This is a genomic window from Cytobacillus spongiae (assembly GCF_021390075.1).
In genome coordinates this window covers 2,305,827-2,421,169 of record NZ_CP089997.1, presented here as the reverse complement: position 1 = coordinate 2,421,169, position 115,343 = coordinate 2,305,827, and the positions used below count along the sequence as shown (strand labels likewise).

120 protein-coding genes, 2 pseudogenes, 5 riboswitches and 2 other annotated features (2 of these 129 cut by a window edge) are annotated in these 115,343 nt (G+C 37.7%); of the genes and pseudogenes, 89 read left to right on the top strand and 33 right to left on the bottom strand.

The annotated features are described in order from the left end of the window. From LS684_RS12225 to LS684_RS12215, 3 genes are all read left to right on the top strand, one after another. A protein-coding gene (locus LS684_RS12225; RefSeq protein ID WP_233806333.1) for an SDR family oxidoreductase crosses the window boundary here: on the top strand, positions 1-453 show its 3' portion. It extends 324 nt beyond the left edge of the window; the window shows 453 of its 777 coding nt (coding positions 325-777); its start codon lies beyond the left edge, outside the window; the stop codon is at positions 451-453. Positions 454-609: 156 nt separating this feature from the next. Then, a riboswitch (cyclic di-AMP (ydaO/yuaA leader) is annotated at positions 610-744 on the top strand. 158 nt (positions 745-902) lie between these two features. Continuing rightward, positions 903-2,222 (top strand): TrkH family potassium uptake protein, encoded by a 1,320-nt coding sequence (locus LS684_RS12220; protein WP_233806331.1) that lies wholly within the window; start codon positions 903-905, stop codon positions 2,220-2,222. Positions 2,223-2,457: 235 nt separating this feature from the next. Continuing rightward, positions 2,458-3,975, top strand: a complete 1,518-nt coding sequence (locus LS684_RS12215; protein WP_233806329.1) for an HD domain-containing phosphohydrolase — start codon at positions 2,458-2,460, stop codon at positions 3,973-3,975. Between the two features lie 50 nt (positions 3,976-4,025). Here LS684_RS12215 and LS684_RS12210 read toward each other — a convergent pair whose 3' ends face one another. After that, positions 4,026-5,396 carry an MATE family efflux transporter gene (locus LS684_RS12210; protein ID WP_233806327.1) on the bottom strand — a complete coding sequence of 457 codons (1,371 nt, stop codon included), beginning with the start codon at positions 5,394-5,396 and terminating at the stop codon, positions 4,026-4,028. 160 nt (positions 5,397-5,556) lie between these two features. Between LS684_RS12210 and LS684_RS12205 the strand changes: the two genes are divergently transcribed. Next, the gene (locus tag LS684_RS12205; protein WP_233806325.1) at positions 5,557-5,709 is read left to right on the top strand and encodes a DUF2639 domain-containing protein; all 153 of its coding nucleotides are present in this window, start codon (positions 5,557-5,559) and stop codon (positions 5,707-5,709) included. A 236-nt stretch (positions 5,710-5,945) separates the two neighbouring features. After that, complete coding sequence (locus tag LS684_RS12200; protein ID WP_233806323.1) at positions 5,946-6,722, top strand: hypothetical protein; 777 nt, start codon at positions 5,946-5,948, stop codon at positions 6,720-6,722. Between the two features lie 95 nt (positions 6,723-6,817). On the opposite strand, the gene LS684_RS12195 is transcribed toward LS684_RS12200, so the two are convergent. The 4 genes from LS684_RS12195 to LS684_RS12180 form a co-directional block, all read right to left on the bottom strand. After that, positions 6,818-7,381, bottom strand: coding sequence for a GNAT family N-acetyltransferase (locus LS684_RS12195; protein ID WP_233806321.1), 564 nt, complete (start codon positions 7,379-7,381; stop codon positions 6,818-6,820). 349 nt (positions 7,382-7,730) lie between these two features. Beyond that, positions 7,731-8,858 carry an amidohydrolase gene (locus LS684_RS12190; RefSeq protein WP_233806319.1) on the bottom strand — a complete coding sequence of 376 codons (1,128 nt, stop codon included), beginning with the start codon at positions 8,856-8,858 and terminating at the stop codon, positions 7,731-7,733. Between the two features lie 124 nt (positions 8,859-8,982). After that, a complete protein-coding gene (uptA, locus tag LS684_RS12185) occupies positions 8,983-9,573 on the bottom strand; it encodes an undecaprenyl phosphate transporter UptA (RefSeq protein WP_233806317.1) in 591 nt (196 codons plus the stop codon). A gap of 27 nt (positions 9,574-9,600) precedes the next feature. Next, a complete protein-coding gene (locus tag LS684_RS12180) occupies positions 9,601-10,383 on the bottom strand; it encodes an undecaprenyl-diphosphate phosphatase (RefSeq protein ID WP_233806315.1) in 783 nt (260 codons plus the stop codon). Positions 10,384-10,610: 227 nt separating this feature from the next. Here LS684_RS12180 and LS684_RS12175 point away from each other — a divergent pair, with 227 nt between their 5' ends. The 3 genes from LS684_RS12175 to LS684_RS12165 all read left to right on the top strand — a co-directional run bounded on the left by LS684_RS12175 (position 10,611) and on the right by LS684_RS12165 (position 13,301). Next, entirely contained in the window at positions 10,611-10,934 is a 324-nt protein-coding gene (locus tag LS684_RS12175) for a DUF4870 domain-containing protein (RefSeq protein ID WP_233806313.1), read from the top strand. A gap of 159 nt (positions 10,935-11,093) precedes the next feature. Continuing rightward, on the top strand, positions 11,094-12,086 hold the full coding sequence (locus LS684_RS12170; protein WP_233806312.1) for a helix-turn-helix transcriptional regulator: 993 nt from the start codon (positions 11,094-11,096) through the stop codon (positions 12,084-12,086). Positions 12,087-12,458: 372 nt separating this feature from the next. Beyond that, complete coding sequence (locus LS684_RS12165; RefSeq protein ID WP_233806311.1) at positions 12,459-13,301, top strand: patatin-like phospholipase family protein; 843 nt, start codon at positions 12,459-12,461, stop codon at positions 13,299-13,301. A 403-nt stretch (positions 13,302-13,704) separates the two neighbouring features. On the opposite strand, the gene LS684_RS12160 is transcribed toward LS684_RS12165, so the two are convergent. Together LS684_RS12160 and LS684_RS12155 are read right to left on the bottom strand one after the other, a co-directional pair. Beyond that, positions 13,705-13,866, bottom strand: a complete 162-nt coding sequence (locus LS684_RS12160; RefSeq protein ID WP_233806310.1) for a hypothetical protein — start codon at positions 13,864-13,866, stop codon at positions 13,705-13,707. A 93-nt stretch (positions 13,867-13,959) separates the two neighbouring features. Continuing rightward, on the bottom strand, positions 13,960-14,508 hold the full coding sequence (locus tag LS684_RS12155) for a YdcF family protein (protein ID WP_233811636.1): 549 nt from the start codon (positions 14,506-14,508) through the stop codon (positions 13,960-13,962). Positions 14,509-14,600: 92 nt separating this feature from the next. On the opposite strand from LS684_RS12155, the gene LS684_RS12150 reads away from it, so the two are divergent. Both LS684_RS12150 and LS684_RS12145 read left to right on the top strand, forming a co-directional pair. Beyond that, positions 14,601-15,371, top strand: a complete 771-nt coding sequence (locus LS684_RS12150; protein ID WP_233806309.1) for a hypothetical protein — start codon at positions 14,601-14,603, stop codon at positions 15,369-15,371. Between the two features lie 75 nt (positions 15,372-15,446). Next, positions 15,447-16,019, top strand: a complete 573-nt coding sequence (locus tag LS684_RS12145; protein ID WP_233806308.1) for a TlpA disulfide reductase family protein — start codon at positions 15,447-15,449, stop codon at positions 16,017-16,019. A gap of 58 nt (positions 16,020-16,077) precedes the next feature. Here LS684_RS12145 and LS684_RS12140 read toward each other — a convergent pair whose 3' ends face one another. The 4 genes from LS684_RS12140 to LS684_RS12125 form a co-directional block, all read right to left on the bottom strand. Beyond that, positions 16,078-16,896: an EcsC family protein gene (locus LS684_RS12140; protein ID WP_233811635.1), complete on the bottom strand. Its 819-nt coding sequence runs from the start codon at positions 16,894-16,896 to the stop codon at positions 16,078-16,080. Positions 16,897-16,929: 33 nt separating this feature from the next. Next, positions 16,930-17,100 carry a hypothetical protein gene (locus tag LS684_RS12135; RefSeq protein ID WP_233806307.1) on the bottom strand — a complete coding sequence of 57 codons (171 nt, stop codon included), beginning with the start codon at positions 17,098-17,100 and terminating at the stop codon, positions 16,930-16,932. 309 nt (positions 17,101-17,409) lie between these two features. Continuing rightward, positions 17,410-17,937 (bottom strand): hypothetical protein, encoded by a 528-nt coding sequence (locus LS684_RS12130; protein ID WP_233806306.1) that lies wholly within the window; start codon positions 17,935-17,937, stop codon positions 17,410-17,412. Positions 17,938-18,181: 244 nt separating this feature from the next. Then, a complete protein-coding gene (locus tag LS684_RS12125) occupies positions 18,182-18,754 on the bottom strand; it encodes a DUF3231 family protein (protein ID WP_233806304.1) in 573 nt (190 codons plus the stop codon). 162 nt (positions 18,755-18,916) lie between these two features. Next, positions 18,917-19,066, top strand: a riboswitch (FMN riboswitch). Between the two features lie 146 nt (positions 19,067-19,212). Here LS684_RS12125 and ribD point away from each other — a divergent pair. From ribD to LS684_RS12085, 8 genes are all read left to right on the top strand, one after another. After that, positions 19,213-20,310: a bifunctional diaminohydroxyphosphoribosylaminopyrimidine deaminase/5-amino-6-(5-phosphoribosylamino)uracil reductase RibD gene (ribD, locus tag LS684_RS12120; RefSeq protein ID WP_233806302.1), complete on the top strand. Its 1,098-nt coding sequence runs from the start codon at positions 19,213-19,215 to the stop codon at positions 20,308-20,310. Then, entirely contained in the window at positions 20,310-20,963 is a 654-nt protein-coding gene (ribE, locus tag LS684_RS12115) for a riboflavin synthase (RefSeq protein WP_233806300.1), read from the top strand. The genes ribD and ribE overlap by 1 nt, the downstream gene beginning before the upstream one ends. A gap of 15 nt (positions 20,964-20,978) precedes the next feature. After that, positions 20,979-22,172 carry a bifunctional 3,4-dihydroxy-2-butanone-4-phosphate synthase/GTP cyclohydrolase II gene (locus LS684_RS12110; protein ID WP_233806298.1) on the top strand — a complete coding sequence of 398 codons (1,194 nt, stop codon included), beginning with the start codon at positions 20,979-20,981 and terminating at the stop codon, positions 22,170-22,172. A gap of 41 nt (positions 22,173-22,213) precedes the next feature. Then, positions 22,214-22,681 (top strand): 6,7-dimethyl-8-ribityllumazine synthase, encoded by a 468-nt coding sequence (gene ribH / locus LS684_RS12105; protein WP_233806296.1) that lies wholly within the window; start codon positions 22,214-22,216, stop codon positions 22,679-22,681. A gap of 118 nt (positions 22,682-22,799) precedes the next feature. Further along, positions 22,800-24,101 carry an NCS2 family permease gene (locus LS684_RS12100; protein WP_233806294.1) on the top strand — a complete coding sequence of 434 codons (1,302 nt, stop codon included), beginning with the start codon at positions 22,800-22,802 and terminating at the stop codon, positions 24,099-24,101. 244 nt (positions 24,102-24,345) lie between these two features. Next, positions 24,346-25,590: an EAL and HDOD domain-containing protein gene (locus LS684_RS12095; RefSeq protein WP_233806292.1), complete on the top strand. Its 1,245-nt coding sequence runs from the start codon at positions 24,346-24,348 to the stop codon at positions 25,588-25,590. 87 nt (positions 25,591-25,677) lie between these two features. Further along, positions 25,678-26,661: a diaminopimelate epimerase gene (gene dapF, locus LS684_RS12090; RefSeq protein ID WP_233806290.1), complete on the top strand. Its 984-nt coding sequence runs from the start codon at positions 25,678-25,680 to the stop codon at positions 26,659-26,661. A gap of 27 nt (positions 26,662-26,688) precedes the next feature. Then, complete coding sequence (locus LS684_RS12085; protein WP_233806288.1) at positions 26,689-27,066, top strand: hypothetical protein; 378 nt, start codon at positions 26,689-26,691, stop codon at positions 27,064-27,066. A gap of 55 nt (positions 27,067-27,121) precedes the next feature. Here the strand turns inward: LS684_RS12085 and LS684_RS12080 are convergent, their stop codons facing one another. Further along, positions 27,122-28,963, bottom strand: a complete 1,842-nt coding sequence (locus tag LS684_RS12080) for a DNA ligase D (protein WP_233806285.1) — start codon at positions 28,961-28,963, stop codon at positions 27,122-27,124. A gap of 163 nt (positions 28,964-29,126) precedes the next feature. Between LS684_RS12080 and ku the strand changes: the two genes are divergently transcribed. The 6 genes from ku (at position 29,127) to LS684_RS12050 (ending at position 36,400) form a co-directional block, all read left to right on the top strand. Then, complete coding sequence (gene ku, locus LS684_RS12075) at positions 29,127-29,981, top strand: non-homologous end joining protein Ku (RefSeq protein WP_233806283.1); 855 nt, start codon at positions 29,127-29,129, stop codon at positions 29,979-29,981. Positions 29,982-30,266: 285 nt separating this feature from the next. Next, positions 30,267-30,815 carry a glycerol-3-phosphate responsive antiterminator gene (locus LS684_RS12070; protein WP_233806281.1) on the top strand — a complete coding sequence of 183 codons (549 nt, stop codon included), beginning with the start codon at positions 30,267-30,269 and terminating at the stop codon, positions 30,813-30,815. Positions 30,816-31,036: 221 nt separating this feature from the next. Then, entirely contained in the window at positions 31,037-31,861 is an 825-nt protein-coding gene (locus LS684_RS12065) for an MIP/aquaporin family protein (RefSeq protein WP_233806279.1), read from the top strand. Between the two features lie 16 nt (positions 31,862-31,877). Next, positions 31,878-33,368, top strand: coding sequence for a glycerol kinase GlpK (gene glpK / locus LS684_RS12060; protein WP_233806276.1), 1,491 nt, complete (start codon positions 31,878-31,880; stop codon positions 33,366-33,368). Between the two features lie 226 nt (positions 33,369-33,594). Continuing rightward, positions 33,595-35,277: a glycerol-3-phosphate dehydrogenase/oxidase gene (locus LS684_RS12055; RefSeq protein WP_233806274.1), complete on the top strand. Its 1,683-nt coding sequence runs from the start codon at positions 33,595-33,597 to the stop codon at positions 35,275-35,277. Positions 35,278-35,512: 235 nt separating this feature from the next. After that, positions 35,513-36,400 (top strand): NAD-dependent epimerase/dehydratase family protein, encoded by an 888-nt coding sequence (locus LS684_RS12050; RefSeq protein WP_233806272.1) that lies wholly within the window; start codon positions 35,513-35,515, stop codon positions 36,398-36,400. 46 nt (positions 36,401-36,446) lie between these two features. On the opposite strand, the gene LS684_RS12045 is transcribed toward LS684_RS12050, so the two are convergent. Beyond that, complete coding sequence (locus LS684_RS12045; RefSeq protein WP_233806270.1) at positions 36,447-36,953, bottom strand: ferritin family protein; 507 nt, start codon at positions 36,951-36,953, stop codon at positions 36,447-36,449. Between the two features lie 678 nt (positions 36,954-37,631). Then, positions 37,632-37,714, top strand: a riboswitch (ZMP/ZTP riboswitch). Positions 37,715-37,759: 45 nt separating this feature from the next. On the opposite strand from LS684_RS12045, the gene LS684_RS12040 reads away from it, so the two are divergent. The 6 genes from LS684_RS12040 to corA all read left to right on the top strand — a co-directional run bounded on the left by LS684_RS12040 (position 37,760) and on the right by corA (position 43,291). Continuing rightward, complete coding sequence (locus LS684_RS12040) at positions 37,760-38,638, top strand: bifunctional 5,10-methylenetetrahydrofolate dehydrogenase/5,10-methenyltetrahydrofolate cyclohydrolase (RefSeq protein WP_233806269.1); 879 nt, start codon at positions 37,760-37,762, stop codon at positions 38,636-38,638. Positions 38,639-38,841: 203 nt separating this feature from the next. Then, complete coding sequence (locus tag LS684_RS12035; protein WP_233806267.1) at positions 38,842-39,042, top strand: cold-shock protein; 201 nt, start codon at positions 38,842-38,844, stop codon at positions 39,040-39,042. A 243-nt stretch (positions 39,043-39,285) separates the two neighbouring features. Next, positions 39,286-40,749 carry a degradosome RNA helicase CshA gene (gene cshA, locus LS684_RS12030; protein ID WP_284701560.1) on the top strand — a complete coding sequence of 488 codons (1,464 nt, stop codon included), beginning with the start codon at positions 39,286-39,288 and terminating at the stop codon, positions 40,747-40,749. A gap of 89 nt (positions 40,750-40,838) precedes the next feature. Beyond that, the gene (locus LS684_RS12025; protein ID WP_233806266.1) at positions 40,839-41,039 is read left to right on the top strand and encodes a cold-shock protein; all 201 of its coding nucleotides are present in this window, start codon (positions 40,839-40,841) and stop codon (positions 41,037-41,039) included. 222 nt (positions 41,040-41,261) lie between these two features. Then, on the top strand, positions 41,262-42,044 hold the full coding sequence (bacA, locus tag LS684_RS12020; protein WP_233806265.1) for an undecaprenyl-diphosphate phosphatase: 783 nt from the start codon (positions 41,262-41,264) through the stop codon (positions 42,042-42,044). A 296-nt stretch (positions 42,045-42,340) separates the two neighbouring features. Then, positions 42,341-43,291 (top strand): magnesium/cobalt transporter CorA, encoded by a 951-nt coding sequence (gene corA, locus LS684_RS12015; protein ID WP_233806264.1) that lies wholly within the window; start codon positions 42,341-42,343, stop codon positions 43,289-43,291. Between the two features lie 61 nt (positions 43,292-43,352). Here corA and LS684_RS12010 read toward each other — a convergent pair whose 3' ends face one another. Together LS684_RS12010 and LS684_RS12005 are read right to left on the bottom strand one after the other, a co-directional pair. Next, complete coding sequence (locus LS684_RS12010; RefSeq protein ID WP_233806263.1) at positions 43,353-44,177, bottom strand: GNAT family N-acetyltransferase; 825 nt, start codon at positions 44,175-44,177, stop codon at positions 43,353-43,355. Between the two features lie 399 nt (positions 44,178-44,576). Further along, on the bottom strand, positions 44,577-44,870 hold the full coding sequence (locus tag LS684_RS12005; protein ID WP_233806262.1) for a DUF6509 family protein: 294 nt from the start codon (positions 44,868-44,870) through the stop codon (positions 44,577-44,579). A 294-nt stretch (positions 44,871-45,164) separates the two neighbouring features. Here LS684_RS12005 and LS684_RS12000 point away from each other — a divergent pair, with 294 nt between their 5' ends. Next, positions 45,165-46,067, top strand: a complete 903-nt coding sequence (locus LS684_RS12000) for a DMT family transporter (RefSeq protein ID WP_233806261.1) — start codon at positions 45,165-45,167, stop codon at positions 46,065-46,067. A 77-nt stretch (positions 46,068-46,144) separates the two neighbouring features. Here LS684_RS12000 and LS684_RS11995 read toward each other — a convergent pair whose 3' ends face one another. Beyond that, complete coding sequence (locus LS684_RS11995) at positions 46,145-46,303, bottom strand: hypothetical protein (protein WP_233806260.1); 159 nt, start codon at positions 46,301-46,303, stop codon at positions 46,145-46,147. A 362-nt stretch (positions 46,304-46,665) separates the two neighbouring features. On the opposite strand from LS684_RS11995, the gene LS684_RS11990 reads away from it, so the two are divergent. From LS684_RS11990 to LS684_RS11955, 8 genes are all read left to right on the top strand, one after another. Continuing rightward, the gene (locus LS684_RS11990; protein WP_233806259.1) at positions 46,666-47,802 is read left to right on the top strand and encodes an HD-GYP domain-containing protein; all 1,137 of its coding nucleotides are present in this window, start codon (positions 46,666-46,668) and stop codon (positions 47,800-47,802) included. 314 nt (positions 47,803-48,116) lie between these two features. After that, positions 48,117-49,808, top strand: a complete 1,692-nt coding sequence (locus LS684_RS11985) for a spore germination protein (RefSeq protein ID WP_233806257.1) — start codon at positions 48,117-48,119, stop codon at positions 49,806-49,808. Beyond that, entirely contained in the window at positions 49,805-50,986 is a 1,182-nt protein-coding gene (locus tag LS684_RS11980) for a Ger(x)C family spore germination protein (protein WP_233806255.1), read from the top strand. The genes LS684_RS11985 and LS684_RS11980 overlap by 4 nt, the downstream gene beginning before the upstream one ends. 12 nt (positions 50,987-50,998) lie before the next feature. Continuing rightward, positions 50,999-51,250 (top strand): hypothetical protein, encoded by a 252-nt coding sequence (locus LS684_RS11975; RefSeq protein WP_233806253.1) that lies wholly within the window; start codon positions 50,999-51,001, stop codon positions 51,248-51,250. A 4-nt stretch (positions 51,251-51,254) separates the two neighbouring features. Further along, on the top strand, positions 51,255-52,385 hold the full coding sequence (locus tag LS684_RS11970; protein WP_233806251.1) for a GerAB/ArcD/ProY family transporter: 1,131 nt from the start codon (positions 51,255-51,257) through the stop codon (positions 52,383-52,385). A 461-nt stretch (positions 52,386-52,846) separates the two neighbouring features. Continuing rightward, positions 52,847-53,446, top strand: coding sequence for a YitT family protein (locus LS684_RS11965; RefSeq protein WP_233806249.1), 600 nt, complete (start codon positions 52,847-52,849; stop codon positions 53,444-53,446). A gap of 124 nt (positions 53,447-53,570) precedes the next feature. Beyond that, positions 53,571-53,969 (top strand): hypothetical protein, encoded by a 399-nt coding sequence (locus LS684_RS11960; RefSeq protein ID WP_233806247.1) that lies wholly within the window; start codon positions 53,571-53,573, stop codon positions 53,967-53,969. A 121-nt stretch (positions 53,970-54,090) separates the two neighbouring features. Further along, a complete protein-coding gene (locus LS684_RS11955; RefSeq protein WP_233806245.1) occupies positions 54,091-54,720 on the top strand; it encodes a class I SAM-dependent methyltransferase in 630 nt (209 codons plus the stop codon). 206 nt (positions 54,721-54,926) lie between these two features. Here LS684_RS11955 and LS684_RS11950 read toward each other — a convergent pair whose 3' ends face one another. Further along, positions 54,927-55,067: a hypothetical protein gene (locus LS684_RS11950; RefSeq protein WP_233806243.1), complete on the bottom strand. Its 141-nt coding sequence runs from the start codon at positions 55,065-55,067 to the stop codon at positions 54,927-54,929. 133 nt (positions 55,068-55,200) lie between these two features. Between LS684_RS11950 and LS684_RS11945 the strand changes: the two genes are divergently transcribed. From LS684_RS11945 to LS684_RS11930, 4 genes are all read left to right on the top strand, one after another. Beyond that, positions 55,201-56,601: a protoporphyrinogen oxidase gene (locus LS684_RS11945; RefSeq protein WP_233806242.1), complete on the top strand. Its 1,401-nt coding sequence runs from the start codon at positions 55,201-55,203 to the stop codon at positions 56,599-56,601. Between the two features lie 172 nt (positions 56,602-56,773). Beyond that, positions 56,774-57,052 (top strand): YqhV family protein, encoded by a 279-nt coding sequence (locus tag LS684_RS11940; RefSeq protein ID WP_233806241.1) that lies wholly within the window; start codon positions 56,774-56,776, stop codon positions 57,050-57,052. Between the two features lie 104 nt (positions 57,053-57,156). Beyond that, complete coding sequence (locus LS684_RS11935; protein WP_233806240.1) at positions 57,157-57,474, top strand: MerR family transcriptional regulator; 318 nt, start codon at positions 57,157-57,159, stop codon at positions 57,472-57,474. 179 nt (positions 57,475-57,653) lie between these two features. Beyond that, positions 57,654-58,964 carry an ammonium transporter gene (locus LS684_RS11930; protein ID WP_233806239.1) on the top strand — a complete coding sequence of 437 codons (1,311 nt, stop codon included), beginning with the start codon at positions 57,654-57,656 and terminating at the stop codon, positions 58,962-58,964. 63 nt (positions 58,965-59,027) lie between these two features. Here LS684_RS11930 and LS684_RS11925 read toward each other — a convergent pair whose 3' ends face one another. Together LS684_RS11925 and LS684_RS11920 are read right to left on the bottom strand one after the other, a co-directional pair. After that, positions 59,028-59,333 carry a BC1872 family protein gene (locus LS684_RS11925; RefSeq protein ID WP_233806238.1) on the bottom strand — a complete coding sequence of 102 codons (306 nt, stop codon included), beginning with the start codon at positions 59,331-59,333 and terminating at the stop codon, positions 59,028-59,030. Between the two features lie 402 nt (positions 59,334-59,735). Next, a complete protein-coding gene (locus tag LS684_RS11920) occupies positions 59,736-59,891 on the bottom strand; it encodes a hypothetical protein (RefSeq protein ID WP_233811726.1) in 156 nt (51 codons plus the stop codon). Between the two features lie 227 nt (positions 59,892-60,118). Here LS684_RS11920 and LS684_RS11915 point away from each other — a divergent pair, with 227 nt between their 5' ends. From LS684_RS11915 to LS684_RS11885, 9 genes are all read left to right on the top strand, one after another. Next, complete coding sequence (locus LS684_RS11915; RefSeq protein WP_233806237.1) at positions 60,119-60,871, top strand: DeoR/GlpR family DNA-binding transcription regulator; 753 nt, start codon at positions 60,119-60,121, stop codon at positions 60,869-60,871. After that, positions 60,868-61,779 carry a 1-phosphofructokinase gene (pfkB, locus tag LS684_RS11910; protein ID WP_233806235.1) on the top strand — a complete coding sequence of 304 codons (912 nt, stop codon included), beginning with the start codon at positions 60,868-60,870 and terminating at the stop codon, positions 61,777-61,779. Before LS684_RS11915 ends, pfkB begins: the two co-directional genes overlap by 4 nt. Before the next feature lie 21 nt (positions 61,780-61,800). After that, complete coding sequence (locus LS684_RS11905) at positions 61,801-63,657, top strand: PTS fructose transporter subunit IIABC (protein WP_233806234.1); 1,857 nt, start codon at positions 61,801-61,803, stop codon at positions 63,655-63,657. A gap of 229 nt (positions 63,658-63,886) precedes the next feature. After that, positions 63,887-64,309 carry a MarR family winged helix-turn-helix transcriptional regulator gene (locus LS684_RS11900; RefSeq protein WP_233806233.1) on the top strand — a complete coding sequence of 141 codons (423 nt, stop codon included), beginning with the start codon at positions 63,887-63,889 and terminating at the stop codon, positions 64,307-64,309. Continuing rightward, the gene (locus tag LS684_RS11895; RefSeq protein ID WP_233806232.1) at positions 64,288-64,629 is read left to right on the top strand and encodes a DUF3147 family protein; all 342 of its coding nucleotides are present in this window, start codon (positions 64,288-64,290) and stop codon (positions 64,627-64,629) included. The genes LS684_RS11900 and LS684_RS11895 overlap by 22 nt, the downstream gene beginning before the upstream one ends. Positions 64,630-64,762: 133 nt before the next feature. Continuing rightward, positions 64,763-64,864 carry a putative holin-like toxin gene (locus LS684_RS24300; protein WP_432418769.1) on the top strand — a complete coding sequence of 34 codons (102 nt, stop codon included), beginning with the start codon at positions 64,763-64,765 and terminating at the stop codon, positions 64,862-64,864. Between the two features lie 336 nt (positions 64,865-65,200). Beyond that, entirely contained in the window at positions 65,201-65,323 is a 123-nt protein-coding gene (locus LS684_RS24125) for a hypothetical protein (protein WP_267930214.1), read from the top strand. An 82-nt stretch (positions 65,324-65,405) separates the two neighbouring features. Continuing rightward, a complete protein-coding gene (locus LS684_RS11890) occupies positions 65,406-66,167 on the top strand; it encodes an alpha/beta fold hydrolase (RefSeq protein ID WP_233806231.1) in 762 nt (253 codons plus the stop codon). A gap of 57 nt (positions 66,168-66,224) precedes the next feature. Next, positions 66,225-66,488, top strand: coding sequence for a hypothetical protein (locus LS684_RS11885; RefSeq protein WP_233806230.1), 264 nt, complete (start codon positions 66,225-66,227; stop codon positions 66,486-66,488). Between the two features lie 62 nt (positions 66,489-66,550). Here the strand turns inward: LS684_RS11885 and bcbE are convergent, their stop codons facing one another. Next, positions 66,551-67,810 carry a bacillibactin exporter BcbE gene (gene bcbE, locus LS684_RS11880; RefSeq protein WP_233806229.1) on the bottom strand — a complete coding sequence of 420 codons (1,260 nt, stop codon included), beginning with the start codon at positions 67,808-67,810 and terminating at the stop codon, positions 66,551-66,553. A 219-nt stretch (positions 67,811-68,029) separates the two neighbouring features. Here bcbE and LS684_RS11875 point away from each other — a divergent pair, with 219 nt between their 5' ends. The 8 genes from LS684_RS11875 (at position 68,030) to trpA (ending at position 76,122) form a co-directional block, all read left to right on the top strand. Next, positions 68,030-68,680 carry an MOSC domain-containing protein gene (locus LS684_RS11875; RefSeq protein WP_432418768.1) on the top strand — a complete coding sequence of 217 codons (651 nt, stop codon included), beginning with the start codon at positions 68,030-68,032 and terminating at the stop codon, positions 68,678-68,680. 268 nt (positions 68,681-68,948) lie between these two features. After that, positions 68,949-69,218 (top strand) — a binding site (T-box leader). A gap of 146 nt (positions 69,219-69,364) precedes the next feature. Then, positions 69,365-69,631: a binding site (T-box leader), on the top strand. 103 nt (positions 69,632-69,734) lie between these two features. Then, the gene (gene trpE / locus LS684_RS11870) at positions 69,735-71,135 is read left to right on the top strand and encodes an anthranilate synthase component I (protein WP_233806227.1); all 1,401 of its coding nucleotides are present in this window, start codon (positions 69,735-69,737) and stop codon (positions 71,133-71,135) included. After that, positions 71,119-71,730 (top strand): anthranilate synthase component II, encoded by a 612-nt coding sequence (locus tag LS684_RS11865; protein WP_233806226.1) that lies wholly within the window; start codon positions 71,119-71,121, stop codon positions 71,728-71,730. Before trpE ends, LS684_RS11865 begins: the two co-directional genes overlap by 17 nt. Next, complete coding sequence (gene trpD / locus LS684_RS11860) at positions 71,702-72,727, top strand: anthranilate phosphoribosyltransferase (RefSeq protein ID WP_233806225.1); 1,026 nt, start codon at positions 71,702-71,704, stop codon at positions 72,725-72,727. The genes LS684_RS11865 and trpD overlap by 29 nt, the downstream gene beginning before the upstream one ends. After that, positions 72,728-73,516 carry an indole-3-glycerol phosphate synthase TrpC gene (gene trpC / locus LS684_RS11855; RefSeq protein ID WP_233806224.1) on the top strand — a complete coding sequence of 263 codons (789 nt, stop codon included), beginning with the start codon at positions 72,728-72,730 and terminating at the stop codon, positions 73,514-73,516. It abuts the gene before it with no gap. Next, a complete protein-coding gene (locus tag LS684_RS11850) occupies positions 73,517-74,125 on the top strand; it encodes a phosphoribosylanthranilate isomerase (protein ID WP_233806223.1) in 609 nt (202 codons plus the stop codon). Between the two features lie 12 nt (positions 74,126-74,137). After that, positions 74,138-75,343, top strand: coding sequence for a tryptophan synthase subunit beta (gene trpB / locus LS684_RS11845; RefSeq protein ID WP_233806222.1), 1,206 nt, complete (start codon positions 74,138-74,140; stop codon positions 75,341-75,343). After that, positions 75,340-76,122, top strand: coding sequence for a tryptophan synthase subunit alpha (gene trpA / locus LS684_RS11840; protein WP_233806221.1), 783 nt, complete (start codon positions 75,340-75,342; stop codon positions 76,120-76,122). The genes trpB and trpA overlap by 4 nt, the downstream gene beginning before the upstream one ends. A 62-nt stretch (positions 76,123-76,184) precedes the next feature. Here the strand turns inward: trpA and LS684_RS11835 are convergent, their stop codons facing one another. Then, positions 76,185-77,198, bottom strand: coding sequence for a DUF3231 family protein (locus LS684_RS11835; protein ID WP_233806219.1), 1,014 nt, complete (start codon positions 77,196-77,198; stop codon positions 76,185-76,187). 155 nt (positions 77,199-77,353) lie between these two features. On the opposite strand from LS684_RS11835, the gene LS684_RS11830 reads away from it, so the two are divergent. The 3 genes and pseudogenes from LS684_RS11830 to cdaS all read left to right on the top strand — a co-directional run bounded on the left by LS684_RS11830 (position 77,354) and on the right by cdaS (position 79,499). Then, a complete protein-coding gene (locus LS684_RS11830) occupies positions 77,354-78,172 on the top strand; it encodes an MBL fold metallo-hydrolase (protein ID WP_233806218.1) in 819 nt (272 codons plus the stop codon). A gap of 278 nt (positions 78,173-78,450) precedes the next feature. Beyond that, positions 78,451-78,632, top strand: a pseudogene (locus LS684_RS24295) (IS5/IS1182 family transposase); the annotation flags it as partial. A gap of 264 nt (positions 78,633-78,896) precedes the next feature. Continuing rightward, positions 78,897-79,499 (top strand): sporulation-specific diadenylate cyclase CdaS, encoded by a 603-nt coding sequence (cdaS, locus tag LS684_RS11825; protein ID WP_233806217.1) that lies wholly within the window; start codon positions 78,897-78,899, stop codon positions 79,497-79,499. On the opposite strand, the gene LS684_RS11820 is transcribed toward cdaS, so the two are convergent. After that, positions 79,496-79,843 carry a hypothetical protein gene (locus LS684_RS11820; RefSeq protein WP_233806216.1) on the bottom strand — a complete coding sequence of 116 codons (348 nt, stop codon included), beginning with the start codon at positions 79,841-79,843 and terminating at the stop codon, positions 79,496-79,498. The genes cdaS and LS684_RS11820 overlap by 4 nt on opposite strands. Positions 79,844-80,004: 161 nt before the next feature. Here LS684_RS11820 and LS684_RS11815 point away from each other — a divergent pair, with 161 nt between their 5' ends. Next, a complete protein-coding gene (locus LS684_RS11815) occupies positions 80,005-80,208 on the top strand; it encodes a hypothetical protein (protein WP_233806215.1) in 204 nt (67 codons plus the stop codon). A gap of 288 nt (positions 80,209-80,496) precedes the next feature. On the opposite strand, the gene LS684_RS11810 is transcribed toward LS684_RS11815, so the two are convergent. From LS684_RS11810 to LS684_RS11800, 3 genes are read right to left on the bottom strand one after another with little or no spacing between them, the layout of a single operon-like run. Then, positions 80,497-81,282 (bottom strand): hypothetical protein, encoded by a 786-nt coding sequence (locus LS684_RS11810; protein ID WP_233806214.1) that lies wholly within the window; start codon positions 81,280-81,282, stop codon positions 80,497-80,499. A 20-nt stretch (positions 81,283-81,302) separates the two neighbouring features. After that, positions 81,303-81,767: a glycine zipper family protein gene (locus LS684_RS11805; RefSeq protein WP_349293053.1), complete on the bottom strand. Its 465-nt coding sequence runs from the start codon at positions 81,765-81,767 to the stop codon at positions 81,303-81,305. 40 nt (positions 81,768-81,807) lie between these two features. After that, a complete protein-coding gene (locus tag LS684_RS11800; RefSeq protein ID WP_233806213.1) occupies positions 81,808-82,578 on the bottom strand; it encodes a hypothetical protein in 771 nt (256 codons plus the stop codon). 242 nt (positions 82,579-82,820) lie between these two features. After that, a riboswitch (cobalamin riboswitch) is annotated at positions 82,821-82,994 on the top strand. 186 nt (positions 82,995-83,180) lie between these two features. Between LS684_RS11800 and LS684_RS11795 the strand changes: the two genes are divergently transcribed. From LS684_RS11795 to LS684_RS11765, 8 genes are all read left to right on the top strand, one after another. Further along, positions 83,181-83,633 carry an acyl-CoA thioesterase gene (locus tag LS684_RS11795; RefSeq protein WP_233806211.1) on the top strand — a complete coding sequence of 151 codons (453 nt, stop codon included), beginning with the start codon at positions 83,181-83,183 and terminating at the stop codon, positions 83,631-83,633. Positions 83,634-83,647: 14 nt separating this feature from the next. Continuing rightward, on the top strand, positions 83,648-85,927 hold the full coding sequence (locus LS684_RS11790) for a ribonucleoside-diphosphate reductase subunit alpha (RefSeq protein ID WP_233806209.1): 2,280 nt from the start codon (positions 83,648-83,650) through the stop codon (positions 85,925-85,927). Positions 85,928-85,957: 30 nt separating this feature from the next. Further along, the gene (locus tag LS684_RS11785; protein ID WP_233806207.1) at positions 85,958-87,004 is read left to right on the top strand and encodes a ribonucleotide-diphosphate reductase subunit beta; all 1,047 of its coding nucleotides are present in this window, start codon (positions 85,958-85,960) and stop codon (positions 87,002-87,004) included. Next, a complete protein-coding gene (locus tag LS684_RS11780; protein ID WP_233806204.1) occupies positions 87,001-87,456 on the top strand; it encodes a flavodoxin domain-containing protein in 456 nt (151 codons plus the stop codon). Before LS684_RS11785 ends, LS684_RS11780 begins: the two co-directional genes overlap by 4 nt. A 128-nt stretch (positions 87,457-87,584) precedes the next feature. Next, positions 87,585-89,297 (top strand): ABC transporter ATP-binding protein, encoded by a 1,713-nt coding sequence (locus LS684_RS11775; RefSeq protein ID WP_233806202.1) that lies wholly within the window; start codon positions 87,585-87,587, stop codon positions 89,295-89,297. A gap of 249 nt (positions 89,298-89,546) precedes the next feature. Then, on the top strand, positions 89,547-89,672 hold the full coding sequence (locus tag LS684_RS24120) for a hypothetical protein (protein ID WP_267930213.1): 126 nt from the start codon (positions 89,547-89,549) through the stop codon (positions 89,670-89,672). A gap of 344 nt (positions 89,673-90,016) precedes the next feature. Next, on the top strand, positions 90,017-90,505 hold the full coding sequence (locus LS684_RS11770; RefSeq protein ID WP_233806200.1) for a PaaI family thioesterase: 489 nt from the start codon (positions 90,017-90,019) through the stop codon (positions 90,503-90,505). A 387-nt stretch (positions 90,506-90,892) separates the two neighbouring features. After that, complete coding sequence (locus LS684_RS11765) at positions 90,893-91,381, top strand: GNAT family N-acetyltransferase (protein ID WP_233806198.1); 489 nt, start codon at positions 90,893-90,895, stop codon at positions 91,379-91,381. A gap of 175 nt (positions 91,382-91,556) precedes the next feature. On the opposite strand, the gene LS684_RS11760 is transcribed toward LS684_RS11765, so the two are convergent. Continuing rightward, entirely contained in the window at positions 91,557-92,189 is a 633-nt protein-coding gene (locus tag LS684_RS11760; protein ID WP_233806196.1) for a type 1 glutamine amidotransferase family protein, read from the bottom strand. 74 nt (positions 92,190-92,263) lie between these two features. Beyond that, entirely contained in the window at positions 92,264-93,226 is a 963-nt protein-coding gene (locus LS684_RS11755; protein WP_233806194.1) for a helix-turn-helix transcriptional regulator, read from the bottom strand. 49 nt (positions 93,227-93,275) lie between these two features. Here LS684_RS11755 and LS684_RS11750 point away from each other — a divergent pair. Continuing rightward, positions 93,276-93,434: pseudogene (locus LS684_RS11750) on the top strand (IS1/IS1595 family N-terminal zinc-binding domain-containing protein); the annotation flags it as partial. Positions 93,435-93,894: 460 nt separating this feature from the next. On the opposite strand, the gene LS684_RS11745 reads toward LS684_RS11750, so the two are convergent. From LS684_RS11745 to pxpB, 3 genes are read right to left on the bottom strand one after another with little or no spacing between them, the layout of a single operon-like run. Then, positions 93,895-94,668, bottom strand: a complete 774-nt coding sequence (locus LS684_RS11745) for a LamB/YcsF family protein (RefSeq protein ID WP_233806192.1) — start codon at positions 94,666-94,668, stop codon at positions 93,895-93,897. A gap of 2 nt (positions 94,669-94,670) precedes the next feature. Beyond that, on the bottom strand, positions 94,671-95,675 hold the full coding sequence (locus LS684_RS11740; RefSeq protein WP_284701559.1) for a 5-oxoprolinase subunit C family protein: 1,005 nt from the start codon (positions 95,673-95,675) through the stop codon (positions 94,671-94,673). Further along, the gene (gene pxpB, locus LS684_RS11735) at positions 95,668-96,378 is read right to left on the bottom strand and encodes a 5-oxoprolinase subunit PxpB (RefSeq protein WP_233806190.1); all 711 of its coding nucleotides are present in this window, start codon (positions 96,376-96,378) and stop codon (positions 95,668-95,670) included. Before pxpB ends, LS684_RS11740 begins: the two co-directional genes overlap by 8 nt. A 607-nt stretch (positions 96,379-96,985) precedes the next feature. On the opposite strand from pxpB, the gene LS684_RS11730 reads away from it, so the two are divergent. From LS684_RS11730 to LS684_RS11705, 6 genes are all read left to right on the top strand, one after another. Next, positions 96,986-97,174 carry a hypothetical protein gene (locus LS684_RS11730; RefSeq protein ID WP_233806188.1) on the top strand — a complete coding sequence of 63 codons (189 nt, stop codon included), beginning with the start codon at positions 96,986-96,988 and terminating at the stop codon, positions 97,172-97,174. A 215-nt stretch (positions 97,175-97,389) separates the two neighbouring features. Next, on the top strand, positions 97,390-99,270 hold the full coding sequence (gene htpG, locus LS684_RS11725) for a molecular chaperone HtpG (protein ID WP_233806185.1): 1,881 nt from the start codon (positions 97,390-97,392) through the stop codon (positions 99,268-99,270). Between the two features lie 475 nt (positions 99,271-99,745). Beyond that, positions 99,746-99,788: riboswitch (PreQ1 riboswitch) on the top strand. Between the two features lie 52 nt (positions 99,789-99,840). After that, a complete protein-coding gene (queC, locus tag LS684_RS11720; RefSeq protein ID WP_233806183.1) occupies positions 99,841-100,500 on the top strand; it encodes a 7-cyano-7-deazaguanine synthase QueC in 660 nt (219 codons plus the stop codon). A gap of 2 nt (positions 100,501-100,502) precedes the next feature. Next, a complete protein-coding gene (gene queD, locus LS684_RS11715; RefSeq protein ID WP_233806180.1) occupies positions 100,503-100,985 on the top strand; it encodes a 6-carboxytetrahydropterin synthase QueD in 483 nt (160 codons plus the stop codon). Continuing rightward, the gene (gene queE / locus LS684_RS11710; RefSeq protein ID WP_233806178.1) at positions 100,978-101,700 is read left to right on the top strand and encodes a 7-carboxy-7-deazaguanine synthase QueE; all 723 of its coding nucleotides are present in this window, start codon (positions 100,978-100,980) and stop codon (positions 101,698-101,700) included. Before queD ends, queE begins: the two co-directional genes overlap by 8 nt. Positions 101,701-101,912: 212 nt before the next feature. Beyond that, complete coding sequence (locus tag LS684_RS11705; RefSeq protein ID WP_233806176.1) at positions 101,913-102,455, top strand: hypothetical protein; 543 nt, start codon at positions 101,913-101,915, stop codon at positions 102,453-102,455. 233 nt (positions 102,456-102,688) lie between these two features. On the opposite strand, the gene trhA is transcribed toward LS684_RS11705, so the two are convergent. Continuing rightward, a complete protein-coding gene (gene trhA / locus LS684_RS11700; RefSeq protein WP_233806175.1) occupies positions 102,689-103,336 on the bottom strand; it encodes a PAQR family membrane homeostasis protein TrhA in 648 nt (215 codons plus the stop codon). A gap of 136 nt (positions 103,337-103,472) precedes the next feature. Here trhA and LS684_RS11695 point away from each other — a divergent pair, with 136 nt between their 5' ends. From LS684_RS11695 to LS684_RS11675, 5 genes are all read left to right on the top strand, one after another. Then, on the top strand, positions 103,473-104,030 hold the full coding sequence (locus tag LS684_RS11695) for a DUF1836 domain-containing protein (protein WP_233806173.1): 558 nt from the start codon (positions 103,473-103,475) through the stop codon (positions 104,028-104,030). A gap of 24 nt (positions 104,031-104,054) precedes the next feature. Continuing rightward, positions 104,055-104,381 carry an aminoacyl-tRNA hydrolase gene (locus LS684_RS11690; protein ID WP_233806171.1) on the top strand — a complete coding sequence of 109 codons (327 nt, stop codon included), beginning with the start codon at positions 104,055-104,057 and terminating at the stop codon, positions 104,379-104,381. A gap of 272 nt (positions 104,382-104,653) precedes the next feature. Beyond that, a complete protein-coding gene (locus LS684_RS11685) occupies positions 104,654-106,630 on the top strand; it encodes a methyl-accepting chemotaxis protein (RefSeq protein ID WP_233806169.1) in 1,977 nt (658 codons plus the stop codon). 290 nt (positions 106,631-106,920) lie between these two features. After that, the gene (locus LS684_RS11680; protein ID WP_349293052.1) at positions 106,921-107,253 is read left to right on the top strand and encodes a hypothetical protein; all 333 of its coding nucleotides are present in this window, start codon (positions 106,921-106,923) and stop codon (positions 107,251-107,253) included. 34 nt (positions 107,254-107,287) lie between these two features. Next, positions 107,288-108,073, top strand: a complete 786-nt coding sequence (locus tag LS684_RS11675) for a divergent polysaccharide deacetylase family protein (protein ID WP_233806166.1) — start codon at positions 107,288-107,290, stop codon at positions 108,071-108,073. 363 nt (positions 108,074-108,436) lie between these two features. On the opposite strand, the gene LS684_RS11670 is transcribed toward LS684_RS11675, so the two are convergent. Continuing rightward, complete coding sequence (locus tag LS684_RS11670; protein WP_233811629.1) at positions 108,437-110,536, bottom strand: transglycosylase domain-containing protein; 2,100 nt, start codon at positions 110,534-110,536, stop codon at positions 108,437-108,439. Positions 110,537-110,753: 217 nt separating this feature from the next. Here LS684_RS11670 and LS684_RS11665 point away from each other — a divergent pair, with 217 nt between their 5' ends. After that, complete coding sequence (locus LS684_RS11665; RefSeq protein WP_233806165.1) at positions 110,754-112,001, top strand: ATP-binding protein; 1,248 nt, start codon at positions 110,754-110,756, stop codon at positions 111,999-112,001. Between the two features lie 175 nt (positions 112,002-112,176). Here the strand turns inward: LS684_RS11665 and LS684_RS11660 are convergent, their stop codons facing one another. After that, the gene (locus LS684_RS11660) at positions 112,177-112,467 is read right to left on the bottom strand and encodes a hypothetical protein (RefSeq protein ID WP_233806164.1); all 291 of its coding nucleotides are present in this window, start codon (positions 112,465-112,467) and stop codon (positions 112,177-112,179) included. A gap of 173 nt (positions 112,468-112,640) precedes the next feature. Here LS684_RS11660 and LS684_RS11655 point away from each other — a divergent pair, with 173 nt between their 5' ends. From LS684_RS11655 to LS684_RS11645, 4 genes are all read left to right on the top strand, one after another. After that, on the top strand, positions 112,641-113,426 hold the full coding sequence (locus LS684_RS11655; protein ID WP_233806163.1) for a GNAT family N-acetyltransferase: 786 nt from the start codon (positions 112,641-112,643) through the stop codon (positions 113,424-113,426). Between the two features lie 414 nt (positions 113,427-113,840). Then, complete coding sequence (locus LS684_RS24115; protein ID WP_267930212.1) at positions 113,841-113,972, top strand: hypothetical protein; 132 nt, start codon at positions 113,841-113,843, stop codon at positions 113,970-113,972. A gap of 309 nt (positions 113,973-114,281) precedes the next feature. Continuing rightward, on the top strand, positions 114,282-114,608 hold the full coding sequence (locus LS684_RS11650; protein WP_233806162.1) for a replicative helicase loader/inhibitor: 327 nt from the start codon (positions 114,282-114,284) through the stop codon (positions 114,606-114,608). Between the two features lie 371 nt (positions 114,609-114,979). Further along, on the top strand, positions 114,980-115,343 hold the 5' portion of the coding sequence (locus tag LS684_RS11645) for a phosphatase PAP2 family protein (RefSeq protein WP_233806161.1). Its footprint extends 131 nt past the window's final position; only the first 364 of its 495 coding nucleotides appear in the window; its start codon is at positions 114,980-114,982; the stop codon falls past the right edge of the window.

Here is a 115,343-nt window from a genome sequence, read left to right as displayed (position 1 = left end):
TATTTAATAAATGGGAATTTAAATGGTGCATTCTATCTAACAAAACTGCTAATTCCACAAATGAGAAGTAAGGGATGGGGACGGATTATTACATTTGGCTTTGATCGGGTAGAATCAGCACCAGGATGGATTTTCCGCTCAGCATTTGCTGCTGCGAAAACAGGACTCGCCTCATTAACTAAAACGATTGCAATTGAAGAAGCGGAAAATGGGATTACAAGTAATATGGTATGTCCAGGAGATATTATTAAGGAATGGAAGGAATGTTCGATAGAAGATGCCCTGACATTGAAAGATGTGAACTCTCCAGTAGGAAGACCTGGTACGGGTGAAGATATCTCACGAGTTGTTTCCTTTCTAGTTGATGAGAAATCCGGTTTTATTACCGGAAGCATTATTCCGATTACAGGTGGGAAAGATGTTCTAGGAAAGGTGTTTAGAGAAGAAGTGTGAAACCGAGGGATCCTCGGTTTTTTTGATTTAATACGATTCGCCAAGAGAATACGAGATTGAACTATTTGTATGCGTTTACATAGTGGTTATTTGCCTAAATTGAACTTTTTTAGCCCTTTACTATTCGAGATGGTCAGAATAAAATTCATCTATAATTGAATAAATTCGCTTAATCCATTTTGGAGCGGGGGAACCATCGTGATCAATTCACAGGGGTGAATCTAATTATAGTAGGGCATATCTCCAGTCCGAACCCGACAGCTAACCTCGTCAGCAGAAAGGAGAGATACAAGATTATGACAATCATTGGATCTTATTCTCCAATGGTTTTTTTATGGATTTTTATAGATCCTTTCTTTGTTACATGAAGTTTTATCTTATTTGAATAGGCAACAGGATGTCAAATCGAGGCGTATATGTTACTAAAACCATTAGAAGAAGGGCTAAAGATGTTAAATAAAACAATCAGATTAACACCATCACAGCTATTAACTATTATATTCTTATTTTTCACGACGGTTGGCGCTATTGTATTGAAAATGCCATTCTCAACGAATGAACCAATTACATGGATTGATGCATGGTTTACGTCTGTCTCAGCCATGACTGTCACGGGTTTAGGAGTGGTAGATACCGGTACCCACTTCTCCGTTTTCGGTCAAGTGGTTATTGCCATATTAATTCAGCTTGGAGGCCTTGGCATCATGTCTTTTGCTGTGATGGTCTTTATGATGCTAGGGAGAAAAATAGGTTTCAAGCACCGTCTAGTCATGCAACAAGCGTTGAATCAAGTTCATATTGGCGGAGTGATAAAGCTTGTTAAAAATCTTTTTCTTTTTTCGATTACGATAGAACTGATTGCCATGGTGTTTTTAGCGATTCGCTGGGTTCCTGAATGGGGCCTAAAGAAAGGACTGTTCTTTAGCTTTTTCCATTCCATCTCAGCATTTAATAATGCAGGATTTGCTTTATGGCCTGACTCTTTAATGAGGTATGTGGGAGATCCGATCATAAATATTGTCATTAGTTTATTGTTTATGATAGGTGGTATCGGCTTTACCGTATTAATTGACCTAAAAGAGCAAAATACGTTTTCGAAGCTTAGTCTCCACAGTAAGATGATGATTGTTGGAACTTTAGCCATTAATGTAGTTGCGATGCTAATGATCTTTATTTTAGAATACGCAAATGCTAAGACCTTAGCTCCTTTATCTTTGTTTGATAAGCTTTTTGCTTCCTATTTTCAAGCGGTGTCGCCAAGGACTGCTGGCTTTAATACGCTTGATATTAGTAGTTTAAATGAGTCGACAATCTTTTTTATTATTATTCTGATGTTTATTGGGGCAGGGAGTGCATCTACTGGCGGAGGAATAAAGCTAACCACATTTATGGTTATTTGTTTGGCCACTGTGACTTATTTTAAAGGGAGAGAGGATATTAAGCTGTTCCGTAAGACCATTCCAGCGAGCTATATTGCTCGAGTGATGGCCATTTCAATGACTAGTATTGTGGCTGTTGTGGCTGCCGTTCTTATTCTCAATATTACGGAAGACCTTCCTTTTTTAACTTTATTATTTGAAGTCGTTTCAGCTTTTGGAACGGTAGGTTTATCGATGGGCATTACATCATCTCTAAGCGTGTTTGCTAAGCTAATCATCATTCTAGTTATGTATGTTGGTAAGCTTGGGCCACTAACCTTGGTTTATTTACTGGCTAAGCCTCGAAAGGAAAAATATAAATACCCAACAGAAGATATTTTAACAGGATGAGAAAGGACGCTCATAGGAAATGTGAGGCACTCTGATGAGGAATTGCTAATTCTCCTCATTAGAGTACCTTCCTATGTAGCTCCCCATTACAAGCGGGCAAGCGCCATCGTCTTTAGTTACCTAATATGACTTTGGACACTATAGTCTCAAACATACAACGCTTCTATATTACTAGATTAACGGGGTAGTAGATGGTAAGATGGTAGTGATTGAATAATATAACTAGGTGGGTATTATGGATGTTTATCAAAGGTTTCTAAAACGCTTATTTTTAAATTATTTTTTCGGCTCCTTAATGGCGGTTTTTGGTGTAGGCGCCACTATGATTTTTTCAACATTAAGGTTATCCATGCAAGATATGTTCATTTTGTCTTTTATTATGATCATTTCGACGTTTGTAATGTTTACTTGTGAATTATTATTCGTGCATAAACATCTAAAGCCCATTCGAAAAGCATTTACCCTAGATATTTTACAGGATGAAATCATTGTTAGAGCTTTAAAACAGCTTCAAAAATTCCCTAATTTAACGGTAAAACGAATTCTATTACCACATTATCTTGGGATCACTATTCCCGCGGTAACCCTCACACAGTTATCTATCTCTATAGACTTACTTAAAATTCCAAATGTTTTTGTTTTATATGCGGTCTTTGGTGCTTTTCTACTTGCAAGTATTCATGCATTAATCGAGTTTTTTTTAACCATTCAAGCGGTACAGCCCATTGGAAAGGTACTTAAGAGTAAATTAACGAGTGATTTCAATTGTAATGATACTCATTTTGACACATTAGTTCCTATTCGAAAAAAGTACCAAATCACTGTTCTAGTTATTGGCATTTATCCAATTTTAATCTTTTTATTAGCTGCCCAGATTAAATTCACATCGATGCCAAATGGGAATATCCTTTTATTTTGGCAATGGGCAAGCCTTGTGTTAATCATCTCTGTTTTTCTTTCTGTTTTAACGGCAAGGTTTATGGCAAGAGACATTGAAAAGCCTATTCGAAAACTACAAACCGGTATGAAAAAAGTTCAAAACCATGACTATCAATTACTAGAAACAAATATTTATATGGATGAGTTTTCACAAGTGTTTTCTGGCTTTAATTTTATGATTGAAGGGATTAAACAACGAGAAAACACAAATAAGCAATTACTCGAAAGCTTTATGGCTACTCTCTCAACCGCATTGGATGCGAGAGACCCATATACTTCAGGTCATTCTCTAAGAGTTGGATCATTTTCCTATGATCTCGGTAGATCTGTAGGGCTAGCTAAATCGGATTTAGACGTCCTTTACCGAACTGCATTACTCCATGATATCGGAAAAATTGGTGTACCTGATACGGTATTGCTAAAAGAAGGAAAGCTAACAGATGAAGAGTTCGATCTCATTAAAGCTCATCCATTAATCGGTGTCAATATTCTAAAGCAAGTACAGCCTGCCCATGAGATTACGGCATTATTACCTGGGGTCAGATCCCATCATGAGCGGATTGATGGAAGAGGATATCCAGACGGATTAAAGGGTGAAGAAATTCCTTATTTCGGAAAGATTATAGCGGTTGCAGATGCCTTTGATGCAATGACTTCAGACCGACCGTATCGGAAAGGAATGTCAATTGAAAAGGCACTTCATATTCTGGAGTCAGGTAAAGACACGCAATGGGATGGAGAGCTTGTCGATCATTTTATTGAAATCATCAAAAGCAAGCAACCTAAGGAATATAAGACAGCTGTCAATGCGTAAATAGAAAAAGGGTACAAATCAGATAAAGATTTGTACCCTTTTTATATGATCTATTTAGATTCAGTCGAAATACTAGAAGGATATTTTTTCTTTTGGATATAGACTAGGCGGCTAGATAACGTAATTGCACCGACTGCTAATCCGGTAATGAGTCCAATCCAATAACCGTAAGCTCCCCAGCTTGTATAGTTTGCTAGATAATATCCGAATGGAAGTCCAACAACCCAATAAGAAATAAGAGACATAACAAACGTAATATTTACATCTTTGTAGCCCCTTAATGCTCCTTGAACAGGTGCTTGAATCGCATCTGAAAGCTGGAAGAACAACGCATATAGTAAAAAGTGTGCGGTTAACTCTAATACATGCGGATCGGTAGTGTAAATTCCAGCAACTTGCTTGCGTAGGAAAAACAAAAATACCCCACAGATAAAAGCTAGCAATACAGCAATGACAATGCCAATCCAGCTATATTCCTTTGCATCTTGATATCGTTTTCCTCCAACCTCAAAGCCAACAACGATGGTTAAGGCCATCGAGATGCTCAATGGGATCATATAAAGAAACGAAGCAAAATTTAATGCGGCCTGGTGAGAGGCAATCGTGGCGGTATCGAAATTACTCATAAATAATGTAACGGCAGAAAAGATACTCGTCTCAAAGAAAATCGATAATCCGATCGGGATACCAATTAATAAGATTTCCTTCCATTTAGCGAATGAAAAAGAGTATATCTTTTGGAATACACCATAGGTTGAAAATGGTCGATGACGGTGGATGATAAAGATCGAAATCAATGAGATTAGCCAATACGTAATTGCTGAAGCATACCCTGCACCAACGCCGCCCAATTGCGGAAAACCAAATTTCCCGAAAATCAACACATAATTAAAGAAAATATTTATTGGCAAAGACATAAGTGTAATCAGCATCGATGTACGAGTCTTCCCAAGTGCATCAATAAATGATCTAAGAACATTGTATACAAACAAAGGAATTATCCCCATGCTAAGTGCAATCAAATATTCATATGCGATACGTCGTACCTCATCCGTAATTGACATCGAATGTAGGATTGGGTTAAGAGAAAAGAACCCAATTATTAAGACGATGATTGCCATAATTATAGATAAATAGACACCTTGAATAACTGAAAAAGCTACGTCTTCCTCTTTCTTTCCTCCAACAAGCTGAGCTACGATTGGAGTAACAGCTAATAATATTCCACTTAATCCTGTAAAGACAGGAACCCATAAAGAGGAGCCAATGGCAACACCAGCTAAGTCTACCGGGCTGAATTGACCAGACATAGTCGTATCAAAGAAGTTCATCGAAAAGATTCCTAGTTGGGTAATTAAGATGGGCACTAAAATCATAAGCAGCTGTTTGATCTTTTCAGAACGACTAAAAGTTTGTTCCATTTGCTTTCCCTCGATTCATTTTGAATAACGAAAGAAATTATATCATATAGGTACAAGAAAAACCCACCACAAATTTTAAGCCTTCTGATTTATCCATCCTATCATAACGCTTTTTATGTGTGCATATAATGTAAGACAAGCTTGATGAGGAGGAATAAAGATGGCTTACCAAGGTTCAAAAGGCTGGTATGTAAAAAAATTAAAAGAATTAGGGATTTCTAAGCATCCCCTAGAGCTAAAGAAACTAGAATCATATAAGACATATGTTCTTCGACAAATCTACGAAGAAAAGATGAAGGGAACAGAAGAATAATTGTGTCAAGAGGACCAGATAAGCTGGTTCTTTTTTATTGGTTTATATCCCTCCAATCCCCAAGTATTTTTGGGGAAAGGGTAAAGAGAGCCTAAACCAATAACCGTATGAACAACCAATCACTATCTTCTAAAATATCTCATGATTGGAAAGTCATGAATGTTCATCACTACTCATAATGTATATAGTTAACATTACATTAGCGGTGCAGTCTAATTTACATTAGGGGGGAAATCATGAGAGCATTGATTGCAAATAAACTAACCTATATATGGAATGAAGTAAGAAGAGAGCTTGAAAATAACAAGGGGTCTACAGCTGAAAATTCCTTATTAGAGCAACGTTTATACATTCTCAAGCATTATCCAACCTACTTATCCGAATATTACTTCCTTTTGAAAGAAATCGTTTCTGCTTCTTTTTTAAAGGAGCCATATGAACTTCTTTCGTTCTCAAGTAAATGTGCAATTGATTATGATGCATTTTTTGCGAATGCGAGTGAAGAGAATATATCTTGTTTTCATTATACAGGTGTTGAAGCAGATCTATGGGGAGACCATAATGGCGTTCCTCCGAACCATTTAACATGGGTATGGTCCCATTTAAAAGAATTAACAAGCTTGGAGTTTGACAATAAGAATTTGATTCTACTGCCTAAATCGTTGAAACATTTATCATACCAGGACTTTGAGGCATTGAAGAAATTAATTCAAATGGGGAAGCTAGATCGAAGGCGAATATGTATTGCGTTTTCAGCCGATGATCCGCTAAGCCCAGATTTTGAGCTCAACCGTTTGAATGCCATCACCCAAACAATTGAAAGATGGCATAAATATAAAACGGTGAAAGAGTCGGTCGTTTCTTTTTCAAAAAAAGACGACCCTCGGTTTACCTATCCGCAAAGGCTCCTTAATCAGTGGCATGTATTATCCCTTTCTGAAAAGTACTTTCCAAGGGTTACTTCTAAAGAAGCCTATGCTAAAATTGTATTTTTAGAAAAGACTGTTTTGTAAGGATACTTAGCATTAAAAAAAATAAACCGTCCGAAGGGGACGGTTTATTTTACTTATGAATGAATTGCTGATAAGCAGGAAAGTATCGTGCTTATTTACGCTTCTAATAATTGTGACGATTCTTGTGCAGGTTGAGCATTTGTACGTAATACATGGAATGTATATAAGTCTTTTGGAATTTCGTATAAGTTGTAAATGTCGCCATTGGCATTTAATTGATCAAGGATTGATTTTCTTGATTCATTGGCCATGATGACATATGGAAGTTTTTCTGCAGCTTTCTGTGATCGAACATTTTCTTTGCGGATGCGCATGAAAATCGTTTCGATTCCTGTTTCATAGAAAAGCTCTTCAAAAAAGGCATCTTTTGCTAACTTATTGTATCCTTTGCCGTGATAGGGTTTGCCAATCCATGTGCCTAAAAAACCAGCGTTGTCTTGAATATCAAATAGATTAATCGTCCCAATTGGAGCGCCCCATTCATCAAGAATCGTACGTGAAATAAGCTCACCACGATCTTCAGCTTCTATGGTTTGCTTCGTTACAAATAAAAATTCATCATACGAATAAGCTTTTTGACGGACATAAGGAAAGACGTCAGGGTGAATCATTAGATCATAAAGATCGTGGCAATCGTGAAAATCACGTTTCTTGAGCATGTGTTATCCCTCCAATGTTAGGGCAGTCGCGATTGCACAACAAAAAAGCAGCTTCGACCGACCCTCGAAATTTTTTGAAAATGGCTAAAAAATTTCGGGGTGGGAATCGAACCCACTAGAACCAGCTTAACTGGTGGCGCACCATTTGCCTTCCCTATTACTCGCTATTGGATTAACTTTTGATGAAAGCGGCAATCAAGCTAAAGTTAAGCTTCCGTATGATGCATGCTCAATCAAAAAGTAATTTACTTATCGTATAATACTAGAAAACATATAAAAATGAAATAGGTTTTTTAATAAATTTTATTAAAGTTTATTTACAATTTTCTACAGTGAATTTCGACGGATTTCACGCGTCTTGAAAGACAAATTCTCCATTAATCATCGTCCATTTTGGCTTGGCAAGAAAGTGAAATGGATGATGGCTCCAAAGTACTAAATCTGACACTTTTCCGCGTTCGATACTCCCGAGTTGATTGTCTACTCTGAGATTTTTCGCTGCTAAGATTGTAATGCCTTCAAGTGCCTTCTGTTCGGATAATCCTTCACGAACGGCAATGGCTGCACATAAATTCAAATATTGAATGGGCGTGTATGGGTGATCTGTTGTAATGGAAACTTCTACGCCATGATTCGTTAATTCTTGATACGTCTTCCATGTTTTATTTTTTAATTCTACCTTGGAACGTCTGGTTAATGTAGGACCGACAGACACCTTTAGTCCGATACCTGAAAGCTCTGAAGCAATTAAATGACCTTCTGTACAATGCTCGATGCGTAAGTCTAGATTAAATTCCTCAGCCAAACGAACAGCAGAAATAATATCATCTGCACGATGTGCATGAATTCGAACGGGTATTTCTCGTTTGAGTGCTTTAATGATTGGGGATAGTCTCAATGTATCTGGATTGTCTGCATTCATAGCTTCGTAAAAGGTTTCGCGCAGCATCCCCATAATTCCCATTCTTGTTATTGAATCCTTATTGCCCTGGCTATGGATTCGCTTTGGATTTTCTCCAAGAGCAATCTTAAGACCGGCAGTTTCTTGAATGATCATTTTTTTTATGTTTTTTCCTGTTGTTTTAATGACAGATGTTGTTCCCCCAATTACATTCGCGCTGCCTGGCATGACATGAGCGGTTGTTATACCATATTTGACGGCATCTTGGAATGCAGGATCAAGAGGGTAGACCCCATCTATTGCACGAATATGTGGACTCATTGGCTCAACTGTTTCATTGGCATCATTTCCTGCCCAGCCAGTTCCTTCATCATAGAGTCCGAGATGCGTATGAACATCAATGAAACCAGGAAGTAAGTAGTGGTTTTGACAATCAATGATTTTCACTTGTGAATCAGTTACTAAATTTCTACCCACTTCAAGGATTTTATCACCGTCTATTAATACATCTCCTTTAGGAATAGGTGGGGAGGTAATAGGAATAACATATGCATTTTTAAATAATATTTTCATCATCTAAACCTCACGATCATAGCCAGTTGTTTTTATTATATTTTACCGCTATATATAGGAAATACCTAAAGATTTTTTTTATAAAAAATACCCTTCATCGACAAGCTGAAGGGTAGAACACTTTCTATTAAGTTGTCCGCCATTTTTTAAATAAGAAATATCCAATCACAGAGAGTGTGGCTATTCCAATAATGGGGAAGAGAAATGGTTTCGCATATTCCTCAATGTCTTGCCAATGGTTTCCTAATTCAATTCCAAGTAGCAGAAATAATACCGTCCATGGAATCATAGCTGCTACCGTATAAAGGGTGAATTGAGACAATGGCATTCTAGCAATTCCAGCAGGGATGGATATGGCATGCCGAATAACAGGTACAAATCGAGCGGTAAAAATCACGCCTGTCCCATATGTTTGAAACCATGCCTCCGCACCGTCAAGATGTGAGGGCTTTAATAATAAGTATTTTCCATACCGATCGAGAAAGGGACGACCTCCATAAGCGCCTATCCAATATAAAAACAATTGTGCAACAGTCCCACCTACTACACCTGCAAGTAGTGCGCCAATGAAGTGGATTTCTCCCGTACTAACAAGGAACCCCCCATAACTAAGAACAATTTCACTTGGAATAACCTCTACCATTAACCCAAGTGCAATCCCTATATAACCTAAATCGGATAATAGGTGGAACAAATCATAAATGATGTCCTTTAACACCAATATCCCCCCAGTAATTTGTTACCTCTAGAAAACCCCTGTCAATTGAAGTGCCAATACAGTAAACCCGAGGATCCATACATAAACCGCAAACATTTTTAGGGATTTTCTTTTTAGAAAATTAATCATCCACACGACGGCCATATAACCAAATAATGCAGATGAAACAGTCCCGACCAATAAGCTCCCTAAAGAGACTGCCTCTATATGGCCAGTATACATTTCCCCCATTTGCAGTACAATTCCGCCTGCAATCGCAGGGATCGATAAGAGGAAAGAGAAGTAGGCAGCTGTTTCACGATCGAGCTTACGCATGAGTCCTGCCGCTATTGTTAACCCTGAACGCGAGACCGCGGGAAAGATAGCTGCTGCTTGAAAGGTCCCAATAAATAGGGCATCACCATACCCTATGTTCTCTAATCGTTTTGCTCCGTTTTTTATTCCGTCTGCCATCCATAAGACGAACCCCGTAAATAAAAACTCCCATCCAATGGTAATGCCTGATTTTGAAATGTTCTCAAAAAGATCACTAAATAAAAAGCCTACAATGACGGCTGGAATCGTACCAAGTACGAGGAGATAGGAAAGCTTGCCAAAAGGATTTTTGACTATTTGCAGTAATTCATTTTTATAAATGACAAGTACTGCAAGTAATGTACCGATATGGAGCATGGTATCAAGGAATAGCCCAGCCTCATCAAGACCAAAAAGATGTCGTCCCAAATATAAATGCCCACTACTTGATATCGGGAGAAATTCGGTTAATCCTTGAATGATCCCAAGTATAAATGCTTCAAACTTAGATAGCATGATTCATCACCTTCAAATAAATAGTTGTCCATATGTAATATGTATTCAACTAATTCCAATGAAGAACAAGGATTAACGGGGAAGTGAACTAGAGTAACATAAAAACTGGCAGAAAGCGTATCTTTAAGTTTATAATCGAAAGATTGCAGAGATTATTATCATTTCATGAAACTTTTTTGATGGTAGAGCGTAAATAATAAAGAAGAAATAAGAAGGAGGTTCGGAATATGCCTAGCAATGATGAGCGACTTTTGGCCGCTGGGATATATGTAATTAGCTTTTTTACGAATTTTATTGGCCCATTAATCATTTGGCTTTTGAAGAAAGATGACTCTAGCTTTATCGATTATCACGGGAAGGAATATTTGAACTTTTTGATATCTTATACGATCTATTCAATTGTTTCGTCTATACTGATGCTTGTCCTTATCGGTTTTGTTCTTATTTGGGTAGTTGGCGTTCTAGCATTTGTCTTTACAATTATTGGTGCAGTGAAGGCGTATGAAGGGAACGAATATCGAATTCCATTCGTTTTCCGTATCCTAAAGTAGTAAGAGCGAATGAAAACTTCGTTGTTAAAGATAAGACACTCTCCCCGCAGTTCCTATTTTGGAACTGTGGGTTCTTTATGGTCAAACCCAAATGTGAATTTAGACAGTTCTAAATAGCTTCTGATAAAATAATAGTAGAATCATGAGAGGTGATGCCAATTGACACGTCTTGATAATAAAGAACGGTTATTAAAGCTAATGGAGATATTAAAGGAACAAACGGATGAAGAAAATGAGTTTACGCTAGATGAGATTGTCGAGCAGTTTCGAAGAATTTATGGTCCAGATGTGAAATTAAACAAAAACTCGTTACGAGATGATATGGAACATTTAATTGAAGCAAAATTTGATGTAACGATCAATCAAGAAAAGGAGGGAATGCCAAAATACTATAGCCATCAATTTCGCTTGTTTGAATTATACGAGTTGCGGATGTTAATTGATGCAGTTGCATCTGCTCGTTTCATTACAAAGGAAGAAACAAAGCAGCTCATTCGAAAAATTAAGCAATTAACGAGTATACACCATGCGAAAAAGTTACATAATGAAATTTTAATTGATTCGTCTATTAAAAGTGAAAGTAAAATGGTCCGCTTGGCTATCAACGATCTTCATGAAGCCATTTCGGAACGGAAAGTGGTTCATTTTCAATATGGCAGATACAATGTCAACAAGGAATTTTCATTAAGCCATGACGGGGATGAGTATCGCGTAAAACCACTCGGGCTTATTTGGTCGAATGATTTTTATTATTTAATCGCCTATTATTTTAAAGCTTTCGAAATTCGCCATTATCGAGTTGACCGTTTGCGTAATGTCCAGATGACGGATGAAACGTTTCCGTATGAATCGTTCGATGTATCAAAATATGTGAGTTCGACCTTTAATATGTATGCGGGTACAGAGGAATGGATTAAAGTCCGATTTGACAATCGTTTGATTAATGTCATGATTGATAAGTTTGGCAAGGATGTAGAAGTAAGAAGAGATGGAGACGACCATTTTATTTTGACTACTAAGGCAATTGTTAGTAATGGTTTGATCAATTGGGTGTTAAGCTTTGGTGGACAAGCTAAGGTTCTGTCACCTGAACACTTAGTTGAACAGGTGAAGGTTGAAGTGGATAGACTAATGGCTGTATACAAGCAGTAATCGGGGAAAATGGATGATTTCTACACTTGATTGTAAATAGCGATAAAATTGCAATCAGTATGTAACACGAATGGCGTTCGTACATCCTATATCTATCGAATGGACAAGGGTGATTTCCGCTGCAGGCTCTTGCTTTCCGGGGGGCGTGAGGGGAATTCCTAAGAGTTTTGTACTCTTCATTCCAATCAATCTAGAACTAAATCCAATAAGAGACAAAAATGAGTTTGACTACCGTCTGAAGCACTCCTTACAGAATTAGGGTGCTTTTTTATTGTAAGTTCCGTTTGAATCAGTTGAAAATTTTTATAAGATTATCCTATAATTGGTAAATGGTTCACGCTGTGAAGTCTAGAGTTGAAAGGAAGAGAAATTGTGCTCAATGATACAGGGTTAGTTTTAGAAGGCGGAGGTATGAGGGGAGTATACACTGCAGGCGTCTTAGAGTATTTACTTGAACAGGATATCGTTTTTCCTTATGTAATCGGTGTATCTGCAGGTGCATGTAATGCAGCCTCTTACCTTTCAAAGCAAAAGGGTAGAAATAAAATCGTGAACATTGACTACGTAACCGATCATCGATACATCTCGTGGCGAAACTTCTTTAAGACGAGGCAATTCTTCGGAATGGATTTTATCTTTAATGAAATCCCTCACGTATTAGTTCCTTATCATTATGAAGAATTTTTTCAAAGTAGTTCGGAATTTGTAATTGGTACGACAGATTGCCATACGGGAGAACCGGTTTATTTTGGCCGAGAGGAATATGGACAAGATATGTTAACCGTACTTAAAGCATCGAGCTCCTTGCCATTTATTGCTCCTGAAATTGAATTTAACGGAAGAACACTGTTAGATGGAGGAATTAGTGATCCAGTGCCAATTCGGCAAGCTCAAGATGCAGGTTATAAGCGAAATGTTGTGGTTCTGACTAGAAATCAAGGGTATATGAAGAAGCCTGCTAGATTGAGTTTCTTATTGAAAAGGAAGTATCCTCATTATACAGGACTGCAAAAAGCGCTATTGAACCGCTACGAGACATATAATCAAACAACAGCGTACTTGGAGGAAGAAGAACAACGAGGGAACGTTATTCTCATTCGACCGGAGCAACCATTGGAAGTTGGAAGAATGGAACGAAATCCCATTAAGCTTGAAAAACTCTACATACAAGGGTATAAAGATGCCGAACGGATGAAATCACAGATCATCGGTTGATATGAAAAGCGCCAGTACGGTTAATGTGCTGACACTTTGATATCAGATCTAAGTTTGTCATTAAAAGTTGGATCGTAAGAAACTCACTCAATTGCGAATAATAGAAAGACTAGTAGAGTCTACTTTTTGTTCTGATCCATCATCCGTTCACTGGCTTTCATCTTTCAAAACATTCCTACATGGTAAAGACAGAATGAAAGAATGTCAGAAATAGAGTAAAGAGGAAGCTCCCTCATTATAAGTATGGTTTTTTAAGAGTCTCGTTCACCCGGCCTAAATAGATATCACAGATGCGGCTCGATTGGTCTTTTAATAATAGTAGGATGTCTGCTAGGGGTGGTGGAGCTATGTCCCATGATGTGGGAGTGGTGTCTTTTGCGAATAAAGCTGTGAATTCTTCAGGCTATACGTACGATTCTCTTGGGAGCTGAAAGGTAAGCTGTTCTTGAACCACATAGAAATGGCCTAAATTCCATAGAATATGGTTTGTAAACCCTTCTCGAATAATTAGTATTTCATCTTTTCCTATTCCTTCTACAAACTCAGGTGGTTTGTTTTCTAACATATTCTATTTGATCAAAGATCAAGGAACTTCCCCCTGTATAAAAGCATTTTTTACCCTATATGTTAAAATAAGCTGAAAAAGTCCGGCCTAAGATTAGGTCCCTAAGATATACATTTTCAACACGGCCAGATATTCACGAAGGTAATTGTAAGCTTTCACAGCACTTGGCGTTTCAGCTGCGAGAGGATAGCCTTTAATTCCTATGTTGTCTGCTAACGAAATGGCCCGGTAAAGGTGAAAGTCATTGCTGACAATAACCGCTTCCTCTATTTCAAATAAATCCTTTGTGAATTTCATATTTTCATAGGTTGAGGTAGATTGATCTTCTATTAATATCCTACTTTCATCAATTCCTTTTTCCCTGAAAAAACGATTTAGAGCTTCTGCCTCAGTAATATCTTCTCCTGGCCCTTTTCCACCAGTTACGACTACTTTTGTTGATGGATTGTCTGTTAAGTATGTGAGCGCTGTTTCCGCACGGTATAAGAGACTTAAGGACATTTCTTCTCCGTTTACCTTAGCTCCAAGGACAATTAGATAAGGGAGATTCTTTGGTGTAGCTTTTTTCGCCGTTTCAATGATATGTAGGTGTGCAAATGCTATATAAGCTAGCAAGCTGATAAAGAGTGTAATAATAATCACTTTTTTCAAACGTTTTCCTCCTTTAAACATGTTTTCATCGAACCTTCATATACTAGTAAGAGAGGAAGTTTAACCTAAGGAGTAACTGGAATATGAATATTCAAGAATACTATAAACATTCGGCATTGACCGCATTGAATGGAAGTGTCATGTCATTATTTCCTATTTTGCTATTTTTGATCTATGCCTTATCCAGTAACTATTCATTTCCCATTCTACTTGTGTTCATTCCATTTCTATTGTACAGCTTTGTTTGTTATCAAAGCTACCTAATTTATCATCGATGGTATGAGAAAGCTAGTCCAAGCCTTAGTTGTGGAAGTACGATTCAAAGCGAGAAGCATCTGATCATCCATTTTGCGGCCGCTCCTGCTTTAAAAATGTATCTTTTTGATGGAAACGGGAGCAGAGTAGGGGAAATTAAAGAGAAATATGAGTGGAAACTTAGGTGGATTCTGCCCTATTTTTTGGATGCTCTATTTAGAGGGGAATATTTCATATATGATAGGGAAAAAGTAGTGGCGCAAATTAAGCTGCAAAAAAGATATATAGACGTCTTTATCGTTGGGAACGATGGAGAAGAGAAGAAGATCACCTTATCTCAAAAAAGTAAAGGAATATATCAGTATGGGACGTCAGCATATAAAGTAAAGAAGAAAGCCTTCCTATCAGATATACTAATTCTCAATGAGAAGAATCAGTCAATTGCCGGCTTGCAAAAAGGGTGGATGCCTGCAAAGTTGGATCCCATTTTCCCCAACCCCAACACTCCTATATTAACGGTTTCTGAAAAGAGTTCACCTGAAGAAAAGCTAATAGTACTAGCCTTATTAACGAAGGAATTTCTATATAAAGATCATTGATAAATACCTATAATCGTATTTTGTTGTATGATTATGTTAAAATGAACGTATGCAGATGATCGAGGTGTTCTTGTAATGAAGAAATTTCTAATAGGTGCAGCAATTTGTGTGGTTATTCTATTTATTGTCGATACAGTCATGTTAAAAGATCAAGGTGTCGTTGAAAATGTGAAACAGCTAGATCAGTATGAAAAGCTAGATGTAAAGACACTTGAAGTTGGGATTCAACCGAAGCAGATAGCTCCAAATTTTACATTAACTGATTTATATGGAGAAGCCATTCAACTTCATGATTATCATGGCAAAAGAGTATTATTGAATTTTTGGGCAAGCTGGTGCCCGCCATGTAAAGCAGAAATGCCAGACATGCAAGAGGTGTACAACCAATACAAAGACGATGATGTCGTCGTTTTGGCCGTGAATCTTACACATACGGAAGATAGTGAACAGGCTGTAGCAAATTACGTTGAGGAAAACGAATATCATTTTGTAGTCCCATTAGATGAAGTAGGCGAAACAGCTTACCAATATGAAGTTCTAGCCTATCCAACTAGTTATTTTATCGATTCAGATGGAATTATAAGAAAGAAAGTTTCCGGAGCGATGTCAAAGGAAATGATGGAATCAGAATTAAACAAGCTTCCATAGAGATTTGTATAAAAAAGCAGCAAAAAAAGAGTAATTGCCTCTTTCATTGCTGCTTTTGTTAGTTGATTTCATTTAATGGATTTTCATCAAATTTGAGCTTTTCAAGGATTTTCCGCTTGCGGTAAAGCATCATTCCTGCTTCTCCGATATCATTAACCGCTGATCGGTTAATAAAGGCCCCAAATACAAGTCCGGCGATTGGGATCATTTGGAACAGCTTTTTCCATCCAAAGCCATCACGATAGGAGAATACGACTTCTCTCCAGCCTTGTAGCTCGGAGACTACTTCGCGTTTTTTCGTCTCGTCGGCAGAGTCGAAACTAGATAATTGTTGGAGGATTGCTTTTTTTCCTACAATATCTGATGAAACAAATTGAAGACACTTGACAATGAAAAGACGTTCATTCTCATTGTTTGGATCATATCCATAACAGATCGCGATATCCTGCAATGTTTTTAACTGCATACCTAATAAGAGAGGGATATCGATTGATAAAGTGAAAAGCCCGCCAATTCCCGTTGTTGCCCCTTGAAGTGTCGCTAGGTTCTTCCGGCTATCAGTTAGTTTCAAAGCGGCTTGATCCATTTCGGCGATGGACAGTCGGTTCACTTCTGATAGGCTAGTGATCTTTTGATTAGGATAATAAGTTGTTAAGGAAGAAATCGAGCTTAGATAGCGTCCTCCTGTTTGCAAGTACTGACCGAGCTCATCCAGTATAATGCCAATCTTTTTCTGAATAAAAGAAGGAGTCCATTTATCAATCAGCTTAAATGGGAGTCTCCCAAGCTTCTCCCAAAACCATAAATCATTTTGATCCTTTTCCCAAGCATGACACTTCTGTAATTCTTCTGTTAATACTTCTCTAGATTCGTTCATCATGTGTCTCCTCCGACTCATATAAGCCCATTATCACTTCATTTTTCGTTTGTTATTCACAAATATTGCAATGCTTGAAATAAATAAAATGGTAGAAAGTGCTAGGGCAATTCCATTATATTCTCCATGAAATATAGTAATATTCGTTAACGTTATGAAATGCATCATCATTACAATGATTAGCAAAAAAGTAGAAGTTTTCATGTCGTAACGTCCTTTCTATACACCAAAAACTGCATGATAGATTTGTCTATAATAAAGGATATACGTATTAAACGGGAAGAGGTTTCAAAAAGTAAGCTGAATTTCAAAGTTGTTTTCATAAGGGTAGGAAATTTATAACGAATAAAGGAAAATTTATAAAAGCTGCTAACTATAATTACGATAAAGCAAAAATGACCGTAGGCAAACTCCAAATCTAGCAGAGTCTTTCTACAGTCTGAAACTGATTTGTTTCGGTTTACCAATTATTAAAGGTTCTTTCCGATTCGTTGGAACTATCCAATTCAAAATTTACTTGCCTTCAACTATGACCACACTGGTACCTAATAACTTTTCATTTAAAAAGGGTTTCAGTTTCCATTTGCCGTCTCTCATAGGCTTAATATTTGCCAGAAATTTGACGATATTGTTATCATTAGGAATTTGTAATAACTCTTCCTGTGTTAGTGGCTCTATGATTCCTTCTGCTAAAAACAGTTCATTCCCTTTATCTTTTTCGCTAATTCCATTAATTGTTACTTTTTCTCCAATTAATTCATTTTGTTTATTGATGTCATCAACCCACAAATACCAAGTGAATGTGTGTTCAGTTTCTTTTCGAAAAGTATCTACAACTAGTCCGAAACTTCCCACCTCTCCAGTCAAACTCACTTCACCATTTTCTGTTTCGATAGTAGACAATTGACTATAAGACCAACTTTTAATCTCTTCATTAGTTGCATAACTTTTACTTTCTTTTTCAACTTCAGCTGTTTCTTGGTTGGAACAACCTATCAGCGAGAAGAGGAGTATTACCCCAAAAATCAAGTTTTTATTCATCTTAATCTCCTTTACTATTTGTAATATTATTACAGTTAAATTATAACGGACAATTTAATAATTTGTAAAATGTTTACTTTTTCGGGCGGATCGTTCTACCTATTTTTATAAGGTGAGGTGGCGTATATGTATATTTTTAGAAGGGAGATGATAGAGAGAAGGAAACCAAGGTGTTCTTTACGGGTTACCTATGATTGCTACATAAAAAAGAGCCATTTATGGAATCATGGCTCTGATGATCGGTTTAATGGTTTAACGAATTTGAGTTGTGTTTTGATTCAGCTCCAGGAGGAAGATAATACGGCGGAATGCGCAGCCAGCCTCTGTCCTTCATTAAATTTTTTAAGGGAGCAGCAAATTTTACTAGTTCTACTTGGATCGATATGAACAGCATTCCTACATCCGAACGAATCGTTTTTGACATCGCTTGTGCACAAAATGTAATAGAAGCAGCAATTTTCACTGAAATTAAATTGGCGATCTCATCATCAGTTAATTTCACTCCTTCAGGAACAGCTTCAGGGTTCGAGGAAGGTTTATTAGAATGAACTAATGGCAGAGGAACGCCTTCCTTTAACAAAAATTCTTCGATTTTTTTCGTATCCTCTTTACTTTCTTTAATCGCCTGTTGAATAACGTGTTTTAACTGGGGATCTGTTGTTGTGTTAAGAGCAACGTGGTAGAGAGAATGGGCTTCATGAAAAGCGGTATAAGCAGTCCATAGATCCATGACTTCCCCAACATGTAGTGGGGTTTTCGGCTCTTCGTCCACGAAATTTTTTAATATGGATGCGATGGCTTCGAAGGTATTTGCCATGACTAGCCTCCTTATTTTTTATTGCGTATTATTCCCGGACTCATTCAAAAAAAATCCGATTTCACAAGTATTTTAAATTGCTATTCTACAAAAGTGGTATTACAATAACTATACATTCGAATATAAAGGAGATTGCATTCGGTAGGCTCCTACCAATTGTGATCTCGCCTTCGGGGTCGGGTGAAATTCCCAACCGGCGGTGATGAGAGTGAATGCTCTCTTAGTCCGTGACCCGGTTTCATCTTTGATGGAAGCGGTGGATTTGGTGAAACTCCAAAGCCGACAGTATAGTCTGGATGGGAGAAGGAATGAGAATATACGTGTTTAAAAACTAGTTGTTTAAACGCTTATTTCGTTATGCTTTAACCCCGAACATATCATGCTATGTTCGGGGTTTTGTCGTATTTGAGTTGTAATACTTGGAGAGAATCGATTGAAAGGGGGAAAATAAAACACGGATGCAAGATCAAGCATATATGAACCTGGCTATATCAATGGCACGAGCGACAAGTGGACAGACGAGTCCCAATCCGTGTGTGGGCTCGGTTATCGTGAAAAATGGGCAAATCATTGGGATGGGTGCTCATTTAAAAGCTGGCACTGAACATGCAGAAATACACGCTTTGAAGCAAGCAGGCGACAACGCATGTGGAAGTACTCTTTATGTCACGCTTGAACCATGTAGCCATTATGGAAAAACACCGCCTTGCACAAAGGCGATTATTGAAGCAGGAGTTTCAATGGTGAAAGTTGCTACACTTGATCCGAACCCATTAGTTGCAGGAAAAGGAATTGAACAGCTTAGAGAGGCAGGGATTGAGGTTGAAGTAGGGATTGAGGAAGCAACTGCTGCTGATTTAAATATACCATTTTTTCACTATATCCAAACAAAAAAACCATACGTAACACTTAAAACCGCAACCTCTTTTGACGGGAAGGTTGCCACTCAAACAGGTGATAGTAAATGGATTACCTCTCCAGAATCCAGAAGCGATGTTCACCAATTACGACATAAGCATGATGCCATTTTAGTAGGTGTAAACACGATCATTTCCGATAATCCACAATTAACCACAAGGCTACCTCACGGTGGCAAAAACCCCATTCGAATTGTGCTAGACACAAGCTTAAGAACACCCATATCTTCACATGTAGTGACAGATTTACAAGCAAAGACGATTATATTTACAACTCAACGAGCAAATAAGGAACGAGTCTATCAATTGAGCAAACAAAGTGTGGAAGTGATTCAATTAGATACAGATTGTATTCTTATTGAGGATGTATTAACCTATCTAGGCGAAAAAGGGATTACATCCCTACTTGTTGAAGGTGGCCCAACTGTTCATGCGAGCTTTATTGAAGCAGGTGCTTTTCAACAAATCGTCACTTATATTGCGCCGATGATTATTGGAGGCAAGCATGCATTTCCATCTATCAGCGGACTTGGTGTAGAGTTCGTCAAGAATGCGCCGAAACTAAAGTTCATTTCAATTGAACAAAAGGATCAGGACTTAAAGATTGTAGCAGAGCCTCTAACAGGGAGTGAGACTTGATGTTTACTGGAATTGTCGAAGAAATGGGCTCGATCAAACAAATTGCTCAAAAGGGGAACACCTTGAGCCTTTCCATTTATGCGAAGAAAATCATGTCTGATTTAAAGGTAGGAGATAGTATTTCTGTAAACGGTGTATGCCTGACAGTAACAAATTTTATGGATGATTTCTTTCGAGTGGATGTGATGCCAGAAACGTTCAAAGCAACATCCTTGTCGACAATAAAAGAAGGTACCAAAGTAAATTTAGAAAGAGCCATGTCTGCAAATGGACGATTTGGCGGTCATTTTGTCACGGGACATGTAGATGGAGTAGGGAAAATTTTACGGAAGACTCCAAAGGAAAATGCCATTTATTATGATATTCAAATTTCTGACCAATATCGTCATCTCAGCCTTCATAAAGGCTCTATTGCTATTGATGGAATTTCTTTAACTCTATTTGATGTAAGTTCAAGTCATATAACGGTTTCACTCATCCCGCACTCTGCCAATGAAACGGTGCTTGGCTACAAAAAGGCTGGGGATTTCGTCAATTTAGAGTTTGACATGATTGCCAAATACTTATACCGATTTTACCAAATAGGTGATGACAAAACCTCAGCTATACAAGGGATTGATCAGGACTTCCTTAAGCAAAACGGGTTTATGTAGAAAGGGGATGAGCAAATGTTTCATTCGGTAAAAGAAGCATTAGAGGATTTGAAAGCGGGAAAAGTCATCATTGTATGTGACGATGAAGATCGGGAGAATGAAGGAGATTTTGTTGCTTTAGGTGAAAAGGTTACTCCTGAACTCATAAATTTCATGGCAAAAGAAGGAAGAGGCCTTATTTGCGCTCCGATTGCAGAAGAGTTAGCGACTAAGTTGAACTTAACCCCAATGGTTGAGGTAAACACCGATCAACATGAGACAGCCTTTACAGTTAGTGTTGACCATAAAGATACGACAACGGGAATAAGTGCATTTGAGCGTTCATTGACGATACAGAAATTAATAGAAGACGAAAGTGTGGGAGAAGACTTTAAGAGGCCAGGTCATATCTTCCCTCTAATTGCCAAAAAAGGCGGGGTATTAAGAAGAGCTGGACATACAGAAGCCGCTGTTGATTTAGCTTTATTAGCAGGTGCAAAACCGGCAGGGATCATATGTGAAATTATGAATGAAGACGGGACCATGGCGCGAGTACCAGATCTAAAGAAGATTGCCGAGCGTTTTCAACTCAAAATGATTACAATTAAAGACCTAATTGAATTTCGCCTTGAATTCGATTCAATGATATCGAAAGAAATTGAGATTGAACTACCAACAGAATATGGGCATTTTCGTGCAGTAGCCTATACAAGTAAGGTGGATGGAAAAGAGCATGTGGCACTAGTGAAAGGAGATATCTCTGAAAATGAGCCTGTATTGTTACGAGTTCATTCAGAATGCTTAACAGGAGACGTATTTGGCTCAAACCGTTGTGATTGTGGCCCTCAATTAGAAGCGGCATTAAGACAAATAGAAAAAGAAGGAAAGGGAATTCTTCTTTATATGCGTCAAGAAGGAAGAGGAATCGGTTTAATCAATAAATTAAAAGCATATAAGCTTCAAGAGCAAGGATATGACACAGTTGAAGCAAATCATAAGTTAGGGTTCAAAGATGACCTTCGAGACTATGGGGTAGGTGCGCAAATTTTAAGAAGTTTGGGTGTGCGAAGAATGCGACTTTTGACCAATAATCCACGGAAAATAGCAGGCCTTGCAGGCTATGGATTAGAAGTCACAGAAAGGGTCCCTTTGCAAATGTCAGTCAAGTTGGAAAACGAGCAATACTTAAAAACTAAGCGCGAAAAGCTTGGTCATCTATTAAACTACTAACAAATGATTGAAAAAATAGATAGATATGAGGAGAGAAAAAAATGGGGAATCGAATTGAAGGTCATTTAGTAGGAACAGGTTTAAAAATAGGGATTGTTGTTTCTAGGTTCAATGAATTCATTACAAGTAAACTGCTAGGCGGAGCTGAGGATGCGCTAAAACGACATGGAGTTAGTGAAGAGGATGTAACAATTGTCTGGGTTCCAGGTGCATTTGAAATTCCGCTAACTGCAAAAAAACTGGCTGATGCAGGAAAATACGATGCAGTCATTACATTAGGTACTGTCATTCGTGGAGCAACGCCACATTTTGATTTTGTAAGCAATGAAGTGGCTAAAGGTGTGGCAAGTACAGCTATGCAAAGTGGTGTGCCGGTGATCTTTGGCGTTCTAACGACAGATACGATTGAGCAAGCCATTGAAAGAGCTGGAACGAAAGCAGGGAATAAAGGCTGGGAAGCAGCTGTAGGTGCGATTGAAATGGGTAATTTATTTAGACAGTTAGATTAAAAAGTCGGATACATCTTGTCAATTTGAAGGGTGTCTGCTAAAATACTCTTTTGTGGCTCACTTGTTTTGGCAGGGAGAGCGGGTAGGGAGAGGGCTATAATTAAATAAGGGTTTTACAATGACACAAAAATGGATGAATCAATTTTTTCAATTGGAAAGCAATGAGACTTCGTTCAAGAAGGAAGTAATCGCTGGTTCCGTCGGATTTTTTACAATTGTGTACATCATTGCCGTCAATTCTTTAATTCTTTCGGAAGCTGGCATTCCACTCGAAGCAGCGATCATCGCTACGATTTTGACATCTGCGATCGGTTGTTTCTTGATGGGGTTCTGGGCGAATGTTCCGATTCTCCTCGTACCGGGGATGGGAATTAATGCCTTGTTTGCTTACACACTTGTTCAATCCATGGGACTATCTTGGCAGGAAGCGTTAGCTGTAGTATTCGTTTCAGGTGTTATTTTCAGCTTGCTTGCTTTTTCAAAATTCTCAAGATCATTGAGTGAAGCGATTCCTCAATCCTTAAAGGAAGCGATCACTGTCGGTCTTGGCTTGTTCTTAATGTTAATTGGTCTTGAAAAGGGCGGTATTGTTGAAAAAGGAACGAACTCAATCATTGCATTAGGTCCGTTAAGTGAGCCTACCGTGCTGGCAACGATCATAACTTTCTTGCTTGCCATTGTCTTGTTTATTCGAAATGTTCCTGGTAACTTCCTCATAACCGTTGTAGTAGGAACGTTCATCGCTTGGTTATTTGGTACAATTGAAATTCAACAAGCAAATGAGAGTTCATTTTCTGTATCTGATTATCTAAGTGTATTTGGAAGCATGTCATTTGAGAATATATTTACCATTACTTTTTGGGTAGCTGTATTTTCATTGTCAATGGTCCTCATTTTTGAGAACATTGGACTTGTACATGGTCATGTTTCATTTATTCAGAAACCAGAACGCTTTGAACGAGCTTTCCAAGCCAACTCCATTTCAGCTTTATTATCTGGAGTTTTTGGAACGAGTCCAACGGTTTCGACGGTTGAGAGTGCTGCAAGTATGGCGGCTGGAGGAAGAACAGGCTTAACTACAATTGTAACCGGTGTGTTATTCTTGGCATCTGCTTTCTTTATCCCAGTCATAAAAATGATTCCGAACAGTGCAATCGCACCTATCTTAATTATTATTGGCGGGCTCATGTTGCAAAATATCCGGAATTTGGATATGAAGGATTTGAGTGAAAGCTTTCCAGCGTTATTTATCATTGCCATGATTCCTTTCACGTATAGTATTGCAGATGGGATTGCAATCGGATTTATCCTTTACCCAATCCTTAAATTAGCGATTGGAAGAGGTCGAGAGGTATCGTTTGCATTATATGTAATAGCCGGATTGTTCTTAGCAAATTTCATTTTTCATTATGTACAATAAATAGAGTCATAAAGTAAGAGGTTGCTGCTAAACTCGTATTAATAGGGTGAGCTGCAACCTTTTATTTTTGTCTAATCATCGAATGATTCATTTGATTTTCCTTCAAGTTCACTTGAAGTTACTATTCGAGTATAGTTAATATAGGAAAATATATAGAGAAAATCTCTTCTTTTTACAAAATATGATAGATTTCTGCATAACTTTTACTATAAAATAGAGATATGTTTTATAGGGAGGTGAGTAGTTGGAAGTATTTGTGGCGAGACAACCGATATTTAATGAAAATGAAGATGTATTTGCATATGAGCTTCTTTACCGCAGCAATCAACAAAATAATTTTCCAAATGTTAATGGAGATCAAGCGACGGCAGAGGTAATTATTAATAGCTTCTTGAATATTGGAATTGACGAATTGTCTAATGGGAGACAATGCTTTATTAATTTCACGGAAAAACTCCTTAAATTGAAACTTCCTACATACTTTAGACCTAGGGATATTGTAGTTGAGATATTAGAAACAGTTGAGCCGAGCCAAGAGCTTTTAGATATATGCAAGGAACTAAAGGATTTGGGATATAAAATTGCGCTTGATGACTATGTTTTTAAAGAACAAAATCCTTATTCCTATAAGCTGTTAAAATTTGCAGATATCATTAAAGTGGACTTCTTATTTACTCCCTTAGAGGAAAGGGAGAAAGTTGAATCTTTGGCAAAGATGCTAGGCCTGAAACTAGTTGCTGAAAAAGTGGAAACGAGAGAAGACTTTGAAGCAGCGAAGAGTAAGGGGTACCATTACTTTCAAGGCTATTTTTTCTCTAAGCCTATTATTGTATCAACACATGATGTACCGACCTACTTCCATTCTTATTATGAAGTAATCCATAATCTTTCAATGGTTGAGCCAAGCATAGATATTATCGCTGGACTGATTGAAAGAGACTTGTCTTTATCTTATAAACTCTTAAAGCTCATCAATTCGCCAGCCTTTAGACCGAAGCATAAAATCACAAATATAAGGCAAGCAATCGTTCTTTTAGGTCTAATCGAAATTCAAAAATGGATTTATGTACTTGCTGTGCGCGAATCAACACTACATAAAGATGAAATGTCGAGGGAAACGATTTCGATCTGTTTAACAAGAGCAAAAATGTGTGAAGAGATTGGACAAATTATGAATCAAATCTCTCCTACGACAGGCTATTTCTTAACAGGAATGTTTTCGATGATGGACGCACTAATGGGCATTCCAATGGATGAAATTTTACGAAAGCTACCACTTCATGAAGACATTTGCGACGCATTAAATGGGAAAGCTAACCGAATCAAGGAAATTCTTGATTTAGTCATTTCGATTGAGAAGGCTAAATGGGATGAAATTAGCCATAGGAGCCAGCTCCTGGGTCTAGATGAACAAGAACTATTTAACATATACGCGAATTCGGTTTCTTGGACGAATAAATTATTGTCAAAAGAAGAGATAGGTAAATAAAATACCACAGTACCCATGTACTGTGGTATTTTATTTATAACTATAGCTTATTTCTATTGTCCATATAACATGTTGGAGGTTAAGTGTATGAATATTGAACTCGTTAAATGTCATGGGTCTGGGAATGATTTTTTTATAATAGATGAAATCAATCATGATTATCAGTTTACTGAAGAGCAGAGAGTAGAACTATCACGGGCGATCTGTAATCGAGACAGCGAGCTCGGCTCGGACGGGATTCTCTTTGTGTTAAAAAGTGAAGTTGCAGATGGAATGATGAGGATGTTCAATCCAGATGGATCTGAGGCATCCATGTGTGGAAATGGACTCCGCTGCGTTGCAAGATATGTTTGTGAGCTTTTAGACAAAGAGGCAGCTATTATTGAAACGATGAAGGCGAACTTAAAGGTGAATAAGGAGGGGGATATTTTCCCGAAAATCCCAACCTATAAAGTCGAAATTTCACCCGTATCCTTTCAGCTATCCGATTTGCCTTTACAATTAGATCAACCCGCATTATTAAACGAAAAGATTCCACAATTAACAGAAGAAGTGGATTTCTTCGCATTAGCGGTTCCGAATCCTCACTTGGTTGCAATTGTTGAGAAGGAGCAAGTAGAATCCAATCTACAAAAAACAATCAGTGAGTATGTAAATGGACCAAATGAATTATTCCCTGATGGGGTAAATGTGAGCTTCGTCAAACCGTTAAAGACAAATGCAATCTATGTCCGGACGTTTGAAAGAGGAGTTGGGTTTACGAATGCATGTGGAACTGCTATGTCAGCGTCAAGCCTTGTTACATGCCTCGCAGGAATAAACGAAAATGGACAGGAGATACAAGTATATAATAATGGCGGAAAGGTCAATTGTGTTGTTCATGAGCAAGACAGCAGCTATTCCATCGACCTTATAGGGAACGCAACGTATGAATATAAAGTCGACCTCCAAATTGAGTGGGGAGCCATAAATGAATTTACATGCAGCAATAAAATCGAATTTACCGAAGAAAAAAGGCAATATGAGAAGCTACAAAGTCATGCCATCGAATTTATATCAGAATGGTTATAGATTTGAAGTGAAGGAGGAGCGTAACGAATGGATATTATAGAAGGTATAGCATCTGCCCTAATTGAACTAGTTGGTGATGTCGTTTTATCTGGTTATACTCCTAGGTCAAGAGTAGAGAAAATCCAGAAGCATCTAGAGCCCTTTCAAAATAAGAGACTAGTCTTAAGAACAGGGACGGTTCTGCGTGGCGGAAAGTTCAGAGTGGATGAAATAATCACCCTATCCCATTTCTCTTCCAGTATTACAGATGAACATCTAAAGCTCCTGCTTACTGAAGACACTACAAAGGAGCTAGTAATTGATGGCACCTCTATTTCTAGATTTTATACAGGAAAAAAAGGGAAAAACAGGATGTGTATAAATACAAACGGAACTGATTATTTGCTTGAAATAAGCAATTCCTAAATTTAATGAAAAAAGGAGGACTAGAATATCCACTGATTCTAGTCCTCTTTATCTGTTAATTCCTATTCATTCCGTTTGATATGAATTGTAAAATAGGGGTTAAGCATTGCGTTTTCTTAGATGGGAAATAATTACGAAATGGACAGCCTTTTTCTCTTAGTCTGTGAAGGAGGGTCGGAATTTGAAATTCTTCCATGCTCAGCCCCTCCTTTACCTCATTCCAAAATAGGGGCGTAGAAACAGTTGCTTGTCTATTACCTCTAGGGGAATATGGTGCTACAATTGTTTTTCCTTCTCCATGCTGTATATAATCCACATATAGACGATTTCCTCGATTCTTTTTTAGTCGCTCAATCGTAAATGAATTTGGATCGTTGGTCACTAGATATTCAGCGATGAAGGCTGTGATTTTCCTCGTTTCATCATACGAATATTTGTTTTCAGGTAATGGAATGTAAATTTGCAATCCTTTATTTCCAGAAGTTTTAACAAAACTCTTTAGATGAAAATGATCGAGTACTTCTTTGATCTTAAGTGCTGCTCGAATAGCAAGGGAGAACTCATTTTTTGATGGAGGATCTAGATCAAAGACGATTTCACTTGGTCCAATGCTTTGGATTGTTTGGAATGGAATATGAAATTCAAATGCAAGCTGATTTCCAAGCCATATGAGTGTTTTTACATCATTACATACAATGTAATTGATTCCCTCCAAGTTATAGGTTTGGACGAAGTCAGGAGCATAATCGGGACAATTTTTTTGATAGAATGCCTCATGGCTTAACATACCGTGTGGGTATCGAATAACAGTCAATGTACGATTCATTAGAAAAGGAAGAATGTACGGTGAGATTCCTCTTAAGTAATGAATGTAGTCTTTTTTTTGGATAGCAGGCTCTTCCCAAAGCGGTTTTTCAGGGTGTGTTATTTCGATGCCAGGAGGAATATTTAGTTGTTGGAAAGCAAATTTTTCATAAGTGCAGTCATTTGGTAGAGTATCAAAGAGAAACCTATGGAAATGGGGCTCTCTCATTTGTTCATCATACATTTCTAAGTATTTTAACTCGACACAAATACTCGGCTCTACAAATATGAGCTTTCGGTCTTCCTTCTTTGTATTCTTCATGATCGTTTGGTAAAGAGCATCTTTCTCCTCTGGTTTCAATCCAAATAAGAATTGACCGATAGGAATGATTTCTTTTTCATGCTGAACTGCTACATGAAAATAGCCATTTGATTTTTCGTAAGCAGTAATAAAACAGGTCACAAACTTCCAGTTCTTAAGCTTTATCCAAAGTGGAGTTCTTTTTCCTTCCTCCCATTTATTGTTCGCGTGCTTAGAGATAATTCCTTCCCCGTCAAATAACACAACCTGTTCCCATACGTCATGAATGGATGTGAATGCAGGTACTAACTGAATTAAGGAAGGACTATTAATGGTTGGGGTTAAGGGGAAGAGAACGGTCTCAAATAGCTCAGCTAATTTTTGTTTTCTTTCTTCATAAGGCATTTTTTTAAGTGATTGTCCTTTTATCATAAGTAGATCAAAAACCAATAAGCGACAAGGGGTCTGCATAGCCATTTCTTTGATTCGATTCAATGCCCTCATTCTCCCCCGTGTTTGTATAGCAGAGAAATTTGCCTTAAATTCATTTTCAAGGATGACGAGTTCTCCATCCAATTCCAAAGGTGTAAAAGGTTCAATCAAATCTTTATGGGCTGCTAGAAAATCAGCTAATTCTGGAAATTGATGAATAAGTGAATGACCATTTCTACTAACTAATGAAATGCCATCGTTTATACTTAAAATGGCTCGAAATCCGTCATATTTAACCTCGTAGTACCATTCCTTTCCTTTTGGAACTTCAAACGATAACGTAGGTAACATCGGTTTCATTAGCAAAACCCTTTCTAGGAAATTACGTAATGGGAGAAAACCTTTAATTATTGGTTATTGTTTCTCTGTTCGTACTAATTTACACATTGGGAAATGTTATATAGTATGACCAGATGGAAATCTTCGAACATTAAGCGTAAAACGAGAAGAATGGAGAATTCATATGCATACAATCTGGAAGGGTAGCATTCGTTTTGGTCTAGTGAATATCCCAATCAAGCTACATGCTGCTACCGAGGACAAAGATGTTAAGCTTCGTAATCTTCATAAAGAATGCCATTCACCCATTAAATACGAAAAGGTATGCCCGGTATGTGATGTGGAGATTCAAACAGGCGATATGGTTAAAGCGTATGAATACACAAAAGGAAAATTTGTGGTACTTGACGAAGAAGATCTAGAACAATTGAAAAAAGAGAATGAAGAAAAAGCGGTTGAAATCATCGATTTTGTTAAAATGAATGAAATTGATCCCATCTATTTTAATCGAAGCTATTTTATGTCCCCCAATGAAAGTGGAGGGAAAGCTTATTCATTGCTTAGAAAAGCACTAAAAGACTCGGAGAAGGTAGGGCTAGCAAAGATTATCATTCGAGCAAAAGAGCATTTAGCCGTGGTACGGGTATATGAAAATACATTACTTATGGAAACCATCCATTACCCAGACGAAGTACGTTCTGCCGGAGATGTACCAAATGTTCCTGCTGAGGATACGATAACTGATAAAGAATTAGAAACAGCCACCTTATTAATTGATCAGCTAACAACAGAGTTTGAGCCAGAGAAATTCAACGATGATTATCGAACGGCATTGTTAGAGTTAATTGAATCCAAACGAACGGGTGAAGAAGTAGTTGCACCGGTAGGAAAGGAGCCTGCTTCGAATGTTACCGATCTAATGGCTGCCCTACAAGCTTCCATCGATCGAACAAAGCCAAAGACTGAAACGCAGGCTACCACGAAGAAAAAACGGGCAACGAAAACAGTGAAAGCAACAAAAACGAAGAAACAGGCATAGTCAAAGTCAACGTATCATGATATCTAGTTATGATGGGTGTGGTCGTTAGAAATAAAATAATGACTATGACAAGGAAAACAGAAAGAATGAAAAACGGCCTTCGTAAGATGAGAAGGTCGTTTTTCATTCGATTCACTTGAACATCAAATTTTACGCTTTTTTCTGCTGGTGAAAGACGAAAACTGCACATGTTTCAAAAACACCCATGAATACGAAACCAGCCATTGAAAAAAACATTTAAGTATTTTCGAATTTCTTATAAGATAGTGTTCAAGGAGTGAGAATATGAATCAGCAAATACTACCAGCATCAACTAATATGAAGGAATTTGAAAGGTTTTTAAATAGTTCATTTGAAATAGGTGTCTTTTTAGAATTACATATTGCTCAGTTAAAACACGTTCAATCATTAGCTAACCAACATGGAAAGAAAATGATTTTCCATATGGATTTAATTCAAGGGATTAAAAACGATGATTATGCAACGGAGTTTATCTGCCAAGAGCATAAGCCATATGGGCTGATTTCAACTAAAGGAAGCGTCATCTTAAAAGCGAAGCAAAAAGGGGTTTTAGCAGTGCAAAGGGTATTTTTAATCGATTCCCATGCGCTAGAAAAAAGTTATAAGCTAGTAGATAAAACAAAGCCGGATTTTATCGAAGTATTACCTGGAGCGATGCCATGGATGATCTCTGAGGTGAAAAATCGTTTGAATACTCCTGTCTTTGCAGGAGGCTTGATACGTTCGGAAGAAGAAGTCATTAATGCATTAAAGGCGGGAGCTACTGCTATAACTACTTCGAAAGTAGAACTTTGGGAGAAATTTGAAAAATAGTTAATGAACCGCAATGAGAATAAATTTTTTCCATAAAGTGATTGACAACGTTTTCATAGGTTAGTATACTTCATATTAACAAGTTAACAATTGTGGCGGAGATAAGGAGATCACACAGGTTTACCCCCTCTATTATGGAGGGTAATCTGTGCGGTCTCCTTTTTCGTTACACTTGGAATTTGATGCTTAAAAACGTTAAAGTTCGAAAGGGGAGAATTATTATGTCACCATTTTTGGGAGAAGTAATTGGCACGATGATTTTAATTGTGTTTGGAGCGGGAATTGGAGCAGGTGCTTCATTAAAGAATTCCTACTCAAACAATGCAGGGTGGATTGTTATTACCATTGCGTGGGGATTAGCAGTAACAATGGGGGTATTTGCAGTAGGATCAATTAGTGGCGCTCATTTAAACCCGGCTGTTACAATAAGTCTAGCAATTACTGGAGATTTTGCATGGGCAGAAGTACCTTCATACATTATTGCTCAGTTACTTGGAGCTATGGTAGGGGCAACTCTCGTATTCTTACATTATTTACCTCATTGGAAGCTAACAGAGGATCCAGGAACAAAGCTTGGCGTATTCTCAACAGCCCCAGCAGTGCCTCATACGTTTTCAAATTTATTCAGCGAGATGTTCGGTACATTTATCTTAGTACTAGGATTATTATTTATTGGCGCAAATCAATTTACAGAAGGCTTAAATCCGATTGCAGTTGGTTTACTCATTGTAGTTATAGGTATGTCTTTAGGCGGTACAACTGGTTATGCCATTAACCCAGCTCGTGACTTAGGTCCAAGAATCGCTCATTTTCTTCTTCCGATTCCAGGGAAAGGTAGCTCTAACTGGGGATACTCTTGGATTCCAGTAGTAGGTCCCATCTTAGGAGGTTCATTAGGAGCTGTATTCTATCAAGCTGTATTTGAGGGAGAATTAACACAAAGTTTATGGATCGTGTTAGGATCTGCTTCTATTATTTTATTCATGGCATATATGAGTAGTAAAAAGCAATCTGTTCATACCAATTCAGCGGTTGCTGCTAAATAATAAAGGGGGCAAAATCATGGAAAAATACATTTTATCTTTAGACCAAGGGACGACAAGTTCACGTGCTATTTTATTCAATAAAAAAGGCGAAATTGTAAAGGTTTCTCAAAAGGAATTTACACAACATTTTCCTAAGCCAGGCTGGGTTGAACATAATGCGAACGAAATTTGGGGTTCAATCCTTTCTGTTATTGCAAGCGCTTTATCAGAAGCAGATATTAAGCCAGAGCAAATTGCCGGTATTGGGATAACCAACCAACGTGAAACAACGGTAGTTTGGGATAAAGAGACAGGCAAGCCTATTTACAATGCGATTGTTTGGCAATCAAGACAAACAAGTGATATTTGTAATGAATTAAAGGCACAAGGACATAATGAATTATTCCGTGGAAAGACAGGCCTATTAATTGATGCCTACTTCTCTGGTACGAAAGTTAAGTGGATTTTAGATCATGTGGATGGTGCAAGAGAAAAAGCGGAGCAAGGCAAGCTGCTTTTTGGTACGATTGATACGTGGCTCATTTGGAAGCTTTCAGGTGGAAAAGCACATGTGACGGACTATTCCAATGCGTCCCGTACATTAATGTATAATATTCATGAATTAAAGTGGGATGAGGAGCTTCTTGACATCCTTGGGGTTCCAGCATCCATGCTACCTGAAGTAAAGGCTTCATCAGAGGTCTATGCAACGACTGTTGATTATCATTTCTTTGGACAGGAAATTCCAATTGCAGGAGCAGCTGGGGATCAACAAGCAGCCCTTTTCGGCCAAGCGTGCTTTGAGCAAGGAATGGCAAAAAATACGTATGGAACAGGTTGTTTTATGCTGATGAACACGGGAGAAAAAGCCGTGAAATCTGATCATGGACTATTAACCACTTTAGCATGGGGGATTAACGGAAAAGTAGAATATGCTCTAGAAGGAAGTATTTTTGTGGCAGGTTCTGCGATTCAATGGTTACGAGATGGCTTAAGAATGTTTAAAGATGCTAAGGATAGCGAAAACTATGCAAGAAAAGTAGAATCTACAGATGGTGTCTATGTAGTACCTGCATTCGTAGGACTTGGAACACCATATTGGGATAGTGATGTTCGCGGAGCTGTCTTTGGATTAACTCGTGGGACAGAGAAGGAGCACTTTATTCGTGCTACACTTGAATCACTAGCGTATCAAACCAAAGATGTTCTTTCTGCAATGGAGAAGGATTCTGGAATTGAGTTGAAAGCACTGCGTGTGGATGGTGGAGCAGTAAAAAATGACTTTTTAATGGAATTCCAAAGCGATATGCTGAATGTACCAGTTGAACGTCCAGTCGTTAATGAAACGACTGCGTTAGGAGCTGCTTATTTAGCAGGTTTAGCAGTAGGATATTGGGAAAGCCAAGAAGAAATCGCTAAACAGTGGGCGATTGATAAGAAATTTGAAGCTACTATGGAAGAACAGAAGCGTGAAGAACTATATGATGGATGGAAAAAAGCGATCCATGCAACAATGGCATTTAAATAAATTTCATGCTAATTATTTTCAAATCTGTACAATTATGTTATAATGAAAGTAAGTTAATACATCGGTAGGAGATAAGGAGAGACCACGAGTACATTATCGTTTTTCGTTAATGTTATTTGTGGTCTCTTTTTTGTTGTTTGCTCTGCAGGTTGAAGAATGCAGAGCCGTGTTTAAACACAGATCCTGCCAAAACAATAGGACGTAACATGCTCAAGGAGGCATAAACATGAACTTTTCTAATAAAAATCGAGAGCAAGTAAAAGAACAACTAAAACAAGAAAAATACGATGTTATTATTATTGGTGGTGGAATCACTGGTGCTGGAATTGCCTTAGATGCTACAACTCGTGGGATGAAGGTAGGGCTAGTTGAGATGCAAGATTTTGCTGCTGGTACATCCTCTCGTTCTACTAAGCTCGTACATGGTGGACTAAGATATTTAAAACAATTCGAAGTCAAAATGGTAGCTGAAGTAGGAAAGGAAAGAGCGATTGTTTATGAGAATGGACCACATGTGACAACTCCAGAATGGATGCTCCTTCCAATGCATAAAGGAGGAACATTTGGTAAGTTCAGCACTTCCGTAGGGTTGAAAGTGTACGATTTTTTAGCAGGAGTTGTGAAAGACGAACGTAGAACCATGCTTAGCAAAGAAGAAACCTTGACAAAAGAGCCACTTGTCAAAAAGCAAGATCTAAAGGGTGGAGGCTATTATGTAGAATATCGTACGGATGACGCACGATTAACAATTGAAGTGATGAAGGCTGCTGTTGAAAAAGGAGCTACCGCCATTAATTACTCGAAAGTGGATGAATTAATATATAAGGATGGAAAAGTTTGCGGTGTTCGCGTGGTAGACCAGCTGTCAGGTGATCGCTATGAAATATATGGAGATAAAATTGTAAATGCTTCAGGGCCATGGGTTGACACGATTAGAGAAAAGGACCAATCCAAAAAAGGCAAAATACTGCAGCTGACAAAAGGTGTCCATCTTGTTATTGACCAAAAGAAATTTCCTTTAAAGCAAGCGGTATATTTTGATACACCAGACGGAAGAATGGTCTTTGCCATACCAAGAGATGGAAAAGCATATGTAGGAACTACAGATACATTCTACGATCAAGATGCAGCTATTCCAAAAATGACCATTAGTGATCGAACATATATAATCAATGCAATCAATTATATGTTCCCGGGAGTGAAAGTGTCAGAAGAGGATGTGGAATCAAGTTGGGCTGGCGTACGACCATTAATTTTTGAAGAAGGGAAATCCGCATCTGAAATTTCTCGGAAAGACGAAATTTGGGAATCAGAATCAGGCTTAATAACGATTGCAGGTGGAAAATTAACGGGCTACCGAAAAATGTCTGAAATGGTCATCGACTTAATTGCCAAACAGTTACTAGAAGGAAAAGGACAGTCCTACCCTAGCTGTCAAACAAAGTATTTACCGATTTCAGGTGGAGATGTCGGCGGTGCAAAGAACTTTGAACGGTATGTTCTAAGCTCGATTTCAAAGGGTACAGCGCTTGGATTGACGGAGGAAGAAACAAGACATCTTGTTTCTACCTATGGCTCAAATAGTGACCATGTGTTTGAATTGCTCCAATTAAATCTCTCAAGTGCTGCTGAATATAAGCTTCCGCTGTCGCTATTTGCTAAATTGGTATACGCACTTCATGAAGAAATGATCGCTACACCAATCGATTTCTTTAACAGACGAACGGGAGCCATCCTGTTTGATATTCAAACTGTTCGAAGATATAAAGAACAAGTCATTGCCTATATGTCTGAATTCTTCCAGTGGAGCAATGAAACGAAAGCATTATATATAAAAGAAGTGGAAGAAGCCCTGTTAGATGCATCTGTTCCAGTAGATGAACAGCAAAAACGAGAAAAATTAGCTTAACAAACAACGATCCAATTTCAGGCTGTAGTCATGCTCAAAGAATTTTGAGTTTTGCCTACAGTCTTTTTTATGTAGTAACATATGACCCTTTAGGGGAATCACCCTGTAATTACCTTCCGTTGTATTTTTCGATGAGCGATTTGGTAAAAATATTAAAGGATTTTCGCTATAATAGAAGAATGATATAGTATGCTACATATTTAGAAGGAGCTACGACTATGAAAGAGGAGATTTTATGAATAACATATTAGTACTAGGCGGAACACAATTCTTTGGGAAAAGACTTGTTCAGAGATTAATAGACGAGGGGAAACAAGTCACAATTGCTACTCGGGGCAAAACGAGTGATCCATTTGGTGACCATGTGCAAAGACTAAAGATTGATCGTCAAGATCCAGCTTCAATGCTCGAACAATTTAAAGATAAGAAGTGGGACATAGTCTTTGATCAAACTTGTCAGTCTCCTAAAGAAGCTCAAGATACAATACATGCACTAAAAGATAAAGTCAAGCGATACATATTTACATCAACTATGGCTGTCTATGAATTCGGTACAAACCATTCGGAGGAGGACTTTGACCCCCACACCATTCATCCTGAGTTAAAGCCAAGGACAGCATACCAAGGTTACATAGGGTACCGAGAAGCAAAAAGAGGAGCAGAGGCTGTATTATTTAATGAAAAGAATTTAGAGGTAGTTTCCGTTCGTTTTCCGATTGTCATTGGGAAAGATGATTACACAAATAGACTTCATTTTCATGTGAAAAATATTTTGAACGATGAAGAAATCGGAATGAAAGACCCTAACGCTAGATATAGTTTCATCCTCTCTAATGAAGCAGCGGGCTTCTTATATGAAATCGGCAATAGTGGGTATACGGGTTCAATAAATGCTGGATGTAAACAGGATCTCTCTATTGTGGAATTGATTGAATTAATTGAAGAAATAGTTGGGAAGAAAGCAACCATAACGGATCAACTAACAGAGGAGAATACATCTCCATATGCATTACCTGGCTCTTGGTCATTAAACACGAACAAAGCAATTGAATTAGGCTTTACGTTCACTGATGTACATCAATCAATCGTAGAACTAACTCGTTATTATCAAACGCAAGAATAGATAAGGAAAGCCAGGAGGGCAGCATAGTCAATTTCCTGGCGTCCTTTTATTCATCTGTTCTGTTTAGCTCTTTTTGCTTCTTCTGAAAGATGGATAAGTGACGAATCGATTTATTTCGAAGAATCGTATATATTCCTTTTACATCCGCTGGAATAGTTGGATTCGTAATGAACTTATTATACATAGCAATTTGAGCTTTTTCTTTTTGTATGCCTACCATATACGCTTTACTTTCTGTACTAGGTAACTCTACTTTTCCGGTTGGAGGTGGGAGTTTAATCATGTATTTGGTTGCATAAGGTATCAGCTGTTGTATGTGACTTTCTTTGTCCTTATGGATAGGAGTAAAGGGATGTTCCATTTTAAAATGAGTTGAAATATCTATATATAGACCAGATAGTTCCCTTTCTGCTTCGATTGCATATTCGAATGACTCTTTTAAAGTAATCGTTGTATCGGTAAGCGCTCCTTCTGCTCCTTTTTTACTAGTTGCTTCTACTGGAAGTGGTATTAGTAAACAGAGAATTAGGGTGATAGATGATAGGATTTTCATAATAGTTTTTGTCTCCTTTCTACTTGGAAGGTAGTTTGTTCAATTGTCTTTAAAATTATGAAAGTTTGCTTAAAAGAGAATCCTGTTCAATTTTGATTACTATCGTTTATTCTATTGATTAAGAGGGTGTATTTACTCAATCCCTTACTTTTTTAGGAAAAAATATTAGACAAATTCCAGTTTGTAAGATATAATAGGTTTTCAATGCGTTTGAGGGGTTATGAGTTACATTTTTAATATAGTAAGTTTTGATTCAACAATTTAATGATTCCTTCCGATTTTTATCTTCGAGATTCAAAATTCTTCAAGGTATTAAAACCACTTCAGTGCAGTTTAACTATCTGCAAATATTTAATTCTCACGATTTGTATTTTGTAACCTGATTCTTATTGGCGCGGCCGCGGAGCCGTAAAGATGGAAGAGAGGTAGGGCTTTCGTTGTTTTAGGTTTTAGTTTGTTTGCACAACTAAATAGAAAACCCTCAAATGATTGAACAAAAAGGATCACGCTTTATTGTGATCCTTTTTTATTTGCCTGTTTTATCGATACCAACAGAACAGCCACATCGTTGTTCCTAGATACAAAGATAAATGAAATTGATAAAAACACGAACATTTTTATAAAAAAGTGTTGAATTATATGTATTTTGTGATAAAATTAAAGTAATTCCATACATTAAAAAATCGCAGTGACTGACGACAATGTGGAAATAACCACAGGGGAGCTGCGTCTATGTATAGCCGGTCGTCTGGGCAGAGATAAGGGATACCCTTGTCTCTTTTATTATTTCCGGGAGGTTATACACAATGGAGAAACCAGTAATTCTTGATGGAAATCGCGTCGCTACACATGTGAAGGATGGCTTAAAAGCAACTATTGTAAAATTAAAAGAGAATCATGTTCAGCCTTGCCTTGCAACGATCTTAGTTGGAGATGATCCCTCATCAGCAACTTATGTGAAAATGAAGGGCAATGCATGTGAGAAATTAGGTATCGAATCCAAACGTATTCATCTTCCTGAGCAAACGACAACTGAACAATTGCTAGCTGTTATTCAACAATTAAATAATGATGAGAATGTTCATGGGATTCTTCTTCAACACCCAGTTCCAAATCAGATTGATGAGCGAAAAGCATTTGAAGCGATTGCTGTGGAGAAGGATGTGGATGGGGTGACAAGCTGGGGATATGGGCAGACCGCTCTTGGGTTTGGTCAATATCCATCATGTACACCCGCAGCGATTATTAAAATTATGGATGAATACGGAATTTCAGCAGAAGGAAAACATGCCGTTGTAGTAGGAAGAAGTCCAATCCTTGGTAAGCCTGTTTCTGCTCTTTTATTGAATCGAAATGCAACTGTTACGACTTGTCATTCGTTTACCGCAAATCTCCCTGAGCTAGTCAAACAAGCAGATATTGTAGTTGCAGCTGTCGGGAAGCCAAATTTTATTAAGGGAGAATGGCTGAAAGAAGGTGCCGTTGTTTTAGATGCAGGATATAATAAAGGAAATATTGGCGATGTAGAATATGACACATGCTTCAACAAAGCTTCAGCCATTACGCCGGTTCCAGGTGGTGTAGGACCTGTTACAATTTCAATGCTCTTAAAACATACGGTCGAATCTGCAGAAAAGAAGCTACTAGAAACCGTACAAAAAGAACGGGAATTAGTATCTCAATAAAATAAATTAATAATATGGTTTGACTTAACCGTAGAAATACTATAAGCTAATATTAAGCTGTTAAGTTCGTTATAAACTTGGATAAGTAGTCGTAGCTGCAAAAATGTAGACGATTTTTATTCCTACAATATTTTGCCCTACGACTTTTTTATTGGCTTATATATGGAATTGATAGTGAACATTTATTTTTTGGAGGTAACAACATGCAAACTGGTAAAGTAAAATGGTTTAACGCAGAAAAAGGTTTTGGATTCATCGAGTCTTCAGAAGGGCAAGATGTATTCGTTCACTTCTCTGCTATCCAATCTGAAGGTTTCAAAACTTTAGAAGAAGGTCAATCAGTTACTTTTGAAGTAGTTGAAGGAAACCGCGGACCTCAAGCTTCTAACGTTCAAAAAGCATAATTGCTAATGTGAAAGGTGATGCTTTTCAAACAGCATCACCTTTCTTGTGTTTTCTTCTTCAATATTCCTCATAGTTGACTCCAATCTTACATCTCTTGATTAAGAATAAGTGTTGTTAATTCCACATATTTGGAATAATAAAGAATAAACACTCACGAAAATAGGTAAATGAGAATCATGTGATTGGCACATGATAATTATAGATCATATTATTTAGGACCTTTTAAAGGAGGAAAATTTAGATTGACTACTTTTTCAGATTTTCAATTAAGCCAAGAGCTTGAGAAAGCTCTATCAAATATGGGCTTCGAGGAACCAACTCCCATTCAAGCGCAAGCTATTCCCATCGCATTAACTGGTAAGGATATGATTGGTCAAGCCCAAACAGGAACAGGAAAAACAACAGCATTTGGTGTACCATTACTTGAAAAGATGGACATCGATGGAGGAATTCAAGGGCTTGTACTTGCTCCAACACGTGAACTAGCGGTTCAGGTAGCTGAAGAGCTTAACCGAATTGGAAATGTAAAGGGAATCCGTACATTACCGATCTATGGTGGACAAGATATTAACAGACAAATTCGTGCATTAAAGAATAAACCACAAATTATTGCAGCCACTCCGGGTAGACTTATGGATCATATGGATCGTAAGACGATTCGTTTGAACAATATTAAAATGGTTGTATTAGATGAAGCAGATGAAATGCTGAACATGGGCTTTATTGAAGATATTGAGAAGATTCTAAGCCAAGTTCCTAGCGAGCGTCAAACACTTCTCTTCTCAGCAACAATGCCTAAGCGAATTCAATCACTTGCCGAACGGTTTATGGTTGAGCCTGAGCTTGTTAAAGTTAAAGCAAAGGAAATGACGGTAAAAAATATCGAGCAAAGCTATATTGAAGTTCACGAAAAACAAAAATTTGATGTGCTTTGTAGTTTACTTGATATTCAAGCACCAGAGCTTGCAATTATTTTCGGACGCACGAAAAAGCGTGTAGATGAAGTGGTTGAAGGCTTAATTAAACGTGGTTATTCAGCTGAAGGAATTCACGGAGATATCCCGCAAAATAAACGTGATCAAGTTATTCGACGCTTTAAAGATCAAACGATTGAAATTATGGTTGCAACGGATGTAGCAGCTAGAGGACTTGATATTAGTGGAGTTTCACATGTTTATAACTTTGATATTCCTCAAGATCCTGAAAGCTACGTACACCGTATTGGACGTACTGGCCGTGCTGGAAAAAAAGGCTTAGCAGTTACATTTGTTACACCTAGAGAAACGGATCATTTAAAAATTATTGAGTCAGTCACTAAAAAGAAAATGGTTAAACAACCGATTCCTTCATTCAGTGAAGTAATTGCAGGGAATCAGCAAGCAACCATTTCTAAAATTCTGAAAGTAATCGAAAACGAAGAGTATGGCGAGTATAAGCGTGTGGCTGAATCCCTACTAGAAGAAATGGATTCTGTTACGTTGTTGTCAGCTGCGTTTAAGCTATTAACAAAGGAACCAGATACGACTCCAGTCAAATTAACAGCTGTTGAACCTTTACGTTCAAGAAAGCCTAAATCTGACAAAGATCGCACGAGACGTTCGGATCGCGGTCGAGGTGGAAGAAGAGATCGCACTCCAAGTGGCGGCGGAAATAGAGAAAGAAGTTCAAATAGAGATCGCAATCGAAATAGAAATCGAAATAAATGATTAAAAGTAGAATAAAATAGGCATATTAGAAATGTGAAAGTTTTATTCACAAAAATTTTGAGAGCTTTTGAATTTTAGGAGGATTTGAAATGGCAACAGGAAAAGTAAAATGGTTTAATTCTGAAAAAGGTTTTGGTTTCATTGAGGTAGAAGGTGGAGACGATGTATTCGTACACTTCTCTGCTATTCAAGGTGATGGATTCAAAACTCTAGAAGAGGGTCAAGAAGTTAGCTTTGACATCGAAGATAGCCAGCGTGGTCCCCAAGCTGTTAATGTAAATAAAGCTTAATACTCTTGATATGACAAGCTCCACTACTTTAGTAAGCTGGAGATAGACACGATGATATCTCGTGGAAGAACAATAGGGTCCCAATGGGGGCTCTATTTTTTTCTGCTTTCGAATGGTAAGGGTGTTTTGAGCATGTCATGTGTTTAAAATATATATTTCCTTTTTCAACTCCTAGTTGTATGATTCTATTATTGATTTCAAATACATATAGGCGGTGTACGAATGCAAGAATATTTTGTTGCCATCATTATGGGGATTGTTGAAGGTCTTACTGAATTCCTTCCTGTCTCTTCAACCGGTCATCTCATTCTTACCGGTCATTTTTTAGGGTTTACTGGGGAAAAGGCCAAGACGTTTGAAATATTTATCCAATTGGGTTCCATATTAGCTGTCGTAGTGATTTTTTGGAAGCGGATGCTATCCCTATTGCAGTTTAACTTTCAAAAAGGTCTAAACATCGGTCATTTATTATTAGCGATGCTACCAGCAATTGTAGTTGGCTTAGTATTCCATGATCTGATTAAACAGTATTTGTTCTATCCGCAAACCGTAGTAATCACCCTCGTGGTTGGCGGATTGTTAATGATCTTTGCAGAAAAAAGAAATCAGGTTGAAACAGCAACAACGTTAGATGATCTTAGTTATAAGCAGGCATTTCAAATCGGTTTATTTCAATGTTTAGCTTTATTTCCTGGTTTTTCAAGATCAGGTGCAACGATTGCAGGGGGTATTTTAGTAGGGACTAACCATAAGACAGCTGCTGAGTTTTCTTTTTTAGTTGCTGTACCGATGATGGTGGCAGCCAGTGGGTTAGATTTAGTGAAAAGCTATGAACGTTTATCTACGAATGATATAGGCTTCTTCTTAACAGGCTTTGTTACTGCATTTATCGTAGCTCTTCTTGCGATTGTATCGTTTTTGAAGCTTTTAGCTAAAATTAAATTAACGCCATTTGCTTATTACCGTTTTGTATTAGCTATATTAGTAGCACTATTTTTAATCTAGACTATTATATGATTGCTGTTTTTAAGGGTAAGATTCGATCCTTCATACGAAGGATCGGAGTGTAGAGGGGACGGATGGGTGACACGCCTGCGGAGCAGTCGGGCAGGTAGAAGCTCCCCACAGGCGAAGCCGAAAGAGGCTCACTAGACTGCCTGCTGAACGTGAATATCCTGGAGCCGCCTGGAGCGGAAAACTGCCCATGTTTCAAATGCAATAATGTAAACGATATTAGTCTTCATGTTTTACACAAACATAAGAGGGTAAAATGATATTAGAGATTGAGTTGGGGGAGCTTTATGATTAGAACACTTGCGATAACGGATACATATCAATTTAGAAGAGACATTCCACTAAGTGAGCTATCACAAAGTGATGTTAAGTGGTATTGGGTAGATTTTTTTGAACCTACTCAAGAAGAAATCACTCTCTTAACTGATCCTTTTCACTTTCATCCATTAGCAATAGAGGATTGTGTTCAAATTCTACAACGCCCAAAGCTAGACTACTATGAGAAGAATACGTTCTTTGTCACACATGGACTGCATGCTGAGACACTCGAAAAAGAAGAAGTTAATTTCTTTATTGGTGATCATTATATTGTTACATTCCACTATCACAATGCAAAAGAAGTGAATGAAGTATGGCAACGTATCGCATGGGCTGAACAGCTTGAAGAGTGGGATCCATATTTAATTCTATACCACATTATTGATAAGATGGTTGATAACTACTTTCCAATTGTTTACAGACTTGAAGACAAATTAAACGATATAGAAGATCATTCGAAGAGAAGCTCAATGGAAGAATTATTAGAGGATTTATACGATACTAGGCATGATCTATTGACGCTTCGTCATACGATTGCTCCGATGAGAGACCTTGTGTATCGAATGCTAAATTCTCACCATTTAGTAGGAATCAGGGAGAGAAGAGAATATTTCTCTGATATTTATGATCATTTATTAAAGCTATCTGAAATGGTGGACGCTAATAGAGAAATAACAGCTGATATTCGAGACAGTTATTTATCCTTAAATGCCCATCAGACGAATCGAGTCATGAAGGTTTTAACGGTTATTACAACGATATTTATGCCACTTACCTTTATAGCCGGCCTATACGGAATGAACTTTGAAAATATGCCAGAACTGTCCTGGGACTACGGATATTTTATTGTTCTTGCACTGATGATGATCATCGGTGGATGGATGTTTTTATGGTTTAAACAAAAGGGTTGGTTTAAATAGTGATTTTACAGACTGCTGATTTCATTCAGCAGTCTGCTTTTGTTTGATTCCTTCGTATTTTTTATCTAACCATATATTGATAATAATCCTGTGAATCATATGCTTCAAAACCAGAGCTTTGATAAAGGCGAAGGGCATGGTGGTTCTCTGCCGCTACTTCAAGAAATACATTAACCCCATCTTTTACTTGCTGATTGACCGTCTGAATAAGTGCCTTTTTACCAATTCCTTTTCCTTGGAATTCTGGTGCGATGGCAAAACCGTATATCCAGCTTTCTGAGTCATCCCGGCTAACGCGAATTTTTCCAACAGGCTCATCTTCAAATTCTATGACATAAAAGAGCTCTTTGTCTTCCGCTATGATCTTTTCGTTGTAGGCAAGCCCATCTTTCTCAGGTACTTGAAAGCACTCTTTGTCTAATCTCACAAGAAAATCCAAGTCCTTTGTGGCAGCAGGCTTGAAACGAATCATACTAGAATAATCTTCTAATTCAACCTGCTTCCATTTCATTTGATATTCAGTAAATGAATAGGTACAATCCAATTGTTCTAAATACCCTTTAGCTGATTTGGAACTACCAGGTGCATTTATTAAAATCATCGTATCTTTTGGAAACAGTTCTCGTGCTTCTTTCAGTAAGCTTGTGAAAATCCCCTTTTGGCGGTAATCAGGGTGTACCATCCCGCATAGTTCTAATTTATTTGCGATGCCATAAAGGGCGAGAAACCCAACAAGGACGTCATTCTCATAATGAAAGAAATCCCTTTTTTCATTTGAATTGCGGCTTTGAAGCATATCCCAATTTAACTTAAGCTGTATGTTTTCCTCTTCTTCACAAATTTGTTGTAGGTGTTTCATATCATTAAGTTGATTCGCTGAAAGCATGTATACTACCTCCTCTTAACGGACGGCTTCATTTGTTCAGATTGCATAAGTAAACAACCTTCCGATAAGTGTATTTTACAGGATAATTTTTCTATAAAACATAGATGAGATGAAGTTTCTGATGATAAAATGGTCAATGTCTAAAAGATTTATATTTAACAGGTAAGAATCTCTTATTTATACGAAGGTTAGTCGTTTGGAGCTGAACGATGAGAGACGCCTTGGGGAATAGTAGGATAGGTGTTACCACAGGCGAAGACAGGTAGTCCCACCGCTCACCACGTGGCAAGTGATAATTATGAATCGGAAAACTGCCCATGTTTTAAAAACGAAAATGGCTACGATAACAGCCAAAAAAAAGCAGCATTCTATCATAAGAATCCTGCTTTTTCCCTTAACTTACTCTTCATCAATAGTCAAGTGTTCTTGACAAAAGGCAACGACCATTGCTTCTTCTTCTTCCTCTAACTCAAAGTCCAAATATTGATTGGTTTCATCTTCAAAAAATTCATATTTCACCATTCGAGAACCTGCTTCCTCTGCTGCAAATAGTACTCTTAATTTTATTCCTTTTTCAGAGTACAATTCGTCCTCTTCAGGAACGTCTATATGTAAGAAAAATTCAAAGCGGTCCCCTTCAATAATTCCAAATGGATCTTCTATTTTTTCAATGGTATATTCAGTTATTTTCATGTACAAGTCATCCTCTCAAACATACTAATGCTCTATTATTATACCTTGTAATCGGAGTTGATATAAAGCTTTTTGGCTGCTTCTTATCAAACTTGCTGAAAAATCATGTTCCATTTATTTTCATCATCTATCTGTTTATGTGCAAACAATTGGGATTCTCTAAACAAGAGGAATATTCTAGTAGTATGTCAGGCAAATAATTGGAAGAAGGTATAGAAAAGAGTTATGCTTCATATGATTAGGTGCATAACTATACAATTACCATCTCGCGAAGTAAGGAAAGGGAGCCATGATGTGAATAAATATCTTTATGCTTTTTTAGTAATAGTAACAACGGCTCTAATGGGCTCATCATTTGCAATTGGAAAAATTGGTCTTGAATATGTCACTCCTATTCTGCTGGTTGGTTTACGATTTACGATAGCTGGTGTGCTTATGGCCATCATTGTCAAGCTTATGAAGCGACCGCACCCCGCATCTATTAAGGATTGGTTTCTAATGGCGGTCATCGGTTTTTTTCAAACTGCGGGTGTAATGGCCTGTATTTTTTTAAGCCTTTTAACTATTTCAGCTGGAGAGTCTTCCATTTTAACTTTTATGAATCCATTATTGGTTGTTGTATTTGGTACCCTATTTTTTAAAGCAAAGTATCTCCTTTCCCAGTGGTTAGGTGTATTTTTAGGTTTTATCGGTGTATTTATAACGATGGGAGCCACGATAAGTATGGAAATAGGGACGATGCTAGGGATCCTTTCAGCTTGTTCCTGGGCAGTGGCCACACTGTTGATCAAATCTTGGGGAATGCGCTTTGATACTTGGGTTTTAACGGCCTATCAGATGGTATATGGTGGTTTGATTTTATTAGGTGGTAGTTTTCTATTAGAACAACCTCAATTTAATCTGACGGCTACTTCGCTATTTATTTTGTTATGGCTAGCGATTATGGCGTCGATTGTTCAATTTGCGGGCTGGTTTTATTTATTGAAAATAGGTGATCCAGGAAAGACGAGTGCCTTCTTGTTTTTAGCTCCTTTTTTCGGAGTTCTTACTGGTTGGCTATTATTAAATGAACCCCTTGATCCATCCATTTTAGCAGGTGGCGTTTTTATCTTTGCTGGTATCTTTCTTGTTAACTGGAACAGTACTGCTAAAGTCAGGTATAAGGAGCTTGCCAGTGATTTAGAGGAAATTCGATGACTAAACGATTTCGAACAAAAGGCTACTTGGATCTATTTTTCGTGAAATAACCTATTTAACTTAGGAAAAGCCCCCCATTAATGGAGGGGCTTTTCTTCATGAGTGTGTTCATTTATATAGGTTGTTTCCGTTGTTGCGAAATTTACTGAAAGAAGGCTTGTTTCGTCATCCAAGCCAAACAGCTCCGCTTCAGATTGAATGTTCTCAACGGAAATCGGAACGGATTTGTCCTTCAATGGTTGATCTCTCCTTTGATCTAATGATGTAACGTAAATCCCCAAAAACCTTCCTTTTAATGAGAGAAGATTGATTATAGTATGCACGTTTAAGTCGTTATCAAACGGTAACACTTTTTCCCTTATGAATAAAGATAACTCTAAAAAGGAGTAAGAAAAAAATGGTATTTAAGTATGAATGGCTTAAGGATTTACCGTACTGTATAATAATCTTTTCTTCTAAAAGCTAGATTTAGTTTGTATTTACAATATTAAACATAAAAATAGGTAATATATAAGGGGTTTTTCGACTAAAAATGACACTATTTTCCCAAGGGGATCACTGTTTATTTATCGAATATTACATCTAGAGGAGCAGAATAATGACAAAAAAAACAATTTTAGACCAAGAGTATTTATCAACTAAGCTTTTTTTGATCCTTTTTTACATCTTTACTTTTTCATTTGAATTTATTACTTATATATTAAGAGATGTGTTGCGCTCGTTTACATCCCCGACAAGTAACTATGAAATATTGATCTTTTTCTTGCTTGGAGCGCTACTTCCAGTTTCGGTCTATTTAATCAAGAAAAAGCAAGTTGCTGTAATAAAATACCTATACTTTATTTCATATACAGTATTAAATATTATCAATGAGTTGCTTATATATATTAATAAAGAGGCTGAGTATAATATTGGTGGATTTACAGAGTTCTTCTTAATTTTAATTGCGCCAATTTTTGTGAATAAAAGATTTTTTTGGGTGGTATCACTTGGGACAATTGGGAAGTACATCTTCGTAGGCATTCTCATTCAGTCATTGAATGTATTAGCTCCCATCGTTTTGCTAAGTCTTCTTGTGATGGTGACGTATTTAATCCTTACTCGATTCTTTAATTATTTAACTGCGATTGGAAATGCATTTGATGAACAGTTGGAGCAAACAGTCAAAGCTGTTGTATCCGTACTAGAATTGAAGGACCCTTATACAAAGGGACACAGTGAGCGAGTTGCGATGTACTCCAATATATTGGCAAAAGAATTAGATTTATTAAATGAAAGAGAGCTTCAATCGTATTTCTATGCAACTTTGCTTCATGATGTGGGAAAGGTAAATGTTCCAGATAGTATTCTAACCAAGCCTTCTAAGCTAGATGTGGATGAATATGAAATAATTAAAACACATACTACCTCTGGAGCAAAAGCATGTGAAGGGATTGAAGGATTAATCGATTATATTGATGTGATCCGTCATCATCATGAGCGATGGGATGGAAAAGGGTATCCTTATGAGTTAAAGGGAGAAGACATCCCCATTCTTGCAAGAGTGACTGCTGTAGCTGATGCATTTGACGCGATGACATCTTCAAGAGCTTATCGTCATGCGTTAACCGTTGAAGAAGCGTATCAAAGAATAGTGGAAGGGTCAGGTAGTCAATTTGATCCAGAACTCGTTCAGCTATTCAAAAAAGTGTATCCAAAATGGAGAGCCTATCACGATCTTTATAATGGAGAATAAATTTTTGTTGTAAACGAAGGGGCTTTTCCATTAAAATGGGATACAAGGGTATTTATTACACCTAACCTACATCGTTGAGAGGAGGTGACAAACAATGTGCTGGTGGTGCCTATTCTTCTAATACATAGCCTGTAATAACAGGAATATGATGCCCATTTATTTGGACTTTTAATAATTTATTTGTAAAAAAACTGGCTAGATTTCAAATCTAGCCAGTTTTTTATTTTTTACTGGAAAAAGTGTCTATCTTTTCAACGATTAGCACATAATAACGGATAGTTTGAATGTTTAACCTCTAGGGGAGGGTCATAAATATGAAGAAGCTGTCCGATTGGTTAGCAGAGGCTAAACAGAAAAATGAAAAATCGAAAAAGCAACCTTCTGAAAAAAAATCAGATGTTATGCAATCTACCAAAATTACCGAAGCAGACAGTACGCTATTAGATAAACAACTAACAAAAAATACGAAAAGTATTCGTGAGCGTATGGGTGGAAGTGGAGATCTTGTCGTTCGTGAGTTTTCAATTGGTGACACAGGTCGTGAAACGTTAGCGATTGTATATATCGATGGAATGGCAGATGCTACGTTTATTCAGGATGTCATTATGCGAACCTTGATGATTGATGTTAGAAATGTACATATAAATGATGAAATAGGAGAATCACTCCAAACTCATGATTTATTAGCACGGTTTACCATGACTGCCAGTGAATTTAAGAAAATCTATACAATTGAGAATGTCTTAGACACAATAATCGCTGGAGATACTGCTGTCTTAATTGATGGGGAAACAGTTGGATTTTCTTTAGGGTCAAAGGGCTGGGAGAAACGTGGAGTGGATGAGCCTACCTCACAGAATGTCGTTCGTGGACCAAAAGAAGGATTCACTGAAACATTAAGAACCAATACAGCATTAATCAGGAGAAAGATTAAAGATCCTAATCTATGGTTTGAGCAAATGCAAGTAGGTAGACATACAAAAACAGAAGTAACTATTGCATATATTAAGGAGATTGTTAACGAAGATGTTCTGAAAGAAGTGAAGCTTCGCTTAAACAGGATTGATATTGATGCCATTCTCGAAAGCGGATATATTGAAGAAATGATTCAGGATGAAACGTATTCACCTTTTCCTACGATTTATAACACAGAAAGACCTGATAGCGTAGCATCCATGCTTTTAGAGGGAAGAGTGGCTATTTTAGTTGACGGAACGCCATTTGTTCTTGTAGTCCCAGCCCTTTTTGTTCAATTTTTTCAAGCAACCGAGGATTATTATCAGCGTGCAGACATATCAACGTTAATTCGATTATTACGTTTTGTCTCCTTTTTACTGGCTCTATTAGTGCCTGCTTCCTATATTGCAGTTACTACGTTTCATCAAGAAATGCTGCCAACTACATTACTCATAAGCCTAGCAGCTCAACGAGAAGGGGTCCCTTTTCCTGCTTTCATTGAAGCACTATTGATGGAAGTTACCTTTGAAATTCTAAGGGAAGCAGGAATTCGAATGCCGAAAGCGGTAGGTTCAGCCATCTCCATTGTAGGAGCTCTTGTGTTAGGACAAGCTGCTGTTGAAGCTGGGATTGTATCAGCAGCAATGGTTATCGTCGTTTCCCTTACAGCTATTAGTAGTTTTGTTTCACCTGAGTTTAATATGTCAATTTCCGTTCGGATTCTTCGGTTTATGTTCATGATATTAGCTGCATCCTTCGGTTTATTCGGAATTATTCTTGGCTTAATTGTGATGATTACACATTTAGTGAATTTACGTTCATTTGGAATACCGTATATGTCTCCGATGGCTCCATTTATTAAAAAGGATCAAAAAGATGCGCTTATCCGTTTTCCACATTGGGATATGCGGACTAGACCACGTCTGATCAGTCAAGCGAATATGGAAAGGGAAGAAACGAAAGCACCACAGCCAGATGATACGTCAAGAACTGCACAGCAAGATGTAGCGAAGAAAGATTCCAGCCAAAAGGGGTCTGAAAATAAATGAAATTCCTACGGTTTATCATCATATGCTTGTGTTTGTGTTTATTAACAAGTTGTTGGAGTAAGAAAGAGTTGAATGAACTAGCTATTGCGACAGCGATTGGAATCGACAAGCAAGGAGAAGATTATCGGGTTTCAGTGCAGATATTAAACCCTGGAGAAATTGCAGGGTCAAGCCCATCCACGAGAAGTGCTGTATCTACCTTTATTACCGATGGAAGAAGCTTATCTGAAGCTTTTCGTAAAATAACAAAGGATGCACCAAGGCGAATTTATTTATCTCATGTTCGAATTGTTGTATTTGGAGAGGAATTAGCAAGGGATGGGATTACCCAGAGTTTAGATTTTCTTTCGAGAAATTACGAAACTAGAACGGATTTCTATTTAATCGTTGCGAAAAATAATCTAGCAAGTAATATCTTAAAAATTATGTCACCGATCGAAAAAGTTCCAGCAAATAAAATTTACGGTTCAATTGAAGTAGCTGAAAAAACATGGGCTCCTGTAAGAGGCACGCATTTAGATGATTTAATCTCTGAAATCATTAGTGACGGAAATAATCCAGTACTAACTGGAATTGAATACGAGGGAGACTTAGCGATTGGAAACGACCTTGATAATGTAGAGAAAGTATTTTCTCCAAGTTTTTTGACCCTAGATAACCTTGCCTTATTTAAAGGGGATAAATTAATTGATTGGCTATCAACAAATGAGTCAAAGGGCTATAACTATATTAATGATAATGTGGATGCTACCATTGGAGTTATGGATTGTGAAGAAGATAAAGGAAAGATTACCGTTGAAATTGTGAACTCCAAAACGGAAATGAAGGCTACTGTGAAAAATGGAAAGCCGAAAGTGTCTATTCGTGTAACGTCTGAAGGTGAAATTGAAGAGATAAACAAATGTAAGCGTAAGATTACAGATGAAGAAACGATACGATGGATCGAGAAACGATTTAATGAGCAAAAAACAAAAAAAATGGAAATGGCCATCGCAAAAGCGAAGGAACTGAAAAGCGACGTTTTCGGATTTGGTGATTCTGTTAACAGGGCTGATCCAAAGACATGGCAAAAGCTAAAAGAAAACTGGGATGATGAGGTTTTTCCTGAAATAGAAATCGATATCAAAGCAGAATTGACAATTCGCCGCTTAGGTTCAATAACGGATTCTTTTCAATAATAAGGCAGGTAGATGATCTTGGTTATGGCAGTCGCAGTAATTGGAATAGCAGTGCTCATTTCATTGTATGAAATTCCAAAAATGTGGAAAGTGAATATGAAAAGGGAAATTGTTGTGTTTAGCGTCATCTTAGTTGTTTCAACATCTCTTTTCATTTTAGAGGCGTATGAGGTGGAAACTCCAAGCCCTCTACAAGGTGTATTAACACTGTTTAAGCCAGTAGGGACTTGGATAGTGTCCTTGTTTGGAAAGGTAGGTGGTTAATGGAATGGGCAAGCACAAAGAGAAAATAAATGCCAAGCAATTTTCTAATATCGTCACATTATTTACAATTGGTAGTGCAGTTCTTTTTTTACCATCTATATTAACAGGGATTACGAAACAAGACGCGTGGATTTCAGTTATCTTAAGCACGATTATTGCTGTTTGTGTCATTTGGTTTTATAGCAAATTAGCCAATCTGAAACCTCAGTTTACCTTTGTTGAGATGTGCCGGTATGGATTAGGGAATATAGCTGGTACATTTGTTGCAATCATTTTCTTAACTCTCCCATTGTTTTTATGTACCGTTCTTCTATGGGACATAGGAGACTTTATGGTCACACAGATCATACCAGAAACGCCTATACAAGCCATTTTCGCATTATTTACTTTAGCCATTATTTATTCCGTGCGGTCGGGAATTGAATCAATTGGGAGAACGGCAGAGATCTTTATCCCGTGGGTAACAAGCTTATTCTTTATTATGATTATATTTGCTATCCCTTCCATCGAGACGAGAAATATTCTTCCCATCCTATCTAATGGAATAAAACCTGTCTTGCATGGGACCTACCAAATGCTTGTATTCCCCTATTTAGAGCTGAGTTTATTTTTAATGGTTGCTCCACATTTGAACAGGAGCGATCAGTTAACCAAATCCTATATAGGGGGCATGCTAAAGGGGGCGTTTGTCCTTTTTATCATAACAACAGCTTGCTTACTTGTGCTAGGACCAGACTTCACCACAAGAAACCCATACCCTGTATATATATTAGGGAAAAAAGTAAGTATAGGGCAATTTCTACAAAGAATTGAAATATTAATCGCCATTCTTTGGTTTTTAAGTATCTATTTTAAGCTGGCAATTGCTTTCTATTCCTTTGTAATGGGACTAAGCCAAATTTTTCAGCTGAAAGACTATCGAACAATCAGTTTGCCATTTGGAATGCTTGCCATTATATTAACGGTCATCTCCATTCCCAACGCATTATTTTTAGTCGAATTTGATAAATTTGCTTCAGGACCTTTTCTAATGATTACAAGTGTCTTCATTCCCCTCATTCTTTTTACTGCCATTAAAGTAAAGGATAGAAGAGCAAATCAAAAGCAGTCTTCTACCCCGAGTTCATCTGGATAATCCCCTTTTTGTTTGAATTAGGTTCAATAGGGTATTTCTTTTTTAGCGAGCTTCGATGGGAATATGGACTGGAACGTCAAATAGCCAGATCCAAAACAGGGCAATTGGAATGGAGAAGAGAAAGGCAATCAAGGGTCTTTTAGCGAAGAGGCGAAGCATTTTCCCAGTGAAAAGAACATCATTGTAGGTAAATACTTTTCCCAACCCTTCCAGTATCCTTTGATCCACACAGCAACAATAATCCACACTGCAGCAAGTACATGCATTTGATTGACCTACTTTCGGACGAAAACGTAGCCATTTTGTAAAAGCCCATTTAGGGATTATGGGGATGGAACTATAGTGTCATAATCATATGTATCATGCCAATGTGAATGTTTTTTTTATACAAGGTTAAAGACAAGTTCTCATGTTCCTTTGCATATAGTAGGACTAGTCCAACTTTGTGGGAGATGAATGGCATGTTTATTGTAAAAAAAGCTTCCGCCATTCTAATTGGAAGCGTTCTACTGTCTATAGGCATTAATTTTTTTCTCGTTCCTTTCGAAGTCTTAGATGGAGGCATCATTGGTTTAGGATTAATTGTGAAATATTTACTTGGCATTAAAGCAGGTTTGGTCATTATTTTTATGAGTATTCCCATCTTTTTATTAGCATGGTTTTATAATCGGGACTATTTTTTTAATAGCCTTCATGGCATGTTATTTTCATCATTTACCATAGATGTTCTTTTTCCACTACATGATCCGTTTGTGCGAGCCATTCAAATGCCGGCAATTGCAAGCTCAATAATCGGAGGACTATTTATCGGATTGGGAATAGGAATTATGCTAAGGCAGCATACAAGTACTGGAGGTACGGATCTACTAGCTCAATTTGTAGCTAGTCGACTACATGTAAATGTAGGCTTAATTATTTTCCTCATTGATGGGTTGGTAATTTGTCTCGGTGGGCTATTAATTTCTTCAGATACCTTCTTTCTATCGGTTATTACGATTTGTTGCGTAGCTATTGCTACCATTATGTGTACCTGGAATATGACTGAAATAGAGAAGGTATAGATAGAGGGATAGGAATAATATTTGTAAAGGAAGTAATATTTGTCTGCTTTATTTTGAACGAAATAGCACAAATTAAAGATGTTTAGCGATAATGGCTAAGCATTAAAAAAGGGGGCTATCGTTCATGGGTAAAGGAAATAACAAGCTAAAGATATCTTTAGTTACTGGAGCGCTTTCTCTTGGATTACTTTCAGCCTGTGGGGTTGATAATAACCAGTTAGATAACAATATGGATGAAGGAGATTACACTCCTGTCCGATACAATAACAATAACGATGTATTCGATAATGATGATAATCGGAATTACATCCCTGCAAAAGATGTGGATCCAACAGATGTAAGATTTGACCCAGCCAATAACCTTGAAGACCGAAATAACCGAATGAACATGGACGACAACGATAATGAACTCCTCGAGTTCAATACCGATCTAAATGACCGCTATGATGAAAATGGTGGGTTACTCAACATGGATCGATTAGATCGTGATGTAATGGATGATAGAGATGGAAATATGAAATAAATAGAGCGATTGAAAGGCAATGAGGGAGATCCTCATTGCCTTTTCATATACCCTTGACACTCAAACGGTTATTTGAATATTATATAATCAAATGATCGTTTGAATATGGGGGAATAGCTATATGAATAACCATTGGAATCAGATTATTTATAAATGTTGGTCACCTTTCTATGATCAAATTTTTAATTCAGGACCATTTCTGAGAGCAAGGAGAAAAGTTTTTTCTGAAATTCAGTTTACTAAAGGAGATAAAATTTTATTTGTTGGAGTAGGTACGGGTGTTGACCTACTGTTAGTGCCACATGAGAAATTAGACATTACTGCAATAGATTATTCTCAAGACATGCTTACAAAGGCAGTGGAAAAATTCCCGAATACCGATACAATACAGTTTTTACGTATGGATGCTCAATCAATTAGCTTTCCTGATGAGACGTATGATTATGTAATTGCAAGCCTCATTTTATCTGTCGTACCTAATTATCAGGAAGCGTATAAAGAAATGATAAGGGTCACAAAGGCAAATGGAAAAATAATCATTTTTGATAAATTTATCCGAAAAGGACAAACGGTATCGATTATCCAAAAAATAATGAAACCAATTGTCAAAGTGTTGGGTACTGATATTGGTATTCCGTTTGAAGAATTCGAAAGAACAGATGTTGAAAAGATTAAAGATGAGGAGCTCTTATTTAACGGAATGTATAGGGGAATTCATCTTCAGAAGCTAAAGAGTTCGGATAGGGGTTAGATGGTTGGGAGTAACAATATTTCCAAGAAAGCAGAAGAGAAGCCTAAGGAGAATGTTTTACTTCACTAGAAGAAACTTCTTTTCAGTGCATGAACAAAAGATTGTAAGCTCCTCAGGCTTTTATTCCTACCCTATTGAGAAGGTGTCTTGAAAACTTCATTACACATGCTCAAGTACTATTTGGATACTGGGTTTTATCCCTGTGGTTAATATTCGATTGAATCATAGTCCTTTGGTTGAGGGGAAGGCTTTTGGTTTTTGAAATCTTTATCATTCGTTACTTCGTCTGTGATATCTACAAAAGCTTTTGTTTTTCCAAACGATTTATCTTGTTTACTTTGATTCATTTCCTCAATCCTTTCATTGTTGATCTACATTAGTATGTCCCACATATAGTTGGATATGTTTGAAGACAGAGCATTTTCATACTAGAATAGAGAGGGGATTTCTATAATAGGATATTGTACAGGAGGAAATCAATTGAAAAAGGTTGTTGTCATTGGCGGAGGGATAACAGGTCTTACCGCCATGTTCGAATTACAGAAAAAAATGACAGAGCATCATTTAGACCTTGAGCTTGTGTTAATTGAAAAGAACCATGAACTAGGAGGGAAAATACGAACCATCCATTCAGCAGAATACATTATGGAGTCTGGTGCCGACTCAATTGTAGCTCGCCATGAAAGTGTTATACCATTAATTGAAGAGCTTGGATTAACAGAAGAGGTTGTCTATAATGCAACAGGTATATCATACATATATACGAATAATGAGTTACACCCGATTCCGAAAGATTCAATTTTTGGGATTCCAGCAAGTATCGAGTCGTTAAATAGGAGTACATTAGTTTCGGAAAAGGGAAAAAAGGAAGCGTTAAAGGATTTTCACACTCAGAATGAACACTTTACAAAAGACAGTTCAATTGGAGCGTTTTTAGAAGCTTTTTTAGGAAAAGAGCTTGTTGAAAAGCAGATTGCACCTGTACTGTCTGGAGTTTATTCCGGGGCATTATCCGATTTGACTTTAAGAACAACGCTCCCTTATCTTCTAGATTACAAAAATGAATATGGCAGTATCATGAAGGGGCTTGAAGCAAACAAAGAAAGCTTTCAAGCGGGCTCTAATAAACGTTTCCTTTCCTTTCAAAACGGTTTATCTACCATTATCAATCGGTTAGAAGAATCACTTGTAAATGCAACGATTTTTAAAGGAAAAGGAACGAAACAGATTGTGAAAAGTGGCCAGCAATATCAAGTCATTCTTGAAGATGAGGAAACAATAAACGCAGATTATGTCATCCTGACTACTCCTCACCAAATTTCACAATCGATTTTAGGTGAAGACGCATTGAATCCCATATTTGATCAATTTACAAATTCTTCTCTAACAACAATCTATCTTGGCTTTGATATACCTGATAGTACCCTTCCAGCTGATGGAACCGGTTTTATCGATACGAATACAAGTGATTTAGTTTGTGATGCATGTACATGGACAAGTAGAAAATGGACACATACATCGAAAAAACACCGGTTATTAGTGAGGTTATTCTATAAAAGCTCAAATCCTTCTTATAACAAGTTAGAACAAATGTCAGAAGAAGAACTTACGAAGGTGGCATTAGTTGATATTGAAAAAAGCTTAGGAATAACTGGCGAGCCGACGGCTACAGTCGTTACAAAATGGAATGAACAAATGCCGAATTATCATATCGATCATGGCAAAGCTGTAGCGACCTTGAAAGAACAAATGAAGGAAACTTTCCCAAATATCATTTTAACCGGAGCTTCTTTTTCAGGTGTAGGCATCGGTGCGTGTATGGAAAATGGAAGAGATTCGGCTAGGCATATTATCGCAGATTTTTTATCGGAGTGTAAATAAAGCTTAAGGTAAAATTAGGATTCGAATGAGTTATCGTTCAATATGTATCGGTTGTGCAAGAAGAGGACTTAATCGTAAATGATTGAGTCCTTTTTTTGAAGACAAAACATGTCCTTTTTATTCGATATCCTTCATAAGTTATGAATAGAGAATGGAATGAGGAGGCATCGGTATGTTCTTTCAATACTTGGATAAAACGATTGTTGGGATGGCTTTGTTAAGATTATTATCGGGAAGCATTGAGATATTTGTTGCATATTTATTTATTAAATATAACAACGTCGAAAAAGCGCTAATTATTAATAGTACGCTTTCTATTATTGGTCCGATTATTTTTATTTCTACAACAACCCTTGGTTTAGTTGGTGTGGCTAATAGTGTTTCTTTTGAGAAGATTATGTGGATTATGATTGGAGTGGGGTTTATTCTTTATGGGGTGAAGAGCGGGTAACCGAGCTTAGCTGTCAACTTGTATGTTAGAAAATCTGACAAAGATAAAACGAATCTTACCATTTTATAGTATAATAATAGAAAGACCAAAAAGGAGGGGAGTAGATGCCACCAGCTGATCACTCCTACTTAACAAAAAAAGTTATTTCAATCGGAATTGTTAGTGAATTAACAGGCCTAAGTGAAAGGCAAATAAGGTATTATGAGGAAAGAAAATTAATTTTCCCTGATCGAACGGGTAAAGGGACAAGGAAATATTCCTTTACAGATGTTGAAACCCTTGTTCATATAGCGAATCAAATGGAAGAAGGAGTCCAAACAACAGAATTAAGAAGAGAGTTAAAGAGGCAGAAGAGCCAAGAAGAAGTGAAGCGAAACATGCTGAGAGGGCAAATCAATGCCCAATTTCATAAAAGACATTAGAAGGGAAGCTGACCGTCACCTGAGCTTCTCTTTTTTATGTGTAATGATCCCTTGAACAGTATGGTAGTAGATCACGATCGATTTAAAAACGATGTTAGAAAACCTTACACGTTCGTTGAATCTGAATTTTCAGAATGTATAATAAAACTTACATAAAGTAATCGTAAAGGAGAGATATCATGGATTCGATATTTTTAATGAATAATGTGTGGATTGTGTTAAGTGCCATTCTGGTCTTATTGATGCAAGGTGGGTTTATTTTATTAGAAGCAGGCTCGACAAGAATGAAAAATGCAGGTCATATTGCAGGAAAAACGATTTTTACGGTTGGAGTAGCATCTCTTGTGTTTTGGGCTGTCGGATATGGATTTATTTATGGAGAAGGAAACAGCTTCATCGGGCTTAGTCAATTTTTCTTCGGAGATTATACAACAATGGGTGATGGTTTAGCCGGATCTGTAGATTTCTTATTTCAACTTGCATTTGCAGCAATTGCATTAACGATCGCTTTTGGAGGGTTTGCCGAACGTGCGAAATTAACAGCATATGTCGTATTTGCCATCCTATTTTCATCTGTCATCTATCCTATCGTTGCTCATTGGATTTGGGGTGGAGGCTGGCTTGCAGATCACGGAAAACAGGATTTTGCTGGCTCGACAGTTGTTCACTTAACTGGGGCAATGGCTGCACTTGCGGCAACAATGATATTAAAGCCACGTATTGGAAAATACAATCCGGATGGCTCTACGAATGAATTATCTGGTCATAACCAAGTTTTTTCTTCATTAGGTGTGTTAATCCTTTGGGTTGGCTGGTTTGGCTTTAACGCGGGAAGTACATTTGGAGTTGATGGGGTCTTCTTCGGATATGTTGCTCTAAATACTCAATTAGCTGCTGCTGCAGGTACGGTTGTAGCGATGTTTATCGCATGGGTTGCGACAGGAAAAGCAGACATTACAACGACATTAAACGGAGCACTAGCAGGGCTTGTTGCCATAACAGCTTCATGTGCATTTGTTGAACCTTGGGCTGCTGTTATCATCGGATTGGTTGCAGGAATACTCGTTTTCTATAGTATGCGTTTCTTTGAAAAGGCGAAAATTGATGATCCGATTTTTGCTCTTTCCGTTCATGGAGTTGCAGGCGTATGGGGAACACTGTCGACTGGAATCTTTGCTACTCCTGAACTAGCAGCCATGAATACAGGATTACCAGGACTACTTTACGGAGGGGGCTTAACACAATTAGGAGTTCAAGCTCTGGGAGTCGTAAGCTGCGGAGTCTTTGCATTTGCCGCTTCATATCTCATTCTTTCTAGTATGAAAAAAATTATGGGAAGCATTCGGGTAACAGAGGAAGAGGAAATGATTGGGCTGGATGTGAGTGAGCATGGAACATATGGCTACGCAGAGTACGTTCCGAATAAGCCGGATCATCCAATTGACAAGATGGAAGAGTTGCTTACAAGCTCTAGAAGCTTAAAGGCATAAGAAAGTAATTGGCTCTATAGGATGGACTCATCGCGAATCTATAGAGCCTATGTTTACATTAATCTAGAACCATTCGTCATCTATTGAACGATTATCTGCGAGACAATAAGCTGCATTTGTAATGGCTTGTGCCAAGTGATCACCTGTTGCGCAAACTTCATTAAAACAAACTTCATTCTTGTTTGTAGCAGTATATTTAAAACCAAATTTCTCTAGTCTTTTCACAATTCGCATCGCATGATCGAGATTATCTTCTGGTTGGAAATCTTGTACATAGATAAATTCGTTCGTCTCCACATCGTACCATTTATCCCAGTTGTTTAACTTCCAACCAAATATTCTTCGAGCGATAATTTCTACTTTATTCATTTGTATAACTTCCTTTCAACAATAAATTTAAGAGAGTGCTTATGGGCATTAAGTGAATCTGTAGAAGAAGTGGTGAGGGATATGCAAGAAGCAGTTGTTGAATATGTTCATTTTACTATAAAAACCTTACTCAAACACGGGACTTTGTCGTCCTTTTTTATGTAAATATGCTGTGGAGTCGCATTTATTCATGCTACTCATAAAAAAATCCACTTCAATTCTATGAAGTGGAAAAAGAAAAGAGACCAAGAATTAAGAACGAACTTACAATTTATAGCAATATATAGTGTCGTGGTTCTTCATCAGCATCTATATATTGATTTGATTCTATCATATCTTCATATCCTTCGCAAACAATTTAATAGCAAAAAAATAGAATGTTCGATGCCTCTATCTGACATTCTATTTTTTGTTTTTCTGACGTCCGCTTTTTTTCTGACTTTGACCTTGGTCATTTCCGAGTTGAAATTCAGAACCCAATTCAACTTCGTTACGCTCCGCACGATTCCTGAGCTGCTTACCTGACTGTTCTTGATTAAGTTTGCCTTGTTTTGACAAGAGTATCACCCCCTTCTAATTGGATTTTCCTTACTATTCTTCCCTTTTTCCTCGTTGATATGTAATGGGAATTTCATCAGTATTGATTGAAACCGTTCAATTTCATCCAAATAATGAACGGAAATAAATGATTTTGATTGATTTTGAAAGAAAATGATTGTTTTTTGAAAACGATTGCAGTAGAATGAAATCAATCAAAATATTTAGCGAAACGAGGAGGTGGTTTTTTGCTAACACCAGAGCGCCATCGTTTGATTCTACAATTACTAAAAGAAAGAAATATAGTGAAAATACAGGAACTTGTGGACGTAACCAATACCTCGGAGTCAACGATACGACGAGATTTAACCCAGCTCGAGGAAGGGAAATTTTTAAAGCGGGTTCACGGTGGGGCCGCCAGATTACAAGGGAAGCTTCAAGAACCGAGTATGGATGAGAAATCATCCAAAAACCTTCAAGAAAAAAGGAAAATCGCGCAATATGCTGCAAGTTTGATCGAGGAAGGCGATTGTATCTACTTAGATGCAGGTTCGTCCGTTCTTGAGTTAATTGAGTTTTTACCAAAGAAGAACATCGTAGTCGTTACCAACGGACTAATGCACCTGAAGCCATTATTAGATAGAAAGATTGAAACCTACTTGGTTGGAGGGTACGCTAAGCCGAAAACAAACGCTATCATTGGTCGTGGAGCGATGCTTAGCCTAGAAAACTATCGATTTGATAAGTGTTTTATGGGGGTCAATGGAATCCATCACGAATTCGGTTACACGACACCCGATCAAGAAGAAGCAATGATCAAGCACCTAGCGATTTCCTTATCGAGAGAAGCATTCGTTTTAGCCGATGAGACGAAGTTCTCAGAAATCGCCTTTGCGAAAATTGCAGATTTAAACAAAGCAACGATCATTACAAGTGGATTAGATAAGGAAACAGAAAACCTATATTTCAGTAAAACATCTATAAAGGTCGTGACAACATGATATATACATTGACTTTAAACCCTTCAGTAGATTATATAGTGGAGCTAAATGAAGTTCAATTAGGTGGGTTAAACCGAATGAACCGTGATACAAAATTCCCAGGTGGAAAAGGAATTAATGTGTCTAGAGTGCTGAAACAGTTTGAGGTAGAGAGCACCGCTACAGGTTATCTTGGAGGGTTCACAGGTAGATACATTGAAGAATATCTACAGCTAGAACAGATTAAAACAGACTTCATCCATGTAGAAGAAGATACTCGAATTAATATTAAGCTGAAAGCACAGGTGGAAACGGAAATTAATGCAAGTGGACCGCAAATTACGGACGAGAGCTTCCAGAACTTACTTAAAAAGATTCATGCCTTCACGAAAGATGATCTCCTCGTGCTTGCAGGTAGTATTCCTCGTACCATGCCAAACGCAACGTATGAAGAAATCGTCAAGGTCTGTCAAAAAAATGGAACCGCTTTTGTTGTCGATGCAGAAGGTGAACTGCTGCAAAATGTACTCCCATATCAGCCTTTATTAATTAAGCCTAATCACCATGAGCTAGGTGAATTATTTGATACAACCATTTCAACTGTAGAGGAAGCCATCCCGTATGGAAAGCAGCTACTTGAGATGGGCGCGGAAAACATAATCGTTTCATTAGCAGAAAAGGGAGCCATCTTCATGAATAAGGAACTCACCTTTATTGCAAATGTTCCCAAAGGGGATGTGAAAAGCTCAGTAGGGGCTGGGGATTCGATGGTTGCAGGCTTTGTAGCCAAACTGCAAAAGACAGGTGATGTGGAAGCGGCCTTTCGATACAGTGTGGCAGCTGGAAGTGCGACAGCCTTTTCCCTAGGATTATGTACGAAAGAAAAAGTGACGAAGCTTGTTCAACAGATTGTTATTAGAAAAATATAATCGAATAAAGGAGAGAGAGAAATGAGAATTACTGAATTGCTAACAAGAGACACCATAAACCTCTCAATTACTAGTAAAAATAAAATACATGCAATTGAAAATCTAGTTGATACGCTAGACTCTGCTGGCAAATTAAATGATCGACATACCTTTAAGGAGGCAATATTAAAGCGAGAAGAACAAAGCACGACTGGAATTGGGGAAGGAGTAGCGATTCCACATGCAAAAACGAAAGCAGTAAAGGAAGCTTCAATTGCTTTTGGGAGATCAACTGAAGGAGTAGACTATCAATCATTAGATGGCCAGCCAGCCCATTTGTTTTTTATGATTGCAGCACCAGAAGGAGCAAATAATACTCATCTAGAAGCTCTATCTCGTTTATCTTCTATTTTAATGAATGAGGAAGCAAGAGCGAAGTTGTTAAAGGCACCTACAAAAGATGCTGTACTAAATATTATTAATAGTTTTGATAAAGAGGAAGAAGCAGAAGAGCAATCCATGATTGGAAAAAATCAATTTATTGTTGCTGTTACAGCTTGTCCAACGGGGATTGCTCATACGTATATGGCAGCGGACGCATTAAAAGCAAAAGCAGCAGAGCTTGGAATAGATATTAAGGTTGAAACGAACGGTTCAAGTGGAGCTAAAAATGTATTAACTATAAGCGAAATTGAAAACGCTGTTGCAGTTATTGTGGCTGCTGATACAAGTGTCCAAATGAATCGCTTTAAAGGGAAGCATGTGATTGAGACGGCAGTAGCAGAGGGCATTCGCAAACCACAAGAGTTGATTGAACGGGCATTAAAGCAAGATGCTCCTATTTACAATTGTGACCAGAAGCAATCAGAAGAAAAGAAAGAGCAACGAACAGGTATTTATAAGCACTTAATGAATGGAGTTTCAAATATGCTTCCGTTCGTTGTTGGTGGAGGTATCTTGATTGCGATTTCCTTTATGTTCGGTTATAACGCTTTTGACCCAAAAGATCCATCCTACCATCCAATTGCTGAAGCCTTAATGACCATTGGAGGAGGAAATGCATTTGGTTTAATCGTTCCTATTTTAGCGGCGTTTATTGCGATGAGTATTGCAGACCGTCCTGGATTTGCTCCTGGAGCAGTTGGGGGAATGATGGCTGCAAGTGGGGGAGCAGGTTTCTTAGGGGGAATTATTGCCGGTTTCCTTGCCGGTTATTTAGTAGTTGGCTTGAAGAAGGCGTTTGCCAACCTACCACGTTCTTTAGAAGGAATTAAAACGATATTAATATATCCACTTCTTGGAATCGCATTAACAGGCTTTGCTATGCTATATGTTGTAAATCAACCAGTTGGAGCTATTAATACAGCAATTACTGAATGGCTTACAGGTCTTGGAACAGGAAATGCCGTTGTGCTTGGAGCTGTTCTTGGTATGATGATGGCGTTTGATATGGGAGGCCCAGTCAACAAAGCAGCGTATGTTTTCGGAACTGGATTACTAGCAAGTGGAGTGTATGAGCCGATGGCTGCTATTATGGCGGCTGGTATGGTTCCACCGCTTGGAATTGCGCTGGCAACTACGCTATTTAAAAATAAATTTACAGTTCAAGAGCGAGATGCAGGGAAAACGAATTACATTATGGGGTTCTCCTTTATAACTGAAGGGGCAATTCCTTTTGCAGCAGCAGATCCGATTCGCGTCATTCCATCTGTAATGGCAGGGGCAGCTGTAACGGGAGCTCTATCCATGATGTTTGAAATTGGCTTAAGAGCTCCTCATGGTGGAATCTTTGTCGTCTGGTTAGTTGAAGGCGGATGGTTTATGTATCTAGTATCTATTCTAGCTGGAGCTATGATATCCGCATTATTCATTGGATTTCTTAAAAAACCAGTCAAATAAGGATTACAGAAAATAGATGCTGCCTACGGGTGGCTTCTTTTTTTGTAGTATATGAGCTTCCATTGCTCTCAAGACGAATTTACCAAGGATTTCTCCTCTCTCTTTCCTTTTCAGAGGCACGATTTTAATAAAAGGGCATGAACACAAATTCCTTGAATTTTGCAAGAAGGTATAATAATATCGTTAGTAACGATTATATCGTAAATTAAGATATTATGAGGTGGAAGTCTTGAATATAGAGCAATTAAACGAATGTTTTACAGACATATACTATTATTTGCATGAAGAGCATCATGAGAAAATTACTCATCAGGCTGTTCGAATTTTACAGCAAGTGCTAAAGGAAGACGAGGTCTCAGTGAAAGATGTTGCAGTCAGAAATGGAATATCTCATAATACGGCATCAGAACATGTTAAACGTTTGCTCGTAAAGGGATTGCTACTTAAGAAAAGAAAGCCAACAGACGAAAGAGCGATAATACTATATTTGACCCCAAAAGGAATAGAGGTATTAAAGAGCAATACAGAACTAGCGGGAGAGAAATTGGAACGAGTATTAGTTGGTCTGTCATCTGAAGAAAGAAATCTGATTGAACAGAGTTTCCACCTTCTCGCTAGGGAGGCAAAAATATGTTTTTCTTCGCAAAAATAATGATCAGTGCCCTTATCATTGCCGGTGTGACAGAATTAGCTAAAGCTTTTCCATCTATCGGTGGAATGATCGCTGCTCTGCCGTTAGTTAGTTTGCTTAGTTTAACATGGCTATTTGTTCATGGGGCAGATGGATTCGAATTAAGTAAATTTGCTTTTGGAGTGACGAAAGGGCTGCCTGCAACGATTTGTATGCTTCTCGTTATTGCCATCTCCTTAAAAATCGTTCCATTCTATGTTTCGCTTATTTTAGGCGTTGTCGGGTGGGGTCTCTTTCTATTTGTGCAAAGAATGATTGGTGCATATTTCTCTTTATCCTAATTCAGAAATCTAACCAAAAATTAGGCTATAGGAAGTGTTTTTGAAAAATCCGAACAAACGTTCTGTTATTCCCTAGTAATCAATGCTATACTTTAGTAGTCAATAGTTTTTCTAGGGTGGTCGGCTAGCCCCAATGAAGGGGGGTGATGCTTTGACAATATTTGAGACAATGATGGTGATGATCTCATTTGCGACATTGATAATTGCTGTCTTGAATTTTCATCAAAAAAAATAGACCTCCCTTGACTGTCTGAATAAGGGGAGGTCTATTTGTACGCTTTACTTGTGTATGAAATGCCGACCACACGGGCGACTATTGTATAACCGTAGATGCGGCAACATCTGCGGTTATTTTAGTATATGCTTCTATCTTGATATTTTAGCATACCTTTTCATGTTATCCTATCATTTTCTACTTCCATCCTTTATTTGTGCATGAAAAAGGTGAGATTGCTTAAATTAATATTGTCTGTCATTAGATCAGGCTATTTTCGATAAAATGTTGTTTTCCATCAAGTAAGATTCCTTTTTTAAAATGAAAACAACCTTTGAATAATAAGGGGGGTGCAGCATGACAAAGCGTAACCGCAAAACCAAGTCAGGGCTAAAAAGTGCGAAAAGCTTGGAAAGCATGGAATTCTCGAGAGCACTTACAACCTCAGAGAAAAAAGCTGAAAAATCTAGACCCAATTAACCAACAAAGATAGGGCATGTAATCAATGCTCTATTTTTATATCCTGATTTAAAAGATTCATTCGGAGGAAGGAGTTTTCAGCTTGCCGAACATTCAATTGGGTGAGATTAATTACTTTTATGAGGATTATGGAAATGGGACACCAATTATTTTTATTCATCCACCGGCAATGGGAAGAAAAGTATTTTATTACCAAAAGGAATTGTCTCAAAATGCACGAGTGATTTTCCCAGACTTATCAGGGCATGGAGATACGCATGGTGTGTATGAAGAAGTCAGTATTTCCACATACGCACTAGAGATTCAAGCAATCATGGATGGGTTACACATTGACAAGGCTTTTCTGTGTGGGTATTCAGCTGGAAGTGCAATTGCTCAGGAATTTGCGCTAAATTATCCAGATCGAACGTTAGGTATCATATTAACGGGTGGGTATCCTGCAGTCGAATCGCTCGCATTTAAATACGAACACCTTATTGGTATGTATTTGGTTAAGCATTTTCCAGGGGTGTTGAGAAAAATCATATCGTCTAGTCACACTGAGGAAGCATGGCTTCGGAATGTAATCTTTCATCATATGGAAAAAGCAAATCGAAGGTCTTGGTTTCAATTTTATCAAAGCTCTCTTAATTTTTCTTGTGTGAATAGACTCCATCGGTTACATACACCTTTGCTATTAATTTACGGTTCGAAAGATTGGGTAAACCAACATTTACGAACCTATCGACGCTACACCGAGTTTCAATTAACCTGTATTCAAAACGTATCTCATCAAATTCCAACAAAAAAATGGAAATTATATAATCAAGCCATCCTCGGTTTTGTCCAGACTCAACAAATCTAAAAACACATCGTAATTTGCTGATGCTGAGTCAATTTTTTATAGTGGAAGAAAAAAGAGATGCTGGCTTCTGTTGAAATGGTCCTACCAATGATAAGAGAAAGCATGGTTATGATGATTCCAGGATCACCCAGGGCGTGGGAACGGTATACCCATCGCAGAGGAGGAGAAGTAGGTGGATATCCTCAATCACAGGCATTTTCTATGTTTCGAAGTATTTCACATCGTTCAGGATTACTTCACTTTTGGCTGTGTGGAGATGGTGTGTTTCCAGGCGCTGGTACAATTGGGGAATCGGTGAGCGTTTTCACGTGTATCGCTTGATTACAGGAAAACATATCCCTTAAATAGGTTAGCCAATGTCTCTATACTCTCCGCGACATTGGCTATTTTGATGAGTCCTTTTCAGGCTTTATGGCGAAAAAAGCAAGTATTGCAGCGATGAGACTTAAGCCGGAGAGAAGATAAAATATCATGTTTTCGTTATGTTTCATCAATATAGCAATAACAGGAGGACCAGCTGCAACCCCGATAAATCGCATGGAGCTATAAATCGAAGTGATCGTCCCTCTTTCTTCCTTTTCAATCCCTTCTGTGATTAAGGCATCTAAACAAGGAAGCCCGGCACCGATGCCAATTCCACTTAAAAAAAAGACTGCTATCATAAACCAAAGCTCTTTCGAGAAACTTAGTGCAAATATAGAACCTGCAAGTAATACGATGCCAATAAAGGTAATTCGTTTCATTAAAATTTTGTCTTTTTTTATTTTTTTACCTGTCGTGAAAGATGCGAGACAAAGAGCTCCGAGAGGGACGGCAAGTAGAAAACCTTTCTTTATATTTTTTATATCATAGCTTTTTTCTAGTATATCTGAAAGATAAAATAGGACTCCAAACAGAATAAACATAAGGATAACACCTATTGTAAAAACTGCGTACAGCCATTTTCCATTGTCTTTAAAGATTTTTTTTATATTGACAAAAAATTGTTTAAAAGGGATAGGTTCATCCCTGCTTTTTGGTGTTTTAACGAGATAAAACATAAGGACAATGGAAATCGCACAGAAAACTGGAAAGGCGAAAAAAGGCAAGAACCATATTATTCCTGCTAAAAAAGCCCCTAAAATAGGACTTAATACTTTACCAAATGTATTTGAAGTTTCAATGATACCTAAAGTGCTGCTCACTTCATCCTCACTTTTAAACATGTCACCTACTAACGGAAGGACAATAGGCGCTGCTCCAGCTGCCCCTACTCCTTGAAGAGATCTTCCTAAGAGAATGAGCCAATAGGCATCTGATAATTTCCATGAGGCCCAGCCGGAAATAAGTCCGCCAATGCCTGCAATGATTAGACTCGGAATAATGACCTTTTTTCTGCCGATATGGTCCGATAAATAGCCTGCAATAGGAATTAAGATAATGGCTACAAGTGAATATACTGTAATAATCATGCTCGATTGAAAGGAGGTAATATTTAATGTCTTCTCCATAGCAGGTAGTACAGGGATAAGCATGGAGTTTCCTAATGTCATGACAAGGGGGATGGAGGAAATAGACAGAATCGCCCATTTTTGGTTGTGACTTGTTTTACCTACCTTATTTTTGGCTGAACGCTTTGAAAAAATTTTTTCAATATGCTCCATTAAAAAGACCGCCTTTGCAAAAACATTCTAACGTTAATATGGTCATAATTAAAGAAAACTTGAATGTTTTTTTATGGAAAAATCATGCTTGGTTATTGCTGAATTGAATGATAAAACACTCGACAAGAACAGGTTGAAAGGAAGGATAGGCAAATAAAACTTGGTAAGAGTAGAAAATAAAGGTAAAATAAGGACAATGACTTGTATGTTGAGGTGATTATGTTGAAGGGGAGTATCGTAGCATTAAGTGTTGGAAAGCCTAAAACCTTTCACTGGAAAGGTAAAGAAGAACTTTCAGGTATTGGCAAACATCGAGTACAATCGGTAAGACTTGATAAGGAACGGTTCGAGGGAGATGATGTAGCTAACCCTGAATTTCATGGTGGAGCTGAAAGAGCGGTTTGTCTGTATCCATTTGAACATTATGCTCTTTGGGAGAGGGAGTTTAATCAACCCCTAACTATTCCTGCATTTGGTGAGAACATTTGTATGACAGGGATGCTAGAAAAGGATGTCTATATTGGAGATATCCTATCTGTTGGTAGTGCAATTTTGCAAGTGACACAAGGGAGGGTACCTTGTTCGACGATTTCAAAGTTTAATGAAATCGATCCGCTACTAGCAAGAATCGTTGAAACAGGCTATACGGGTTATTTTTGCAAAGTGTTACAGGAAGGAATCCTATCTGATACAGATGAAATCACATTAATTGAACGGATTCAAGACCAAGTTTCCATCCTCTATGCAAACGAAATTATGTTCCATGATCGCAAAAATCAAGCTGGGATTGAATCGATACTGAACGTAGAAGAGTTAGCAGTTGATTGGCGAGATAAGCTAACAAAACGCTTAAACCAATTAACTAATTAACATTCCACTTGTTCATTTTGAAACGGATTCTAAATGAAAGTGAAAATTTTAAAAGTCGTAGTACTAATAGGTTGTTCACTACCGGGTGAAATCTCACCTGTGGAGAATAGAGATGCTCACTCACACTCCGCGGCAAGCGAGATTTTTAAGCTGAAAACTGCTCATGTTTTTCAAAAGCAACCATACGAAATGATCCTAAAAGAATAAAAATTTGAGATAAACCTATTGACATTTATTAAAAACCTTACTAATATAATAAACAATATATGGCAAGGTGATGACGAAGAGTAGTAGCTTAACCAGAAACCTCAGAGAGCTGATGGGTGGTGCAAATCAGTGTGGATGTTTAAGTGAATGGACTTCCGAGCTTCCAAACCGAACCTTTTTACGAAGAAGTAGGCTTTGGCGAATTGTCTCATCGTTACAAGAGACGGATATTTTATGCAGTTATTGTTGCTGCAGAGATGTCTGTTTAAGTGAGCTAATTTTATAAAGATTAGCTAATAAAGGTGGTACCACGGGTTTCCTCGTCCTTTTTGGAGAGGAGCCCTTTTTGTTTTTCTCAAAAAAGCTATTTTCTTAAAGATTGCTATGTTCGATCAGGCAAGCTCATCCTCTATCCGAAGGCTAGCCGTTTGGAGCGGAAGGATAACTGTTATAACTAACAGACTAAAAAAGAATACAGATAAATTGTTGAGTAAGAGGAGTACATGGAAGTTACTTTGTTACAGAGAGCCGGGGAAGGTGTGAGCCGGTACAAAGAGTTTCATGGAATGGACTTACGAGAGGAATTCTGAAATGAGTTAGTAGGGATTCCCGGATTTCCACCGTTAAAAGGATAGGGTATCGGAACGATTTATAGAAGTTTCCCGTACCTGAAAAAAGAGAGAGTGAATCATTGAATCACTCTAACCTGAGGTGGCACCGCGGTTTCGCTTAATCGTCCTCTATACAGACATGAATATCTTCATGCCTGTATAGGGGACTTTTTTATTTTTCAATTACATTCCAAAGATAAGGAAAAAAAGATTCAGTGAATGAGGAGGACGAATGAATGACCATTGGGACAGATAGACACATGGTAGTGGAAGAACTAGAAGGTGATACACTAACCCCTATTTCCATATTCCAACGCATTAGTGGCAAGAAGAAGTTTTTATTAGAGAGTTCAAATAAGCATGAACACTCGGGTAGGTTTTCTTTTATCGGAGTAGATCCAGCATTTGAACTAAAAGGGGTCCAACAAAAAACGCAAATCACTTCAAAGGAACAAACAGAATTGATAATTGAACATCCGCTTGAAGTATTGAAAAGAAAAATGCCTAACCAAGTTGACTATCAAGAAATTCCATTTATAGGGGGGCCTGTTGGGTTTGTTGGATATGACGTTGTTCGTCATTACGAGAGGATTGGACAATTGCCATTTGATGAGCTCCATATTCCAGATGTTCACTTTATGTTTTTTGAGATTGTCATTATTTTTGACCATGTAGCGGAAAAGGTTTTCTTTATTGGCACCCCATTACAGGAAACGACGACGAAAGAGGAGCTTTTAGAGCAGGTATTAAAGCTAAAGCAAGAAATTGAACAGCCTGTAAAAGATATTCGAACAACAGATGTACGACTATCTAGATTTGAAACCTCTATTTCGAAGGAAGACTTTATCGAAAAAGTCAAAACGGCAAAGGAATACATTCGTGAAGGAGATATCTTCCAAGTGGTGCTTTCCCAAAGGTTATCAGCGGAATTAATAGGAGACCCATTCCAATTTTACCGGAGGCTTCGGAAAGAGAACCCATCTCCATATTTGTATTATTTAGATTTTGAAGATTATTTAGTAATCGGTGCTTCACCTGAAAGCTTGATTAAAGTGAATGAACGGAAGGTTACAACGAATCCAATAGCGGGTACTAGGCCGAGAGGAAGAAATGCGGAATTGGATCAAAAGCTAGAACAAGATCTTCTACAGGATGAAAAAGAGCTCTCTGAACATCGAATGCTTCTCGACCTAGGAAGAAATGATCTAGGACGAGTAAGTGAATTTGGTTCCATCACGATTGAAAAAAATATGCAAGTTGAAAAGTTCAAGCATGTGATGCACTTGGTTTCAGAGGTTAGTGGGAATTTGAAGGATTCGTACACCGCTATTGATGCACTCGTCGCGTGTCTGCCAGCAGGAACTGTTTCGGGGGCGCCAAAAATTAGAGCAATGGAAATTATTAATGAACTGGAACACGTCAAAAGGGGCGTCTATTCAGGAGCAGTTGGTTACTTATCTGCAAATGGAAACATGGATTTCGCGCTAGCTATTCGAACGATGCTAGTGAAAGATAATCATGCATATATTCAAGCTGGTGCAGGAATCGTTTATGATTCGATCCCTGAAAAGGAATATGAAGAAACGATTCATAAATTAAAAGCATTTCTGGAGGATGACGATGATTTTATTAATTGATAATTATGATTCATTTACATTTAATTTATTTCAATATTTTGGAGAGCTTGGTGAAGAAGTGGTCGTGTATAGGAATGATGCACTATCCATCGCGAAAATTGAACAGTTAAAACCCGACGCTATCGTGCTTTCACCAGGTCCTGGTCGTCCTGAAGAGGCTGGAATATGCGTAGATGTGATTAAGCAATTCCACCAACAAATCCCTATATTAGGCATTTGTTTAGGCCACCAAGCAATTGGCTACGCATTTGGAGGGAAAATTGAGAAAGCTAGAAAGATTATGCATGGGAAAATTTCAAAAGTGACACATCGTGGGAATTATTTATTCCAATATTTGTCACAGCCACTTGATGTCATGAGATATCACTCGCTAGTTATAGAGAAAGGGTCACTTCCTGGCTATTTCCAAGTGTTAGCAACCTCAATGGATGATCAAGAAATTATGGCCATTAAGCATGAGAAAGCTCCATTATATGGGCTTCAGTTCCATCCAGAATCAATTGGAACCCTTTCAGGAAAAAAGATCTTGGCAAATTTTCTAAAGGAAATGGGGAGGGAAATAGACGATGAACAAGTATTTACAAAAATTATCTAATCAACAATCGTTAACCAAAATAGAAATGGAAGAGGCGGTTGAGCAGTTGTTCTCAGAAGAAACGACCGATAGTGAAATGGCAGCTTTTCTAATAGGTCTAAAAACGAAAGGCGAAACAGTAGACGAAATCGCTGGATTAGTGAATGGTCTTCGTTCTAAATCCATCCCATTTAGTAAGAAGATTCCGAATGTTATGGATAATTGCGGAACGGGTGGAGATGGATCGAAAAGCTTTAATGTGAGCACTACTTCGGCATTTGTATTAGCTGGAGCAGGAATTTCAATTGCCAAGCATGGGAACCGTAGTATTTCGAGTAAGACCGGAAGTGCAGATGTGTTAGAAGAGCTTGGTGTTCAGCTATCCTTATCGCAGGAAGTCTCAGAACAGCTTTTGCATGATATTGGAATTACTTTTTTATACGCTCCCCATGTACATCCCCAATTAAAACAAATTATGAAGGTACGTAAGGAGTTAAGAGTCCCGACCGTCTTTAATCTAATTGGTCCATTAACAAATCCAGTAGACTTAGATACGCAATTGCTTGGTGTGTATCGCCGGGACTTGTTGGAAATGTTTGCAGACGTGTTAAATGCTTTAGGAAGAAGCCGAGCGGTAATTGTGAATGGGGCAGGATCCATGGATGAAGCGTCTCTTCAAGGAGAAAATCATCTTGTCATTCTTGATAACGGAAGCATCACTAAGACCGTTCTTCATCCAGAAGAGCTTGGACTCTCAATTTATTCAAATGAAGAAATTCGAGGCGGCGATGCGAGGGAAAATGCACGGATTTTATTATCTGTGTTGCAAGGAAAAGAAGGAGCGTATCTTGACACCGTTTTACTGAATGCTGGAATTGGAATCTATGCAAATGGCAAGGTAACAAACATTCAAGAAGGGATTCATTTAGCGAAGAAGAGTATTGATTCTGGGTCTGCTCTAGCAAAATTGGAGCAATTGATCGAGAAAACGCAACAATCTGAGAAAAAGGTGATCTAAATGACAACCATCTTACATCGTATTTTAGAAGAAAAAGAGCTTGAAGTTCAGCAGTTAAAGACATTGGATAATGGAGAGCAACCTGCAAACAAATATACTCATTATTCATTTATCGAGATTCTTCGGGCAGCTGATCAAGTAGCGATTATTGCGGAATTTAAGCGTGCTTCTCCTTCGAAGGGTGATATCAATCTTCTGTTATCCCCTTCAGATCAAGGGAAAGATTATGTAGCTGCCGGAGCAGACGCCATTTCGGTGCTAACAGATGCTCCTTTTTTCAAGGGGGCAGTTGCCGATTTAGAAGAGGTTCGGAAGGTAGTCGATGTGCCAATTCTTTGTAAGGACTTCATTATAGATGAAGTTCAAATTGATCGGGCGAAAAGAGTGGGAGCAAACATTATTCTATTAATTGTTGCGGCTTTAAGTCCTAATAGATTAGCAGAGCTTTATCAATATGCCTTAAGTCAGCAGCTCGAGATATTGATAGAGGTGCATTCTGAAGAAGAAGCCATACTAGCCATTGGTTTGGGAGCTAAGCTCATTGGCGTTAACAATCGGAATTTAAAAACCTTTGAAGTCGATTTAAAGACAACGGAAGCTCTAGCACCACTAATTAAACAGGCAGGAGCGTATTTGATTAGTGAAAGTGGCATTCGGTCTGTTGATGATGTGAAGAGGGTTGTAAAGGCAGGGGCAAACGGAATTCTTGTAGGTGAAGCATTTATGAAACATGAGAATGTTACACAAATGATGAACGAGATGAAGATATCGTTAAAGGCGGGAAAATAAATGAAAGTAAAAATTTGTGGAATTACAGACTTGGATACGGCGCGTATAGCGGTCAAACATGGTGCAGATGCATTAGGATTTGTATTTACCCACAGCAAACGGGAAATTAGCCCTGATGCAGCTCGTGAAATCATAAAGCAATTGCCAGAAGAAGTGGATAAAGTAGGGGTATTTGTCAATGAAACGGTAGAGAGGGTTAAAGAAATCGTTGAAATCTCCGGTATAAATATGGTTCAACTACACGGTGATGAAACTCCTAGCGATTGCTCCAGTTTTGGAGTTCCCGTGATAAAGTCGTTTAGTATCGGATCGGTTGAAGACTTAATAAATGTTCAGGAATATGCAACTGATTTTGTATTATTTGATAGTCCAAGAGGGCAGTATCATGGAGGGAATGGCAAGCTGTTTGACTGGAGGTTGCTTGAGAACATAGAAAATATAGGAAATAAATTAATTTTGGCTGGTGGTTTAACAGTTGAAAATGTGGGAGAGGCGATTCGTACCGTTCAGCCTCATATGGTAGATGTTAGCAGCGGAGTAGAATCGGATGGAAAAAAGGATCATGAAAAAATCAAGAAATTCATAGAAAAGGCGAAAAATGCAAATTAGGAGGCATTCGAAATGAACAGTTACACATTACCAGATGAGAAGGGTCACTTTGGGATTTATGGAGGGAAATATGTCCCTGAAACATTAATACAGGCGGTTAAAGAGCTGGAGGAAGAATATAAAAAAGCAATCACGGATGAAGTTTTTCAGCAAGATTTACATGATTTATTAACGGACTATGTAGGAAGAAAAACACCTCTTTACCATGCCCGTAACCTTAGTGAATTTGGGAATGGGGCAAAAATCTATTTAAAAAGAGAAGACTTGAACCATACAGGAGCTCATAAAATTAATAATACAATCGGGCAAGCGCTCCTTGCTGTTCGAATGGGAAAAAAGAAAATCGTTGCGGAAACAGGGGCAGGGCAGCACGGTGTAGCAACTGCAACTGTGTGTGCACTATTAAATTTAGAATGTGTCATTTTCATGGGGGAAGAAGATATCAAAAGGCAGGAGCTGAATGTGTTTCGGATGGAGCTCCTTGGTGCGAAGGTTGTCAGTGTAACGTCGGGTAGCAGAACGCTAAAGGATGCATGTAATGAAGCATTAAGATATTGGGTTTCTCACGTAACAGATACCCATTATATTTTAGGATCTGTCATGGGGCCGCATCCATTTCCAATGATGGTTCGTGATTTTCAAAGTGTTATTGGGTCTGAGACAAAGGCGCAATATGCTGAGAAAGAAGGAAAGCTACCTGATGCAATTGTTGCGTGTATTGGCGGGGGAAGTAATTCCATGGGCATGTTTTACCCTTTCATTAAAAATGAAGCTGTTAAGCTATACGGGGTAGAAGCAGCAGGAAGAGGTCTAGAAACAAATCAACATGCCGCTTCGTTAACGAAAGGCAAGCCAGGAATTCTACACGGTGCGCTTATGTATTTATTGCAAGATGAAGCAGGGCAAATCCAGGAAGCTCATTCCATTTCAGCAGGATTAGATTATCCTGGTGTTGGACCAGAGCATAGCTATTTAAAAGATATTGGCCGGGTGACGTATGAATCGATTACAGATGAAGAAGCGATGGAAGCATTGAAGTTATTGTGTGAGCTTGAAGGAATCATCCCTGCGCTTGAAAGTGCGCATGCAGTAGCATATGGGTTGAAGCTTGCGGCGGAAATGGATACGAGTGAGGGGATTGTCATTTGCTTATCTGGTAGAGGAGATAAAGATGTTCATACGGTAAAAACAAGATTAAAAGGAGAGAAGGACGAATGAACAGGATCGCAAAAGCATTAGCAGTTACATTGGAAAAAGGTGAAAAAGCATTTGTCCCTTACATTATGGGAGGGGATGGAGGCTTAAGTGAGTTGAAAAAGAGAGTTCTTTTCTTGGCAGAGGCTGGAGCTACCGCGATTGAAATAGGCATTCCATTTTCAGACCCCGTCGCAGATGGACCAGTCATTCAACAAGCGGGGATTCGAGCCTTAACTAATGGAGTAACATTGAAAAATATTTTAGACACAATCGCCGATGTTCGTCCAGTAGTACCGATTCCTATTATCATTATGACATATGTAAACCCCATCTATTCATTCGGAATTCCAGCATTCATCGAAGCTGCTAGAAAAGCTGGAGTAGATGGTTGTATCATTCCAGATCTCCCAATTGAAGAAGAGGAGATCATTGCACCATTAGTAGAACATGCAGGGATTGAATTCATTCGCTTAGTTACATTAACTAGTACAACTGAAAGAATCGAACAGATTACACACAAAGGAAATGGATTTGTTTATGCGGTAACGGTTAATGGGATTACAGGTACAAGAAAAGATGTAACAGAAAATTTAGCGGAACATTTGCAAAAAATAAAGGAGATTAGTCCGATTCCTGTTTTGGCCGGGTTTGGCATTTCAACACCTAACCAGGTGCAGGACATAAGTATGTACTGTGATGGAGTGATCGTTGGAAGTAAGATGGTTGAACTTTTTGAACAAAAGGACTTTGGACAAATTCAGGAATTAATTCAAGCTGCTAAAGGTGTTATCGTAACTTAATAATGGGTAAAGACGGGCTGTGATTGCATAAATTTGATTACAGCCCTCTAAATGAATCATCACTAATGTTTCGATTGTTGTGAGGTAGCAATTTGAATATGGTTTAGAAATGTAGGTGGCTGCTCAAGCCAACCTCTTTCAATCATTAAGTTAAGGCCATCTTCTCCATAAGCGCCTGCTTTCACAATATAGCTACTATAAAAAGCTACGAGATCATGTCTGAAACACATGGACATAGAGCTACCATATGTGGCAATTCCAATGGCTGAAAGACTATTGACGATCGAGGTCATAAGCTGTTCAGAAAACGGAGCGGTAGTTGAATCTGTAATACTCGTGTCCCACAACATGGTTGTTGGAATATCGCTTTCTTGAAGTACATCATGAATACTGTTTACTATTGTTTTCGTCATTCGAATTCCTCTAATGAAATAGTTCCTAATTTCCACATCTTTCATTACTTGAGAAAATCCTAATAATGTCACTTTACCAAGCTCGTTGCTGATACAATTGGTTATCAAGTGGGTAGCTTCCACACTCAGTAACATTCTTCTTTTTCCAAACCAACCAGTTAAGAAAGTTTGTTTTTCCACAAAATCCACTTTGGACGGATAATGCATATATGGTGTCCTTGTGTAAACGCCTTTTGAAAGCATTACTTCTTTAACAAACCGGTCCAATTCAGTTGCATGATCTAGAAAATTTGTAAATAGCTCATGGAGATCGTTCCGTATACTTATTGAAATTGAACTAGTGTGTGAAGTTAAACCAAAACGAACCATATGACGGATATATTCTAAATAAAACAAGTCACTAAACAACCGAGGTGCATGCGGGATTACATGGTCCTTTACGGGAAAAGCGGTAGGCTTCACAATCCCCTCCTGTTCATAAATTTTTTCTAATTCACGTAAATGATTGGTAGCAATACATAATGCTTTTTCGATAACCTGCTTAATTTCATTATCTTCAACCGTATCTAAAAAATGTGTGAGAATACAGGTCACCATACTATCATTCATATACGTTGACCAAAGTATCGACAATTCTCCACTTGTTAGTTTGATCTTACTCAAAATCTCTCCCCCTAAATCTGATGAGTTTCTCTATTTATCATCCCCTTTTTTTCAAAAATATCACGAATTTGAGAACTCGCCGTATGGTGAAAGCTTCTAGTGAAAAATATTTATGATTGGGGAAAATAAGGAGGCATGCTTGAGGAGGTGTGACATTGGAATATTCAACTGAAAAAGTATATGAATTTCATGAACATCGAATTGCAAAAGATGTATATGGCTTTCGAACAGCCCTAGTGAATGTAGTCTTTGTGACAGGGTGCGGTGAACAAGGAGATGACTGGGTGCTTGTTGATGCAGGGGTTCCTTTTTCAGGGGGGTATATTCTGCAATCTGCAAAACGCTTGTTTGGAGAAAAATCAAAACCTCGAGCCATCGTTTTAACACATGGGCATTTCGATCATGTTGGTGGAATTCAGCGGATCTTGAAGGAGTGGGATGTTCCTGTATATGCCCATAAAGAAGAGCTTCCTTATTTAACGGGGAAGAAAAATTACCTTCCACCAGATCCAACGGTAGGTAGAGGGATAATGACAATACTGTCGCCATTATACCCTAGAAAAGCCATCAATTTAGGCAACCAAATACATGATCTACCTCCAAATGGTGAGATTCCAGAAATGCCTGAGTGGCGCTGGATCCATACTCCTGGCCATACCCCAGGACACATTTCCCTTTTCCGCGAAGAAGATAAAATGCTCTTAGCTGGAGATGCTATTACGACCGTCAAACAAGAATCACTTCATGCGGTTTTATATCAAACAAAAGAAATTCATGGACCACCGGCATATTTTACACCCGATTGGGATAATGCTGAACTGTCAATCCAGAAACTCGCTTCCTTACAGCCAAGAATTGTTTATTCTGGTCATGGAAAACCGATGGCTGGTGGAGAATTACATGAAGGCTTGGTTAAACTAACAAAAAATGCAGATGAATACGTCATTCCTAAGCACGGAAAATATGTTCATTAACTGAATTTGAGTGATAGTTCATCTATTAATGAATCATCTAGCTGCGAGAGAGTACCCCCTTTTTCGTAGCTAATCTACTCCTTGAACATTCAAAATGTTTAACTTTTAGTTTTCTAAGTTTTTTTTTATTTTTGAGTTTAGTCTTGGAGGGATATTGGGCATATTTCATAATAACTTGAGTAGATTTCATCATTTTAATCCCTTTTGCTTATTGGTTTTCAAGGCATGAAAAAAGGCGTACCTACCCAAATATCGAATTAGTGAAGTACGACCAATGAACAGCTGTTGAACGAGTGAATGCCTATTTAAAAGAATTCTTCCCGTTAAACAAGGTGAGACATCAAAAGGGAAGAAAGGCAAAAATTCATATTGATTTGGTTTCTATTGTTTACCGTTCATGAAATTATCGGCAGAGCGATTCAATCAACTATTGAACAGTTTACAACCAGTGGCAGCTTGATTTTTTTGCCATAGAAAGGCAAATCACTGATGAAAACCCGTTGATTGGAGGGGAGGCGCGAAGACTCCTGCGTGATCAGAAGGACAGGTGACACCATGCAGGAGCCAAGCGACGAGGAGGCTCAGAACCGGCCATGGGGAAAGTGAAACGTCTGGAGCGCAAATCAACAGCCTTGTTTAAAGATAAACAATCATTTATTTATGTTGAAAATCGTGTGAAGTGTAGTCCATCAATAAGATTACGTATAAAGAGGGTGTGAATAATATGTATTATGAAGACAGTCAATATCGAAATGATATCCAAATGTATTTAGAAAAAATACAAGATCGAACAGATCTCATTTGTTCTACCCTAGCTGAATCAAGCTGTTGTATTCTAACGGATTTTGAACAATTACATTCTCTTGTTTCAGAAGCGCAGGGACTTGCCTCTTCCTATTATTTGCAATCGTTTCTCTCTCCTTATACAAAAGAATTTTCAAATATATCTTTAGCGGCTCACAGACTATCTGAGAGTAGGCATGGTGCTTTAATGGTAGTTGAACGGAAGCAGCCTCTTGATGATTGGATTCATAATGGGTTTTCAATCAATGCAAAGATTAGCCATACATTGCTTGAAACCATTTTTTACCCAGGGAATCCGATGCATGATGGAGGAACGTTGATTCGTAAAGATACAATTGTATCAGCAGGTAATATTCTCCCGTTAACAGAAAAAAAGGTAGAAGGAATAAAGTTAGGTACAAGGCATCGAGCTGCTATTGGTTTAACCGAGCAAACAGATGCGATAGTAATCGTTGTGTCAGAAGAAACAGGTAGAATCACATTTGCTGTTGATGGGAAATTATATGTAGTGAAAACCAATTAATGGATATTTATTGATATAGATTGTTCCTTGTTAATGACGACGACCTCTCTAAAAAAGCTTTTCAACATAACCCATTTTGCTGGATACACATGGATGAATTCTTGTAGCATCCTATCTGAATAGATGACTAAATAATCAAGTTCACGATTGCTCTTAGATAAATCATAAAGCAATGCATGTGGGATAGAATAATGGGGGTAAATTTGCTGTTTATTCAACGGTACAACTTCGATGCTCTTATCTCTCATAAATTGCAAGCAATGATTCAGCTGAAGTTGTGTACTTTCTTCGTTTGACAATCCATTAACGGGAAACCTCTCATTTATTAGGCAAACGCCTTCCATACGTTACCAGTCCTTTCCTAATATCTATTTTCTTTATTTACATATGGAACTAGAAATATACCATTCTTTAGTAAATTGGGAACATACGTATGTGTGTAAGTCCATACCAATTTGCCTAAGCTCTCATATTTTAATGTAAAGGGGAAAGGAGGAGAGAAAGAATGTCAGAAGAACGAAGAAGACCAAGAGTCATAAATGCGGATAAAGTCATCATTCGGGCAAATGAAGTAATCGTAATTGATGAACGAGATCGGAAACGTAGACACCATCGCGATCGTTTTGATGTAGCAGGTTTAGATGACCGTCATTCTCATGATGACCATCGCGATCACCGTCGTTGGTCAAATCCATGGTTGAATTTCTAAGCATATGAACAGGAAAGTTACACTTTCCTGTTTGCGTTTTTTCAAGGTTATTTTCAGAAAGTAGTTGTTTTATACCAGGTAAGAATCCTTTCTTCATACGAAGACAAGCAGTTTTGGAGCGGAAGGATGCGAGGTGCCAGAGGGAACAGTGGGACAGGTAAGATCTCACAGGCGAAGCAGAGGAGGTTCACCGCAAGTCTCTCGAGAGTATCCTAGTGGGGAAAACTGCGCATGATTCAAGCAACAAATGATACGAAACAGCTTCTTCAAAAATAGGGTTCCATGTTGTTATTTTGACATATTCCTAGGAAATGGGATTTTTCGTGTTGCTAGTTGATAATTCTCCTTTAAGTAATTAAATTGATCTTTCTCAAATAACTTGTTATTCTCTACAGCGTATACATAGGAATCGTAGATGGTAGAGCCATAAATGATCGGTAAAAATAAAAACCATTCGGGGTTCAGGACTGAGGTTGCTTGTTCAATTTTCCCATCTACAAGGAAATGAACCGCTTCTAAAAAATGGGATAAATATATAAACGTAATCCACAAGATAAGAGTATAAAAGCTTAAAAATACTCGATGTATATAGAGATAGCCCATTCCCGGCATAAAGATTGACCAAATGACACTCATAATGGGCGTTCTTTTCTCCAAATAATTAATTTCAAGTGCACTGATCTTGAAATTAACAAAATTTGCGTTTTCCCTGGATGCTAATGTGTGAATGGTATTTAGGCTAACGCATGTTCGGTAACTATCCCATATGGCAAACAGCCATACAGGGATATATAATAGAAACCATTTAATATTAATGATTTCTTTCGCTTGCTCCCATTCTCCTGTAAGAGAAAAAATGATGGCTACATTGATATTCGCATTTGTATTGATTAGGATGACCCATAAGGTTAAGAGGGTAGCTCGGATATATTTGCAGAGATAAAAATGACCGAAGCCAGGGAATAAGGCCGACCAAAAGGCGACGATATACGGATCCTTTTGATGGATAATTGTTGTTCCTGTGATGCTAACATATGCGATTTGTCTTCTAGATTGATGAGTAGTGTATGACATTTGGCGACTCCTTTTGATCCTTACTTTTGAATGGAAGACACTCCAATAGCAAAATGTTCCCAAAGTGTCCTTTCGACAAAGTCTAGCTGTTTCTGCTCGCATTCAATAACAAGCACGATTTCTGAAGTTTTTCCTTTTAATAGTCGCTTTTGCTTATGAACAACCTTATGGATATAAACGTCAATTAAAAAACCAATTAAAAATCCAACTGCTGCACCAATCAGCCCCCAATAAATAGGTCCCCATTTTAAATTGAAGCCAATGCTTGCTCCGATAACAGAAAGAGCCGTTCCAAGTGCAGCTCCTTTATCAAATAAACTAACTCCATCTGACTTATGAAGGGTGTCAAATAGCCTGCGTTCTTGTTTGCGATTATCTAATGGGACAGCAAGAATTTGCTCATTGTCGATTCCATATTCTTCAAGTGCAGATAATGCAAGTTCTACATAAGGGGAACTCTCAAAAGTAGAGAATACAAGCATCATCTCACCTTCCTTTCTATGATCTTACTGCCATGTTCTATCCTTATTTTTGCTGTGTGATGCCAATCAAATGCTTTTGATAGGTTTTGCGAAGCCATTGTTTTTGATCAAGGATGTATAATTTATTTTGCTCTACGGTATTTATGTATGCATCATAAATAGCGAACCCATAGACAGATGGAATAAACATAAACCATTCTTTGTTTATCACCTGAATCATTTGGAGAGGGTTTCCTATGAAGAGGTAATAAATGGATTCCAAGAAGTTTGAAAAATAGAATATGATTAAGGTCCATAGCAATAGAAAAAAACTATTAATAATTTGAAAATTATACAGTTGCCCGAGCCCAGGTAAGAGCATGGACCAAAGTACTGCGTTTAGAGGAATGTTTTTATTGTAGTAATTGATGGCCATACCAGAAATGGTGAATCCACTAGAACTTAAATTACTTAACACGGCGATCTTGTTAAGACTAATTGCTGAGCGGTAGCTATCCCATATGGAAAAAAGATAGACAGGGATATAAAGCAACATCCATTGCTTATCGAGGATTTGTCCTGCTTTAGACCAATCGCCAGTAAACGAGTGCACAATAGCAATATTAATATTGGATTGTGTATTTACAAGTATTTCCCACATAAAGAGAATAATTCCTCGGAGATGCTTTCCGAGCAAAATATGTCCAAAACCAGGTAATGCAGCAGACCACCAAGCAATTATATATGGGTTACGTTGATGAATAATATTCGTTCCATATTTGGTTAAAAGAGCTTTTTGAAACCGGGGATGTGTTTGTGAATGATGTGTATTCATAACCCTTCCTTATGCCATGTATGATAGATTAATTGTCATGTATAGATTTCCCCAAGAATGAAAAAAAATCCATAAATAGAGAAAGTGAAGAGATTTTTAAGGAGTAATTGAACGTATATCGTAACTGCTCCAGTATGTGCCTGTAGAACTACTAAAAAATGATTGTCAAATGTTGTAGATTATATTATACTCAAAACAACACAATATTTAGTACAAAGTACTGTTTGTAATACTATATATGGTTAATAACCGTTAATGAAGGTGTCTGAATAGACTTAATAGGGAATCTGGTGGAAATCCAGAACTGTCCCCGCAACTGTAAGCGTGACGAATAAAGTATCCACTGTCGTTTGATGGGAAGGGCTTTTAGTAGGATGATCGCGAGTCAGGAGACCTGCCTTCTTTAAAGCGTGTTATCTTCTTCGGGAATTGGGAAGGTAAAGACGAGGGTATGATGATTAGATAGGTCGATTCGTTATCTATGATATATATTCTGCGCCTTTTATAGCCCATCCTCAATTTGAGTGATGGGCTTTTTATTGTGCAAAACCCAATTCTCCTGCCGCAATAATCGAAAACTATTGTTAGAAAAGAGGAGAAGTATGATCGAACAACTATCTACCGACGTATCTAGAACAATTCAGACGAAGTTAGTTTTACCCCCTGATACAAATCATATGGGAACAATCTTTGGAGGAACGGTTTTGTCGTACATTGACGAAATTGCTGCTGTTGCCGCTATGAAGCATAGTCAAAAAGTCGTTGTAACAGCCTCGATTGATCGAGTCAATTTCCTTTCATCTGCTAGAGTTGGGGATATTTTAACGCTAGAGGGTGTTGTAGTTTACACCGGAAAAACGTCTATGGAGGTCTACGTAAAAGTCGAGTGTGAACATTTAGATACAAGGGAACGTAGGCTAACAACTGAAAGCATGTTAACCATGGTTGCGATTGATGAAAAAGGAAAACCAAGCCAAGTGCCTCAAATCGTTCCGCAAACGGTTAAAGAAAAAGAGCTATATGATCAAGCAAAAGCGAGAAGGATAAAAAGATAATAGGGGGACCAATCATGCAACAGTTGAAATCAGACTTAAATCAAGTCTTAGAAACAGTAAAGCGTTTTTCAATTGAATACGGTGTCAATACATCAGACCTCGAGGAGGAGTTAATTGGAAAAAATTCATCTTCAATCCAAGAAGCAGCTTTATACTATGCATTGAATGAAATATCAATGGATAAGCCCAATTGGACGTACCTAGCTGCTAGAGTATACATACAAAGCTTGTATGAAAAGGTGGCAGCAGTGAGGGGGTATTCTGCTGAAACAAAATACGGGGATTTTTATCGATTAATTCAACATTTAACAGAGATTGGTGTTTATTCACGCGTGATAGTAGAAACATATAGCAAGCCTGAGATTGAAGAGCTAGGAAAGACGATCAATCCGGAGAAAGATTCCTTATTTAATTATATTGGGATCTTCTTGTTAGCCGATCGCTATTTAGCAAAAGATTATGAAAAGAACATCTATGAGCTTCCACAAGAGCGATTTATGTTAATTGCAATGGATTTAATGAGAAATGAATCAAAAGATCAACGATTAGAGCTTGTAAAAGAAGCATACTGGGCATTAAGTAATTTATATATGACCGTCGCAACTCCAACCCTTTCAAATGCAGGTAAGTCATATGGACAGCTGTCTTCTTGTTTTATTGACACAGTGGATGATTCGCTAGATGGAATATATTTAAACAATTGGGATATTGCTCGTTTAAGTAAAGATGGTGGAGGAATTGGCCTTTACTATGGAAAGGTACGAGCGCTAGGTTCAGATATTAAGAAGTTTAAAGGGAATTCATCTGGCGTAGTTCCTTGGATTCGGTTAGTGAATGACACAGCTGTGAGTGTGGATCAGCTTGGTCAGAGGCAAGGGGCAATTGCCGTCTATTTAGATGTGTTTCATAAGGATATTATGAATGGATTCCTCGATTTGAAGACAAATAATGGGGACGAACGCCGGAAGGCACATGACATTTTTACAGGTGTTACAATTCCGGATTTATTTATGAAAAAGCTGCAAGAGCTTGATGAAAATGGAAGAAGCATTGGGGAATGGCATACATTTTGTCCGCATCAGGTAAAGCAAATAATGGGATGGAAGGATGAAAATGGACAGGCTTTAGGACTTGAAGATTTCTACGATGAAACAGACCGTAAGTGGTTTACTGACAAATATATAGAAGCGATGAATCACCCACTTCTGCCTCGCAAAACGTACCGTGCAATGGATATAATGGCAAGAATAATGGTCGCACAACTTGAATCAGGTACACCTTATATGTTTTATCGTGATGAAGTTAATCGACAAAATCCGAATAAGCATCTAATGGGAATAGGGAAAACATCTATCTACTGTAGTAATTTATGCACGGAAATTACACAAAATATGTCTCCTACAACGATCCAGAATGAATACGAAGATGAAGAAGGAAATATCGTAATCGTAAGAAAACCAGGGGACTTTGTCGTATGCAATCTCTCGTCCATTCATCTTCCAAATGCAGTGAAGGCAGAGGTGTTGGATCGATTGATACGGATTCAAGTTCGAATGCTAGATAATGTAATTGATATAAACCATCTAAGTGTAGGCCAAGCTAGAAAAACAAATGAAACGTATCGAGCAATTGGGCTAGGGACGTTTGGCTGGCATCATTTACTCGCAGTAAATGGAATCCATTGGGAGTCCGAAGAAGCGGTCGCATATGCGGATAAGCTGTATGAAGACATTGCCTATCATGCCATTCAATCTTCCATGGAAATGGCAAAAGAAAAAGGAGCATATGCAAGATTCGAAGGCTCTGAATGGGAAACAGGGACATATTTTAACCGGAAGGGCTATACATCAGCTAGATGGGAAAATCTAAAAGAAGATATACAACAATATGGAATGCGAAATGGCTGGTTACTTGCGGTTGCCCCGAATTCCTCAACTGCAAAGATTGGTGGTTCAACCGATGGAATTGATCCGTTGTATGCGGTTGAATTTGCAGAAGAAAAGAAGAACTTCAAGTTTAAAGTGACTGCTCCAGAGCTCACGCACAATACGTATCCATACTATATGAAAGCACGCCATGAGCTAAACCAGCATTGGAGTATTAGACAAAATGCAGCTAGACAACGACATATTGACCAATCGATCAGCTTTAATATATATGTGCGACATGATATTAAAGCGAAAGAATTGCTGCAGCTCCATATAGATGCATGGAAGTTAGGGTTAAAAACAACTTACTATGTAAGAAGTACATCTCAAGGGGAAATTGAAGAATGTGAAGCTTGCCATAGTTAACGCCATCAGTAGCGAAAAGGAGGAATTCAAATGGAAGCCCACCAAGTATTAACTAAAATAAAACTATTAAACCCAGAATATCCGAATAAAGCAACTGGTGTCATCAATGGGAAATGCTCAGGGATTTTAAACTGGAATGATATCGCCTATCCACAAATGTATCAAATGTACCAAACCTTACTTGCGAATTTTTGGAAGGCACAGGAAATAAACATGCAAGATGATATCAAACAATGGGATGATTTAAACAGCACGGAAAAAGATGTGTTTTTGAGGATTAATACAAGTCTTGCCTCATTGGATAGCTTGCAAACACCGACGATGTCGCAGGTAATGGACTATATTACTGATTCCAGCTTTAAAGCGATATTTGCGGTGATTTCCCAGCAGGAAGCTGTGCATAATGAGTCATATTCTTATATATTTAGTTCATTAATTCCTACTGATGAGCAAAAAGCTCGCTTTGAAGAGGTAAAGAAGGATCCGATTCTCCTCAAACGAAACGGAGTAATTTTAGGCGCATATGAAAAATTTCGAAATGAACCGACTCCACAACATTTATTTGAGCTGGCTATTCACTCCATTAATTTAGAAGGCATTTATTTTTACGCAGGATTCGCTTTTTTCTATCATTTAGCAAGGCAACAGAAAATGTTAAAAACAAGTACGATGATTAGCTACATTCAAAGAGATGAAATGCAGCATGCCTACTTTATGACACAGTTTATTCGAATTCTATTAACCGAAAATAAACGTATCCATACTGAAGATAATATTCAATTTATCTATCAATCCATAGATGAAGCGGTGAAGCTAGAAAAAGAATGGGCGAATCATATTCTAAAAGATATTCAAGGAATTGATTTAGGTGAATTTGAACAATATGTAGAATATCTCGCGAATAAACGAGTTCGGCAGCTAGGTCTATCAAATATATACCCAGAGCGAGAAAATCCGATGCCTTGGATCCGTGTTTTTAGTGATGAAATGATGAATGATACAAAAACGGATTTCTTTGAACAGAAGCCAAGGAATTACACGAAAGTATCTAAGTCCAATGGATTTGATGAACTATGAAAATAGCCATTGTGTATACGTCCATTAGTGGAAATACAAAGGAAGTAGCAGAACTATTATTTCAACAATTCTACCAGGAGGAAAATCATGTAGATCTGTATTCGATCCATGAATTTGACCTTGCCCGTATGGATGAATATGACGCATTATTAATCGGCACATATACATGGGGAGATGGGGAATTGCCAGAATCGATGTGGCCACTGTATCAAAGAATCGAAAAGGAGCCCTTTCCTTCCTTAATAACAGGTGTATTTGGAACAGGAGATTGCTTCTATCCCAAATATTGCGGGGCTGTGGATGTGATGAAAGACTTACTACAGACACAGACGAATTTGGCTGTTACGTTAAAAATTGAGCTATCTCCACAGTTACAAGATATAGGTCGCTGTGAGGCCTTTGTTGAAAAGATAGTCACACGTTATCATAGCAAGTACATTCAATTGATGTAAATGTAAAGAAAGGCCTCCTATTTCGGGGGCTTTTCGTTCGGTTTGAATATTCTGAAATTTGTTTGTATTTGTAAAAAAATTGATTTTTACATATAATCCTAATATATAAAATTTAGGGAGAAGTTTGGATGATTAGTCGATTTTATTCTTATTACAAGCCTTATAAAAAATTGTTTGTCTTAGACTTTAGCAGTGCGGTTATTGTAGCGCTGTTTGAGTTAGCCTTCCCACTTGCGGTCCAATGGTTTATCGATCGTTTACTTCCAACAAGCAATTGGTCAGCCATTATTTCAGTTGGTGCGGGTCTATTAACCTTATACATTATGAGTACATTTCTGCAATACATAGTGAATTATTGGGGACATAAGCTTGGGATTAATATTGAAACAGATATGAGACAGCAGCTATTCACTCATATTCAAAAACAATCCTTTCGATTTTTCGATAATACGAAAACAGGCCATCTGATGAGCCGAATTACGAACGACTTATTTGATCTTGGTGAGTTAGCCCATCACGGACCAGAGGATGCATTTATTGCGATCATGACCATTTTCGGTGCGTTTTGGATCATGTTCACGATTAACTTTAAATTAGCGGTTGTTACCTTTATCATCATTCCATTTTTAATCTGGTTAATTGTTTACTGTAATCTGAAAATGAATCAAGCCTGGACGCGCATGTACGGAGATATAGCTGATGTCAATGCCCGTGTAGAAGATAGTGTGTCTGGCGTTCGTGTCGTCCAATCATTTACAAATGAAGATTATGAGATCAGTAGATTTAAGAAGGATAATCATAAATACCGCTATGCAAAATTAGATGCCTATCGAATTATGTCCTTCAGTTTATCGGGCATATATATGCTGACACGATTAATTATTCTAGTCGTATTAATCTATGGTGCTTGGCTAAGCTTTCAAAATCAATTAACCTATGGTGAGTTAATCAGTTTCGTATTATATGTGAATGTGTTATTTAAACCAATTGATAAAATCAGTGCGTTAATGGAGCTTTATCCAAAGGGAATGGCTGGATTCAAACGATTTATTGGTCTTTTGGACACAGAACCAGAAGTCGAGGACCGAGCTAATGCGGTTCATGTTGAAAAGCTAAATGGAAATATTGCCTTCCAGGATGTTAGCTTTAGCTATGATGAACATAAGCAAGTTCTCAGCCACATCAATCTGCAAATACGGGCAGGAGAGACAGTTGCTTTTGTAGGGCCTTCCGGCGCTGGAAAATCAACCATCTGCTCATTAATTCCTCGTTTCTATGATGTGAATGAGGGAAGTATTTCAATTGATGGAATAGATATTCGTGATTTAACAAAGAAATCTTTGCGTTCTCAAATTGGCATCGTTCAACAGGATGTTTTTTTATTTACAGGCACCCTAAGAGAAAATATTGCTTATGGAATGCTTGATGCCACAGATGAATTAATTCAAGAGGCAGCTCGCCGGGCCCACCTTGAAGAATTTATCGCTTCTCTGCCGCTTGGGTATGACACGCAGGTAGGAGAAAGAGGGTTGAAATTATCTGGAGGACAGAAGCAAAGAATTGCCATTGCACGAATGTTCTTGAAAAATCCGCCGATCTTAATTTTAGATGAAGCAACTTCCGCATTAGACACCGAAACGGAAGCAATAATTCAAGAGGCACTAGTGGAACTTGCGAAGGACCGTACAACATTAGTAATTGCTCATCGACTTGCAACGATCAAAAACGCAGACCGAATCGTCGTAGTCACAGAACAAGGAATTGCCGAAGAAGGAACGCACGAGGAGCTAGTTCAAAAGGGAGGAATCTTCTCCACCCTTCACCGCGTTCAATATCAATAAACAAAAACAGACAGAAGACAACTCGTAGAAATGGAGTTTGTCTACTGTCTGTTTTTTTTGATCATAAAGCACTTACTATTGAAAAAATTTTTAGACTTCTAGAATTTTAAAGGATGTTATTCATTAATTCAATCATTAAACCATTATAATCATTATAAAATTTGGGTCGAAAATCCAAAAGAATTAAGACTTTATTGAGGCATTGAACGTGATGATGAAGAAAATCGTCACTTGTGGGAAGATTTGTGGATGCCTGCTGAAGAAGAATATCTATACGAACAACAGCCTTTAAAGGCGGTGGAACTTGTAGTGCATGGAAGAGGTAAAGATAGTGAGATAAGTAATTTAGGGTTCTTCGTAATAAAAATTCGTTGATCTTCAAATCTAGACCATATGAGATGCAAGAACTTGTATACTTAGAAAAAGAGCTCCGTTTAAACGGAGCTATGTGAAGAAGTTTGCAAATATACCTAATACCATCCCAATGATACTAGCAAGACCAGTGAGCTTTAATGCATTTTTTTGATAATGTAATTCCATCACATTCCCTCCCTTTGATGCAAAAATAACACAGGATCCTTTTATTTTTCAATAAAAAAATTTGTAGAAATTAATGGAAGAATAAAATACAGGATGATACAAGTAAGAAAGCGCTAACAAATATTTAAGGAAATGGAATAATGATTATGTTATAATTTTCTGAAAAAGAGGTGATCAAAATGGAAAAGATCGTACATGCAATCCAAGATGAATATTCTGCCGATTTTGCTTGGTGTTATGGGTGTGGCCGGATGAATGAGAGTGGGCATCATTTCCGCACGGGCTGGGATGGAGAAAGAACGATGACTATTTATGATCCAGCTAAAGAACACATGGCATTGCCTGGATTTGTCTATGGAGGTGTTATTGCCTCTTTGATTGATTGTCATGGAACAGGCTCAGCAGCAATTGCCTTGCATCATAAAAATGGACATAAAATAGGTGATGGCGTTGAGCCGCCTAGATTTGTTACTGCTTCATTACAGGTTGATTTCCTGAAACCAACTCCTCAAAATGTACCGTTAAAGGCAGTCGGAACCGTTGAAGAAATCCATCCGAAAAAATGGAAGGTACATACCGAAGTTTATGCAAATGATATCTTATGTGCACGCGGGGAAGTAGTCGCAGTTGTTATGCCAAGTACGTTTTTAGAGAAGGAAAATAGCTAGTATCGATAACAGAATGTCCCCCTCATCAATTTCCCATCCCAATGCTACGAACTTAACAGAGCAAACAGGAGGGATATTTCATGAATTAAGGTCAACTAGTACACACTCAATCTGTTATCTACCTACTTAATATCATTATCTCTAGAGAAAGACTATGTAAGGCTGCAGAACTAGTAATTCAGCGGGAAAGCAGAGTAAAGAAGTAGTAGGAAATCCTTTTTATAATAACATTATATGACAATGAAAAGGCACTCTGATATTTGAGTGCTTTTTGAATTAGCTTATAAAACTAATTTATATAGAATCATGTAGAATGTGAATAATCCTTTGGGCAAGAGTCGGAAGTAGGTATTCCATTCAAAAACAATTATCGGGGGGAGAAAAACGATGGATCTATTTATTAGAGAGGCTATGAAAAGCGATTACGAGTCATTGTTGCCTTTATTTAGTCAGCTTCATGAATTTCACGTTTTTGTAAGACCAGATGTGTACAAAGAGAATTCCACTCCAGTCGAACAAGAGTTATTTGAAAGCCAATTGAATGATGACAAACAGCATATTTTTGTGGCTATCATAGGCAATGAAATAGTTGGCGTTGTAGTGACAAAGGAAGAAGAAGTAACTGAGAATACTTTTATTAATGCGAGGAGAGTAATTTTGATAAATAGTTTATGCGTTGCTGCCACACATCGAAAGAAAGGAATTGGAAAAAAACTAACTAAACATGTTTTTGATTTTGGAAGAACCCTTAAAGTTGATAGTATTGAATTAGGAGTATCCGAGGAAAATACTTCTGCCATCGAATTTTATCGGACAATTGGGATGAAAACGAAGAGTAGAAAAATGGAGCTGATATTGAACGATCGGGATGCGTAACACCATATAGAACTATATTGAGGTGGAGTTAGGAAAATGTGAATGACAACGAAAAGGAATTTCCAAATTAATAAGCCCAACTTCTCTGTTCAAACAAAAGAGAGAAAGTGAGCTTTTCCGTTCGTTCATTATTTTTATTAGAATGAATATTAAATGGCTATGTTGATTTTTTAGCTCAGCTATTTATTGAATTCATTAACTGAAAGAAGTATTCAGGTTTATGTGTCTTATTTAGGTTATACCAAGAATGTAATGTATCTGGTGCAATTACATCTAATTTTTTCAGTACTTCCATTGCAAATTCCAGAGGTGCTATTCCTGATGCAGTAACTAAATTGGCATCTGATACCGCAGATGCCACCTCATAGAACTTTTCCCCTTTATAGTTGGGACATACCATTTTAGTGTATTCTAAATGATTGCTTGTATGCTTTCTAGTATCTAAGTATCCCATATTCGCTAGGGCCTCAATTGCACCACAAATGGCAGAGACAATAGTGCCAAGCTCTAAAGCTTGGCCAATTCTTTCCAAGATAGGTTGATGAATTTCTTCATTCCAATTAGTACCTCCTGGTAAGATGAAAAGATCTTTACTCTCAAGAGTACATTCATCAAGGGAAATATCTGGTTTTATGCACAGTCCTCCCATAGTAGTAATCATTTCTTTATTCGCTCCTACTGTAATTACTTTTAAAGGTGCTAAACCTTTTTTGAAATATCTTCCTGAGTTTAGTTCAGCAATTAAATATCCATATTCCCAGTCCGACATTGTATTAAATACATATAGAAAAACTTTTTTTGTTTGCATCCAATAACACTCCAATCCCAATTGATATCTTTATTATAATAAAACTTCCCTGACAGTTAACGTCAGGGAAGTTATCATTCTTGATGAAATTTTATTAATTCCGACAGAACTTCAATAAGTCTTTTCTTAAGACTTATTGGTTCTATAACTTTAATAGATTGATTGTACGGTAAAAGTAAATAAGGTATATAGGTATGGATTATATCTTTTTCAAGAAGAAAAACGGCTTGATTTGAAGTCCGTTCATGTAAATAATGTCCTAAAAACCAATGTTGGCAAATATCAGCCAATACACTTTTATCCCCATTAATAACCAAAGAAATAATCTCTTCCTTACCTTCTGTAGTTGGAAGAAGATTTTTTATAAAAAAGTCACGTGCTAAAAAATTTTCTGGCCGGTTGAACTTATTTTCGGTTAGCATTAGACTTTCCATTCGATCTACTCTAAAACTACGGATATCCTTCCTAAGATGACAAAATCCAATCACATACCATTTATTATTCCAATAGATCATTCTGTACGGATCGACTAATCTCTCATTTAATTGCTTTTCGCCACGTTTATGGTAAAGAATTTTTACGGAGTACTGGTCAGCTAAGGCCTGCTCTAACTCCTTCAAAAAAGATTCCATAGAGAAAGAACGTAGTCGACTTATTACTTCGAGACTCGTTAAATGTTGGTTTATCTTTGTTTCCTGCTCTTGATTTGAGTATTTACTTAGTTTTGAGATGGCCCTATTTAGTGCTTCACCTCCATAATATCCGGCTTCTTCTGCAAAAACAGCAGCGTGAAATAGGGAAGTTTGCTCCTCAAAATCAAAAAAAAGAGGAGCTTCAATAAAATTGTTCAATAACGTGTAGCCACCGTTATGTCCTGGTTCAGAAATGATAGGTACGCCACTTGTTGAAATGGTATCAATATAACGATACACAGTTCTTATGTTAATTTCTAACTTTTCTGAAATTTGTTTGGCAGTAATTTTTTCACCTGAACGCAGCATCCATATAATCGCTAACATATTGTCAATTTTCGGCATATAAATCCACCTTTATATGAAATTTATTTTCCTTAAAAATATTTTTTCAGACAAAAATAAAAAAAGACTGAAACGCGATTGTGAAGCCAAATTTGCCCATGGTTTAGGTTGTGTTCATTGTGGGAGCACATCGGTAAAGCGGAACGGTAAGTATCGTTTCAGACAACGCTATTTATGTAATGATTGTGGAAAGTCTTTCATTGAGTTAATAACTCTAGATAAGCATCTTAGGCCAAAGAAAAAGACACAGCAATAATAATTACTGTGCCATTGGAGTCTTTTTGTATTTTCCTGCAAAAAATGCGGAACAAAGAAGGAATATGGTTCCTAAACCAGCTCCCACTATCATGGAATAATCAAATAGATTCTTTCATGCTAATCCACCCGCAATAGATGCGACAAAAAGCATAAGAAACAGGACTGTATAGTTCTTCTTCATTTTTTATCGACCTCCTTTACCATTATAATACTATTGAATTATTTATTTAAAACCCTATTAAAAAAACAAAGTTTACGAAAACAGCCTATGCTTTAAAGAAACTTTTCCTATTAAGTTTAAAATAGAGGTTTGCTTTTGGTAGTAATTATAGAAAATGCTCTATCCGTTTTTATTTTTTTCAGTGAATGTTATAGTTTATTTTCTAATCTTTTTACAAGAAGCGTCTCTATTATCTAGCAATAATGTGCTGAATTCGTTCAATTTCAATGTTATTTTTTCTTAACTGTTTCGAAATAAGTCTGGCAAACGCAACTGCATTGTCTTGGTCGCCATGTATACAAAGCGTTTGTGCTTTTATCGGTACGTCAATTCCTTGAAGGGACGATACTTTCTGTTCTTTAACCATCCGGATCACTTGGTTGATTGCGGTCTCTTCCATATGTATCAATGCATGTGGATCCTTTCTTGAAGTTAAACTCCCGTCTTTCTGGTACGTCCGATCGGAAAATACCTCACTTGCTGTTGGAAGCCCTATTTTTTCTCCAGCCCTGATTAACTCGCTGTTTGCTAGTCCGAAAAGGATCAATTTTGGATTAATTTTATAGATAGCACGTGCAATCGCATCTGCTAGCTCCTGTTTTTTTGAAGCTAAGTTATAGAGTGCTCCATGGGGCTTAACATGCTGCAAGCTGCCACCTTCAGCGTGGACAAATGCCTGTAAAGCACCAACTTGGTAGATAACTAGATCATAGACATCTTCACATGAGATGCTCATTTCTCTTCTCCCAAAGCCTACAAGATCTTGTAAGCCTGGATGCGCTCCAATTCCAACATGATGGTCTAATGCAAGTTGAACTGTTTTTCTCATCGTCCTTGGGTCCCCTGCATGAAAACCGCACGCGATATTTGCGGACGTAATAAAGGGAAGAATCTCTTTATCTCTTCCAAGCGTATAGGCACCAAAGCTTTCGCCCATATCACAATTAATATCGATAACCGGCATTACTATTCCCCCTTCTTCCATTTCATATAGATTCCTTGCTTCAATTCACGAACCCATTTTTCTCTGTTGATTAACAAAGTTTGTGCTTCGAGTAAGCTTACTTTCTTAAAACGAATCGAGTCCCCAGGCTTTAGCTGAGCAAGACAGGGGAGATCTACTGAAATGACCTGGGCAATCTTAGGATAACCTCCAGTTGTTTGTCTATCTGCACCTAAAATGATTGGGTTCCCATCACTAGGGACTTGAATAGTTCCAAATGTAACAGCCTCGGATAACATTTCTTTCGTCTTATTACTCGATAAGCGGTGTCCCAATAACCGATACCCCATTCGGTCCGATTGTCTGGTCACGTTAAATGAATCCGAGAAAAAATGAACTTTTGTTTCGGTTGTGAACCAGTCAACCTGTTTTCCTTCTATTACTCTTAAAACATTTGAAGAAGGACATTTGATCCAAGGTCGCACAAACCAAGAAGGCGTAATGATCGGTGAATCCTTCCAACCTTTAGATAAAAGGTGAATATAATGACTGGACAGTTGACTTGGAGACGCAATCTTAAGTTGATCATTTGCTTGAATGGGTCTACCACGAAACCCTCCGATTCCTGCCATTATATAGGTTGAATAGCTCCCCATTACTTGTGTAACTGAAAATCCACCTGCTACAGCAAGATAGGCTCGGCTTCCATTTTGACTCACCCCAAATGTTAATATACTCCCTTTTTTGACCAAAACAGGGCGATACATTGGCAATAATCGACCCTCCACACTAGGAGTTAAATTCCCGCCGCATATAGAGATTAAGGTATCTTCAAGAAATTCAAGGGTTGGGCCAATTAATGTTAGTTCTAAAGTGGCTAGGCTCTCATCATTTCCAACTAGCAAGTTGGCCATTCGATGGGAGAGGGAGTCCATCGCACCGCTCGCAATCACTCCATATTTCTGATAGCCGACTCGACCTAAGTCTTGGATGGTTGAGAGTAAGCCTGGTTTTCTTACTCTAATCATGGATAATCCTCCTCATAGACGAATAATCCGATGGACTGATCGAGTAGAACTGAACTTTATCTCCTGATCGTAATAAACTAGGTATCTCCTTTTCAGGTGTAAAGAGTTCAAGTGGGGTACAGCCGATAATTTGCCAACCTCCAGGAGTGGAAATCGGATACACGCCTGTCTGACCTCCGCCAATCCCTACCGATCTTGCAGGGATTTTCAGTCTAGGAGTTTCTAGTCTTGGAGTCGCTAGTGTATCTGGCAATCCCCCTAAATAGGGAAAACCAGGTGCAAATCCGATCATATATACGAAATATTCAGATTCCGTGTGAATCTTGATTACTTCTTCTGTTGAGAGCTGATGATAATTGGCGACATTCTCTAAATCTGGTCCAAATTCTCCTCCATAACAAACAGGGATTCGAATGAGTCGGTGTTTTATTGTGTCTCCGGTTTTACTAGTAACTAAAGCCTTTTTGAAATATTGGCAAACGTACTCATAGGGATTGATTGAATGCATATTTGCAATCGTTACTGGGCAATAGAAAACCGTAACTGAAGTAACTGCAATGCTGAATTCAATTAGCCATTCAAGTTCAACTTGTTCCAGAAAAGCAGCGACCATTTGAACATGTTGATGAGTTTCTTCTGTAAATGATGGTCCTAACTCTATTAAAACCCCATTATCACCTAATGGATAAAATTCTACTTGCATGGAATCGCTCCGTTTCTAATTGGATCATTCAGAATATTGTTACTTTTGATTATATCGAAAAGGACGACCATTTTCATTCGAGGTGTATCAATTGATGATTGAAAAGAAAGGATCATGTAATTTATGAATTTTTTTTGAACAGAGGGAGTAGGGGTTTAATCGTAGGAAGTTTTCCATACAATGGATCATTTTTTATTGTAAATCTCTAGGTTTTTCTAAAAATGGCGAAAGAAAATAAAATATATTAAAAGATTCACCTGTTTTTGTCAAATTCACCTGATAATTTCATTAACATAAACTTCTAGCGATGTAAACAAAAAAATAAAAAATGATAACACTATTTTACAAAAATAGGTATAATATCCCTTGAGGAGATGTACACACACCAAGATTGCTTTTCATACATATCTTCTAACATTCATCGTGGTGGTGATGTCTATTTCGCTAATTCACACGTATATATAGGTTTTAATCATAAGTAAACCCTTAGGGAAAAAGTCTTGGAGGACAAATCCTAAGGGCTTCAGTTAGTTGGGGTATACCAACTACATGTTAGTATACTCTTTTTTTGGTAGATTGAAAATAACCAATATGAAGGGGTTCTTTGATGTGTAATGAATTTGAAATGATTTCCGTTCCCGTGTTACTCTCATTCGAAATGGATAGAGAAAATCTTCACATCGTAAACCAAATACAGCGTATTCACGCTATTTATCTCAAGCCAGAGAAGGGAGTTTCAATCTACAAGAACGATACGAGTGTTGAATATCATTTTATCGTGAAAAAGGGCAGCTAACCTGGATGTACCCCTGCGAGAAACTTTTCATTTGCTCTTGTTGGTTCTTTTCTTGAGATTTCTATTAAACCAAAAATGATGTGGAAAACTAGCATTCGTTGACTAAATAATTGACAACAGTTAAAAATGTATGTTATTAAAATAGTGATTAGCACTCTGAGTCAATGAGTGCTAAAATTAAATGGAATCTTGTATTTTAGGGAGGAGCTATTTGTATGGAAAAAAAACAGTTTCAAGCGGAATCTAAACGATTGCTTGATATGATGATTCATTCTATTTATTCACAGAAGGAAATTTTCTTACGAGAAATCATTTCTAATTCAAGTGATGCCATTGACAAAATTTATTATCATGCCTTAACAAATGAAGACATTGTATTTAATCAAGAAGATTATTACATAAAGCTCGTTGCTAATAAGGAAGACCGAACATTAACGATTATTGATACTGGTATCGGTATGACAAAGGAAGAGCTGGAAACCAATTTGGGGACGATTGCTAAAAGTGGTTCTCTTGCTTTTAAAAATGAGAATGAGACCAAAGATGGTCATACGATCATTGGTCAGTTTGGTGTAGGCTTCTATTCCTCCTTTATGGTAGCGGATGTTGTAACAGTAATCAGTAAAGCACTTGGAAGCAATGAGGCGTATAAGTGGGAGTCTACAGGCGCAGAAGGGTATACGATTGAACCGGTTGAGAAAGCATCGATTGGAACGGAGATTATTTTAAAGCTGAAAGAAAATCAAGAGGACGAATCATACGATGAATTCCTAGAAGAATATAGATTAAAACAAATCGTTAAAAAGTACTCAGACTTTATTCGCTATCCAATAAAACTGGATGTATCCACTAGAAAGCAAATTGAAGGTGATGAAAATACATTCGAGGAAACGATTGAAGAGCAAACGATTAACAGCATGATTCCCATTTGGAGAAAAAACAAAAATGAATTAACGGATGAAGACTATCACAACTTCTATGCAGAAAAGCACTACGGATTTGATCAGCCAATTAAGTATATTCATACAAGTGTAGATGGGGCAATCCGTTATCAAGCGATATTATATATTCCAGAAAGCATTCCGTTTGACTACTACTCGAAGGAATTTGAAAAAGGGCTCGAGCTATATTCCAATGGTGTACTAATAATGAACAAATGCGCCGAGCTCCTACCAGACCATTTTAGTTTTGTAAAAGGAATGGTAGACTCTGAGGACTTATCATTAAATATTTCAAGAGAAATCCTCCAGCAGGATCGTCAGTTAAAATTAATCGCCAAAAATCTGCAGAAAAAAATTAAAAATGAACTTCAAAGCTTGCAGAAGAATGATCGTGACAAATATGAAACGTTCTATCAGTCATTCGGTCGTCAGCTGAAATATGGTGTATACAGTGATTTTGGTGCGAATAAAGAAGACCTAAAGGACTTAATCATGTTCTACTCTTCAAAAGAAAAGAAGTCCGTCACGCTAGCTGAATATGTATCTCGGATGGCAGAAGACCAGAAGTATATCTATTATGCGACAGGTGAGTCAATTGAACGAATTGAAAAGCTTCCACAAACCGAGCTTGTACTCGACAAAGGCTTTGAAATTCTTTATCTAATTGAAGATATCGATGAATTCGCGATTAAGATGCTCATGAATTACAATGAAAAGGAATTTAAATCGGTTTCTAGTGGGGATCTTGGCTTTGAAGAAGATGAAAAGCAGAGTCAAACAGCCGAAGCAGAGGAAGAAAATAAAGATCTGTTCAAAGAGATGAAAGACCTTCTTGCAGGTAAAGTGAAGGATGTGAAGATTTCTAAAAGATTAAAATCACATCCAGTTTGCTTGTCAACGGATGGAGAAGTCTCCATAGAGATGGAGAAAGTTCTTGCTGCAATGCCAAATAACCAAGAGGTCAAAGCAGAAAAATTACTTGAAATCAACCCGAATCATCAGGTGTTTCAATCATTAAAAAATGCATTTACTCATGATAAAGAGAAGCTAGCATTATATACAAATCTTCTCTATAACCAAGCATTGTTAATCGAAGGATTGCCAATTCAAGATCCAGTTGAATTTACCAATGATATGTGTAAAGTAATGGTATAAATAGAAAGAAGCCATCATTCCAATGGCAGGGGTGATGGCTTCTTTCTATTTGATTCCACTCTCCTTACGAATCATCGAGAAATCAGCAATGGGTAGATCGAACGAATGTAAGATGCTTTCTTCCCGTACGAGGATAAAATCAGTATGAATATAGTTCGATTTAAACAGGTGCTGCGGATCCAATAACCGTACATCAGTTGTCTAAATTAACGTATCATCTTCTCAATCGACATAAATGGTGAAATAATGTGGCAAGAATTGTAGGAAACCGTTAATATCCATTCCAAACTTTTCGAGATATTCATTTTCATGAATGTTCCTCCTGTATGTAATGTTTAATGGTTGCGAACTTAATAGAATATTGACAAAAGCTGAAAGTCAAACATTCCCTGTGAAAAATCAGCACACAATTCGTGGTTTTATGCTAAAATAGCCTTTGTATCAGATCAATAGCTAAATATAAATCCGCCTAAAAGCGGTAGAGGTTCTAGCTACCCTCTCAAAAAAACTAAGGAAAACAGGACTGCTTTCTTAGTGGTGCTGTTTTCTTTGATTAAAGGAGAATGACAGATGAAAAATGACAAAGCGATTGTCGTCTTTAGCGGTGGACAGGATAGCACAACCTGCTTATTCTGGGCTTTAAAGCAATTTAAGGAAGTAGTTGCCGTTACATTCGATTACAACCAAAGACATCAAACGGAAATCGAATGTGCAAAGCAAATTGCAAATGAGCTACACATTGAACACCATATTTTAGATATGTCGTTGTTGAACCAGCTTGCCCCGAACGCCCTTACAAGATTAGATTTGGAAGTAACAGAAGGAGAAGAAGGTGAACTACCATCTACCTTTGTTCCTGGAAGGAATTTGCTATTCATGTCCTTTGCTGGTGTTCTTGCCAAGCAAATTGGTGCAAAGCATATCGTTACAGGTGTGTGTGAGACCGACTTTAGCGGGTATCCTGATTGTCGTGATGTTTTTATCAAATCATTAAATGTCACTTTAAATTTATCAATGGATCAGCAATTTGTTATTCACACTCCATTGATGTGGTTAAATAAGGCAGAAACCTGGAAGCTTGCAGATGAATTAGATGCCTTTCTTTTTGTCCGTGAAAAAACATTAACTTGCTATAATGGGATCATTGCAGATGGCTGTGGGGAGTGCCCGGCATGTGTGTTACGTAAAAGAGGATTACAAGAATATCTTCAAGATAGAAGGGAGTTTTAGCCATGTACGGTTTTCGAATTGTGGAAAAACTTCAAAAGATACATGAGGATATTCGCAGTGATCAGCTCAAATATCATCATAAGCGAGTACTTGTTAGTAAAGAATTTACCTTTGATGCAGCTCATCATTTACACAACTATGAAGGGAAATGTAAAAACCTTCATGGGCATACGTACAAGGTCATTTTTGGGATTAGTGGGTTTGTCGATGATCGAGGGCTCATGATGGACTTTGGTGATATTAAAGAAATATGGAAGAATGATATTGAGATTCATCTTGATCATAGATACATTAATGAAACATTGCCTCCAATGAATACAACTGCCGAAAATATGGTCGTTTGGATTTACGAAAAAATGGCCGAGGCATTACGTAGTGATTCTAAAAAAAAACGATATGATGGTGCTAGGGTTGAGTTTGTTAAACTCTATGAAACACCAACTAGCTATGCTGAAGCAAGACGGGAGTGGATGGAAGTTGAGTAAAATACCCGTTATGGAGATTTTCGGCCCGACCATTCAAGGTGAAGGAATGGTAATTGGACAGAAAACGATGTTCGTCCGCACTGCTGGTTGCGATTATTCCTGCGCATGGTGTGATTCCTCCTTTACGTGGGATGGATCAGGGAAAAACTTGATTAAACAAATGACCGGAGACGAGGTTTGGACTGAACTCTGCCGAATAGGAGGAGATCGATTCTCATTTGTGACCATTTCTGGAGGGAACCCGGCGCTTCTTAAAGGTTTAACAGACCTTATCCATAGATTAAAAAAGAATCATGTTCAAATCGGGCTGGAAACACAAGGGAGCAAATGGCAAGATTGGTTTTACGATATCGATGAGCTCACCATTTCACCTAAGCCTCCTAGTTCAAACATGGAGACAAATTTTTCTATTCTGGATGAAATCATAGAAAAACTTCGTTCAAGTAATGGGCATGTTAGCTTAAAAGTAGTTGTTTTCGATGAGGCTGACTATGACTATGCTAAGAAAGTACATCAACGCTATGAAGATATTCCATTCTTTTTACAGGTTGGAAATAACGATCTAGTTACAGAAAATCAACAACAGCTTCTAGAGTCACTACTATCTCGATATGAATGGCTGATAGACAAGGTAATAGAAGATTCGAAATTTAATCATGTGAAGGTGCTCCCTCAGCTCCATACGTATCTATGGGGGAATAAACGAGGGGTATAAAATTGAAAAAGGTTAGCCGCCTCGTCGACTAACCTTTTTTCGCTAACACTTCCAAATAGAGCTTGCCACATGGCGCAATGAATTTTCCTACTGTTTCTAATTTTTCAGAAGCTCACATATATTGTTTAGTCATGCAAGGCCGTCAGCTTTGCTAATTCAACGCGATGCAATTAAAATAATACATAGGAATCTTATGGAGTGGAGCTGTATTTATGGATATATATGATCAATGTATGGACCGTCTATTGGTTTTATTAGAAGGGGTTTCATTCCCTCTAAAGCATCAAGAAAAATATGACTATGAAAATCAACACTATTTCATTCACGCAAAGGTAGTAAACCCATGGAATGAACAAGAGATATTATACGAAATCAGAGTGGAATATCATTCACCAGAGAGAAATTGCCAAGTTGAAACCACTGGTTTGTTAACGACAAATTTCTCGTTCTCCGTTAAGCATCAAAGGAGAGGGGCTTTGGTTTTGTTTCATTATTTGGAGATGATTGACAAAGAATATATGGATTCATTGCTAGATTATATTATTAGAAGAGATGAAGAGACCTTCCATATGTTAAATAGCCAGAAGCTTGGATATGGAGAGGAGCTGTTTAACCATATTTCAGATGCGCTTTTATCGAAAGGGCTCCCTGAAATCGAGCTCCCGTCCTTACTGATTGAGGATATTTTTACAGAATTCAACGTTATCGATCAAATCAACTACAACCAACTAGTGCAGCCATGGGCAGAGAAATAAGGAGAAGCTTCTTGAAGCTTGTATGGCCTTAAGCTAATGGCTAAGAATGTCATTCGATGTAATAGATTAACAAGCCAAAGGAAGTGGAAGGTGTTTAACCCCCATGGGGGATTCGTGTGACAGACGAGGAAGCTTGGCGCACGCCCCCCGGAAAGCAAGCACCTGGAGCGAAAATCAGCGATATAACAAGCAAGGAGACGCAAAATGATTGCGCCTCCTTTTTTTTTCTGTGCTTAGATCACATAAAGAAACACGGATAGGAAATGGGCAAGGCTTCCGAGCATGATAAAAATGTGAAAGATTTCGTGGAATCCAACATGGGTAAATTCTAAGAATTTTGGTTTAGTAGCGTAAATCACGCCACCAATCGTATACATAACCCCACCAGCCACTAACCAGAAAATACCCGGCGCACTTAAAGCAGACGATAATGGAGAAAAAGCAAATACAATAATCCAGCCCATCCCAATATACAATGCAGTTGACAGCCATCTTGGACAATTGAACCATACCATCTTAAATAATACGCCTAAAATTGCAAGTCCAGCAACGATCGAATAGATAACCCAACCAGTCGCACCGTTCAAGGAAACCAGACAAAACGGTGTATAGGAACCGGCTATTAAAACAAAAATCATCGAATGGTCTAACTTTCTTAAAAAAGCAATCACTTTATCTTTTGCCATTACCATATGGTAAGTGGCGGATGCAGTATAGAGCAAAATCATACTTAATCCAAAAATAATAACTGACGCAATTGTAATAGCTGAAGCTGTCGTTACAGAAGCTTTAATCACCATTGCCAATAATCCAACAAATGCCAAAATGGCACCGAATAGATGAGTAAGTCCATTAATAGGCTCTCGGATATAAGATGTCATATTAAGTAGTCCCCCTAACAATTTTATGTAGTTTTAATAACTACTTATAATCATATTACCATTTCGTGATGTAGTCAACTGTTTACATCTACTATTTTTTTTCGTAAAATGAATGAAAAAACTTGAGGTATTTATTATGGATAAAATGGCGCAGCTAATAGAAGAACTAGAGCTTGAGAAGCAAATTTCTTTAGAAGAAATTCCGCAAATTGACTTATACATGGATCAAATCATCCAACTATTCGAAAATAAATTCAGTAGTTGGAAAAGAAGCGAAGATGATAAAGTTCTGACGAAAACGATGATTAATAATTATGCAAAGGGAAAATTACTCATCCCAATAAAAAATAAAAAATATTCAAAGGAGCACCTCATATTGATTAGTTTAATTTATCAATTAAAAGGTGTTCTCTCGATTAATGATATAAAAGAAACCTTATCAGGAATTAACGGTAGGCTTCTTGAAGAGACGCTCGACCTAGAACAGTTTTACCAGAGCTATTTAAACATAATGGATGACAACCAAGCCCATTTTACTGAAGAAGTAGAGAAGAAAGTAGAAGAAATGAAGAATCGTTCCGACATGGATCCTGAGCTTGAATATATTTTGCTTATTTCTTCGTTTGTAAATATGAGTCATATGTATCGAAGAGTTGCCGAAAAACTCATTGATCAACTAGCAGATAAGGATTAATCTTCAGGATACGGAGGGATAGTTATGCTTGTTCAATATTTTATCGTAAACTCAGACTTAAAGATGTCCACGGGGAAAGTAGCTGCCCAAGTTGCACACGCCGCTACTGTTTCAGCGTTAACCTATATGAAAGAGCTGACATTTAAAGAATGGTTGGAGATGGGTCAAACGAAAATTGTCTTAAAAGCGAAAGAAGCAAATCTAATCAAGCTAAAAGAAGCAGGTTTTATCTATATTTTAGATGCAGGAAAAACAGAAATACCTTCTGGAAGCTTAACAGTTGTAGCTCTTCCTCCAATGGAAAAAGAGGAGGCAAAAAAGCTGGTGGGACATTTATCATTATTAAAGTGATGAATAAATGGAGGCACGGAAAGAGAAGATACATAAAAATGAATCATCTGCATTCAAAGGGAAGCCATTATAGAAGTCGTTTAGAATTGGTAGACTGATAGTATGGAAGCTTACATATAATAGGCTCCTTGTATAATTGTTTGCCTATTGATTCTTTTATACAATAAATGGGTACTGTAAAAAATCAGAAATATGGTTGTCGAATGATAGGATAAATTGTACTATTATGATGGTGATAATAGGTAATTTTTAATAGTAAAGGGGAACTAACATTGAAATTATTTTACTCCATTAGATCTAAGCTTTTTATTACATTTGTGCTTGTTTCCATTTTGCCCATCATTATTATTAGCCTCATAATTAATAACAAGTTTCAGCAGGGATTTGATGAAATTCTTCAGGAAAAACAACAATCAACTAAACTTTCTATCCAAGGAGAATTAGAGAAGACATCAGCCAAACTTCTTGAAATTAGTAAACTTTATGCGGAAAATGAAGAATTGCTTACAGCTTTTCAACAAGATCGAACTTCATTAGCGATAGAGTCGGAAAAAATATTTAATAGACTTCAGCAAGAACACAAGCTGAATGTGTTGGAGTTTGGAGATGCAAACGGAGTGGTTGTCTATCGAGGTCACAATCCTGAAAAATATGGGGATGACAAAAGCGAGAAACCGGCCATCCAAAAGGCACTTGCAGGTATTGAGACTTCAGGGTTTGAATTTGGAAATAGCGGACTAACGGTTCGTGCTTTTGTACCTCTGATTGTCGAAGATCAGGTAATCGGTACTCTTCAGACAGGTTTAAGTGAAGAAGTGGTTGCATCAATCGCAAGTTCTCTTCATGGAATCGAGCTCAATATGATGAATATTGAAGGAGAAACTTTAGTTTCTTCAAGTGCTACTAATATTGGCAGGCAGCTGAATGACGAATATGTACTGCAACAACTAAGTAAAGGGGAAGAACTGAACGTTGAGAAAAGACGATCAACGGCAACCTACATGCCATTACTAGATCCAACAGGGTCCGATGTAATTGGACTGATGGAACTAACACAAGACACTACTATCATTAGTAGTCTGAAAAATGACATTCGGTTTTGGATACTCCTAGTTGGAATGGTTTCACTTTCCCTCGTATTCGTCGTTGCTTGGTTTATTAGCAAGGGATTCTCTAAGCCATTGATGGAAGTTACTAGTGTAATGAAAGAAATAGCTAGTGGAAATTTAACAAATACAGTTTCCTGTAAGATAAGTAAAGATGAATTTGGACAGCTTGCCACAGCTGTTATGGATACTCAATCCAATCTTGAACGGATGTTAAAGAATATCACGTCACTTTCCAATACAGTCCAAAATCAATCTGCCTACATAAACCAATCTTCAGACGAAATCCAATTGGGAAGTAATCAAATCGCAGAATCGATGGATGAGCTGTCTAGCGGTGCTGATTCACAGGCAACATCAGCAACTGACTTATCCCAAACGATGAATACCTTTGGTGAAAAAATTACGATTGTGAATGAAGATGGGAATCGTATATCAACGGCTGCCAACAATTGTATACAGCTAACTGCAAAAGGAAAGCAGCTAATGAATCAGTCAGTAGATCAGATGGGGAAGATTCACCAGATGGTCGATCATGCAGTCACTCAGGTGAATCATTTTAAAAGCCAATCAGATCAAATTCGTGAATTGGTTCGAGTGATTCAGGAAATTGCTGAACAAACCAATTTGCTTGCCTTAAACGCAGCGATTGAAGCAGCTCGTGCTGGCGAAAATGGCAGAGGCTTTGCTGTTGTAGCAGACGAAGTAAGAAAACTTGCTGAACAGGTTACATCCTCAATTAAGGATATTCAAGAAATCGTTGGCGGCATTCATAATGGCTCAGAACTGATTTCAAGCTCCTTAGAGGAAGGGTTTGTTCAAGTAGAGACAGGTAGTAGGTATATGGATCAAACTGGGGAAACCTTCGAACAAATCACTGCTGCCGTGATGGATATTATTAATAAAATCAATATGATGTCACAAGACATTACGATCATCAATGAAGAGAAGGAAAAGGTTCAGCAGTTCATCGCCCATGTATCTTCTAACACGCAAGAATCTGCTGGGCGTATTGAAGAAGTTTCCGCTGCCCTCAATCAAAGCAATAGTTCGATCGAACAGATTTCGCAGAAGGCTGATTCACTGAACCATTTATCTGTGGAGTTACATGAGTTAATAAATAAATTCCAGCTTGCAAAGTAAATAGGGTGCGATAAGCAGGCTGTATTTATAGGACAAACGGGCATCAAGTGGTTTTCACTTGATGTCTTATTTATTTTAGAAAAAGGTGCGTAAACTAATCATATCAACACATTGGGCACTAAATAACTATGCTCGTTTAAGTATTTATACAAGATCTTTCTGCCAAAATCAACACAATGTGACAGGTGCACGCTGAACTTGTCAATATATGCGCTTTCCCAAGAAATAATTGAGAAGATTTCAATGAATGAAAGAACGAATAGATTGCCACCATAAGACGAGAGGGAATTTTGAAAAGAGGTGTCAATAGTATGGCGGTGTTGGTTCTCCAAACATTTGAAATCAAGCAAGATAAGTTTAAAGAAGCAATTGATACGCTAAAGAAAATACAAAAATATCGTACAGAAAAACACCATCAAAAAGTAGAAATATTAACGCCGATTACAGGAAATGACCATTGCTTTCGTCTGTTGACTACATATGAAGGATTGGCTGAAATGGAGCTACAGGATAAAAAAATGTTTAATGAAGAGGAGTATTGTACGCTCATGCATGATTTCTTTATTGATCAAATTGTCCAAGGGAGTATGAAAACCAACATTCTACGAACAATGCCACAGTAAAGGACATACATGTATTCGAATGGAGGAACAGGCTATGAGAAAGCTTTTTCTATTATTACAAATCTTCCTTTTTGGAATAGTATTCTTACCAATCGGTACAGCTGAAGCTGCAGAGGATAAAAAAGCGGCCATCATTATTGATGATTTTGGCGGGGGTGTTGGAGGTGTTCGTGAGTTTTTAGAGGGGGATATTCCAATTACAGCTGCCGTTATGCCTTTTACCGAAAAGTCGAAGGAACATGCCGTATGGGCCCATAAGAACGGGTTTGAGGTGATGGTCCATTTGCCGATGGAACCAAAGAGAGGAAAGCGCTCATGGTTAGGGCCGAAGCCCATTACAGCGGATTTGTCCTCGAAGGAAGTAAAAAAACGGGTTCGTGAAGCGATCGAAAGTGTGCCACATGCACTTGGCCTAAATAATCACATGGGGTCATTAGCTGTAGAAAACGAAGCGATTGTCCGTGCAATTGTAGAAGTGGTGAAGGAAAAAAAGATGTATATTGTCGATAGTGGGACTAGTCCCAAATCTAAGTTTCCTCAAATCGCTAAAGAATTAGGTGTTCCAATCATTAGACGAGATGTATTTCTTGATGACATATCATCAGCGGTACATGTGAAAAAGCAAATGCTAGAATTAGCTGATATAGTAGATAAGGAAGGGACCGGGGTAGCCATTGGTCACGTAGGAGTTACAGGGAAAGTTTGCTCTCAAGGCATTCTCCAAGCATCTGCAGAATATAAAAAAAGAAACATTCGGTTTGTTCCAGTTTCCGAACTATTATCAGAAGAAATTCAACGTGAGTACTTTCATATGCATTGATTTTAGATTAAAGAAAAAGAGCTGGGAGATACGGTTTTCAGTCAATGGTCTATCCGAACGATCAGGAGTGATCTCTTTTTACTAGTTCGGTTATTTTTGTTTGTTCGGAAAATAAATTTTTAATAAATAGTAGAATGGAGCGAAAGGCACGCGACTCTTAAGGGAAATAGAGGAAAGGCTGAGACACCAAAGCGCAGCGAGGAGGCTCAGGTTCCTCCCCGTGGAAAGCGAGTGTCTGCAGCGCAGGTGGAACGAACTTGTAATTACAACCTAACATTTTAAAAAAAGTCATTGTTCGTGTTTGAGAAGGAGTCATTTAGTTATGTCCCATCCTCTTTCTTCATCTTTGAATATTGAGAGATGCTAATTATTTAACCATTCATCTATTTTGTCTTTGAGTTGATCTTCTAATTCTTTCATTTTCTCAAAAGTCGACTCTAGTTTCTCTTTCCACTTTGGGGCTTCTTCTTGAATCATTTTTTCGAATTCTTCCGCTTTTTCTTTTACAGCTTTTTCTGTAAGAATCGGTTTTTTGTTGTCCGTACCAGAGAGCTTGGCGTTCACAGATGGGACATCAAAGGGATCGTGCTCCATATATGGGAGTGTTGCCTCAAAAAGGGCTTTAAAGATAGGCACTACTGTCTCGGAACTGCTTGTCGATAGATAATGCTCTCGATCTGTTTGATCATAGCCAACCCATACAGCTCCTACTAAATTAGGGGTGTACCCAACAAACCATTGATCTTTCGTTCCATTCAAATCGGAGTAGGGGAGCTGAGTTGACCCTGTTTTTCCAGCAATCTCAATGCCGGGTATTTGAGTTCCTTTTCCTGTCCCTGATTCGACTACATTTAATAACATGGATGTCATGTTGTTGGAGACACTTTTTGTTGTTACCCTAGATACTTTCTTCTTTCTTTCAGCAATAATATTACCAGTTGGCCCAACAATCTTTGTAATGAGATGGCTATCTACTTTTTTCCCTTGATTAGGGAAGGTAGCGTATGCCTCTGCTAGCTCCATTGGAGAAACGCCTCTCTTCATCCCTCCTAAAGCAATCCCTAAATGATTATCGTCTTCTTCTAATGGAATGCCAAACCGTTTCAAGGCGTCTAACCCCTTGTTCATGCCCATTTCATCTAATAACCAAACTGCCGGAGCATTTAATGATTGTTCGACCGCCTTATACATCGGAACAACTCCGCTATATGTTTTTGAATAGTTTTCTGGTGTATAGTCACCATATGACTTAAGCTGGTCTTGTAGCTCAGATGTTACCAAATAGCCTTCTTCGAGAGAGGGTGTATACACGGCTAATGGCTTAATCGTCGAACCAGGCTGAGCTTTAATATGTGTGGCACGATTAAACCCTCTAAATACATAATCTCCTCGTCCGCCTATAAGAGCACGAGCTCCACCTGAAGCAGGGTCTAGTAGCACAGCACCGCTTTGCACGAGGGTCCCATTTTTGCCTCTCGGAAATAACCAATCGTTTTCATAGACATTCTCCATTACTGATTGAAGGTTTTGATCCATTTCTGTGAAAATGCGATATCCTCTTGTTAAGATTTCTTCCTGGGTCAAGCCGTACTTTGTAATTGCTTCATCTAGTACAGCATCTACATAATAAGGGTAGTCTCGTTTGATCGAGTTCCCGCCACCATCTTTAAGGGGAATATTTTCTTCAATGGCGATTTGATATTCCTCAGGTGAAATCATGTGATGCTCTTTCATTTTACCTAAGACAACATTACGCCTATTGATTGCCGCATCATAGTTAGAATACGGGTTTAAAGCAGAAGGTGCTTGTAGTAACCCTGCAAGCAATGCAGCTTCACTAATTGTGATTTGTTCCATACTTTTATTAAAATATTTCTTTGCAGCTTGGTTTATTCCCCAAGCACCATTCCCAAAATATACTTGATTCAAGTACATTTGTAGGATTTCGTCCTTTTTATAGTGATCCTCAATTTCCACTGCTAAAAAAAGTTCCTCGACTTTTCGCTTATATGATCGCTCAGGAGATAGTAATGCGTTTTTTGTTAATTGCTGCGTGATTGTGCTTCCTCCACCTGTAATTCTACCAGCGAATAGATTTTTGAAGAAAGCGCGGGTAATGCCCTTTAGGTCAAAACCATTATGCTCGTAAAATCGTTCATCTTCAATCGCAACGACTGCATCACCCATATAGGTAGGTAGAGAGTCGATATCTATTTCGACTGTTCGGTCCGTCGTAATCTCTGTAGCTACATCTCCATCTTTGTCTATGATAATGGTAGATTGCCTGAGCCCATCTTTCAAAGATTTTACATTTGCTTGACTAGCCATAAAGGCAAAGAAAAGGATTGTTATTAACACGAATGTTAAGCCAATTAATAGGATGGCTTGAGTGATGTGATACTTTTTCCATAAACGTTTGCTGAAATTAAACACGGGTTTAATTAATTCTTTTATTCTTTCCATCGTTTCTCCATTTGTTAGATCCATATTTACTTTCTGTTCTCCTATTATAATGACTTTAGAACGAAAAGAATAGTATTTCATCATTCGATTGGAATAAAAAGGAATTAAAATACTGTTAATGGAATCAATCTTTGAAAAAGTAAAGATAATCTCCTAGATTTCAAGTAAAATGAATGGGAGACAAACTAACCTTACATCCAAGAATGGAGGCTTTCAGTTGGGGATTGAGTTTATTTCCATCATTAAAGATTTATTATTGAATTTATTTTTCATTCTAATCTTGTGCTGTTTCGTACCCTTCTATTTAAAGCACTTAGGGAAAAGCATGAGAAAATGGGTTCCCTTTTTTTATAGTTTGGCCATTATTCTCTGTATCACGTTTCCAATTAAGCTTACCGAAGATTTTATCTTTGATTTAAGAGGGGTTCCAATGCTTGTTGGTGGTGTGTATGGTGGACCGGTTGCAATTGTAACCTACGCAGTCATTAGCGTTGTTTATCGTTCGTTGTTTGGTGGACTTGGAATCATTACGACTCTAATGAATACAACACTCATGCTAATTGCATCTCTACTTATTGTGAAAAAATTCCACCAGTATTCATTTCGTCAAAAGCTGACGGTTGTTCCGTTTGTATCTGCCCTTTTATCGATTCTTTTACTATTTGCACCACAAATGATCTTTGGTTTAGAACTCAGCGTCCCTTTATTTGCTGGCTTTTTATTAATTACTGTTTTTTCAAATTTTCTACTCGTTTATCTGATTGAGAACTTCCGTGAATATTCTTTCTTACGAGAACGGGTGATGCGAGCTGAAAAGCTAGAAGTTGTATCTCATCTAACTGCTTCTATTAGTCACGAGGTTAGAAACCCTCTTACAACTACCCGCGGAATGCTTCAATTGCTACGTGAGGATCAAGGTCTAGAACATGAAAAGAAACAACAGTATTTTCAAATCGCGCTTGAAGAATTAGCAAGAGCGGAAAAAGTGATAGCCGATTACTTAACATTTGCGAAGCCTTCAACGAGTCATATAGATGCAAGGGATGTAGAGCGTGAAATTCTCAGAACAGTAGAAGTCATGCGGCCGCTAGCAAATATGAATTCCATTACAATCAATTGCAATTTGCAAACGTTCACACTCATCTGCTCAGCAGAGAAATTCCAGCAATGCTTAGTGAATATCATCAAAAATTCAATTGAAGCGATGCCAAATGGTGGGAAGATTTACATAGAAACGTACGCATCTCAAGATGAGGACAAGATTATCATTCAGGATGAAGGACTAGGGATGACGAAAGATCAAATTAGCAAATTAGGATTGCCCTATTATACGACGAAAGGGATGAAGGGAACAGGGTTAGGTCTAATGCTCGTCTTTCGTATGATTGAAAGTATGAATGGAATCATTGATGTGGAAAGTGATATCGGGAAAGGAACCACTTTTATTATGAGATTTAAGAAATAATGTGAAAGCTGAGGGAGTGCGATAGCGCTCTTTTTCTTGTGTGCTAGGAATGCTGGGAGGTCTTGAGGATGTACGGAAATACAGTCGAAAAAGGGTCGCCGCAAGAAGTCAGAAGCCATAATAGTGGAATTAATTCATTAGGGGCTGATGGCTAAACCATTTATAGAGTTTCTTACTACGTGTGAGGAAAGGAGAATTTAGTTACGGCTTTAGACCAAAAAGAAGTTGTGAGTGGGGCGAAAATAATCATCTTTTTTCCTCTACTCGATTGTATAAAAAAAGAACCATCATTCCCTCCATTGGAAACCTGGTTCTTATGCTTTAATTGGTACATATGATCCTTCTTCGTTTTAGTCATTCTCGTCCTTAAATCTACCATTGAAAAGGGACTTCGATTTTCGATGGGATCTCTTTTTCCTTCTCTTGACATCTTTTCACGTAGCTTCTTAGCTTTTGATTTTGCCATCGTGCTTCCTCCTTATATGGGTTAATCAATTATATCACAATTGCGCTAATATTTGCTATAATTGCACTGTTACAATATAGGAAAATTTATGCAGAATTCAATTGTGAACTTTGACTGAAAACAGTTAATAACAAGTTGTAAGTAATCAAAATGGAAAGTGTGGGAAAATACATATGGTTTCATTCGAAAAAGTACATGAAATGGAGTTAGTCTATTTAGAATCATTAAGTAAGCGCATGGAGCTTGAGTGGGGCAGTCTATTTGTGGATAGTGAACAGCCAAACTATTATGATGCAAACCATGCTCATATCACAAAAGCGGTAGAGCATCCTTCACGTATAATTGCCTTTGTAAAGGAGTTTTATCAATCAAAGGGACTAATCCCAAGATTCTACATATATAACCTTGAAAAGCAAACCAATTTATTGAAAGAGCTTAAGTTTCATCATTTTAAAGTAGAAGAATTTATCAGCCCTGTGCAGCTTTGGAATCATCAAGTAACCCATTCGACAAATGAACGGGTTACGGTTGAATATGTAACAGAAAATAATTTTCAGCAAGCATTGGAAATTGAATGTTCAATCAAAGAATTCGGTGGAAGGGAAGTTCGCGAAAAGGCTTTCCCACTAGAGTTTCGTCATGCATCCTATACACACTACTTATTGAAATACGACAATATTCCATGTTCATCTGCCTGTATTTTTACTAAAGATAAGCAAGCGAGATTAGAGAGTGTAGCTACTCTAGAAGAGTATCGCGGTAAAGGGTTAATAGGAGAGTTAATCTCTTTTATTCAGCGTGACGTAAAAAGGGCTGAATATGAGCAATTATGGGTCTTTCCAATAAACGAAGCTGTAGAAAAGGTGTATAGTAAGTATGGATTTGATACAGTAGGAAAGATGAAAACAGCACATGCTTATTTAAGTGGGAAAGGGATAAAAGAAATACAAGGACAGTAGTCAATAGGTCACAATAAAAGGAAAAGATAAAATACTAGCTGTGATAAAAGAATCATGGTATAGTATTCTTTTGTCTTTAACAAAGGCTCGTAACGTTTTTTGAGCTAAATCGTGTTTTTTATCGAACTCGTTACGTAATTCTTTTCATTTAAGCTGTTTTCCAAACGAGATTCCTATTGGTTATTTGACAGCCTTGCAGCAATTCGGTTGTGCTTGCAAAAGATATAAGAATTCTTAAACCAAGAAAGTTATAGAGAACTTCATTCAAAATTATTCATTACCCCCATAAATAATTTTAAGTATCCGAATGGTTTATTGAATAGAGAAAAGGGAATTATGTAATCGAATTAATAACTTACACCTTCATCCGGTTTATTTAACAACTAGAAAATTAATCGTAGGTTAGGAGGCTCTATGATGAGATTAATCCAAACGGATATTGATCAACTGCTTGACGCAACAATGGACATTGCCGATGACTTTCAGCCACAGGCCAATTCATATATCGAAATTGACAAACTATTAGATGAAACAAGAGACTGGTAACCCTTTAGGTTAAAATGTAGACCATATGGACACTATCGAAGCGGAACAAGGTGATTGGAGAGAAAGGTACTTTACTCCTGGGGAAAAGCGTTACAGGCAAGACCTTACAGGCGTATGCCAAGGAGGTCCCACGGAAAGCAAGCACTTGGAACGGAAATCACCTGTTCATTATCTTCTATATGTGCTCCGAATATCATATTCTCACCTATGAAAGCTTGTTTAGCACAAGCTTTTTTTTATTTGTCATTATACGTTATAAGAGAAGGGGTAATTGGTAAAAGTAAGAAGAAGACAAGGAAGGAGCATGTGATGACAAAAGAAGAGGGGTTTTGTATCCTTGTATTAATCGAATATTCCTATCCTCATTTTACAATGAGAAATGAATTAGTAAGTTACTTTTTTGAGGTATGTGAGAAGTTAAATTATCATGCTTTTTTGAAGAATATCAAACGACACATTCGATCGCAAGCCTATCCACCTTCCATGCATTCGATCATGGAAGAGCAGTTATCAGAGGATTTTATCCACATGAATAATAATCCTCATGACATGGAATCGAGGATGAATGAAATGACCAGTAGGAGAGAATACAAAAATGAATGGATGAAGGAATATTCGTTATTGGACAAGAATTAAGCAGGTTTCATATATATTTTTAGTTCTTTCGTGTTTAAGCTTAAAGAGTCGTAATGATACAATTTGTTGTTCACTTCCGCGCTTTTTCCTTTAATGAAGGCAGAAATGATTGTTTGGGGAGACCCCACGTGTAATTCCTGATGACCTTCTAAAAAAAGTATTTGTAGCATTAAGATTTCACACCTTTGTATTGTTATATAGTTAAATATACCTCATTGACCAGTTACTAACAAATATTCGCTGAATCCATATTCATAAAAATGATTAGTTACGGATAAATTCCTTTTATGACCAAAAGCTAAAGTGTTTTGCTCTCAATATTCCTTTAATCATTAAGGAAATTATGATAAGAATAGAAGGTGTATTCATAGATGGATAGAGCGTTATTTCATTTCATAAATCGTATGTCTGGAACTGTTTCATTAATTGATGCAATTATGATCTTTTTTTCGAATAAGATTCGCTATTTTGCTATTGTCATTGCTTTTTTTGTTTGGGCTAGTAGACGGTTTGAAAAAGAAAGCCTATTACGATTGTCCATTCCAGTAATTATTGCAGTAATTGGTGATGTCATGATGCGATTAGTTATTTATAAACCAAGACCCTTTATAAAGAGAAAAGTAGGTATTCTTATTCCTAGTAAAATGAACTCTTCATTTCCTAGCAAGCATACATTATTGATGTTTGCCTTATCATCTTCGGTGTACTCGGTTCATAAGGTGCTTGGAACGGTAA

What these genes read in the sequence shown, in the direction of transcription:
- LS684_RS12220 (WP_233806331.1), top strand. Translation starts at nt 903, where the DNA reads ATGTTAAATAAAACAATCAGATTAACACCATCACAGCTATTAACTATT.
- LS684_RS12215 (WP_233806329.1), top strand. Translation starts at nt 2,458, where the DNA reads ATGGATGTTTATCAAAGGTTTCTAAAACGCTTATTTTTAAATTATTTT.
- LS684_RS12210 (WP_233806327.1), bottom strand. Translation starts at nt 5,396, where the DNA reads ATGGAACAAACTTTTAGTCGTTCTGAAAAGATCAAACAGCTGCTTATG.
- LS684_RS12205 (WP_233806325.1), top strand. Translation starts at nt 5,557, where the DNA reads ATGGCTTACCAAGGTTCAAAAGGCTGGTATGTAAAAAAATTAAAAGAA.
- LS684_RS12200 (WP_233806323.1), top strand. Translation starts at nt 5,946, where the DNA reads ATGAGAGCATTGATTGCAAATAAACTAACCTATATATGGAATGAAGTA.
- LS684_RS12195 (WP_233806321.1), bottom strand. Translation starts at nt 7,381, where the DNA reads ATGCTCAAGAAACGTGATTTTCACGATTGCCACGATCTTTATGATCTA.
- LS684_RS12190 (WP_233806319.1), bottom strand. Translation starts at nt 8,858, where the DNA reads ATGATGAAAATATTATTTAAAAATGCATATGTTATTCCTATTACCTCC.
- LS684_RS12180 (WP_233806315.1), bottom strand. Translation starts at nt 10,383, where the DNA reads ATGCTATCTAAGTTTGAAGCATTTATACTTGGGATCATTCAAGGATTA.
- LS684_RS12175 (WP_233806313.1), top strand. Translation starts at nt 10,611, where the DNA reads ATGCCTAGCAATGATGAGCGACTTTTGGCCGCTGGGATATATGTAATT.
- LS684_RS12160 (WP_233806310.1), bottom strand. Translation starts at nt 13,866, where the DNA reads ATGTTAGAAAACAAACCACCTGAGTTTGTAGAAGGAATAGGAAAAGAT.
- LS684_RS12150 (WP_233806309.1), top strand. Translation starts at nt 14,601, where the DNA reads ATGAATATTCAAGAATACTATAAACATTCGGCATTGACCGCATTGAAT.
- LS684_RS12145 (WP_233806308.1), top strand. Translation starts at nt 15,447, where the DNA reads ATGAAGAAATTTCTAATAGGTGCAGCAATTTGTGTGGTTATTCTATTT.
- LS684_RS12140 (WP_233811635.1), bottom strand. Translation starts at nt 16,896, where the DNA reads ATGAACGAATCTAGAGAAGTATTAACAGAAGAATTACAGAAGTGTCAT.
- LS684_RS12135 (WP_233806307.1), bottom strand. Translation starts at nt 17,100, where the DNA reads ATGAAAACTTCTACTTTTTTGCTAATCATTGTAATGATGATGCATTTC.
- LS684_RS12130 (WP_233806306.1), bottom strand. Translation starts at nt 17,937, where the DNA reads ATGAATAAAAACTTGATTTTTGGGGTAATACTCCTCTTCTCGCTGATA.
- LS684_RS12125 (WP_233806304.1), bottom strand. Translation starts at nt 18,754, where the DNA reads ATGGCAAATACCTTCGAAGCCATCGCATCCATATTAAAAAATTTCGTG.
- ribD (WP_233806302.1), top strand. Translation starts at nt 19,213, where the DNA reads ATGCAAGATCAAGCATATATGAACCTGGCTATATCAATGGCACGAGCG.
- ribE (WP_233806300.1), top strand. Translation starts at nt 20,310, where the DNA reads ATGTTTACTGGAATTGTCGAAGAAATGGGCTCGATCAAACAAATTGCT.
- LS684_RS12110 (WP_233806298.1), top strand. Translation starts at nt 20,979, where the DNA reads ATGTTTCATTCGGTAAAAGAAGCATTAGAGGATTTGAAAGCGGGAAAA.
- ribH (WP_233806296.1), top strand. Translation starts at nt 22,214, where the DNA reads ATGGGGAATCGAATTGAAGGTCATTTAGTAGGAACAGGTTTAAAAATA.
- LS684_RS12100 (WP_233806294.1), top strand. Translation starts at nt 22,800, where the DNA reads ATGACACAAAAATGGATGAATCAATTTTTTCAATTGGAAAGCAATGAG.
- dapF (WP_233806290.1), top strand. Translation starts at nt 25,678, where the DNA reads ATGAATATTGAACTCGTTAAATGTCATGGGTCTGGGAATGATTTTTTT.
- LS684_RS12085 (WP_233806288.1), top strand. Translation starts at nt 26,689, where the DNA reads ATGGATATTATAGAAGGTATAGCATCTGCCCTAATTGAACTAGTTGGT.
- LS684_RS12080 (WP_233806285.1), bottom strand. Translation starts at nt 28,963, where the DNA reads ATGAAACCGATGTTACCTACGTTATCGTTTGAAGTTCCAAAAGGAAAG.
- ku (WP_233806283.1), top strand. Translation starts at nt 29,127, where the DNA reads ATGCATACAATCTGGAAGGGTAGCATTCGTTTTGGTCTAGTGAATATC.
- LS684_RS12070 (WP_233806281.1), top strand. Translation starts at nt 30,267, where the DNA reads ATGAATCAGCAAATACTACCAGCATCAACTAATATGAAGGAATTTGAA.
- LS684_RS12065 (WP_233806279.1), top strand. Translation starts at nt 31,037, where the DNA reads ATGTCACCATTTTTGGGAGAAGTAATTGGCACGATGATTTTAATTGTG.
- glpK (WP_233806276.1), top strand. Translation starts at nt 31,878, where the DNA reads ATGGAAAAATACATTTTATCTTTAGACCAAGGGACGACAAGTTCACGT.
- LS684_RS12055 (WP_233806274.1), top strand. Translation starts at nt 33,595, where the DNA reads ATGAACTTTTCTAATAAAAATCGAGAGCAAGTAAAAGAACAACTAAAA.
- LS684_RS12050 (WP_233806272.1), top strand. Translation starts at nt 35,513, where the DNA reads ATGAATAACATATTAGTACTAGGCGGAACACAATTCTTTGGGAAAAGA.
- LS684_RS12045 (WP_233806270.1), bottom strand. Translation starts at nt 36,953, where the DNA reads ATGAAAATCCTATCATCTATCACCCTAATTCTCTGTTTACTAATACCA.
- LS684_RS12040 (WP_233806269.1), top strand. Translation starts at nt 37,760, where the DNA reads ATGGAGAAACCAGTAATTCTTGATGGAAATCGCGTCGCTACACATGTG.
- LS684_RS12035 (WP_233806267.1), top strand. Translation starts at nt 38,842, where the DNA reads ATGCAAACTGGTAAAGTAAAATGGTTTAACGCAGAAAAAGGTTTTGGA.
- LS684_RS12025 (WP_233806266.1), top strand. Translation starts at nt 40,839, where the DNA reads ATGGCAACAGGAAAAGTAAAATGGTTTAATTCTGAAAAAGGTTTTGGT.
- bacA (WP_233806265.1), top strand. Translation starts at nt 41,262, where the DNA reads ATGCAAGAATATTTTGTTGCCATCATTATGGGGATTGTTGAAGGTCTT.
- corA (WP_233806264.1), top strand. Translation starts at nt 42,341, where the DNA reads ATGATTAGAACACTTGCGATAACGGATACATATCAATTTAGAAGAGAC.
- LS684_RS12010 (WP_233806263.1), bottom strand. Translation starts at nt 44,177, where the DNA reads ATGCTTTCAGCGAATCAACTTAATGATATGAAACACCTACAACAAATT.
- LS684_RS12005 (WP_233806262.1), bottom strand. Translation starts at nt 44,870, where the DNA reads ATGAAAATAACTGAATATACCATTGAAAAAATAGAAGATCCATTTGGA.
- LS684_RS11990 (WP_233806259.1), top strand. Translation starts at nt 46,666, where the DNA reads ATGACAAAAAAAACAATTTTAGACCAAGAGTATTTATCAACTAAGCTT.
- LS684_RS11985 (WP_233806257.1), top strand. Translation starts at nt 48,117, where the DNA reads ATGAAGAAGCTGTCCGATTGGTTAGCAGAGGCTAAACAGAAAAATGAA.
- LS684_RS11980 (WP_233806255.1), top strand. Translation starts at nt 49,805, where the DNA reads ATGAAATTCCTACGGTTTATCATCATATGCTTGTGTTTGTGTTTATTA.
- LS684_RS11975 (WP_233806253.1), top strand. Translation starts at nt 50,999, where the DNA reads ATGATCTTGGTTATGGCAGTCGCAGTAATTGGAATAGCAGTGCTCATT.
- LS684_RS11970 (WP_233806251.1), top strand. Translation starts at nt 51,255, where the DNA reads ATGGGCAAGCACAAAGAGAAAATAAATGCCAAGCAATTTTCTAATATC.
- LS684_RS11965 (WP_233806249.1), top strand. Translation starts at nt 52,847, where the DNA reads ATGTTTATTGTAAAAAAAGCTTCCGCCATTCTAATTGGAAGCGTTCTA.
- LS684_RS11960 (WP_233806247.1), top strand. Translation starts at nt 53,571, where the DNA reads ATGGGTAAAGGAAATAACAAGCTAAAGATATCTTTAGTTACTGGAGCG.
- LS684_RS11955 (WP_233806245.1), top strand. Translation starts at nt 54,091, where the DNA reads ATGAATAACCATTGGAATCAGATTATTTATAAATGTTGGTCACCTTTC.
- LS684_RS11950 (WP_233806243.1), bottom strand. Translation starts at nt 55,067, where the DNA reads ATGAATCAAAGTAAACAAGATAAATCGTTTGGAAAAACAAAAGCTTTT.
- LS684_RS11940 (WP_233806241.1), top strand. Translation starts at nt 56,774, where the DNA reads ATGTTCTTTCAATACTTGGATAAAACGATTGTTGGGATGGCTTTGTTA.
- LS684_RS11935 (WP_233806240.1), top strand. Translation starts at nt 57,157, where the DNA reads ATGCCACCAGCTGATCACTCCTACTTAACAAAAAAAGTTATTTCAATC.
- LS684_RS11930 (WP_233806239.1), top strand. Translation starts at nt 57,654, where the DNA reads ATGGATTCGATATTTTTAATGAATAATGTGTGGATTGTGTTAAGTGCC.
- LS684_RS11925 (WP_233806238.1), bottom strand. Translation starts at nt 59,333, where the DNA reads ATGAATAAAGTAGAAATTATCGCTCGAAGAATATTTGGTTGGAAGTTA.
- pfkB (WP_233806235.1), top strand. Translation starts at nt 60,868, where the DNA reads ATGATATATACATTGACTTTAAACCCTTCAGTAGATTATATAGTGGAG.
- LS684_RS11905 (WP_233806234.1), top strand. Translation starts at nt 61,801, where the DNA reads ATGAGAATTACTGAATTGCTAACAAGAGACACCATAAACCTCTCAATT.
- LS684_RS11895 (WP_233806232.1), top strand. Translation starts at nt 64,288, where the DNA reads ATGTTTTTCTTCGCAAAAATAATGATCAGTGCCCTTATCATTGCCGGT.
- LS684_RS24300 (WP_432418769.1), top strand. Translation starts at nt 64,763, where the DNA reads ATGAAGGGGGGTGATGCTTTGACAATATTTGAGACAATGATGGTGATG.
- LS684_RS24125 (WP_267930214.1), top strand. Translation starts at nt 65,201, where the DNA reads ATGACAAAGCGTAACCGCAAAACCAAGTCAGGGCTAAAAAGTGCGAAA.
- LS684_RS11885 (WP_233806230.1), top strand. Translation starts at nt 66,225, where the DNA reads ATGCTGGCTTCTGTTGAAATGGTCCTACCAATGATAAGAGAAAGCATG.
- bcbE (WP_233806229.1), bottom strand. Translation starts at nt 67,810, where the DNA reads ATGGAGCATATTGAAAAAATTTTTTCAAAGCGTTCAGCCAAAAATAAG.
- LS684_RS11875 (WP_432418768.1), top strand. Translation starts at nt 68,030, where the DNA reads ATGTTGAAGGGGAGTATCGTAGCATTAAGTGTTGGAAAGCCTAAAACC.
- trpE (WP_233806227.1), top strand. Translation starts at nt 69,735, where the DNA reads ATGACCATTGGGACAGATAGACACATGGTAGTGGAAGAACTAGAAGGT.
- LS684_RS11865 (WP_233806226.1), top strand. Translation starts at nt 71,119, where the DNA reads ATGATTTTATTAATTGATAATTATGATTCATTTACATTTAATTTATTT.
- trpD (WP_233806225.1), top strand. Translation starts at nt 71,702, where the DNA reads ATGAACAAGTATTTACAAAAATTATCTAATCAACAATCGTTAACCAAA.
- trpC (WP_233806224.1), top strand. Translation starts at nt 72,728, where the DNA reads ATGACAACCATCTTACATCGTATTTTAGAAGAAAAAGAGCTTGAAGTT.
- LS684_RS11850 (WP_233806223.1), top strand. Translation starts at nt 73,517, where the DNA reads ATGAAAGTAAAAATTTGTGGAATTACAGACTTGGATACGGCGCGTATA.
- trpB (WP_233806222.1), top strand. Translation starts at nt 74,138, where the DNA reads ATGAACAGTTACACATTACCAGATGAGAAGGGTCACTTTGGGATTTAT.
- trpA (WP_233806221.1), top strand. Translation starts at nt 75,340, where the DNA reads ATGAACAGGATCGCAAAAGCATTAGCAGTTACATTGGAAAAAGGTGAA.
- cdaS (WP_233806217.1), top strand. Translation starts at nt 78,897, where the DNA reads ATGTATTATGAAGACAGTCAATATCGAAATGATATCCAAATGTATTTA.
- LS684_RS11820 (WP_233806216.1), bottom strand. Translation starts at nt 79,843, where the DNA reads ATGGAAGGCGTTTGCCTAATAAATGAGAGGTTTCCCGTTAATGGATTG.
- LS684_RS11815 (WP_233806215.1), top strand. Translation starts at nt 80,005, where the DNA reads ATGTCAGAAGAACGAAGAAGACCAAGAGTCATAAATGCGGATAAAGTC.
- LS684_RS11810 (WP_233806214.1), bottom strand. Translation starts at nt 81,282, where the DNA reads ATGTCATACACTACTCATCAATCTAGAAGACAAATCGCATATGTTAGC.
- LS684_RS11805 (WP_349293053.1), bottom strand. Translation starts at nt 81,767, where the DNA reads ATGATGCTTGTATTCTCTACTTTTGAGAGTTCCCCTTATGTAGAACTT.
- LS684_RS11800 (WP_233806213.1), bottom strand. Translation starts at nt 82,578, where the DNA reads ATGAATACACATCATTCACAAACACATCCCCGGTTTCAAAAAGCTCTT.
- LS684_RS11795 (WP_233806211.1), top strand. Translation starts at nt 83,181, where the DNA reads ATGATCGAACAACTATCTACCGACGTATCTAGAACAATTCAGACGAAG.
- LS684_RS11790 (WP_233806209.1), top strand. Translation starts at nt 83,648, where the DNA reads ATGCAACAGTTGAAATCAGACTTAAATCAAGTCTTAGAAACAGTAAAG.
- LS684_RS11785 (WP_233806207.1), top strand. Translation starts at nt 85,958, where the DNA reads ATGGAAGCCCACCAAGTATTAACTAAAATAAAACTATTAAACCCAGAA.
- LS684_RS11780 (WP_233806204.1), top strand. Translation starts at nt 87,001, where the DNA reads ATGAAAATAGCCATTGTGTATACGTCCATTAGTGGAAATACAAAGGAA.
- LS684_RS11775 (WP_233806202.1), top strand. Translation starts at nt 87,585, where the DNA reads ATGATTAGTCGATTTTATTCTTATTACAAGCCTTATAAAAAATTGTTT.
- LS684_RS24120 (WP_267930213.1), top strand. Translation starts at nt 89,547, where the DNA reads ATGCCTGCTGAAGAAGAATATCTATACGAACAACAGCCTTTAAAGGCG.
- LS684_RS11770 (WP_233806200.1), top strand. Translation starts at nt 90,017, where the DNA reads ATGGAAAAGATCGTACATGCAATCCAAGATGAATATTCTGCCGATTTT.
- LS684_RS11765 (WP_233806198.1), top strand. Translation starts at nt 90,893, where the DNA reads ATGGATCTATTTATTAGAGAGGCTATGAAAAGCGATTACGAGTCATTG.
- LS684_RS11760 (WP_233806196.1), bottom strand. Translation starts at nt 92,189, where the DNA reads ATGCAAACAAAAAAAGTTTTTCTATATGTATTTAATACAATGTCGGAC.
- LS684_RS11755 (WP_233806194.1), bottom strand. Translation starts at nt 93,226, where the DNA reads ATGCCGAAAATTGACAATATGTTAGCGATTATATGGATGCTGCGTTCA.
- LS684_RS11745 (WP_233806192.1), bottom strand. Translation starts at nt 94,668, where the DNA reads ATGCCGGTTATCGATATTAATTGTGATATGGGCGAAAGCTTTGGTGCC.
- LS684_RS11740 (WP_284701559.1), bottom strand. Translation starts at nt 95,675, where the DNA reads ATGATTAGAGTAAGAAAACCAGGCTTACTCTCAACCATCCAAGACTTA.
- pxpB (WP_233806190.1), bottom strand. Translation starts at nt 96,378, where the DNA reads ATGCAAGTAGAATTTTATCCATTAGGTGATAATGGGGTTTTAATAGAG.
- LS684_RS11730 (WP_233806188.1), top strand. Translation starts at nt 96,986, where the DNA reads ATGTGTAATGAATTTGAAATGATTTCCGTTCCCGTGTTACTCTCATTC.
- htpG (WP_233806185.1), top strand. Translation starts at nt 97,390, where the DNA reads ATGGAAAAAAAACAGTTTCAAGCGGAATCTAAACGATTGCTTGATATG.
- queC (WP_233806183.1), top strand. Translation starts at nt 99,841, where the DNA reads ATGAAAAATGACAAAGCGATTGTCGTCTTTAGCGGTGGACAGGATAGC.
- queD (WP_233806180.1), top strand. Translation starts at nt 100,503, where the DNA reads ATGTACGGTTTTCGAATTGTGGAAAAACTTCAAAAGATACATGAGGAT.
- LS684_RS11705 (WP_233806176.1), top strand. Translation starts at nt 101,913, where the DNA reads ATGGATATATATGATCAATGTATGGACCGTCTATTGGTTTTATTAGAA.
- trhA (WP_233806175.1), bottom strand. Translation starts at nt 103,336, where the DNA reads ATGACATCTTATATCCGAGAGCCTATTAATGGACTTACTCATCTATTC.
- LS684_RS11695 (WP_233806173.1), top strand. Translation starts at nt 103,473, where the DNA reads ATGGATAAAATGGCGCAGCTAATAGAAGAACTAGAGCTTGAGAAGCAA.
- LS684_RS11690 (WP_233806171.1), top strand. Translation starts at nt 104,055, where the DNA reads ATGCTTGTTCAATATTTTATCGTAAACTCAGACTTAAAGATGTCCACG.
- LS684_RS11675 (WP_233806166.1), top strand. Translation starts at nt 107,288, where the DNA reads ATGAGAAAGCTTTTTCTATTATTACAAATCTTCCTTTTTGGAATAGTA.
- LS684_RS11670 (WP_233811629.1), bottom strand. Translation starts at nt 110,536, where the DNA reads ATGGAAAGAATAAAAGAATTAATTAAACCCGTGTTTAATTTCAGCAAA.
- LS684_RS11660 (WP_233806164.1), bottom strand. Translation starts at nt 112,467, where the DNA reads ATGGCAAAATCAAAAGCTAAGAAGCTACGTGAAAAGATGTCAAGAGAA.
- LS684_RS11655 (WP_233806163.1), top strand. Translation starts at nt 112,641, where the DNA reads ATGGTTTCATTCGAAAAAGTACATGAAATGGAGTTAGTCTATTTAGAA.
- LS684_RS24115 (WP_267930212.1), top strand. Translation starts at nt 113,841, where the DNA reads ATGATGAGATTAATCCAAACGGATATTGATCAACTGCTTGACGCAACA.
- LS684_RS11650 (WP_233806162.1), top strand. Translation starts at nt 114,282, where the DNA reads ATGACAAAAGAAGAGGGGTTTTGTATCCTTGTATTAATCGAATATTCC.